The sequence below is a fragment of the Shewanella sp. MM_2022_3 genome (genome assembly GCF_022557375.1).
GTDB lineage: Bacteria > Pseudomonadota > Gammaproteobacteria > Enterobacterales > Shewanellaceae > Shewanella > Shewanella xiamenensis.
Genome location: NZ_JAKZGV010000012.1, coordinates 1 through 101,371 on the forward strand (window position 1 = coordinate 1; position 101,371 = coordinate 101,371).

General features: G+C 45.4%; 84 protein-coding genes, 8 tRNA genes and 1 other RNA gene. 49 read left to right on the top strand and 44 right to left on the bottom strand.

Annotation, left to right across the window (positions count from 1 at the left end):
* A partial coding sequence (locus MMG82_RS09055; protein ID WP_241406778.1) for a hypothetical protein occupies positions 1–378 on the top strand: 378 nt, incomplete at its 5' end.
* A gap of 363 nt (positions 379–741) precedes the next feature.
* Here the strand turns inward: MMG82_RS09055 and panP are convergent.
* The 14 genes from panP to MMG82_RS09125 form a co-directional block, all read right to left on the bottom strand.
* Complete coding sequence (gene panP, locus MMG82_RS09060) at positions 742–2,391, bottom strand: pyridoxal-dependent aspartate 1-decarboxylase PanP (RefSeq protein WP_241406780.1); 1,650 nt, start codon at positions 2,389–2,391, stop codon at positions 742–744.
* A 251-nt stretch (positions 2,392–2,642) separates the two neighbouring features.
* Positions 2,643–3,788 carry a glycerate kinase gene (locus tag MMG82_RS09065; protein WP_241406781.1) on the bottom strand — a complete coding sequence of 382 codons (1,146 nt, stop codon included), beginning with the start codon at positions 3,786–3,788 and terminating at the stop codon, positions 2,643–2,645.
* Between the two features lie 58 nt (positions 3,789–3,846).
* Entirely contained in the window at positions 3,847–5,205 is a 1,359-nt protein-coding gene (locus MMG82_RS09070; RefSeq protein WP_037427906.1) for a GntP family permease, read from the bottom strand.
* Positions 5,206–5,507: 302 nt separating this feature from the next.
* Positions 5,508–6,506, bottom strand: a complete 999-nt coding sequence (locus MMG82_RS09075; RefSeq protein WP_241406782.1) for a catalase family peroxidase — start codon at positions 6,504–6,506, stop codon at positions 5,508–5,510.
* A gap of 152 nt (positions 6,507–6,658) precedes the next feature.
* On the bottom strand, positions 6,659–7,894 hold the full coding sequence (locus MMG82_RS09080; RefSeq protein ID WP_241406783.1) for a sugar diacid recognition domain-containing protein: 1,236 nt from the start codon (positions 7,892–7,894) through the stop codon (positions 6,659–6,661).
* A gap of 18 nt (positions 7,895–7,912) precedes the next feature.
* Positions 7,913–8,611: a uracil-DNA glycosylase family protein gene (locus tag MMG82_RS09085; RefSeq protein ID WP_241406785.1), complete on the bottom strand. Its 699-nt coding sequence runs from the start codon at positions 8,609–8,611 to the stop codon at positions 7,913–7,915.
* Positions 8,612–8,613: 2 nt separating this feature from the next.
* On the bottom strand, positions 8,614–9,228 hold the full coding sequence (locus MMG82_RS09090) for a hypothetical protein (RefSeq protein ID WP_037417143.1): 615 nt from the start codon (positions 9,226–9,228) through the stop codon (positions 8,614–8,616).
* 280 nt (positions 9,229–9,508) lie between these two features.
* Positions 9,509–11,602: an MtrB/PioB family decaheme-associated outer membrane protein gene (locus MMG82_RS09095; protein ID WP_241406786.1), complete on the bottom strand. Its 2,094-nt coding sequence runs from the start codon at positions 11,600–11,602 to the stop codon at positions 9,509–9,511.
* A 12-nt stretch (positions 11,603–11,614) separates the two neighbouring features.
* On the bottom strand, positions 11,615–12,616 hold the full coding sequence (mtrA, locus tag MMG82_RS09100; protein ID WP_241406787.1) for a decaheme c-type cytochrome MtrA: 1,002 nt from the start codon (positions 12,614–12,616) through the stop codon (positions 11,615–11,617).
* 68 nt (positions 12,617–12,684) lie between these two features.
* Positions 12,685–14,637, bottom strand: coding sequence for an OmcA/MtrC family decaheme c-type cytochrome (locus MMG82_RS09105; protein ID WP_069454675.1), 1,953 nt, complete (start codon positions 14,635–14,637; stop codon positions 12,685–12,687).
* Positions 14,638–14,966: 329 nt separating this feature from the next.
* Positions 14,967–17,147 carry an OmcA/MtrC family decaheme c-type cytochrome gene (locus MMG82_RS09110; RefSeq protein WP_241406788.1) on the bottom strand — a complete coding sequence of 727 codons (2,181 nt, stop codon included), beginning with the start codon at positions 17,145–17,147 and terminating at the stop codon, positions 14,967–14,969.
* 245 nt (positions 17,148–17,392) lie between these two features.
* A complete protein-coding gene (locus MMG82_RS09115) occupies positions 17,393–19,312 on the bottom strand; it encodes an OmcA/MtrC family decaheme c-type cytochrome (protein WP_241406789.1) in 1,920 nt (639 codons plus the stop codon).
* Between the two features lie 35 nt (positions 19,313–19,347).
* A complete protein-coding gene (locus MMG82_RS09120) occupies positions 19,348–21,486 on the bottom strand; it encodes an MtrB/PioB family decaheme-associated outer membrane protein (protein ID WP_047535664.1) in 2,139 nt (712 codons plus the stop codon).
* Between the two features lie 13 nt (positions 21,487–21,499).
* Positions 21,500–22,465: a DmsE family decaheme c-type cytochrome gene (locus MMG82_RS09125; RefSeq protein ID WP_144345834.1), complete on the bottom strand. Its 966-nt coding sequence runs from the start codon at positions 22,463–22,465 to the stop codon at positions 21,500–21,502.
* A gap of 425 nt (positions 22,466–22,890) precedes the next feature.
* Here MMG82_RS09125 and MMG82_RS09130 point away from each other — a divergent pair, with 425 nt between their 5' ends.
* The 3 genes from MMG82_RS09130 to glnS all read left to right on the top strand — a co-directional run bounded on the left by MMG82_RS09130 (position 22,891) and on the right by glnS (position 27,272).
* The gene (locus MMG82_RS09130; RefSeq protein ID WP_011623257.1) at positions 22,891–23,130 is read left to right on the top strand and encodes a FeoA family protein; all 240 of its coding nucleotides are present in this window, start codon (positions 22,891–22,893) and stop codon (positions 23,128–23,130) included.
* On the top strand, positions 23,123–25,417 hold the full coding sequence (gene feoB / locus MMG82_RS09135; RefSeq protein ID WP_047535656.1) for a Fe(2+) transporter permease subunit FeoB: 2,295 nt from the start codon (positions 23,123–23,125) through the stop codon (positions 25,415–25,417). The genes MMG82_RS09130 and feoB overlap by 8 nt, the downstream gene beginning before the upstream one ends.
* A 184-nt stretch (positions 25,418–25,601) precedes the next feature.
* Positions 25,602–27,272, top strand: a complete 1,671-nt coding sequence (gene glnS, locus MMG82_RS09140; RefSeq protein WP_037417167.1) for a glutamine--tRNA ligase — start codon at positions 25,602–25,604, stop codon at positions 27,270–27,272.
* A 212-nt stretch (positions 27,273–27,484) separates the two neighbouring features.
* Here glnS and MMG82_RS09145 read toward each other — a convergent pair whose 3' ends face one another.
* Positions 27,485–28,081: a Yip1 family protein gene (locus tag MMG82_RS09145; RefSeq protein ID WP_047535653.1), complete on the bottom strand. Its 597-nt coding sequence runs from the start codon at positions 28,079–28,081 to the stop codon at positions 27,485–27,487.
* A gap of 280 nt (positions 28,082–28,361) precedes the next feature.
* On the opposite strand from MMG82_RS09145, the gene MMG82_RS09150 reads away from it, so the two are divergent.
* Entirely contained in the window at positions 28,362–29,144 is a 783-nt protein-coding gene (locus tag MMG82_RS09150; RefSeq protein ID WP_172587506.1) for a tRNA isopentenyl-2-thiomethyl-A-37 hydroxylase MiaE, read from the top strand.
* Between the two features lie 73 nt (positions 29,145–29,217).
* On the opposite strand, the gene MMG82_RS09155 is transcribed toward MMG82_RS09150, so the two are convergent.
* A complete protein-coding gene (locus tag MMG82_RS09155; protein WP_047535629.1) occupies positions 29,218–29,937 on the bottom strand; it encodes a UDP-2,3-diacylglucosamine diphosphatase in 720 nt (239 codons plus the stop codon).
* A 9-nt stretch (positions 29,938–29,946) separates the two neighbouring features.
* The gene (locus tag MMG82_RS09160) at positions 29,947–30,438 is read right to left on the bottom strand and encodes a peptidylprolyl isomerase (RefSeq protein WP_011623251.1); all 492 of its coding nucleotides are present in this window, start codon (positions 30,436–30,438) and stop codon (positions 29,947–29,949) included.
* Between the two features lie 140 nt (positions 30,439–30,578).
* On the opposite strand from MMG82_RS09160, the gene cysS reads away from it, so the two are divergent.
* A complete protein-coding gene (gene cysS / locus MMG82_RS09165) occupies positions 30,579–31,958 on the top strand; it encodes a cysteine--tRNA ligase (protein WP_047535621.1) in 1,380 nt (459 codons plus the stop codon).
* 140 nt (positions 31,959–32,098) lie between these two features.
* On the opposite strand, the gene folD is transcribed toward cysS, so the two are convergent.
* Positions 32,099–32,953 carry a bifunctional methylenetetrahydrofolate dehydrogenase/methenyltetrahydrofolate cyclohydrolase FolD gene (gene folD / locus MMG82_RS09170; protein WP_037428154.1) on the bottom strand — a complete coding sequence of 285 codons (855 nt, stop codon included), beginning with the start codon at positions 32,951–32,953 and terminating at the stop codon, positions 32,099–32,101.
* A gap of 351 nt (positions 32,954–33,304) precedes the next feature.
* On the opposite strand from folD, the gene MMG82_RS09175 reads away from it, so the two are divergent.
* The 9 genes from MMG82_RS09175 (at position 33,305) to ppiD (ending at position 42,400) form a co-directional block, all read left to right on the top strand.
* Positions 33,305–33,381, top strand: a tRNA-Pro gene (locus MMG82_RS09175).
* A 99-nt stretch (positions 33,382–33,480) separates the two neighbouring features.
* A tRNA-Arg gene (locus MMG82_RS09180) sits at positions 33,481–33,557 on the top strand.
* Between the two features lie 9 nt (positions 33,558–33,566).
* Positions 33,567–33,642 (top strand) — tRNA-His (locus MMG82_RS09185).
* Between the two features lie 261 nt (positions 33,643–33,903).
* Positions 33,904–35,208, top strand: a complete 1,305-nt coding sequence (tig, locus tag MMG82_RS09190) for a trigger factor (protein WP_047538512.1) — start codon at positions 33,904–33,906, stop codon at positions 35,206–35,208.
* Between the two features lie 89 nt (positions 35,209–35,297).
* Positions 35,298–35,906, top strand: coding sequence for an ATP-dependent Clp endopeptidase proteolytic subunit ClpP (gene clpP / locus MMG82_RS09195; protein ID WP_037417193.1), 609 nt, complete (start codon positions 35,298–35,300; stop codon positions 35,904–35,906).
* Between the two features lie 99 nt (positions 35,907–36,005).
* Entirely contained in the window at positions 36,006–37,286 is a 1,281-nt protein-coding gene (clpX, locus tag MMG82_RS09200; RefSeq protein ID WP_037417195.1) for an ATP-dependent protease ATP-binding subunit ClpX, read from the top strand.
* A 132-nt stretch (positions 37,287–37,418) separates the two neighbouring features.
* Positions 37,419–39,776 (top strand): endopeptidase La, encoded by a 2,358-nt coding sequence (lon, locus tag MMG82_RS09205; protein WP_037428151.1) that lies wholly within the window; start codon positions 37,419–37,421, stop codon positions 39,774–39,776.
* Positions 39,777–40,035: 259 nt separating this feature from the next.
* Entirely contained in the window at positions 40,036–40,308 is a 273-nt protein-coding gene (gene hupB, locus MMG82_RS09210) for a nucleoid-associated protein HU-beta (RefSeq protein WP_006081127.1), read from the top strand.
* 226 nt (positions 40,309–40,534) lie between these two features.
* Complete coding sequence (ppiD, locus tag MMG82_RS09215; RefSeq protein WP_241406790.1) at positions 40,535–42,400, top strand: peptidylprolyl isomerase; 1,866 nt, start codon at positions 40,535–40,537, stop codon at positions 42,398–42,400.
* A 142-nt stretch (positions 42,401–42,542) separates the two neighbouring features.
* Here the strand turns inward: ppiD and MMG82_RS09220 are convergent, their stop codons facing one another.
* From MMG82_RS09220 to pspF, 8 genes are all read right to left on the bottom strand, one after another.
* On the bottom strand, positions 42,543–42,755 hold the full coding sequence (locus tag MMG82_RS09220; RefSeq protein WP_037417205.1) for a molybdopterin-binding protein: 213 nt from the start codon (positions 42,753–42,755) through the stop codon (positions 42,543–42,545).
* Between the two features lie 117 nt (positions 42,756–42,872).
* The gene (fabV, locus tag MMG82_RS09225; protein WP_047540635.1) at positions 42,873–44,075 is read right to left on the bottom strand and encodes an enoyl-ACP reductase FabV; all 1,203 of its coding nucleotides are present in this window, start codon (positions 44,073–44,075) and stop codon (positions 42,873–42,875) included.
* A gap of 105 nt (positions 44,076–44,180) precedes the next feature.
* The gene (locus MMG82_RS09230) at positions 44,181–44,966 is read right to left on the bottom strand and encodes an ATP-binding cassette domain-containing protein (protein WP_037417209.1); all 786 of its coding nucleotides are present in this window, start codon (positions 44,964–44,966) and stop codon (positions 44,181–44,183) included.
* The gene (locus MMG82_RS09235; protein ID WP_037417214.1) at positions 44,947–45,954 is read right to left on the bottom strand and encodes an oligopeptide/dipeptide ABC transporter ATP-binding protein; all 1,008 of its coding nucleotides are present in this window, start codon (positions 45,952–45,954) and stop codon (positions 44,947–44,949) included. The genes MMG82_RS09230 and MMG82_RS09235 overlap by 20 nt, the downstream gene beginning before the upstream one ends.
* 3 nt (positions 45,955–45,957) lie before the next feature.
* On the bottom strand, positions 45,958–46,848 hold the full coding sequence (locus tag MMG82_RS09240; RefSeq protein WP_037417217.1) for an ABC transporter permease subunit: 891 nt from the start codon (positions 46,846–46,848) through the stop codon (positions 45,958–45,960).
* A complete protein-coding gene (locus MMG82_RS09245) occupies positions 46,835–47,866 on the bottom strand; it encodes an ABC transporter permease subunit (RefSeq protein WP_047539496.1) in 1,032 nt (343 codons plus the stop codon). The genes MMG82_RS09240 and MMG82_RS09245 overlap by 14 nt, the downstream gene beginning before the upstream one ends.
* Positions 47,866–49,491, bottom strand: a complete 1,626-nt coding sequence (locus MMG82_RS09250) for an ABC transporter substrate-binding protein (protein WP_037417223.1) — start codon at positions 49,489–49,491, stop codon at positions 47,866–47,868. Before MMG82_RS09250 ends, MMG82_RS09245 begins: the two co-directional genes overlap by 1 nt.
* A 69-nt stretch (positions 49,492–49,560) precedes the next feature.
* Positions 49,561–50,652, bottom strand: a complete 1,092-nt coding sequence (gene pspF, locus MMG82_RS09255; RefSeq protein WP_241406791.1) for a phage shock protein operon transcriptional activator — start codon at positions 50,650–50,652, stop codon at positions 49,561–49,563.
* A gap of 177 nt (positions 50,653–50,829) precedes the next feature.
* Between pspF and pspA the strand changes: the two genes are divergently transcribed.
* The 8 genes from pspA to ffs all read left to right on the top strand — a co-directional run bounded on the left by pspA (position 50,830) and on the right by ffs (position 57,328).
* Entirely contained in the window at positions 50,830–51,513 is a 684-nt protein-coding gene (pspA, locus tag MMG82_RS09260; protein WP_011071928.1) for a phage shock protein PspA, read from the top strand.
* Between the two features lie 17 nt (positions 51,514–51,530).
* A complete protein-coding gene (gene pspB, locus MMG82_RS09265; RefSeq protein ID WP_086024023.1) occupies positions 51,531–51,770 on the top strand; it encodes an envelope stress response membrane protein PspB in 240 nt (79 codons plus the stop codon).
* Positions 51,757–52,143 (top strand): envelope stress response membrane protein PspC, encoded by a 387-nt coding sequence (gene pspC, locus MMG82_RS09270; RefSeq protein ID WP_037417230.1) that lies wholly within the window; start codon positions 51,757–51,759, stop codon positions 52,141–52,143. Before pspB ends, pspC begins: the two co-directional genes overlap by 14 nt.
* A gap of 115 nt (positions 52,144–52,258) precedes the next feature.
* The gene (locus tag MMG82_RS09275) at positions 52,259–53,716 is read left to right on the top strand and encodes a YcjX family protein (protein ID WP_037417233.1); all 1,458 of its coding nucleotides are present in this window, start codon (positions 52,259–52,261) and stop codon (positions 53,714–53,716) included.
* The gene (locus MMG82_RS09280) at positions 53,713–54,909 is read left to right on the top strand and encodes a TIGR01620 family protein (protein ID WP_241406792.1); all 1,197 of its coding nucleotides are present in this window, start codon (positions 53,713–53,715) and stop codon (positions 54,907–54,909) included. Before MMG82_RS09275 ends, MMG82_RS09280 begins: the two co-directional genes overlap by 4 nt.
* A gap of 313 nt (positions 54,910–55,222) precedes the next feature.
* Positions 55,223–56,416, top strand: coding sequence for a methionine gamma-lyase (megL, locus tag MMG82_RS09285; RefSeq protein ID WP_037417238.1), 1,194 nt, complete (start codon positions 55,223–55,225; stop codon positions 56,414–56,416).
* Positions 56,417–56,630: 214 nt separating this feature from the next.
* On the top strand, positions 56,631–56,996 hold the full coding sequence (locus tag MMG82_RS09290) for a ComEA family DNA-binding protein (RefSeq protein ID WP_241406793.1): 366 nt from the start codon (positions 56,631–56,633) through the stop codon (positions 56,994–56,996).
* Positions 56,997–57,230: 234 nt separating this feature from the next.
* Positions 57,231–57,328: signal recognition particle sRNA small type (gene ffs / locus MMG82_RS09295), an RNA gene on the top strand.
* A gap of 151 nt (positions 57,329–57,479) precedes the next feature.
* Here the strand turns inward: ffs and MMG82_RS09300 are convergent.
* The 6 genes from MMG82_RS09300 to dinG are packed head-to-tail and all read right to left on the bottom strand — an operon-like array spanning position 57,480 to position 62,925.
* Positions 57,480–57,767 (bottom strand): late competence development ComFB family protein, encoded by a 288-nt coding sequence (locus tag MMG82_RS09300; protein ID WP_037417243.1) that lies wholly within the window; start codon positions 57,765–57,767, stop codon positions 57,480–57,482.
* A 33-nt stretch (positions 57,768–57,800) separates the two neighbouring features.
* Positions 57,801–58,703, bottom strand: a complete 903-nt coding sequence (locus tag MMG82_RS09305) for a histone deacetylase (RefSeq protein WP_241406794.1) — start codon at positions 58,701–58,703, stop codon at positions 57,801–57,803.
* A 5-nt stretch (positions 58,704–58,708) separates the two neighbouring features.
* On the bottom strand, positions 58,709–59,401 hold the full coding sequence (locus MMG82_RS09310; protein ID WP_037428139.1) for a DUF2057 domain-containing protein: 693 nt from the start codon (positions 59,399–59,401) through the stop codon (positions 58,709–58,711).
* A gap of 9 nt (positions 59,402–59,410) precedes the next feature.
* Positions 59,411–60,079: a primosomal replication protein gene (locus tag MMG82_RS09315; protein ID WP_170919380.1), complete on the bottom strand. Its 669-nt coding sequence runs from the start codon at positions 60,077–60,079 to the stop codon at positions 59,411–59,413.
* The gene (locus MMG82_RS09320; protein WP_241406795.1) at positions 60,070–60,843 is read right to left on the bottom strand and encodes a TSUP family transporter; all 774 of its coding nucleotides are present in this window, start codon (positions 60,841–60,843) and stop codon (positions 60,070–60,072) included. Before MMG82_RS09320 ends, MMG82_RS09315 begins: the two co-directional genes overlap by 10 nt.
* Before the next feature lie 9 nt (positions 60,844–60,852).
* Positions 60,853–62,925 (bottom strand): ATP-dependent DNA helicase DinG, encoded by a 2,073-nt coding sequence (dinG, locus tag MMG82_RS09325; protein WP_172588339.1) that lies wholly within the window; start codon positions 62,923–62,925, stop codon positions 60,853–60,855.
* Between the two features lie 140 nt (positions 62,926–63,065).
* On the opposite strand from dinG, the gene MMG82_RS09330 reads away from it, so the two are divergent.
* The 9 genes from MMG82_RS09330 (at position 63,066) to MMG82_RS09370 (ending at position 75,506) form a co-directional block, all read left to right on the top strand.
* A complete protein-coding gene (locus MMG82_RS09330) occupies positions 63,066–65,495 on the top strand; it encodes a DNA polymerase II (RefSeq protein ID WP_241406797.1) in 2,430 nt (809 codons plus the stop codon).
* A 220-nt stretch (positions 65,496–65,715) separates the two neighbouring features.
* The gene (locus MMG82_RS09335) at positions 65,716–66,924 is read left to right on the top strand and encodes a porin (RefSeq protein WP_144376516.1); all 1,209 of its coding nucleotides are present in this window, start codon (positions 65,716–65,718) and stop codon (positions 66,922–66,924) included.
* Positions 66,925–67,205: 281 nt separating this feature from the next.
* The gene (locus tag MMG82_RS09340) at positions 67,206–70,037 is read left to right on the top strand and encodes a TonB-dependent receptor (protein ID WP_099457914.1); all 2,832 of its coding nucleotides are present in this window, start codon (positions 67,206–67,208) and stop codon (positions 70,035–70,037) included.
* A gap of 511 nt (positions 70,038–70,548) precedes the next feature.
* A complete protein-coding gene (locus MMG82_RS09345) occupies positions 70,549–71,331 on the top strand; it encodes a DUF3450 domain-containing protein (protein WP_037417266.1) in 783 nt (260 codons plus the stop codon).
* Positions 71,331–72,686 carry a MotA/TolQ/ExbB proton channel family protein gene (locus MMG82_RS09350; protein ID WP_241406796.1) on the top strand — a complete coding sequence of 452 codons (1,356 nt, stop codon included), beginning with the start codon at positions 71,331–71,333 and terminating at the stop codon, positions 72,684–72,686. The genes MMG82_RS09345 and MMG82_RS09350 overlap by 1 nt, the downstream gene beginning before the upstream one ends.
* On the top strand, positions 72,686–73,213 hold the full coding sequence (locus MMG82_RS09355) for a MotA/TolQ/ExbB proton channel family protein (protein ID WP_080612365.1): 528 nt from the start codon (positions 72,686–72,688) through the stop codon (positions 73,211–73,213). Before MMG82_RS09350 ends, MMG82_RS09355 begins: the two co-directional genes overlap by 1 nt.
* Positions 73,214–73,226: 13 nt before the next feature.
* The gene (locus MMG82_RS09360) at positions 73,227–73,631 is read left to right on the top strand and encodes a biopolymer transporter ExbD (RefSeq protein ID WP_037428129.1); all 405 of its coding nucleotides are present in this window, start codon (positions 73,227–73,229) and stop codon (positions 73,629–73,631) included.
* Between the two features lies 1 nt (position 73,632).
* Positions 73,633–74,256 (top strand): energy transducer TonB, encoded by a 624-nt coding sequence (locus MMG82_RS09365; RefSeq protein ID WP_037417276.1) that lies wholly within the window; start codon positions 73,633–73,635, stop codon positions 74,254–74,256.
* A gap of 2 nt (positions 74,257–74,258) precedes the next feature.
* Entirely contained in the window at positions 74,259–75,506 is a 1,248-nt protein-coding gene (locus MMG82_RS09370) for a tetratricopeptide repeat protein (RefSeq protein WP_037417278.1), read from the top strand.
* A 51-nt stretch (positions 75,507–75,557) separates the two neighbouring features.
* Here MMG82_RS09370 and MMG82_RS09375 read toward each other — a convergent pair whose 3' ends face one another.
* The gene (locus MMG82_RS09375; RefSeq protein ID WP_037428125.1) at positions 75,558–76,067 is read right to left on the bottom strand and encodes a diguanylate cyclase; all 510 of its coding nucleotides are present in this window, start codon (positions 76,065–76,067) and stop codon (positions 75,558–75,560) included.
* An 80-nt stretch (positions 76,068–76,147) separates the two neighbouring features.
* Between MMG82_RS09375 and MMG82_RS09380 the strand changes: the two genes are divergently transcribed.
* The 6 genes from MMG82_RS09380 (at position 76,148) to MMG82_RS09405 (ending at position 80,338) form a co-directional block, all read left to right on the top strand.
* Complete coding sequence (locus tag MMG82_RS09380) at positions 76,148–77,977, top strand: DUF885 domain-containing protein (RefSeq protein ID WP_172590669.1); 1,830 nt, start codon at positions 76,148–76,150, stop codon at positions 77,975–77,977.
* A 179-nt stretch (positions 77,978–78,156) separates the two neighbouring features.
* A complete protein-coding gene (locus tag MMG82_RS09385; protein ID WP_011623210.1) occupies positions 78,157–78,435 on the top strand; it encodes a peptidylprolyl isomerase in 279 nt (92 codons plus the stop codon).
* A gap of 74 nt (positions 78,436–78,509) precedes the next feature.
* A complete protein-coding gene (locus MMG82_RS09390; protein WP_037417287.1) occupies positions 78,510–79,046 on the top strand; it encodes a GNAT family N-acetyltransferase in 537 nt (178 codons plus the stop codon).
* A gap of 70 nt (positions 79,047–79,116) precedes the next feature.
* A complete protein-coding gene (locus MMG82_RS09395) occupies positions 79,117–79,347 on the top strand; it encodes an RNA-binding S4 domain-containing protein (RefSeq protein WP_037417290.1) in 231 nt (76 codons plus the stop codon).
* Between the two features lie 22 nt (positions 79,348–79,369).
* Positions 79,370–79,756 (top strand): ribonuclease E inhibitor RraB, encoded by a 387-nt coding sequence (locus tag MMG82_RS09400; RefSeq protein ID WP_037417296.1) that lies wholly within the window; start codon positions 79,370–79,372, stop codon positions 79,754–79,756.
* Positions 79,757–79,951: 195 nt separating this feature from the next.
* Complete coding sequence (locus MMG82_RS09405) at positions 79,952–80,338, top strand: hypothetical protein (protein ID WP_037417299.1); 387 nt, start codon at positions 79,952–79,954, stop codon at positions 80,336–80,338.
* Between the two features lie 94 nt (positions 80,339–80,432).
* Here MMG82_RS09405 and MMG82_RS09410 read toward each other — a convergent pair whose 3' ends face one another.
* A complete protein-coding gene (locus MMG82_RS09410) occupies positions 80,433–81,257 on the bottom strand; it encodes a transporter substrate-binding domain-containing protein (protein ID WP_037417302.1) in 825 nt (274 codons plus the stop codon).
* Between the two features lie 132 nt (positions 81,258–81,389).
* On the opposite strand from MMG82_RS09410, the gene MMG82_RS09415 reads away from it, so the two are divergent.
* The 5 genes from MMG82_RS09415 to MMG82_RS09435 all read left to right on the top strand — a co-directional run bounded on the left by MMG82_RS09415 (position 81,390) and on the right by MMG82_RS09435 (position 87,801).
* Positions 81,390–82,448 carry a DUF2157 domain-containing protein gene (locus MMG82_RS09415; RefSeq protein ID WP_172590670.1) on the top strand — a complete coding sequence of 353 codons (1,059 nt, stop codon included), beginning with the start codon at positions 81,390–81,392 and terminating at the stop codon, positions 82,446–82,448.
* The gene (locus tag MMG82_RS09420; RefSeq protein ID WP_172590671.1) at positions 82,441–83,565 is read left to right on the top strand and encodes a DUF4401 domain-containing protein; all 1,125 of its coding nucleotides are present in this window, start codon (positions 82,441–82,443) and stop codon (positions 83,563–83,565) included. The genes MMG82_RS09415 and MMG82_RS09420 overlap by 8 nt, the downstream gene beginning before the upstream one ends.
* Entirely contained in the window at positions 83,565–84,080 is a 516-nt protein-coding gene (locus MMG82_RS09425) for a GDYXXLXY domain-containing protein (protein ID WP_172590672.1), read from the top strand. Before MMG82_RS09420 ends, MMG82_RS09425 begins: the two co-directional genes overlap by 1 nt.
* A gap of 236 nt (positions 84,081–84,316) precedes the next feature.
* Positions 84,317–87,163, top strand: coding sequence for an ExeM/NucH family extracellular endonuclease (locus MMG82_RS09430; protein WP_172590673.1), 2,847 nt, complete (start codon positions 84,317–84,319; stop codon positions 87,161–87,163).
* Positions 87,164–87,372: 209 nt separating this feature from the next.
* Entirely contained in the window at positions 87,373–87,801 is a 429-nt protein-coding gene (locus MMG82_RS09435; RefSeq protein ID WP_172590674.1) for a DUF6678 family protein, read from the top strand.
* 58 nt (positions 87,802–87,859) lie between these two features.
* Here MMG82_RS09435 and MMG82_RS09440 read toward each other — a convergent pair whose 3' ends face one another.
* The 8 genes from MMG82_RS09440 to MMG82_RS09475 form a co-directional block, all read right to left on the bottom strand.
* Complete coding sequence (locus MMG82_RS09440; RefSeq protein WP_047533186.1) at positions 87,860–88,756, bottom strand: hypothetical protein; 897 nt, start codon at positions 88,754–88,756, stop codon at positions 87,860–87,862.
* A 10-nt stretch (positions 88,757–88,766) separates the two neighbouring features.
* Positions 88,767–89,525 carry a hypothetical protein gene (locus tag MMG82_RS09445; RefSeq protein ID WP_023265328.1) on the bottom strand — a complete coding sequence of 253 codons (759 nt, stop codon included), beginning with the start codon at positions 89,523–89,525 and terminating at the stop codon, positions 88,767–88,769.
* Entirely contained in the window at positions 89,525–90,058 is a 534-nt protein-coding gene (locus MMG82_RS09450; RefSeq protein ID WP_037430976.1) for a hypothetical protein, read from the bottom strand. The genes MMG82_RS09445 and MMG82_RS09450 overlap by 1 nt, the downstream gene beginning before the upstream one ends.
* A 92-nt stretch (positions 90,059–90,150) precedes the next feature.
* Positions 90,151–90,435, bottom strand: coding sequence for a J domain-containing protein (locus MMG82_RS09455; RefSeq protein WP_037417359.1), 285 nt, complete (start codon positions 90,433–90,435; stop codon positions 90,151–90,153).
* A gap of 410 nt (positions 90,436–90,845) precedes the next feature.
* Positions 90,846–90,922: transfer RNA gene (locus MMG82_RS09460), tRNA-Met, on the bottom strand.
* Positions 90,923–90,969: 47 nt separating this feature from the next.
* Positions 90,970–91,046 (bottom strand) — tRNA-Met (locus MMG82_RS09465).
* Between the two features lie 146 nt (positions 91,047–91,192).
* Positions 91,193–91,269 (bottom strand) — tRNA-Met (locus tag MMG82_RS09470).
* A gap of 37 nt (positions 91,270–91,306) precedes the next feature.
* A tRNA-Met gene (locus MMG82_RS09475) sits at positions 91,307–91,383 on the bottom strand.
* A gap of 257 nt (positions 91,384–91,640) precedes the next feature.
* On the opposite strand from MMG82_RS09475, the gene rlmKL reads away from it, so the two are divergent.
* From rlmKL to rmf, 5 genes are all read left to right on the top strand, one after another.
* Positions 91,641–93,776, top strand: a complete 2,136-nt coding sequence (gene rlmKL / locus MMG82_RS09480) for a bifunctional 23S rRNA (guanine(2069)-N(7))-methyltransferase RlmK/23S rRNA (guanine(2445)-N(2))-methyltransferase RlmL (RefSeq protein WP_172590615.1) — start codon at positions 91,641–91,643, stop codon at positions 93,774–93,776.
* Complete coding sequence (locus tag MMG82_RS09485; protein WP_037417366.1) at positions 93,763–94,008, top strand: glutaredoxin family protein; 246 nt, start codon at positions 93,763–93,765, stop codon at positions 94,006–94,008. Before rlmKL ends, MMG82_RS09485 begins: the two co-directional genes overlap by 14 nt.
* Position 94,009: 1 nt before the next feature.
* Positions 94,010–95,932 (top strand): ABC transporter ATP-binding protein, encoded by a 1,923-nt coding sequence (locus MMG82_RS09490; protein WP_172590614.1) that lies wholly within the window; start codon positions 94,010–94,012, stop codon positions 95,930–95,932.
* 28 nt (positions 95,933–95,960) lie between these two features.
* Positions 95,961–97,793, top strand: coding sequence for a DUF3466 family protein (locus MMG82_RS09495; protein WP_047533411.1), 1,833 nt, complete (start codon positions 95,961–95,963; stop codon positions 97,791–97,793).
* A 187-nt stretch (positions 97,794–97,980) separates the two neighbouring features.
* Positions 97,981–98,157, top strand: a complete 177-nt coding sequence (gene rmf, locus MMG82_RS09500; protein WP_006082074.1) for a ribosome modulation factor — start codon at positions 97,981–97,983, stop codon at positions 98,155–98,157.
* Positions 98,158–98,267: 110 nt separating this feature from the next.
* Here the strand turns inward: rmf and fabA are convergent, their stop codons facing one another.
* Together fabA and MMG82_RS09510 are read right to left on the bottom strand one after the other, a co-directional pair.
* On the bottom strand, positions 98,268–98,783 hold the full coding sequence (fabA, locus tag MMG82_RS09505) for a bifunctional 3-hydroxydecanoyl-ACP dehydratase/trans-2-decenoyl-ACP isomerase (protein WP_011071970.1): 516 nt from the start codon (positions 98,781–98,783) through the stop codon (positions 98,268–98,270).
* Between the two features lie 73 nt (positions 98,784–98,856).
* A complete protein-coding gene (locus tag MMG82_RS09510; RefSeq protein WP_037417378.1) occupies positions 98,857–100,590 on the bottom strand; it encodes an AAA family ATPase in 1,734 nt (577 codons plus the stop codon).
* Positions 100,591–100,811: 221 nt separating this feature from the next.
* Between MMG82_RS09510 and MMG82_RS09515 the strand changes: the two genes are divergently transcribed.
* Positions 100,812–100,902: transfer RNA gene (locus tag MMG82_RS09515), tRNA-Ser, on the top strand.
* Positions 100,903–101,371 lie beyond the last annotated feature (469 nt).

Consider the following 101,371-nt stretch of genomic DNA (forward strand, 5'->3'; position numbering starts at 1 on the left):
TCTGTTTTTATAGTCAATAAAATTTTTCTGCAAGACTTTAAAGGTGAAAACGATTTTATTATTTTAATAGTAATATTGAGTATCATACTATTGATGACCTTTAAGTTGAGGGTGAGTATCGAAGATAAAAAGCTTACGCTAAGCTACGGAATTGGTTTATTTAAAAAGAGATTTGATCTTTCAGATGTTGCCAATGTGTCTATGGTAAAAAATAAATGGTATTGTGGTTGGGGTATGCGAATTTCATCTGAAGGAGCAATATATAATATATCCGGTTTCGAAGGTGTTAAAATTGACTTCCGTTCAGGCGTTTCAATTGTGGTTGGAACTAATAAACCATTAGAACTATATCAAGCACTTAAAACGTTTACCTCTTAATGTATCCTGCGAGTGAAAAGCACTATCGTTAAAGAACTCTTCATTGTTTAGCCCTAACATAGGCGAGTTTTCACTAAGAGGCTGTTCATAATTCTGTGTCAGGTTAATTCGATTGCTGACGTGACCTTCGATGATATGGATATCATCGCAGAGCCGCCATGGATGGCTTCACGGCGTGTCACGGAAGCAATGGAATTCGGCGTGTCCGTGACTAGCTCAGAAGTGCTTGGATCATCTTTCTATTTTTAACCTAACATTCCGCCATTCTAGTTCTACAAACAAAAACAGCCGCAAATATTTGCGGCTGTTTTTGATTAACACTCTGGATTTAAATGATATTTAAAGCTTGCGCTAAATCACTCGCTATTCATTGACCATAGCTAATAGCGCAGGTAAGAACTCTTTATCCAATGCGGCAATTTCACCTTGCTCGATAAGCACTTGATTCAGGATCTCATGGCTAGTCAAGGGATTAGCTAATACGACGCGAAACACCACTGTGGGTTGTCTAAAGTAGCGCGCGGGTTGAATGCGGGTGCGGGAGACAAAGGATTTACCCTGTTCGCGTTGGTGTTTTTGAATAAATTGGGTTAGACCATCGAGCAGCTCATTAAAGCGAGCGAGTTTGGTCTTATCGCCTTGTTCTATCGCTACTTGCATCGCCGCCTGCACACTTGCTGGCACATAACGATAGGTGAGCAGGCACAGCTCTGGCGCGGTGACTAGCTCAAAGTCTGGGTGTACGTCGATTTGTTCGGCAAAATAACGGGCTTTTTCAAGGCTGTTATTAATCAGGATTTCGTAACCATCGCGGCCGATAATCTGTAAACAGGCATGCACTAACATCGCCATGCCTGGGCGTGAGCCTTCCAGCGTTTGGCTGCCTAAATCCTTAGAGCCTCGGCGCAGAATATATTCGGCGTGGTGGGCAATGGCATGGGCAAACTCAGGATTTTTAAATAACACCATGCCCGCGCCCATGGGGACATACATTTGCTTATGGGCATCGATGGTGACTGAATCTGCGAGTTCAATACCATCGAGTAAGTGACGGTATTTATTGGATAATAAGCTTGCGCCGCCCCACGCTGCATCCACATGGAAGTGGCAGTTTAGCTCACTTGCTAATGCCGCAAGTTCCCGCAGTGGGTCGATATTGCCCGTCTCGGTGGTGCCTGCTACCCCAACAATCGCCATGACTTTAATGCGTTTATTGGCTAGTTCGGCTGCGACTTCGCGCATTTTGGCAACGTCGACTTTGTTATTGCCATCGGTTGGGATGCTGATGATATTGTCGCGACCGATACCGAGCAGATCGACGGCCTTACCTAAGGAGTAGTGGCCGCGCTCGGAGACCAGAATCGCTAAATCATCGAAGCCATAGTGGCGCAGCGCCTTGATTAAGCCTTCGCGGGTCACGCCTTTAAAGTCGCTATCGGCCTTGAGTAATTGGTTGCGGGCAATCCACAGGGCGGTGATGTTAGCCACTGTGCCGCCAGAGCAAAATGCGCCGAGGGAATGGTTGGCACTGTGCATCCAATTACGATAAAAATCATCGTCTTGAGCGTAAATCAAATGGTGCATCATGCCGAGCACTTGGCGCTCAAGCGGCGTAAACGCCTTGGAGGTTTCGATTTTGACTAAGTTTTGATTCAGCCCCACCATCATCTTCGACAGTGGCAACACGAAATAGGGCAGTGCCGAGGTCATATGGCCGATAAAACTGGGCGCCGCCGTATGCACCGAATGCGCCACCAGATTCTGCATGATTTCGTCGGTGTAGTCGGAGACAAAACGCGGCTGGCTTGGAATTTCAAAGGCTTGAAAATCGGTTTCGATTTCGGAAAGCGGCTTTTCCAGTGCGGCAATGCTGTCACCCAAAAAACCGGCTAAGTCCTCGGAAAGCTTCTGCTCGATAATGCTTAAGGTGGATTCCGCATCTTCGGGCACAGTGAAAATCCGCATTAGACTTTCTTCAGATGCGATGGCTTGGCGAGGGAGTTTTTGGGTCATGGGGCTTGCCGTCTATTAATTCTTATAGTGAAACCGCAAAGGTGATTAAGAGTATAACCAAATACATGGCGCTTAAACCCGTTTACGGATTACCAAAAAGGGAGCTCACTTTACTGCAAGGCCTTTTAGGCATCAAGCACTAAAACACCGCCTAAGTCTGTGCTTGGGTTATAGAATAAACAAAGGCGCTATAAATAGCGCCTTGGGTGTGTTGTTGGTTATCTAAACATTGTCTGTACGCTAAGGTAAAGTTAACGCTTGCCCAGCATCAAGACGGCGCCAATATTACGGGCGGTATTGATTAGATTGGTTTTGGCGTTAGCTAGCACATCGTCCAGCGGACTTAAATGTGGAATGATGGGGAAAATCGCCGCCATACCTTGCTCGAGCACCGCATTAGCATTGTCGCCAAGGCAACCCGCAATCCCAATGGTCGGAATATTTTGCAGCTGCGCTTGCTTTAATACACCCATCGGGGTCTTGCCAAATATGGTCTGGCCATCGATTCGGCCTTCGCCCGTGATGACAAGGTCCGCACCGCGAATTTTGTCAGCCAGTCCTACCGTTTGCATCACAATCTCGACACCGGGTTTAAGCTCAGCGCCTAAAAAGGCCATTACGCCAAGGCCCATACCGCCCGCCGCGCCCGCGCCCGCTTGGTTACGGTGATCGGTTACACCACTTTGGGCAATCACATCGGCATAGTGACTCAGGGCGGCGTCTAAAATGCTCACCATCTCGGGTGTTGCGCCTTTTTGCGGGCCAAATATGGTCGAGGCGCCACGCTCGCCGCACAGCGGATTATCGACATCGCAGGCCACTTCAAAGATACATTCTTTCAGTAGCGGATGGGCGTTGCTCATATCGATACTGGCAAGCTGAGATAGCGCCGCGCCGCCCGCACTTAGGGTCTTACCTTGTTTATCCAGCAGTAAAATATCCAGCGCTTGGGCCATACCTGCGCCGCCATCATTGGTTGCACTGCCGCCTAAGCCTAAAATAATGTGTTTTATCCCGCGATTGAGCGCATCACAAATCAGCTCGCCCGTACCATAACTGGTGGTGATCAGCGGGTTACGCTGATCCCTTGGTACATGGTGCAAACCCGAGGCGGAGGCCATTTCAATCACCGCAATCGTGCCTTTGGTTTGCTGGCCTAAAATGCCGTAATGGGCTTTGACTTTATGGCCGAGTGGCCCCATGACCTCTAAATTGACAAGGCTGCCGCCAGTGGCATCGACCATAGATTGCACTGTGCCTTCGCCGCCATCGGCAACGGGGATTTTGACAATCTCACAGTCTGGGATCACTTGTGTTAAGCCTTGTTCGATTGCGTTAGCCACATCGAGTGCGCTTAAGCTCTCTTTAAAGGAATCGGGGGCAATAACTATCTTCATTCAAAATCCTACAGCTTTTTGGGCGCTTGGATGCGCCCAAGGACGAGAAAAATGCAGCTTAGAGCAGCACTAAGCTTAGTACATACACGGCCAGCATGGAGGTTACACCTTGGATAAGGGTCGCCATGGTTTGGGCTTTATAGGCTTGTTTGACGCTCATGCGGCTAAATTGAGTCACCACCCAGAAGAAACTGTCGTTGGCGTGGGAGACTGTCATGGCGCCGGCACCAATTGCCATTACGGTTAACACGCGGCCCATTTCGCTGCCAAGACCGATATCGCCCAGCATTGGGGCGACTAAGGCTGAGGTTGCCACTAAGGCAACGGTGGATGAACCTTGAGCCGATTTTAATGCTGCGGCGACGATAAAGGGCATGAAAATCCCAACGCCGAGTGCTGATAATGAGCTGCCTAAAAAGTCACCAATAGGTGTGGCTTTTAACACGGCGCCGAAGGCACCACCGGCACCGGTGATCAAAATAATCGGTGCTGCGGCGACTAAACCTTGGCTAATACGCTCGCTAAACTCGGCAATCTTGTTATCGCTTTTCAGTAACAGCAGTGACAGGAATAGACCGATAAGCAGGGCGTTAACGGGTTGGCCGAGGAAGACTAATAGGCTGAATAGGCCTTCTTTGCCCAGTGGTGCAGAAGGGAAGTTAGCGATAGAACCTAAACAAATTAAGAGGATAGGCACAAAAATCGGTGCAAATGCCTTTAATGGGCTAGGGAGTGTGCCGTAGCTTTGTTTTAAGGATTCAAAATCAGCGGCTTGAGCTTTGAGTTCTTCCGCGCCTTCGCCATCAGGTTCAACCCCTGCAAAGCGGTTCGCCCATAGCATGCCCGCAAGTGAGGCAACGGCAGCAACAAATAAACCAACACCAATCACTAGGCCCAAGTTGGACTCTAGCCCTAAGTTACCTGCTGCGGCTATAGGGCCAGGTGTGGGCGGTACAAAGGTGTGAGTAGCATAAAGACCTGTCGCTAACGCCACGCTCATGGACACGCTCGAAACCTTCATGCGGTTCGCCATGGATTGTTTAAGCGAGTTTAAGATGACAAATCCCGAGTCACAAAACACCGGAATCGACACTAAGTAGCCGATAATCGACATAGTGAGTGTTGGGAAGCGTTTGCCCAAGACTTTAATCACCACATCTGCCATGGTAATGGCGGCGCCGCTCTTTTCGAGGATGATACCGATAATGGTCCCGAGCACGATCACCAGACCGATATAGCCGAGGATATTGCCAAAGCCAGTGGTGATGGTTTTAGCAATATCGCCACTCGGTAAACCATAGGCGAAGGCGCCAATAAAGGCGGCCAGAATTAAGGTTAAAAACGGATGGAGCTTAAATTTTGAGGTCGCGATAACAATAAATGCAATCACGCCGATGAGGATGAGCACTAAGTTCATAGATTGTCCCGTTCAGTCTTGGCTGAAGTTCTTAAGTGGTTCTGGCTGTTTTTGTAGGGCGCGGCGGTTATCTGATCCTAAGTTCAAATAAAGGCTGCTTTAAGGTCAGCCTATTATTGAATACTGCGAATTGAATAGCTTTGGTTAAACTGACTGAATTACGGTATAAACAGGCCATTATTTTGTGCGTGTGCACAAAATAATGCGTATGACTTCGAATTTAATAGCAAAAATATTGTTGCGAGGGGTTGGTAAACCTGCGGTTTACCAACCTTAAAAAGTGTAGCGTTTAATATCTTGAGTTATTGACGACGAATAAAAGACTCAACATAAGCCGCGGTTCTGGCATTAAGTATCGGATCGGCAGAGGGGGCAATGCCCTTAGGTAATAACAGTGGGTTAAAAATGCCTTTATCACACTGTTGCACTTGGGGATCGCTATCGCGGTCCCCGTTAATCACCACTTGGCCGACCAGTAATCGCTTGCGAGTCTCAGGCCAAATCACCGTTGGATTATTAATGTCATCACCCGATTCAGCCAGTTGAATATAGAGGTTCCATTGTGCTGGCTGGGTATTAATGCGCTGGAGTAATTCCGCCTTTAAAAAATCATCACCCAGATTAGCCAGTTCGCTGGCAGAAAGGGCTGCTGTGCCGGCGACGGGTTCAAAAATCCATTTACCCGCAACGCTGTTATTTTGCTTGTCGGTAAACAAAAAGCTGTTTACGCCAAAGTAGCGGCTATTGGCAAAACTGGGGCTGGGTGGCAGCTGTTTTACATACTCGAAAAAAGCTTTGGCATCGGGCTTATTATCGATAAGCCATTGTTTACCTTCGGCGCCTTGTTTCACTTTGGTCTGAAAGGTAAAAAAATCATCCAGATTACTAGCAAAGAACACTGGCACATTGGTGGTGACAAAGTTCAGGTTTTCTTTATCACCATCAATTTTGAGTGACATAAAGCGCCCAGGGGTTTTGTCGGAGATTTGAGGATTCGTGCCGCCAAGGGAAAAACGGGCGGTCACTTTAATGGGATTTTGATTAAAAAAGGGAATGTTGAAAGAATCGTGCAATTGAGGATTGGGGGCAAAGTAGCCCGAGGTACAAAACCCTTTTGTATGATTGCGCAGTTTAACTTTTTTACCCGCCTCGCGACTCGCCGCATCTGGCGTGCCGTTTACTGCATCCACTAATTCTGGAATGGTACGCTCCGCCGCGCTGGCAAGTGGGGCGACAAACACTGAGCCGACCACTAGGCAAGCGGTGGTGAATAAGCTAAGTTTGGCATGAAATGGCTGCATGGGACTTCTTTCCTTAATGATTAACCGTATGAGTGACACCTTTAGGTATAGGAAAGGACAAAGCAAAAAAATCTTTCATTAATATTACGCAATATTGCTATGAGGCTGTAAGGCTTAGGCGCAAATTTGAGTGGGCTATCCCGCGACGATTATCACTCCAACTGATAATTGGAGGTATCTATCAACTGCCCAAGATAAAGACTTAATAGCCCATGCAGGGAATGGATATCGGTGTTAGTGAGTTGCTGAATTTTATCTAATCGATATCGCAAGGTATTTCGATGAATAAATAGTGCATCTGCACATTGCTGCGCATCACCAAAGTGGGTGATGTAGGCGGCTAAAGTTTTACGTAATTGGCCATTTTTATCGGCCTGCGTTAGTTGCTGATAGGGACTTGCTAGCGCTTGGCCACGCCAGTCATGCTTGAGTCCTGAGAGCAGTACTTGTAAAGAATAATCCTCAAATAGGTATTTTGTGCCTTCAGGGTTGAGCTGTTTACCTAAGCTCAACGTTTCTTGCGCGGTTTGATAGGAGCGTGCAATCCCACCTTTTACGGGAAAAAAGTGGCCCAAGGCAATTTTAAAATTTAAGTCCATCTGCGCAGGTAATCGTTGCAATAACTTATCAATACGTTGGTTTTCAAGCTCGGGATCCCATTGTTTTCCATCTAGAAAAGCGGGTTTTAGGATCACCAGCTGTGACATGGAGGTCATGGCAATTAGGTTGCCGCGGTCGGGATTTTGCAGTAGATGCAATACTTGCTTGAGGGTTTCGCTGACTCTGGGATTGCGCTCATCACCACCGCTTAGCTCGTTATGTGTTGATGTGTTTTCCTGCGATATCATTTTGTGAATGGCGGAGGGTTGTTTTTCACTGACTTCAATAATGGCGGCCACTCGTGGTAGCGTGATATCAATATCGAGCTGCTTGGCCCAGCGATGCAATTGCTCATCGTCATCGGTTTGTGCCTTGATAAGTTGCAGAATAAATTCTTCACGCTGGCGGTTTTCCCATTGCAATTTATCCTGTTGATTGGCTTGCTCGACAATCATCTCGGCGGTCATTTTTAGCAGCTCGCCGTAGTGGGTTAGTTCTGCCGGGTCGCCAGTAATGCCAATCACACCAATAATTTGTCCTTGGTAATGCAAAGGTAAGTTGATGCCTGGTTTTACGCCATGAAGACCGGAGGCGACTTCTTCGCTCAATTCCACATTGCGATTTTGCGCTATTGCTAATAATGCGCCTTCGTGGACTGAACCCATTCGTTTGGGATCGCCTGATCCTAAAATCACCCCCTGACCATTCATCACATTGATATTGTGTCCGATGATTTTCATCGTACGACTGACAATTTTTTTGGCTATGGCGGAATCGAGCAGATACATGGTCTGTGCCTATTTCAATTAAGCATTTAATAATGCCGCGATACGTGATCTTATCTTAGGTATAAGCACTCGTTCAAATTCGGGATGCTGTTTTAGCCAAAGGTTGTTTCGAGGGCTAGGGTGGGGCATGACCATCAATTGAGGCCAATACAAGGACCATTGCTCAATCGCTTGGGTTACTGTGACTTTTGGGGGCGACAATGGCGTCGATAACGTTAAGTCCGCCCTGCATGCTGTACTAAGACGAGCCTTAGCACGTGGCAGATGGTAATCAATTGCATATTGGCCAAGGACGAGCACTAACTCTACCTGTGGCATCAAGGCTAATAACTTCGCATGCCAAGTCGTGGCGCACTCTGGGCGCGGCGGCTTATCACCTTGCTTTTTACCGTTTCGTTCAATGGTTCCCGGAAAACAAAACCCCATCGGTACTATGGCGAACAGGGCGGGATCATAGAATTGTTCTCTGCTGACATTAAGCCAAGTGCGCAGACGCTCGCCACTGGCATCATCGAAGGGAATGCCCTTGTGGTGAGTTTTTACACCGGGGGCCTGGCCCGCAATTAAGATCCTTGCTTGGCTACTGGCTTGCAAGATAGGTTTTGCTGGCAGGGGAAGCTCGGCCTGACAAAGTTGGCAGGCGCGAATTTGCTTGAGCAGTAAATTGAGTTCGGTTGAGTAAGCGGGCTCGATACTTGGGTGTGGGGCGGTTGTCATCGTTAAGCCCCTAGTTTGCTCAATAGATGATAGAGCCAATAACCAAAGAGTGCATATGAGGCGGCTAATACAAGATAACTCAATGGCTTAGCACCCAAGGATTTAGTGGGAGTTTTGGCATGAGAGGCTAAAGCAATATGGGCCAAGATGATGGCAAATAGAGCGCAGGGCGGCAGTAGATAACTGATGCCGAGAATCAATAAGGCGCCAAGACTCAGTAGCCAGCCCGCATGTTGATTGCTGGGCTGATGAAGTTGGCGTAACTGCAGCGGCAATAAAATCAGCCCAACGCCTACAATGATCATCCCAAGATTGAGTGCAAAGTCGCTCCAAGTGCGGTGTTCATAAAGGGTAAAGGTAAAAGCGAGCAATGGTACTATCAGTGCGGTTAGTACGTGGCGTTTGGCAAAGATGGGATTACGATACTGACCCGCAAAAAAGAACAGCCCTTGCATTAAGCTATTGATCAGGGTAAATCCACCCAGACCGACAATGATAAATAAGCTTGCTGTGCCACCGCTGGAATCAAATGCCATGGCCGGGGTAGAGAACAAACTTAAACCTATCAAGGCGGGTACAGGCGATAAACGCCAAAAAGAACAAGTGAAGGACGACATCTGATATCCACTGATAATTAACGGGCTGAATTAACATCCGCTAAAGTGCTTGTAAACTCAAGGAATACCTTATTTTGAGTGCGAGTTTTGCCCCAGATTCTGATCTTATTCAAGATTTTGTGGGATGGAATAGCGAGATGTTGTAACTAAAGTGCGGTGAGTTTTTGCATAGTTTCGCGAGTACGAGCTTGCCAGAACGAATAATATTTATTCTCGAAACATCAAAACGCTCTCATAAAAAAGCCCGCAGAGCGGGCTTTTGACCATCAATAAATGCAGATTAGAGCTTGTAGCTCATGCTCAGCATTAGCATTTGTGCGGTGTAGTCATGGTTGTTAGTACCAAAACCTACGACGTTCCAAATGCCATCAACAGCGATATCATTTGCGGCGTCATTGTCCTTATAGTTCTCAACTTTGTAATCGAAGCGCAGCGCGAGTTTTTCGGTGGCTTGATATTGAGCATATAAGTTAATGTTATGTACTTTGGCAAAATAATCGCCATAGTCGCCAGTGATACCTTGTCTGACTTGAGTGTTACTGTCGGAGTTGGAATAGGTGTAGTCCAGTCCGAGGCGTAACTTGTTCTCTAGCAGATTGTTGTAGCTAATACCTGCACCGACCACATCTACTTTGTCTTCAATAAAGCCAGTCCATGTTGGGGTGCTGTAATTGTTGCTACCCGCCTGTTCAGACTCAATGATTTGGTAGTTGTAGAAGGCGGTTGCCAGTAAGTCAGCGGTGATCATATAGCTGATATTGGCATCATAACTGGTGTCTTTTGACTCAGTTAAGCCAATCACAGTATCGGTATAATCATCCAACGCGTAACGGGCACCAACATCGATGGTCAGGCTTTCAAGCGGCGAATGGGTGATGCGCGCTTCGACTTGGGTTCTGTCACGGTCAGCCAGATTGTACTTACGTAACAGGCTATTGGTTTCAGAAGAAGTCCATTCAGACGCTTGGTATTGTGAGCCGTCACGTTTTCCGTAACTGCCTTTTACCCACATGTCCCACATATCGAAGCTATTGACGCGTAAACGAGCCCAAACGGTATTTTCATCCGTGGTTTCACGGTCTTGATAATCACGTTGGTCACGTTTGAAGTCATAACCACCATCAAGTTTAATATCGCGGGTAATACGATAATCTGCCGCGACTTTAAAGCGTTGCGTACGATTATCATAAGGCGTGTTATAAGCCACCTTACCGTTGACATTGTTGATGCTGATCTGGGTCCATTCTTCAACTTGGGTATTATTGTCACGGTCGTAATAATCGTAACTACCTGTCAAGCGAAGATCTTTGCTGACTTTGCTAACGACTTTAAGGTTCATGCCCAATAGATCGACTTTCGCATCAACCGCATCGCTTGTTAGCTGGTTGGAATAACGATAGTTATCCGTTACTAACGCCTGATCTTGGCTCATTTGTCCAGTAAGAATACGACCCGATAGGGCGTTACTGCCATCGTTGTACTGTCCCATCAATGACACTGTGTGTGCCTGATTATCGGGATCAAGCGCCAACGTACCTTGGGTTTGGGCACCAAAGGTAGGATTGAATGCACTATCAAAGTCCAATTGGTTGTATTCGTTTTTGAATATAGACCCATTGTAACTGAGCGCTGTGAACCAACGATCACCCTTGAGTTTGACACCCGCTTCAATGGTGTCAGTAGTGTAATCCACTGGCTCTGCTAACATCATCGATTGGTTGAAGAAGCTACCAGAGGCTTGTTTTAAGCCAGTTTTTTCTTCACGCATGTAGTTAACATAGGTGCTCCACAGGGATTCGCCTTGATATTCAAATCCCAATCCCGTGCGTTCACGTTTAAGTGATAATTCAAGGGCATTGAGGCTATCCATCAACAATGGCATTTGGCTGCTTGAACCAGCAGTTACCCAGTTATCGGGTAACGTCAGGTTATTGCCACCAATACCCGCGTAGGGCGATAGGGCGCTATTGCTGTCGTAGGTTGCAATTTGGCGATAGTTTACATTGACGTTGTACTGGCCTTGTTTGCCCGCATTCACATCTAAACGACCGCCATCCATACCGAGTTGATAAGCTTCAACACTGGCACGGTAACCTTTTTCACCTTTAAAGCTTAAATCGGCATCAAATTTGCCCGCGACTTCATTGGATGTTCCAAAGGCATTGGCTGAGCGAATATCCTCTTCGCTGTTATAACCGACACCGACACCCACAGTGGCAGATGTGCCTGTTTCAACCACGCAGCCTTTGCAGCTCCATGCGGATAATTTCACTTTATCAGTATTGGCATTAGCAAGACCATAACCATCAGCGGCTACGGCAAAGCCAGTGTTGGCTAATAACGCTAGAGTGATCAAATTGAGTTTAAATTTCATTTTCTCGTCTCCTTAGCGCTGTAATAGCTTGCCAGATGGATGGTTAGAACCATGGACCTGACTATGGCAATTTAAGCAGCTTCTTCCACCCGTAAAGGCATTGTCACCGACATTAGAACCTAAACCAGTGTTACCTAAGTAAGCATTGCTGGCGTGGCCATCGCTAGCATGACATTGCTGACACAGCTGCGGCGCGCGGGTTTTCAGCATGGCATCATTCACACTACCGTGAGGATTGTGGCAAGTGACACAATTCTCAGTGGCGGGTGCATGCTCCCAAAGTTTTGGGCCGCGTTTCTCGGCATGACAGGAATAACAGGTATCATTAACACTAGGCTTGTTAAGATCGGAATCTGTCATGCTCCCATGGGGATTGTGGCAGTCGCTACAGGTCATTTGGGCCCATTTGAGTGGATGACTTGAGCGTTTATTCATATCCGCTTTTTGCTTAGTGTGGCAGCTAGTACAGACTTCCATCTCAGTGTTTTTAGATAACACAGGATCTTTAGCTACGTGTACTTGGTGACAAGAAGCACAAGCAACATCGGCGTTGTCATGGTGACCGCCATTCCAAGACATACGTTTATCGTCTTGGTGACAGCTCATACATACGCTGTTTTGCTTATCGGCACTTAAGGTTGATTGCTTACCAAAAGTGATCATCGGCTCGTTGCCGCCTTTGTTGTGCTGACCCATTGGGCCGTGGCACGCCTCACATTGCAGGCCAGCCATGGGGCTTTTTGACGAATCAATCGCGCCGTGGACACCTTTGAAAAGGTCCATCACTTTTTCAGATTTTTTATGGCACATGATGCAAGAGTCTGCACCTTTAGGGGAGTAGTTGCCTTCGGCAAACTTCTTATCCAAGGTCGCTTCGACTTGCTCAGGGGTCATTTTTTCATCCCACTTCGACGCGTAAGCGTTTGGTGTGATGCATAAAGACATAACTGCTGACATTGCCATTGTGATGACAAATGCCGGCAGTAGATTTTTCATTTTGTGACTGTTCTTCATAATAGGCTTCCCAATTTGTCCCAACAAAATTCAAGAAAGGGGGAGCTAGCTCCCCCTGCTTGGGCAAATTACATTTTCACTTGAGTGTGATCTGCAACTGTTGGGGTATGGCAGTAGAAACAGGTTTCTGACTGTGCCGCTTGGTTGGCTTGAGTATAATCGCCATTCACAATCGCACCCATATTTTCTAAACCGTGGCCGATCGATTCTGGCGCGTGGCATGAAGTACAAGTTGCTGTGATTGGGGTGGTGTATTTACCTGCAGAAGTAGCCAGTGCACCTTTCACTTTAAACGCATCTAAGTTGAAGTCGTTGTGGCACTGAGTACATTCTTTGATCACGCCTTGCTCACCGTGAACCACGTGTAGTTTCATTTCGAAACCACCTTTGTTAGCACCGTTTGCATAGGTACCATCTGGTGTGTGACAGGCAACACAAGCATCAACACCCACGATAGGCTTACCGTTTGCATCTTTGGCATGTGAAACTTGTTCAGACATCACAAAGCCTGCATGGTGACCTTTGTGGATTTCAAAGGTGTCACTGTGACAGCCTTGGCAAGTGCTGAAGTTCACTGAGTTAACATGACGTGTACTAGGCGCTTTACCAGATTTAGTACCAAAGGCTAACTCAGCTTTCATACTGGTGGTTGTGCTATTAGCAGTACAAGCCGTTAATGTGGTACCAGTGTTACACATTTCTAAGCCAATAAAGGTAAAGGCGGTATCAGTATCGCCCGCACCAAATGGCAGTGCAGGAGTTGTGAACACCAGTTTACCATCAGCGATGGTAACATCAGCTTGTAATGCACCATCTTTGACTAGATCTTTGGCCACTTTAGCTGTACCGCTACCTGGGCTCTTGTTATAGCCCATGATGGGGAAGTTAGGTCCAACGTTAGTGATAGTTTCTAAACGTTTAATCTTATTTTGTACACTCGCCGCATCAATGGCATTGCCGTCTTTATCTAAGATAGACACGGTTAATACCGCAGTATTGTCTGCTTGAGCAGCCAATGTTGCAGACATACCTAATTGAGCGATAACGGCTTTTTTGTCAGCAGTTTTAGCTGTATGTAACTCGGCTGTCCAAGTGCTGTTATGGCAGGCGATACAGTTAGAGTTATCGAGTTGTTGAGAGTGACCTTTACCCGCAGCAAAATCCACAGTGCTATGACAGCTTCCACACGTTGCGGCAGTTGGAATACGTGACCAGTTGCCCCAATCAGGTGTTGCTTCATTTTCAGTGTGACAGCTTTGGCAGCTTTCTAATGAGCCTAAGGTCAGGTCTTTATGCTTGGCGTGAACTAGAGCATTAAACTCTTTACCTACGCCCACTTTGCCTGCGGTGTGGCACGTTGCGCAGTAGTTAACATCTGAATACGCACCACCATGTTTAACCTGTGCTAAGTCTTGGTGACAAGTATTACAGCTTTCAGTGGCAACGATTTTACGGCTATAACCAGGCTCGGCACCTGTGTCAGCGGTGAAATCTACAAAAGCGTTGCTGTTAGGCACTAAGGTGCCATCTGGTAGTGGCGTATTATAAGCGCGGATTAGCACACGTTGAGCCAACTGGTCGTTGTAGGTGATCTTAGCATTGGCAGTTAAGTTCATCTTGAAGGTATAGCTGTAGTGGCCGTTCTTCTTGTCAACAAAAGTACCTGGGCAAGTTGAAGCGAGATCACAGGTTTCATCACCAAAGTATTGCCACTGAGAGGCATTACCTGCACCTGTAGCGCCTTGAGGAAGTAATTGAGCTGCTGCAAAACGCATTTTTTGCAGACCCACGACCGGTAAATCGTCTTCGTTGGTGACAGTGAATTCAACACTAGGTACACCGTTAGTAACAACAGATTTGTTGAATGTAAAATTGAGCTTTTGAATAGCGGGAGCTGGCTCTCCACCAGGTTCACCGGGTTTACCATCGTTACCATCGCTACCACCACAGCCTGTTAAGGCCATAGTGACGGCACTTGCTGCAAGCAGCAGTGCGAATTTTGATTTTTTTGCGTTCATCATTTTTTTCCCTGCATAGGTTTGGCATTACTTAAGTGCTTGTCTTCTTCACCCGACAGATTCTTTGTCTGTGCTTTGGTCTTGAAGGCAACCTAAGTGGATGCTGGAAATAGAATTCCCCAAGGAAAGGCTAACCTAACATGCCTCTAAAATCTTCTAAGCCTTTGCTAATGTGTGACTTGGATCTTTCTATTTCTAAAGAGGTAGTTAAACCACAGGGGAAAAACAAATTTAGATCAAAAAAACGGCGGATTGTGAAGCTAAAATAAAAAAGAGAGAGGGGATACCTCTCTCTTTTTGTTCTTGCTCTCTATTGAGATAATTACGTCGACTTAGTTACCGTGAGCTTCCATCAATTGTGATGGAGTATGGCAAGTCGCACAGCTTTCAGAGGCACGAGTTTGAACATCTGCTGCACTTGAGCCATTTAAGATACCGCCATTAGTCTCGATGTGCGATTTAGCAGCGTCAGACAGATATTTCTGGTGACAACTTAAGCATGCACCCGCATCGGAAGATACCCAAATTTCTGCACCGTTGTTGTTAATATCACCAAAGCGCCATGCACGTTCTGGTGATCTGCCTAAAGCAATACCTGTTACAACGTTTGATTTATCTGCAGTATGACATGTTGCACAATCGGTTTTTAGTACAGTACCGGATTGTACGCCTGCATATTTCAGATAATGTCCTTCACGCTCGTGCGCTTTCCAAGCAAAGTTGGTTGGTATCTTACCGCCTGGATAGGCCGCATCATTTTTCAGGGTTTTGTCCGATGTATGACAAGTTTGGCAGTTGACGCCATTGTCATAATGGTGGATTACTTGATTATGACAACCTTGACACTTAGCTGGGTCAATGATTTCACGGCGTACACCTGGTTTAGCACTTTGGTCAGCAGCTGTTCCGTTCCAAACAAAATGGAATGGAGCTTCTTTGATCATAACTTTACGTACATTGGGTGTAGAGCAATCGGTCATCACAACATCTGAAACACCGTAACCGCCGTTGTTGAAACAAACTTCAAGAGTTGACCATAGTTCGAAAGTTTTACCTACAGCGTCTGCAGGAAATACCATTTTACTAGCAGTTAACGAATAAGTTTTGTTAGCCGCATCAAATGTACCTTCCGATAGCGCAACGCGACGAGAAGAAGATGAAGCGTATTCTGGGTAGTTTTTATCACTATCCCATGCAATAAGCACTCTACTTGACTGATTTATGCTGAGTTTATCTACTGCATTACCAGAACCGTCTAAGATTTGGACTTTGAATGTTAATTTGCCATTAGCATCTGCTGCAATGTCAGTGAACTTAACGCTCATTGCTTCTGCATCTTTGTAAGCTTTAAGCACATCACCATGTCGCTTAGCTGCACTACCTGTACCACCGTAAGGCTCTGTCGCATTGTGGCAAGAGGTACAGTCAGTGCTGCTATGGTGAGCAGATGGTTTTTCAGTATGGCAACCAATACAAGCTTGATTGCTTAAGTCTGCTTTGAATAGGTCTGCATTGGCAGGTGCACCAGCACCTTCAACGTGACAAGCTGAACAATCAGCAGCAGGTTTTAATGGGAAGCCTACTTTGCCGTAGTCGATCACTTTACCACCGTAACCGACAATCTTATAAGGAGCAGGTACTTCTGCGCCTGTCTCATCGAAGGTATGACGTTCGCCACCTTTGTGGATAGCATGGATCATATAAGTGAATTCAATGCTATTGCCTGACTCTGGGTCGCCAGATGTTGCAGTATGGCAAGAGGCACAGTTTTCAATATCGATACGACGACCACCATGAAGCTCTAAGCTTTCAGGTTGGTGACAGGTATAACAAGCTTGAATAGAAACGACGTTACGGGTTTGAATACCTTCAGTCTTACCAGTAGAAGGTTGCCAGTCGAAATGGGCGTTGGCTGTGAGTTGTGGTAATTCAAGCTCCATCGTCGCGCGTTGAGTCGCGTCAGCGCTGTAAGTAACGGTTAATGGCTCAGTTACATTAGCAATGTTGGCTTGGTAGGTGTAGCTATAGCTACCATCACCATGGTCAACTAAGCAAGTATCACATTTACTTGCTGCTTCAACGTTTGCTTGGTATTGGGCTGATGGCTTGAGGTTATCAACGCCGGATGGAATGGTACCTGGCTCTTTTTTGGCATTAATATAAGCTTGCCATTGATAACCGCGGTTAGCTTCAGTTTCACCCACTTTTTCTTTAACTGGAGTTAATTGCGCAATACCAAACCGTAAATCGTGATCTTTAGTTAAGCCTAATACGGCAACGCCATTAGCATTTTCCAACGTAAAATCAACGGTGACTTTGCCTGCATCAACAGTGGCATTTGTGAATTTTGCTTTTAAGGTTGAGGTGGAGTTGATATTGACACCAACAACGCCTGGTTTACCGTCTTCACCATCTTTACCGTCACTGCCACCGCAGCCAGTGAGAAGAAGTGAAAGTAAACCGGCACCCAACATCGCTTTTGTTGCGGTATTGAAATTGAACCGTTTCATCATGATATTTCCCTGCAATAGTTTTAATCATCATTAAACACTTATCAAATAAGAATAAATCTCATTATTGGCATTTAATGTGTGGGATTAGATCCCACCTGTAAGGCTAACTAAGTCATTGGTATTTATCAGTCACTTTAAGCGGGTTATGTGATTGAGATCTGACTATTTCTTTAGAGGTAGAAGACTGCATAGTATGAGTTCCTTTTATATCTGCAGTTACAGGCCTTTTGGCCTGCATCATAGGGTTAATTAATTGGGTGGACTTTGAGTACATCGGCGACGGCCCCTTGTCCATGGCAGAATGCACAGGTTTCAGAGCCTGCGGTTGCATCAGCTTTGGAGCCTGCAAACACGGCACCTTGTTGCTTCATATGATTGTGGGTCGCATCACTTGAGTGACAGTTACTGCATACGGCGGCTATCGGGCTGGTAAAGGTGCCATTGTTAAGCGCAAGCGGTTGAACCGCTGTATTTAAGGGCAGGGCAACCGTTGAAACGCCTGCTGCATCTTTGATATGGCATTGAGCACAATTACCGATTTTGCCTGGGTAGTTGAGATCTGCAAAACCAGTAAATTGGCTGGTATGGATCCCATGAATTAACTGTTTAAAGTCAAAGGAGGTAATGGAGGGATTTGCCGCTGTAGCATCGGCCTGCATATTCGGGTTGTGGCAAAGTTGGCATTGGCCTGCTAAATCGTTGCGCGCACCATGAATATTCAGTTGTTGATCGCCGTGGCAGCTAGCACAGTTGGCATTGCTAATGATTTCGCGGCGGCCAGTGCTGGTTAATGCAGACATATTGAAGTAACTATGACTTGATTTGATCACCAGCACTTCTGCCTGTTCGGTACTGCAATCCACTAATACTTTATCTTTGGCGCAAACTCGACCTTGAATCGCTAAGCCGCCATGGTCGGCCTCAGTTCCCGCTGGAACAGTGAGACCTGAAATAGTGTAAACGTAGGTGCCATTGCTGCCAGAAACTGGCGTGGAGTCAGGGAGACGAATTGAGCGCGCAGAGCGGGTGCTGTAATCGAAACTGGTTCCCCAGTTAGCATAAACCCTTAGGTCGCTGATAAATTTGAGTTTATCTGCGCTATCTAGGTAAACAGTGCCTGTGCTGGGGTTGGTCAGGGTCACCGCAACAGTCACTGTGCCATAGGCATCCATGCTTGCACTACTGATGCTAGGACTAAATTGAGCTAACGCGGCAATTTGATCTTCATTGCCGTGTACGCTGGCGGTCCAATCGGCATTATGGCAAGCAACGCAATTGCTATTATCCGCTTGGGCTGGATGGCCTTGGCCCGCAGGGAAATTAATTTGGGTATGGCAGGCACCACAGGCTTCCATGGTGGGTACCCTATGCCAATTTTGACGCTCGGCTAAATCTGGATTATCAACGTGGCAAGTCTGGCAATTACTGATGGATTGAGGGAATCCCGTTAAATGTTTGCTGTGTATCATTTGCGGGAAAATATCCGCGGGATTGCTGACTTTCTTACTGTTATGGCAGGTTACGCAGGTTTCAACTTGGTTATAACGTCCACCATGGAACGCTAAATTGTTGTGGCAGCTATTACAGGTTTCAATGGTAATTAAGTTACGGGTATAAGCTAAGGTATTCCCCGAGGTTTGCCAATCATAGTGCTGATTAGTTATAGGGAGCGCTGTGCCATCGGCTAATGCATCGTCGCCCAGTTTGATGACTAGTCGTTGGGTGGCGTCGTTAACGAATGTCACCCCATTCATGCCGTTAAATGTGGCGCTAAAACGATAGCTGTAATGGCCGTTTTTATGGTCAACAATCGTGCCTGGGCAAGAAGCGGCGCACGTTTCAGAGGTGAAATGTTGCCACTCACTGCTATTACCAGCACCTGTGGCGCCCTGAGGTAGTAATTGCGCTGCAATGAAGGTGGCTGAAGGAATACCAACCACGGCTTCATCGTCTTGATTGCTCACCTGATAATCGACTTGGGCAATGCCGTCGGTCACGGTGACTTTATCGACCATGATGTTTAGGCTAGTGATCGTTATTGCGGGTGGTTTCCCCGGCTCACCAGGTGAGCCATCATTACCATCATTGCCCCCACAAGCGGAGGCAAGTGTGGCGAGGAGCAGCATCAAACTATATTGTGTGGTTAATTTGGCAAACTTGTTCATATTTCTATCCTTGGAATACGCTGTCAGTGCCTAAGTTACATTTGGTAGCTTAAGGTCAAACCTAAGTAATGAGCATTGTAATCGTGGCTGATGTCGCCAAAACTGAGCACATTGGGGACAGTGTCCCAAGTGGTGTTTTGGTTTTGCCAGTCTGCATCTTGATATTTCTCGAACAACCAATCGAAGCGTAATGACATACTGTCGGCCAGCTTATATTTGGCGTAGGCGTTAATATTGTGCTTGCGACTGTAGTAGTCACCGTAGGGGCTAGTGATGCCATAGGTGATTTCAGTATCGCTTTGACCATCGGAGTAGCTGTAGTCCAATCCCAGATCTAAACGATTATCCAGCAGGTTTTGATAGGAGATACCCGCGCCAATCAGGGTCGATTTCTCTTCCGCGGTGCTGTACCAATCAGGTGTTGAGAAACGATTGCTTCCGGCCTGATCTGAATCGCGCCAGTCTTGGTTGAGATAGGCGTTAAGACTTAGATTGTCGCTAATGAGATACTGCGCAGTTACATCGTAGCCAAGGTAAGACACTTGGGTGAGCCCGACTGATGTATGGTTATAGTCATCATCAATACTGTGTAAACTCGCACCCACAGAGAACCCTATATCGGTTTGGTAATCTGTGTGCAAGGTGACTTTTTGACGTTTGCGATCAGCAAGATAAGACTTACGTAGCCAAGGATTACTCGGACTTTGTGTGCTTGTTACAGCATCGTATTCACTGCCATTCCGATCTAATACTTCGCCCTTTAACCAAGCTGACCAAGCTGGCGAATAGCGGTAGCTGAGTTTGGCAAAGAGACCCGATTCATCGATGGACTGCCTATCAAGCTCCGAATACATGATTTCATCTCGGCTATATCCCGCTTCAGCATAGGCCGACGGCGTTAGGCGATATTTACCTTTGAGATCAAATTGTTTACTGCGTTTATCGTAGAGACGATTTGTAGCTGTGCCTTGATAAAAGCTGTCGGTCACGACCTGTGGGAAATCTAACTGAGCCGTCTTGTTTTCCCTGTCTTGATAGTTATAACTGGCTTGAACGCTTAAATCCTGTGTAATACGGCCAGAATACTTAAGCACCATATCTAGGATATCCACTTGGGCATCTAAATTATCGGTTGGCAGTACAGGGGAGGGGCCATTAATGGTCGCAGGCAGAAAAGCCTCATCCTGTGACATGTTACTGATGCCCGCGTGCATGAGGATGTTATGGCCATTTTGACCACCACTGGCCTCGGCGGCGATCCGATAGGCCTTGTTATCTGGGTCGACGGCATTTTGGCCAAAGTAGGCCGCACCAAATGTGGGCGTATAGGCCGATTGCCATAGCAGTGCCTGATGGTCATTCTTGTATTGGCTTATCTGGCTGTTTATACCCGCTTGCCAGCCTGCGCCGCCAAAATAGACTCTGGCATCGACTTCATTTGTGCTGTCATCAATTGGCTGCGCCAACATCACACTGTTAGTGAGAATATTTGCGCTGGTCTTTTTCGCGCCGCTGCGGTTTTCATGCTGGTAGTTCACCGAGGCTTTGTAGCGGCTGCTCGATGAGATATGGCCTGCGTAGTAACCGCCGAGGTTGAATCTATTCCGCGTAATGCTTAAGTCCTGCTCGATTAAACTCGATTGCAGTAACGGCATGGAGTGGGTCGTTGCTCCCTCTACCCAATTATCAGGCAAGAGCATCTTATCGTTATCGGTGAGATAAGGGCTCTTTAGCTGATTGTATTGATAGTTGGCGAGACCTTTATAACCCAATTGGATTTGATAGTGTCCAGGTTGGCCTGTGGTGAGCTTGGCAGACCCCGTATCAAATCCCAGTTTATCGGCCTCAAGCCGGGTTTTGTAACCACTCTCAGCTTGGTATTGCATATCGGCGCCCACAGCACCGACCAAGCCATCTTTATCCGTGCCAGTGCGATTACCAAAACGGCTATCTTCGCCGTCATTATAGGCGAGCGTGGCACTGACGTTGCCTTGGTGCCCTGTTTTGGGCTGGCATTGCTTGCAGCTCCATGAGTCACTTTTTACGCCGCTGCGATTCGCTTTTTGGATTTCATATCCTTCAGCATGGGCTGTGTTGAGTACGCCACTAATCGCCCAAGCCAGTAATGTGAGTGAGAAACAAGCTCTAGGAGTCGATATGTTCATTATTTGCATGATCATTTCCTTGTTATCTCTGGAGCAACTTGCCGGATGGATGGTTTGAACCATGCACTTGTCCATGGCAATTCATACAGGAATTACCCGAGGTGAAGGCATTTGTTTGATTACCAAAGTAAGCATTACTGCTGTGGCCATCGGAGGCGTGGCATTGTTGGCACAATTGTGGCGGTTTACTGATGAGCATTGACTCATTCACGCTGCCGTGGGGGTTATGGCAGTTAGCACAATTGTCGGTGACTGGCGCATGTTCCCACAATTTAGGACCGCGTTTTTCGGCGTGGCAGCTGTAACAGTTTTCGTTGACGCTCATTTGTTTCAGACTGGCATCATTTAAACTGCCATGGGGATTGTGGCAATCGCTACAGACCATTTGTTGCCACTGTAGTGGATGGGATGAGCGTTTGTGCATATCCGCTTTTTGTTGAGTATGGCATTGGGTACAAATTGCTACTTCGTTGGCTTTGTCGCTGATAGGGTCTTTTGCTACGTGTACTTGGTGACAGCTACTGCAGGGGATATCGGCATTGTCATGGTGATTACCTTTCCACGCGATGCGTTGATCGTCGTTATGGCAACTCATGCAGACACTGTTTTGTTTTTGCGCGGGAACCGGAGAATTCTGGCCGAAGGTGATCATCGGCTCTTTGCCGCCCTTGTTATGATTACCGAGTGGGCCGTGGCAAGCCTCACACTGTAAGTCGGCCATGGGGGAATCTTTGACATTAGGATTACCATGTACACCATCAAAAATGGCCATCACAGTGGCACTTTTCTTATGGCACATCAGGCAAGTGTCAGCCCCTTTGGCCGAGTACTTACCTTCGGCAAATTTTTTGTCCAAAGTCGCGACGACCTCCTCGGGTGGCTTGTCATCCCAAGGTGTTGCTACCGTTGAAAGGCTGAGTATCGATAACATCAGAGCAAGCATAACCTGAGTTATGCTTTTGAACTTTAAACCAATATCCATGTTCATCTATTCCCGAGTGCGTTTTATTTGTTATTTTTCAAGCTTTCGACATCGCTAATTTAGCTGATTAATATTAGAACAAGCACGTGACAAGTGCTTAACATTTTTTAGCTGGTTGACTGTAAAGAGGAATGATTTTGTAGGGATAAATAATAAGTGTGATAAATGTCTCATTTTGTACCGAGGATGACTTTTTTTAACGCTTATTGAACATGTTGTTCGATTGCGATAAATGGTGGCAGCTAGCTGGCATTTTTATTTTCGGTCAGGCGTTTATTCATTGAGATTTTTGTCACATAATACTCAACACAATTGAAAACTATTATCGTTACCAGTCAAAAAGCTTGATCTAGGTAAAGTTATTAGCTCCATAGCTCAGATAAAATGAGCACAGTTTTTCAAGCTGAAGCTGTTACAAGGTGAAATAGGTAATGAAGTTAAGCGAACTCAGTCCCGGTGACCGTGGCATTATTTCTGAAATCGGGCGATTAGATTTGCCGCAAACAGTGAAGCGTAAATTATTGTCCATGGGCATTACCCCTAATACACGATTTTCTTTGATTCGCCGAGCGCCAATGGGCTCTGGTTTAGAGCTGGATATTCGTGGTAGTAAGCTTTGTATGCGCAGAGACTTGGCAGACATTATTGAGGTGGAAAAGGCGAATGACTAAGCAGTTTCATTGCGTCACCGTTGGTAACCCAAACGCTGGGAAATCAACACTCTTTAACGCGCTTACAGGCGCGAATCAGCAAGTTGGCAACTGGTCCGGTGTGACGGTTGAGAAAAAAACCGGTCATTTCACTCTCAATGGTGCTGACGTTTACTTAACCGACTTACCCGGTATCTATGATTTACTCCCTGCGGGTAATAGCTGTGATTGTTCTCTCGATGAGCAGATTGCTCAACAATATCTCGCCGAACAACGTGTCGATGGCATCATTAACTTAGTTGATGCGACCAATATCGAGCGCCACCTCTATTTGACGGCACAACTCCGTGAATTGTCGATCCCTATGGTGGTGGTGTTGAACAAAATCGATGCAGCTATCAAGCGTGGCATTCGTGTCGATTTAAAGAAAATGAGCCAAGAGCTTGGCTGCCCAGTGATCGGGGTTTGTTCCCGCGATCCTGCTGATGTTGCTAAAGTTCAAGCGCAAGTGCTTGACTTACTTGAAGGTCGTGTATCTGAAGCGCCTTTGTTACTTGATTACGACGAGCAAATTGAAGCAGGCGTGCAACTACTTTGTAGTAAAGATCCCAATTTAAGCCGTGGCCGCGCCTTAGCGATGTTGGGTAACGGTTCTGGTTGTGGTAGCTGTAAAAATGCTGAGCTTCAGGATGAGGTGAATACTTGTACTCAGCAAATTGCGCAGCAAGGACACGACATTGAAGTGATGGTCGCAACCACTCGCTTTAATTTTGTGGAGCGAGTATTCCAAGGTTCCGTTAAAGCCGATGGCTTCTTAACCTTGAGTGATAAACTCGATAAATTAGTCTTACATCCTGTACTTGGCATTCCGGTGTTCTTATTTGTCATGTATTTGATGTTTATGTTCAGCATCAACATCGGCAGTGCGTTTATCGATTTCTTCGATGTGTTCGCAGGGGCATTACTGGTCGATCATTTTGGTGCACTGCTCAATAACATAGGCGCGCCAGCTTGGTTGGTGACTATCCTTGCGGGTGGTGTGGGCCAAGGTATTCAAACCGTTTCTACGTTTATTCCTGTGATTGCGGCATTATTCCTTGGTTTATCTGTTCTTGAAAGTTCGGGCTATATGGCTCGTGCCGCGTTTGTGGTTGACGGATTAATGCGTCGCATAGGTTTACCGGGCAAAGCTTTCGTACCAATGATCGTGGGCTTTGGTTGCTCTGTGCCAGCCATTATGGCAACGCGTACCTTAGGCAGTGAGCGTGAGCGTATTGTCACGGGAATGATGGCTCCCTTTATGTCTTGTGGTGCCCGGTTGCCTGTGTATGCACTATTTGCGGCGGCATTTTTCCCAGACTCTGGCCAAAACCTGGTATTTTTACTGTATATCATCGGGATTTTTGCGGCCATCGGTACCGGATTGTTGCTGCGAAGCACTTTATTACCAGGCACCAGTAGTGCGGTAGTGATGGAGTTACCAAGTTATGAGTTGCCTAAATTTAAAGCGGTGATGGTGCGTACTGGTAAGCGGACTAAGAGTTTTATCCTTGGTGCGGGTAAAACCATTGTACTAGTAGTGACACTGCTCAATTTTATCAATGCGATAGGGGTAGATGGTAGCTTTGGCCATGAGAATAGCCAAGCGTCACTCTTAAGCGTAGCGAGCCAGAAAGTGACACCTATCTTCTCGCCAATGGGAATTGAGCAAGATAACTGGCCTGCAACGGTCGGGATTATCACTGGGATTTTTGCCAAAGAAGCGGTGGTGGGAACACTCAATAGCTTATATACCAATGCAGGTTCTGAGGACGGCGAATTAACACCATTAGCCGATAGTTTTAATGAGGCTCTTGCGACTATCCCAGCAAACTTGTTTGGTTTAGATTTGGAAGACCCGCTTAAGTTATCTGTAGGCGATGTGTCCAGTACCTATGTTGCGGCAGAGGCGCAAGGTGTTGCAACGTCAACCTTTAGTGCCTTGCAATCTGGGTTTACTACCAAGGTGGCAGCGTTTTCTTATTTGCTGTTTATCTTACTCTATACTCCCTGTGTTGCGGCGATGGGCGCTTTAGTGAACGAGTTTGGTACTCGTTGGGCAACGTTTGCAGCGACATGGACATTCTCTCTGGCCTATGGCAGTGCAACTATCGCTTACCAAGTAGCAACCTTTGCCGAGCACCCATTGCAATCGGGTCTATGGATTGGTTTCTTCCTCAGTGCGTTAGTCATATTCTATCTATGGCTAAAACGTAAAGGGCGCAGAACTCAGCAAATTATCCCAGGCGTGCGGATTATTACTGAGTAAATCCCTGAGTAATAAATGTCAGCTTAGTGGTTACAAAGATAAAAGCAGCTTTCACGGCTGCTTTTATTGTTTTACTATCCACGGCATAACCCTTAGTTTTTAATACTGGGCATTGTAACTGGCCGAGATCTGTAGGATCATGCTGGTTTTGTTAAAATTGCCATTGTTCGCAAAGAGGAATTCCATGAGTCATGTGGACACTGAAGTACGTCCGAGTAACTTTATTCGTAATATCATTGATGAGGATCTGAAAAGCGGTAAGCACACGAGTGTGCAGACGCGTTTTCCACCTGAGCCAAATGGTTATTTACATATAGGTCATGCTAAGTCCATCTGTTTGAACTTTGGCATCGCCCGCGATTACCAAGGTCTCTGTAACTTACGATTTGATGATACCAACCCTGAAAAAGAAGACATCGATTATGTCAATTCTATTCAGGCGGATGTGCGTTGGTTGGGATTCCAGTGGGATGGTGAGGTGCGTTATTCCTCTAACTATTTCGACCAATTACATCAATATGCCGTTGAGTTAATCAATAAAGGCTTAGCCTATGTGTGTTTTCTCAATGCTGATGAAACCCGTGAATACCGTGGCACGTTAAAAGAGCCTGGTAAAAATAGCCCTTATCGTGATACTCCTGTGGAAGAAAACCTGCGCTTATTTGAAAAAATGCGTCTAGGTGAATTCAAAGAGGGCGAATGTGCGCTGCGCGCTAAAATTGATATGGCATCGCCTTTCATGTGTATGCGCGATCCGGTGATTTACCGTATTCGTTTTGCTCACCATCACCAAACGGGTGATAAGTGGTGCATTTATCCAATGTACGATTTTACTCACTGTATCTCTGACGCGCTCGAGCACATTACTCACTCATTATGTACACTTGAGTTCCAAGACAACCGTCGTCTGTATGACTGGGTTCTCGATAATTTAGATGATTTCCAAGCGCCAAATCGTACTCGTCAATATGAGTTTTCACGCTTAAATCTTGAATATACGCTGATGTCTAAGCGTAAATTAAATGACTTAGTGACACGCAAGTTAGTAACCGGCTGGGATGATCCCCGTATGCCAACAATTGCAGGTCTACGCCGTCGTGGTTATACCCCAGCGTCTATCCGCGAGTTTTGCCAACGTATTGGTATCACTAAGCAAGAAAACATGATTGAAGCGGCTATGCTCGATGCCTGCATCCGTGAAGAGCTAAACGAACATGCCCCACGTGCGATGGCCGTACTTCGCCCATTAAAAGTGGTGATTGAGAACTACCCAGAAGGTCAAATCGAGACGATTCAAGCGGCGTCTCACCCAAGCGATGAAAGCATGGGTACACGTGAACTTGCCTTTGGCCGCGAACTGTATATCGATGTGGCGGACTTCAGAGAAGAAGCCAATAAGCAGTACAAACGTCTAGTCATGGGCAAAGAAGTGCGCCTGCGTAACGCCTATGTGATTAAAGCCGAACGTTGTGACAAAGACAGTGAAGGTAATATCACTACCGTCTACTGTAGCTACGATGCCGATACTTTAGGTAAAAACCCTGCCGATGGTCGCAAGGTGAAAGGCGTAATCCATTGGGTTGAAGCGACTACGGCTAAACCTGCGGAATTCCGTTTATACCAACGCTTGTTCACTGATCCAAATCCTGCTGCTGCCGAGACAGTGGATGAAGTGCTTAACCCTAACTCACTTGAAGTGGTTAATGGTTTAGTTGAAGCAAGCCTTGCGAATGCGCCAGCGGAAAAAGCTTATCAGTTTGAGCGTGAAGGTTATTTCTGTGCTGACAATAAAGACTCTTCAGCCGAGCATTTAGTGTTTAACCTAACGGTTGCACTGCGGGACTCATTTGAATAGCAAGTAGTTAGCTACGATAATCGCTGCCACACTACGATGATTGCCGTTGCTGCTAGTTGCGAACGGCATTTACGAATAAAAAGGCCCTTAGTGATATAAAACCTAAGGGCCTTTGCTTTTTACATCTTTTAGATTTCACAATTTTTATCAGCTGTTATCGCTACTTTTAAGTTAAGCCATCTCTAGCAGTCGGTTAAACGTCTACTGATACCTTATTGGTACATAGGACCAAACCCAATGCTCCAGAGGATAACACTGGTGGCCATTAATCCAACCAAGAGCACTAAACCTGCTGTGACCATCGAACTGGCGTAAATAAAGCCTTTCTCTTCAGGGATATTCATAATGATGGGCACACCTGCATACAGCAGATAAACCGAGTAGGCTAAACCAATCAGCCCAACAATCATAATAAACCAGAGTACTGGGTAGAGTGCCGCCAAACCAACCATAAACAGCGGTGTTGCGGTGTACGACGCGAGTTCTAATGCTTGGGTGAAAGTTGGCTGAGCATCGAAGGTTTTTGCCATCCAATAGGCTAAATAGGCGAGGGCAAAGACGCCTGCAATTAGGCCAAAATACATACCTACGGACATAAACATCGCACTTTGCGGCGTGAGATAAATAGGATCACCGGCTCCTGGATTCCAGCCAATGTAAGCTGTTGCAATAAAGCTACAGACAGCGGGAATGAGTGCGATGAGAACAACGTGACTTAAGCTACTTTTGAGTGCTTCATGGTTTTGTTCAATCGCATGCCACTCTTGCTTTGGATGAGTGTATAACCCCATTAAGTGATTCAGTATCATTATAATTATCCTTGTTCAGCATTGATGTTGGCTCGCCAAACGTCAGACGAGCTGATAACAGCTCTGCAATCAGGGTTAATGCGCCACAATCCCTTTAACTCCCGATTGCCTACTCTTTGAATTGAGATGTGCCGTGATCAGGATCTCAGTTCTTAAAGTGTAGATTATTTATTGAACAAAAAGTTCAGCTAGTCAAGTTTACTGGTGTCTAAAGCTATAGCTTGTTGATAATTACGCGTAAAATATGACGATATTTTCTTTAAGATTTTTGAGTGATCCCATGCAGCAATTACTGGCACCTGTTCATGCGTTTCTTCGTTGTGAGACGCCGCAAACTTGGATTGATGTAGCAAGAGCCTCTGCCTCGTTAGATGAACTCTTAATTGACCATTGTAATTGTGAGCTAAAAGCGGCGCAGACTGCGATGTTCTTATTGAGGCGATATGCCTTGGATAAAGACAGCGGACAATCGCTATTGGCATGGGCGAAACCTTATGAGGAATTTGTTTATCATAAGGATCGCGATATCGAGCAGTTTTTGGCTCGTGATGTCAAAAAGAACGAGTTGGTAGCCAATCTACAGCCGAATCAACATTTTGCTTTTGCACAGGATCTGATCCCACCCCTGATCCGTTTGATAAAAGAAGAATTCCATCATTTTGAGCAAGTGCTGGAGCTGATGCACGCACGGCAAATCCCATATCGTAATATTCGTGCTGGGCGTTACGCAAAAGGGATGATGAGCCACGTGACCACCCATGAGAAGGATATTCTGCGGGATAAGTTGATTGTGGGTGCATACATTGAGGCGCGCTCCTGTGAGCGTTTTGCCAAATTAGCGCCTTATTTAGATGCTGAATTAAATAAGTTTTATATATCTTTATTGCGCTCAGAGGCGCGTCATTTTGAGGATTATCTTAAGCTGGCACAGTTAGTATCGACCGAGGATATCAGCGAGCGAGTTGCTTATTTTGGCGAGAGAGAAGCCGAATTGATTATGGCGCCCGATGACGAGTTTCATTTCCACAGTGGTCAACCCTTAGTTGCCCAGCGGGAAAGATAAGTAGCGGCCTCAACCATATTCAGGTATGAGGCCTTAGTGGTAGATGTGTTAATGGTGAAGACGCTATAGGTGCTTAGCTGGCGTCGAAGGGCAGGCTTTTTAGCTCCACGCCGTCGGCGCTGACCACTAACACGCTGCCTTGCTCGTACCAATCACCGACTACAATCCGTTTGCAGCCATTGTTTAATTCATGGATAGCAGGCCTATGGGTATGACCGTGGATCATCTGTTTGCTGTGGGTTTGAGCAAATAACGCATTCACCGCACTGGGTTCTACGTCCATAATCACATAGCTTTTTTGCTGATTACTGCTTTGGCTGTTACTGCGGATTTTATTGGCGATTGCTTGACGTTTTTTCTTCGGCAAACAGCTATAAAGCCAACGGGCGAAGGCAAAACTACGTAGTTTGCGAAAGCGTTGGTAGGCTTTATCTAAGGTGCACAAGCTATCGCCATGCAAAATAACCGTGTTAACGCCATAGAGATCTAAGCATTTGACTTCGGGCAACATTTGCATACCCGCAGCATCGGCAAATTGTTTGCCTAACATAAAGTCTCGATTACCGTGAATAAAGTAGATGGGCAATCTTTGGGATACTTGTTTGAGCTTGCGCGCTAATTCGAGGGCAAAAGGTGCGGCTAAATCGTCGCCGACCCATACCTCAAACAGATCCCCCAGAATATAGAGAGCATCTACATCATCAAGTTCGGTATCGAGAAAACGATTAAAGGCTTGGGTGATATCGAGGCGATCGGCACTTAAGTGCAGATCGCCAATAAATAAGGTCCGCATCCTAGGGAATTAGGCCGCACTTACTTTTTCAATCACAACCGCTTCTAATGGCACATCTTGGTGCATGCCACGGTTACCAGTGCTGACAGCTTTGATTTTTTCAACGATGTCCATGCCTTCAACCACTTCACCAAATACGCAGTAACCCCAACCTTGCATGCTTTCAGATTTGAAATCGAGGAAGGTGTTATCGTTGACGTTGATGAAAAACTGAGCCGTCGCTGAGTGTGGATCTGAAGTACGCGCCATCGCGATAGTACCAGTACGGTTTGATAAACCGTTGTTGGCTTCGTTTTTCACTGGCTCATGGCAACGTTTTTGGCTCATTTCAGCGGTAAAACCACCGCCTTGGATCATAAAGCCGTCAATTACACGGTGGAAAATGGTGCCGTCGAAGAAACCTTCGTCAACATATTTCATAAAGTTTGCCACGGTCAGCGGGGCTTTTTCGGCGTTCAGTTGCAGTTTAATGTCGCCAAAATTAGTGTGTAATGTGATCATGTTTTCATACTCTCAGTAAATAGTGGCGCGATTCTAACTTATCTCGGATTGCGCGCAAAGTGCAGTATTCAAAACCCTCGTCAGCGTGGTAGACTGACCCCTTGATTTTACACTTGAATCTATCTTTGAAGAGAATACCGATGTTGAAGATTTACAACAGTATTACCCGCCAAAAACAGGAGTTTAAGCCTATTAATCCCGGAAAAGTTGGGATGTATGTATGTGGCGTGACCGTTTACGATCTCTGTCATATTGGCCATGGGCGTACTTTTGTTTCCTTCGATATGATTGTTCGCTACCTGCGTTACGCGGGTTATGAAGTGAATTTCCAGCGCAACATCACCGATATTGATGACAAAATCATCAAGCGTGCTAACGAAAACCAAGAAGACTGCAATACATTAACCGATCGCTTGATTGGTGAAATGCACAAGGATTTCGATGCGCTGAATATGAAACGCCCTGATTTTGAGCCGCGTGCCACACTGCACATTGCCGAAATCATCGATATGGTTGAGCGACTACTGGCCCGTGGTCATGCTTATATTGCTGCCGATGGCGATGTGCTGTTTAGTGTGGCCTCTTTTCCTGAATACGGTCGCCTATCTGGCCAGAATCTGGAGCAATTACAGGCTGGCGCACGGGTTGAGGTTGATGATAATAAGCAAAATCCAATGGATTTCGTGCTGTGGAAAATGTCTAAACCAGGTGAGCCTACATGGGAATCGCCATGGGGACCGGGTCGACCAGGCTGGCATATCGAATGTTCGGCGATGAATAGCAAGCACTTAGGTCTGCATTTCGATATTCACGGTGGCGGCTCAGATTTACAGTTTCCACACCATGAGAATGAAATTGCCCAGTCTTGCTGCGCCCATGACACGCCTTATGTGAATTATTGGATGCACACTGGCATGGTGATGATCGACCGCGAAAAAATGTCTAAATCTTTAGGCAACTTCTTCACCATTCGTGATGTATTAAGTCATTACGATGCAGAAACCGTGCGTTACTTCCTGCTATCGGGTCACTATCGTAGCCAAATCAACTACTCTGAGGAAAACCTCAAGCAGGCGCGTGCGGCGTTAGAGCGTTTATATACTGCGATTAAAGATGTTGACCTGACTGTAGCGCCAGCACCTGCCGAAGAGTTTGTTGCTAAGTTTAAAGCGGCAATGGACGATGACTTTAACACCCCTGAAGCCTATTCAGTGCTGTTTGATATGGTGCGTGAGATCAACCGTCTGAAACTCACTGATATGGCAGAGGCTTCTGCATTAGCCGTGTCAATGAAACAACTTGCTGATGTGCTGGGCTTACTGCATCAATCTCCCGATGCCTTCTTTAAAGGTGAGGGCAGTGACGATGAAGTTGCAGAGATTGAAGCATTGATCGTTGAACGTAACCGCGCTCGCAGTGAAAAAGATTGGCCAGCGGCTGACGTGGCGCGTAATCGTTTAAATGAGCTTGGTGTGGTCTTAGAGGATGGCCCAAGTGGCACCACTTGGCGTAAGAAATAGGCTTAATTAGCGATAGTCTTTAATCAAAAAATCTTCAGCCAATAAAAAACCTGCATTATGCAGGTTTTTTTATGCTTGCCGAACCTAGAACCTAGAACCTAGAACCTAGAACCTAGAACCTAGAACCTAGAACCTAGAACCTAGTCGTGATATTGCTCGGCGGCATACAAGGTGTTTTCTAAAAGACTGGCTATGGTCATTGGTCCCACACCGCCAGGTACAGGTGTGATAAAGCTAGCGTTTTGCGCAGCAACATCATATTGCACGTCGCCTACTAAGGTGCCATTTTCTAAGCGGTTGATACCCACATCGATAACGATGGCGCCGGGTTTAATCCATTCACCGGGGATAAAGCCAGGTTTACCCACGGCAACCACCACTAAATCGGCTTGGCGAATTTTTTGTTCGAGGTTTTTAGTAAAACGATGGCAAGTTGTGGTGGTGCAGCCCGCAAGCAGTAGCTCGAGTGTCATTGGTCGGCCGACAATGTTCGAGGCGCCAACGACAACCGCATCTAAGCCATAAGTATCGACGCCAGTGGATTTAATGAGTGTCATAATGCCCATCGGCGTGCAAGAGCGTAATACGGGAATACGCTGTGCTAAACGGCCAACGTTATACGGGTGGAAACCATCGACATCTTTATCGGGGCGAATGCGCTCGATCACTTTAGAGTCTTCGATATGGGCCGGTAATGGTAACTGCACTAATATCCCATCAATGTTAGGGTCATCGTTGAGTTGATCAATCAAGGCTAAGAGTTCTGCTTCGCTGCAGCTGGTATCGAGATCGTAGGAGCGAGAAATAAATCCCACTTCTTCACAGGCTTTACGTTTACTACCAACATAAACCTGAGAGGCGGGGTCTGCTCCCACGAGAATCACGGCTAAACCTGGTACGCGTTGTCCAGCCTCTTTACGGGCGGTAACTTTTTCGCGCAGTTGAGTGCGGATGGATTGAGCAATCGCCTTGCCGTCGATTATTTGGGCTGTCATGGGTGTAGGATATCCTTTATATTGGCGATGGTTAAAACGGTAGTTAACACAGAGATTGGCAATCGCGGCTATTTTAACAGGGCGTAGCGGGTGTGTCATGGCAAATGCCGTCGTGAAATGGATAAAAAAAAGCGTATTCGACTGATAATTCAGCATCTAGCATGAACGGTTAAAAAAATCGTTGACGGGTGCAAAGTGAGGGGCTAAGATGCGCTCCGTTCTCAAGCAGATGTGTTGATTTGCTTTGAAAACTTTTTTGGTGATTAGCGCAATCGTGTAATGAATCCAGATTTTGGATGAGCGCGGAGCAGAGGAAACCCTCTGAGTTAATGCCAAATATAGTAAGACCTTCGGTGATTAGCGCAGTCCGGTAGCGCATCTGGTTTGGGACCAGAGGGTCAGAGGTTCGAATCCTCTATCACCGACCACTTTAATTGTTATTTGCTCGAGTGTTTACATGAGCGAGTAGCATGGATAGCCAAATGCTATCCAACGCCGGTTAGGATGCAGAGTAATCTGTAGACCATGCGCCCGTAGCTCAGTTGGATAGAGCACCCGCCTTCTAAGCGGGTGGTCGCAGGTTCGAATCCTGCCGGGCGTACCAGTTTCAGTGGTGATTGTAGCTCAGTTGGTAGAGTCCCGGATTGTGATTCCGGTTGTCGTGGGTTCGAGCCCCATCAGTCACCCCATTTTTAGTACTTTGAGTACAAAATAAAAAAAGCGACCTCTGGTCGCTTTTTTTATACCCTAGATTCGGCCGTTGAGGCTCGACTCTGCACAAAACGGTGGCTATAATGTCGCGTCTTGATAGATATCAACTAACAGCGACCTGTGCCAAAAGCCAGTAGTGGTGGGCATTGTAGTCAAATTTAATGATCAAGAAACGAATACCTGAATAGTTGAAGATTCGACTATTACAAAGGACGTTAGACAAATTTCGAGGTAAAACAATGCAAGTTTCTGTTGAAGCAACCCAAGGCCTAGAGCGTCGCCTGACCATTTCTGTTCCTGCTGAACAAATTGAAAAACTGGTTAAAGACAGTTTACAACGTGAAGCTAAGCGTGCTCGTATCCCAGGTTTCCGTCCTGGCAAAGTGCCTGTTACTGTAATCAACAAACGTTATGGCGCAGCTATTCGTCAAGACATCACTGGTGAAGTGATGCAACGTAACTTTATCGAAGCGATCATCGCTGAGAAATTAAACCCAGCAGGTGCACCAACTTTCGTTCCAGGTGCAACTGACGGTGAAAAATTCGAATTCGTAGCAACTTTCGAAATCTACCCAGAAGTTGAGTTGAAAGGTTTAGATGCAATCGAAGTAGAGCAACCAAAAGCCTCTGTAACCGATGCTGATGTAGACAGCATGATCGAAACTTTACGTAAGCAACACGCGACTTTCGCCGCTGTTGAGCGTGAAGCAGCTGACGGCGACAAAGTGAAAATGAACTTTGTGGGTTCAGTTGATGGTGTTGAATTCGAAGGCGGCAAAGCTGAAGATTTCGAACTGCAATTAGGTAGTAACCGTATGATCCCAGGTTTTGAAGCGGGTATCTTAGGTCACAAAGCCGGTGAAGAGTTCGTTATCGACGTGACTTTCCCTGAAGAATATCACGCTGAAAACTTAAAAGGTAAAGCAGCTAAGTTTGCTATCACCTTAACTGAAGTATTAGCGGCTAACTTACCTGAAGTAAACGATGAGTTTGCAGCATTATTCGGTATCAGCGAAGGTGGTTTAGAAGCCCTTAAAGCTGAAATCCGTAAGAACATGAACCGTGAGCTTGAGCAAGCGTTAAAAGCTAATGTGAAAGAGCAAGTGATCGCAGGTTTATTAGCTAACAATGACATCGAACTGCCAAAAGCACTGATCGATGGTGAAGTTAACGTATTGCGTCAACAAGCGATGCAACGTTTCGGCGGTCAAACGGCGAACATGCCTGAACTGCCAGCTGAATTATTCACTGAGCAAGCAGCTCGTCGCGTGAAGATCGGTCTGTTATTAGGCGAAGTCATCAAGACTAACGAGCTGAAAGCGGAAGATGAGCGTGTACAAGGCTTAATCGCTTCTATGGCTTCTGCTTATGAAGATCCAAGTGAAGTGATTGCGTATTACAACAGCAATAAAGAGCTGATGCAAAACATGCGCAACGTTGCGCTTGAAGAGCAAGCTGTTGAAGCACTGCTTAAAACAGCCAAAGTGACCGAAAAAGAAGTCGCTTTTGAAGAATTTATGAACAAGGCTACAGGTCGCGCATAAGCTAAGCTTGACTTGATTGGCAGTTCGCCATTTATAATGGCTCGTATGAGGCTCCTCATGCGAGCCATTTTTATTTAGGGAAATGAATAATGCATAATGCGTCAGACATACAAAGTGCTTTAGTGCCTATGGTGATCGAACAGACTGCTAAGGGTGAACGCTCATTCGACATTTATTCTCGTCTGTTAAAAGAGCGGATTATCTTTTTAGTGGGTCAAGTTGAAGAGCATATGGCGAATCTGATTGTGGCGCAGTTGCTATTCCTCGAATCAGAAAGCCCAGATAAAGATATCTTTTTATATATCAACTCACCCGGTGGTTCAGTCACCGCGGGCATGGCGATTTACGATACCATGCAATTTATTAAGCCTAATGTGAGTACGGTGTGTATTGGTCAAGCGGCCAGTATGGGCGCGTTTTTATTAGCTGGCGGTGAAAAGGGCAAGCGTTTCTGCTTACCTAATTCTCGCGTGATGATCCACCAACCACTGGGTGGATTCCAAGGTCAGGCTTCTGATATTGCTATTCATGCCCAAGAAATCTTAGGCATCAAGCATAAACTAAATCTGATGCTGTCAGAGCATACGGGCCAGCCACTCGAAGTAATTGAGCGTGATACTGATCGCGATAACTTCATGAGCGCTACTCAAGCTGTGGAATATGGTTTAGTTGACGCAGTGATGACTAAACGCAGCTGATTTTTACTTTTGACTGGGCTATGCTCTGTAAAGCAACGCTGAGTTTAAAGTGAACAAGTTTAAGATAAGCAGTAGAGCAGACTGCAAATGAGGTAATTAATGGGCGACAACAAAAATAATGGTGACAGCGGTAAATTGCTGTACTGCTCTTTTTGCGGTAAGAGCCAGCATGAAGTCAGAAAACTGATTGCAGGCCCATCAGTATATGTATGCGACGAATGTGTCGAGTTATGTAATGACATCATTCGTGAAGAGATTAAAGAAATCTCCCCCAAGCGTGATAATGATAAATTACCCACGCCACATGAGTTGCGTGCACATTTAGATGATTATGTCATTGGGCAGGACAGAGCTAAAAAAGTCCTTTCTGTTGCGGTATACAATCACTATAAACGTCTGAGAAATTCATCCCCTAAAGATGGGGTGGAATTGGGTAAGAGCAACATTCTGCTGATTGGTCCAACGGGCAGTGGTAAAACACTGCTGGCCGAAACGCTCGCGCGCTCATTGAATGTCCCATTTACTATGGCAGACGCTACCACCTTAACTGAAGCCGGTTATGTGGGTGAAGACGTTGAAAACATCATTCAAAAGCTGCTGCAAAAGTGCGATTACGACGTTGAGAAAGCGCAGCGTGGTATCGTGTATATCGACGAAATCGACAAGATCAGCCGTAAATCAGATAACCCATCGATTACCCGTGATGTATCGGGTGAAGGCGTGCAGCAAGCGCTGCTGAAACTTATCGAAGGTACGGTTGCCGCGGTTCCACCCCAAGGTGGTCGTAAGCATCCACAGCAAGAGTTCTTACAGGTAGATACCTCTAAGATCCTGTTTATCTGTGGTGGTGCATTTGCGGGTCTTGAAAAGGTGATTGAGCAACGTGCTCATGTTGGTTCGGGTATCGGTTTTGGTGCGCAAGTTAAAGGCGAAAAAGATAAAGCAACGATATCTGAAACCCTGTCTCAAGTTGAGCCAGGCGATTTAGTTAAATACGGCTTGATCCCCGAGTTTATCGGCCGTCTACCAGTCGTTGCTACACTAACTGAATTGGATGAAGATGCATTAGTGCAAATTCTGTCTGAGCCTAAAAATGCCTTAACTAAGCAGTACAACGCACTGTTTGAGATGGAAGGTGTTGAATTAGAGTTTCGCGAAGATGCACTTAAAGCGATTGCCCATAAAGCCATGTCACGTAAAACAGGTGCCCGTGGTTTACGCTCCATCGTAGAAGGTATCTTACTTGATACTATGTATGATATCCCATCGATAGAAGGTGTAGTGAAAGCGGTTGTCGATGAGTCAGTGGTTAATGGTGAGTCTGCACCGATTCTGATTTATGAGCGCAATGAAGCACAGGCGGCTTCTGGCGAACAATAATTGTACAGATAGCTAATAAACTGAAAATCAAGGAGTCCAATGGACTCCTTTTTTCGTATTGACCATTGAAAGGGCCTAAACCGCCCCAATATACTCCTTAACAAATCCCTTTTATTTAAACGGAATCGAACTATGACCTTAGAGCGTGAAGCGCATATCGAACTCCCCGTGCTGCCACTGAGAGATGTGGTGGTCTATCCCCATATGGTAATTCCGTTGTTCGTTGGCCGAGAAAAATCGATTCGTTGTCTCGAAACGGCAATGGCCCAGGATAAGCAAATTATTTTAGTTGCTCAGCGTGATGCTGAGTTAGATGAGCCGACCAAAGACGATATCTTTGACGTTGGTACAGTGGCATCTATTCTGCAACTGCTGAAACTACCAGACGGTACAGTCAAAGTGCTGGTCGAAGGTGGTCGCCGCGCCCGTATTACGCGTTATACCCAAGAAGCAGATTTCTTTGTGGCTAAGGCTGAATATCTCGAATCTGAGCCTTTAGAAGACAAAGAAGAGGAAGTCTTGGTTCGTAGCGCGATTGGCCAATTTGAAGGCTATATCAAGCTCAACAAGAAGATCCCGCCAGAGGTTTTAACCTCACTGTCTGGTATCGATGAAGCGGCGCGCCTTGCTGACACTATGGCGGCTCACATGCCGCTTAAGCTTGAGGACAAACAATCCGTCCTTGAGATGACCAATATTGGCGAACGTCTTGAATATTTAATGGCGATGATGGAGTCGGAAATTGACCTGTTACAGGTTGAAAAACGCATCCGCACCCGCGTTAAAAAGCAGATGGAAAAGAGCCAACGTGAGTACTATCTGAACGAGCAAATGAAAGCCATCCAAAAAGAATTGGGTGACTTAGACGAAGGCCATGACGAATTTGAAGTCTTAAATCGTAAGATTGAAGAAGCCAATATGCCAAGCGATGCCAAAGAAAAGGCGGTCGCTGAACTGAACAAATTACGTATGATGTCGCCGATGTCTGCCGAAGCGACCGTGGTTCGTAGCTATGTGGATTGGATGACGTCTGTGCCTTGGAGTCAACGCTCTAAAATCAAACGTGATTTAGCGAAAGCCCAAGAAGTGCTCGATACTGACCATTATGGTTTAGAGAAAGTTAAAGATCGCATTCTGGAATACTTGGCGGTGCAGAGCCGTGTACGTCAACTGAAAGGGCCAATCCTGTGTTTAGTTGGACCACCAGGTGTAGGTAAAACCTCACTCGGTCAATCGATTGCCAAGGCGACGGGTCGTAAGTATGTGCGTGTTGCCTTAGGCGGCGTGCGTGATGAAGCGGAAATTCGCGGACATCGCCGCACCTACATTGGCTCTATGCCAGGTAAAATCATCCAAAAAATGGCCAAAGTGGGCGTGAAAAACCCCTTATTCCTGCTGGATGAAATCGACAAAATGAGTTCGGACATGCGTGGCGACCCAGCATCAGCACTATTAGAGGTGCTCGATCCTGAACAAAACGCGACTTTTAACGACCATTACCTCGAAGTCGACTACGACTTATCCGATGTAATGTTCGTGGCGACCTCGAATTCGATGAATATACCGGGGCCACTTTTAGATCGTATGGAAGTGATCCGTCTGTCGGGTTATACCGAAGATGAAAAACTCAATATCGCTAAGCAGCATTTATTGACGAAGCAAATCGAGCGTAACGGCCTTAAAGCGAATGAAATTCATATCGAAGACAGTGCGATAGTCGGCATCATCCGCTACTACACCCGTGAAGCGGGTGTGCGGGCGCTAGAACGTGAGTTGTCTAAGATTTGCCGTAAGGTCGTGAAAATGATCCTGCTGGATAAATCCATCAAGTCAGTTACAGTCACCGCGGATAATCTCAAGTCTTTCCTCGGTGTGCAGCGTTTTGACTATGGCAAGGCGGAATCTAACAACCAAATCGGTCAAGTCACAGGGTTGGCTTGGACTGAAGTGGGTGGTGATTTGCTCACCATTGAAGCGACTTCAGTGCCCGGCAAAGGCAAGTTGACCTACACTGGCTCACTTGGCGATGTGATGCAAGAGTCGATTCAAGCGGCGATGACAGTTGTTCGCGCCCGTGCGGAACAATTAGGTATCAACGGCGACTTTTATGAGAAGCGTGATATCCATGTGCACGTACCAGAAGGAGCAACGCCTAAGGATGGTCCATCCGCAGGTGCTGCAATGTGTACTGCATTAGTGTCTAGCTTAACGGGTAACCCTGTGCGTGCCGATGTGGCGATGACGGGTGAAATTACCTTACGCGGTGAAGTGTTACCTATCGGTGGTTTAAAAGAAAAACTGCTGGCAGCACATCGCGGTGGCATTAAATTGGTGCTTATTCCAAAAGAAAATGAGCGTGATCTGGAAGAAATTCCTGCCAATGTCATTGCCGATTTAGAAATTCGCCCTGTGCGTTGGGTCGACGAAGTGTTAAAACTGGCGCTAGAAAGACCCGTTGAAGGCTTCGAAGTGGTTAAAAACTTGGCATAACGCAAGAAAATGCGCTATGACGTTAAAAAAAATGAAAAAAGGGGCTTAACAAAGCGCAGACCTGTGGTAGCCTAGGTCAGTGGAGAGCCAGCTGCTCCAAGCCCTTGGGGCAACTGGCTTTGAGCTGTATCTAGTTTTATTTCTTTGGTTTTCGAACTCAGCTTGAACTTTGAATTCAAGCTTGTTATAAAAGCCTCCGCAGACCGCTCTAGAGACGGATTTGGTTGCGGCGCAAAAAAATTACATTCAAGGGGATGACATGAACAAATCTGAACTAATCGAGAAAATCGCTTCTGGTGCTGACATTTCTAAAGCCGCTGCCGGCCGTGCACTGGATTCTTTTATCGCAGCTGTGACTGAAGGTTTGAAAGAAGGCGATAAAATTTCTCTTGTTGGTTTTGGTACTTTTGAAGTGCGTGAGCGCGCTGAACGCACTGGCCGCAACCCACAAACGGGTGAAGAAATCAAAATCGCAGCAGCAAAGATCCCAGCTTTTAAAGCGGGTAAAGCTCTGAAAGACGCTGTCAATTAATTTTTGATATCGCAGCCTTTGTAAGGCGTTCGTAATGATAAGCACTGTTTAAACAGTGCTTTTTACGAATTGAAAGTAATGGATTTTGAAGGTCAATTTCTACCATTACTCGGGGTTTTAGCACTTACCAGTGGTAGCGTCTGAATAATCCCTATTAATTACAGAAAGGCGCATCTCAAGCTGATGCGCCTTTTTATTTTGTTAATCGCAACGAGCGAGATATCTGATGTTAGAAAAGATCCGCGATGGTTCGCAAGGCGTGATTGCTAAAGGCATTCTCGTACTTGTGATTTTATCTTTTGCATTTGCAGGGGTGAGTAGCTATTTAGGCTCAACTTCCGATGTACCTGCCGCAGAAGTCAACGGTGACAAGATCACTAAAGCCGAGTTAGAACAAGCCTACCAGAGCGAACGCGCTCGTATGGAACAACAACTGGGCGAAATGTTTGCTGCCCTATCTGCGGACGAAAGATACCTAGAAAGCATTAAGCAGAGCGTTCTCGAGCGTCTAGTGGCAGACAAACTGATCGATCAAGCTGCCGCTGCGATGGGATTACGTGTTTCTGACGAACAAATTATTGCAGCGATTAAATCTGAACCCGCTTTCCAAACTGACGGTAAATTTGATAACGACCGTTATCAGGCTATTTTGCGTCAGTTAGGTTATCAGCCACAAACCTTTAGAAGCATGATGCGTGTCGATATGACTCGTCGTCAGTTAACAGCTGCGTTAGTGGGCACTGAATTTGTATTACCCGGTGAAGCTAAACAATTAGCTGAGCTGCAAGGCCAAACTCGCGACATTCGTTATTTAGTGGTGGACTCTGCGCCATACCTTGCCAATGCCTCTGTGACAGACGAGCAAGTAAAAAACTACTATGACGCCAACCAGGGCCAGTTTATGAGCCCAGAGAAGGTGAGTTTAGAATATGTTGAGTTAAACGCGGCTGATTTTGCCAAAGACAGCAAAGTGACCGAAGAAGAAGCTCAGGCTTACTACGATGAGCATAAGACGCAATATGTGTCTAACGAGAAACGTTTAGCCGCGCACATTCTGATTGGCCCAGGTAGCGATGAAGCCGCTGCGAAAGCCAAGGCTGAAGATTTAGCCAAGCAGTTAGATAACGGTGCTGATTTTGCTGAGTTAGCCAAAGCCAATTCTGAAGATACCTTAAGTGCAGAGCAGGGCGGAAAATTAGACTGGTTTGAGCCCGGTGTGATGGACCCCTCATTCGATGCTGCGCTTTTTGCTCTGCAAAAAGGCCAACACTCAGCTGTCGTCAAAACAGATTTTGGTTTCCACACCATCAAACTGTTAGACGTTCAGCCTGGTACCACAGTGCCCTTTGCTGACGTTAAAACTAAGATTATTGCTCAGTTACAAGAGAAAAAAGCGGTAGATCAATTCTATAGCTTGCAGAGCAAACTGGCCGATACCAGTTACGAAGTGCCTGATACCTTAGCCGAAACTGCAAAAGTGGTGGGTGTTGAGATTAAGACAACGCCGCTATTTTCGCGTGATGATGTGCCAGCGGCATTGAACAAGCCTGATGTAGTAAAAGCAGCATTTTCAGACTCAGTGATGCGCCAAGGGCTAAATAGTGAAGTGATTGAGCTTGAACCGAATCACGTAGTGGTTATTCGCATGAAAGAACATCACGATGCGGGCACTATGCCATTAGCCGAAGTGAAGGCCGACATCGCAGAGCGTTTAAAGCAAGATCAAGCGAACGCAGCAGCACGTGCTAAAGCAGAAGAGTTAATGGCGCAAGTGAAAGCTGGCGCTGCTGATGTGAGCTTAATCGCTAAGGCTAAATTGGGGCGTGGTGCACAGGATTTAGACGCGGCCATTGTGACAAAAACCTTCCAAATGCCAACGCCGAGTGCTGCACCTGTGGTTGATACTGTCGCTTTAGCAAATGGCTATGCTGTGATTGCACTGGACAAAGTGAACGCGGCTGAGTCTATTAGTGATGAGTTAGTCAATGCACTAAAACAACGCCTAAATGCACAATACAGCGAAGCGGATTACCGCGGTTTGATCGAGTCACTGAAAGCGAACGCAAAAATCCATTACCCTGTAGAAGGTTAATGGTGATAAGGGATAACTCAGTCTATCCCTTATGTTCGCAAGCAAATATAAAGTGTTTTGCTAATCAAATAGAAAAGGCCAAGTGTTTACTTGGCCTTTTTGTTTGTGCGTTATCAAACGATATGGGCGCTATTTCAGCAGCTTAATCATCCACGCCAATCATCACGCTGCTGGCTTTAATGAGTGCGTAAGCCGAATCACCCACCTTCAAGTTTAAACGCTCACAGGAGGCTTTAGTTACGACGGAGGTTAACACTACGCCCGGTGCCAGTTCGATAGTGACTTCGTTGTTTACAGAGCCAATTTCGATAGCGGTAATAGTGCCACTTAGGGTATTCCGTGCACTGATCTTCATTCTTTATCCTTATTTAGTGTTGAATGGTCATGCTATTCTAGCCTATTGCCATGGGGTTGCAGCAAATAAAAACGCCACCCGAGGATGGCGTTTAAAAGCAAGGTGTAATCTTGACGATTACAGCTCGATCACATCGAACTCAACGTACGGATTCACATCAGCGTCGTAGTCGATGCCTTCAATACCAAAGCCGAAAAGTTTAATAAACTCGGCTTTATATTCTTGATAATCGGTCAGCTCTGATAGATTTTCAGTGGTCACTTGTGGCCACAGATCACGGCAATGCTGCTGGATATCTTCGCGCAGTTCCCAATCGTCTAAACGCAGACGGTTATCGCTATCGGTCTCAGGTTTTGCACCATCGGCACGGAACAGACGCTCACTGAACATGCGATAGATTTGCTCCATACAGCCTTCGTGCAGGCCTTCTTGGCGCATCTTCTTAAACACCATTGCAATATACAGTGGCATCACTGGGATGGCTGAGCTGGCTTGGGTTACAACGCTTTTGAGCACGGCAACGTTGGCGCTACCGCCTGTCACTGAGAGCTTATCGTTTAAGGCTTTTGCAGCACGGTCTAAGTCCATTTTGGCTTTACCTAATGCGCCATGCCAGTAGATTGGCCAAGTTAACTCAGTACCGATATAGCTATAGGCAACGGTTTTGCAGTTGTCGCTCAATACGCCAGCCTCGGCGAGCGCGTTAATCCACAATTCCCAATCTTGGCCGCCCATCACTGTGACTGTATCGGCAATTTCTTGCTCAGTCGCAGGTTCGACAGTGGCTTCGATAATGCAGTCTTTGTTGGTATCAACGGCGGTCGCTGTATACACTTCACCGATTGGTTTGAGCGCAGAGCGTACTAGTTCGCCAGAATCTGGCAGTTTGCGCACAGGTGATGCTAATGAATACACCACCATATCCACTTGACCTAAATCTTGCTTGATTAGCTCAATGACTTTTTGTTTAGCTTCATGGCTAAAGGCATCGCAGTTGATGCTCTTAGAGTACAAACCTTCAGCTTTGGCAAACTTGTCGAAAGCGGCAGAGTTGTACCAACCTGCTGTGCCGGGTTTCGTTTCAGTACCTGGTTTTTCGAAGAACACACCAATAGTTGCTGCATCGCTACCAAAGGCGGCGGCAATGCGTGAAGACAGGCCATAACCACTGGATGAACCAACAACGAGGACTTTTTTAGGCCCGTTGGCGATTTTGCCCTTCGCTTTGGTTAAGGCAATTTGTTCTTGAACGTTAGCTTCGCAACCAACGGGATGAGTAGTGGTACAAATGAATCCACGAATTTTGGGTTTGATAATCATGTTTAAGCTTCTTCTATCAAAATGACCAATAGGATAAATACTTCGGCGATTAAATGGCATCTATTTTTAGCCAATTTGCCTGAATATTTAAGTGGTTGGAGCAGTTTAACGCTTATGAACAAACAGGCTCTGCTCCTGAATAAGCCTTTGGGTATATTCGTGCTGCGGTGAATTAAATATCTGTTCTGTGGGAGCTTTCTCAACCATAACGCCTTTATGAAGAACCATAATTTTATCGCTAACATGGCGAATAATATTGAGGTTATGGGACACAAAAATATATGACAATCCTAAGTCTTTTTGCAATTTCAGTAGCAAATTGAGGATTTGCGAGCGTACGGACAGATCTAAAGCGGTCAACGCTTCATCGGCGATAATGATTTTGGGGTTGAGCATTAGCGCCCGCGCCACGGCAACCCGCTGTTTTTGGCCTTCAGAAATCATATGCGGATAAAAGTCAGAATGTTCAGGTAATAAACCGACTTTCCTTAATGTCTCAATTACTTGAGAATTACGCTCTTTGGCAGATAGCTGAGTGTTAAAGCGCAATGGTTCATCGAGTAATTGACCAATGGTGAGCCTTGGGTTGAGCGAGGTATTAGGATCTTGAAAAATCATCCGAATAAGGCGGCAGCGTTGTTTGATATTACGGCTGTCTAAGGCTTCGCCTTCGAAGTAAATTTCACCGCCGCTGCGCGGTTCTGCGCCCACTAAAATACGTGCAAGAGTACTTTTACCTGAACCTGCCTCACCCACAATAGCTAAGGTTTCGCCGCGGTTTAATTCAAAGGAAACCGGGGCTAAGGCATCGTTATATTGGCGGGTAAAGCCTTTATAACCAGTATCATACCTTTTAAAGAGATCGTTAACTTTAAGCAGTGGAGTCGTCATTTGTCGTTTCACCGTGGTAAGGGAAATGGCAGGCAAAGTAGCGGTCTCTTGAATGACTCAAACTTGGCTGATTAACACATTTCTTTTGCGCCTCAGGACATCTTGGCCCTAAGCGACAGCCAATGGGGAGATGTTGGAGTGCTGGCGCCGAGCCTGGCAGTGTTGGCATAATTGCCTTGTGCGCCTCTATCCCCGAATAATCCGGCATATTATCCAAGAGTGCCTTAGTGTAAGGATGATAGGGCTGATTAATCAATTCATCCGTCGGTCCTGACTCCATCACTTGGCCGCAATAGAGTACCGATAAGTGATCGCACCATTGGGCGAGGGTCTCAAGCTCATGACTGATGATTAAAATTGACACATTTTGCAGTTGGTTAAGCTGTGATAGTAGGCGAAATATCTGTGCCTGAGTACTCAGCTCCATCGAGTTTGTAGGCTCATCTGCAATTAATAATCTAGGCTGGTTGGCAATTGCCATAGCGATCATCACTTTTTGGCATTCGCCTTCGGATAATTCCCATGCATAGCTAGACATGACTTTTTGCGGATTTTTAATGCCAACTTTGTGTAGCCATTTTTGCGCCGTGAGTTTGGCATGTTTGTGCTTTTGCCAAAAATAAGCTTTAGGATTCTTAGGCATGGCCTGCATCAGCTGGCTACCCACGGTTTGCGAAGGATCAAGGCTGCCTGATGGGTCTTGGAAGATCATCGCCATATCTGAGCCCATCAGATTACGGCGCTCCTTCGAGGTCATGGCCATCAGATTGTTACCATCCCACATCATGCGGTCGGCAGTAATGGTCCAGTTGGGGCCAGGGATCCCTAGAATAGCTCTGGCGAGTAGACTACGGCCTGAGCCGGATTCACCCACTAGGCCGTGGATTTCACCCGCATTCAAGGTCAAGCTTACTTTCTCAAGAGCCCGCACTTTGCCGTGGGGCGTGTCGAGTTCAATCGTCAGGTTTCTAACGTCGAGTAATGGCATAGGTTAGTTTCTGATGGGCGCAAGCGCCGATCTCAAGCCATCGCCTACCAAGTTAATGGCAAGCACACTAAAAAGAATCGCTAGCCCTGGAATAGTTACAGTCCAAGGTGCGGTCAATAAATTATCCATGCCTTGCGCCACCATAGCGCCCCATTCTGGGCTAGGTGCTTGAGCACCAAGACTTAAAAAGCCGAGGGCGGCAATATCTAAAATCGCGGCAGAAATGGCTAACGTGGTTTGAATAATCACCACTTCCCAGACGTTTGGCATGATTACATACCAAAAAATCTGCATTGAATTGGCTCCATCCAAACGGGCAGCGGTAACATATTCTTTTTGTAATTCTTCATGGACCGATTGATGAATAGAGCGGACAAACTGTGGCGTCAAGGCAATGCCTACGGCCCAAAACACGTTTTCAAGTCCTGGCCCCATAACGGCAACCACTAAAATCGCCATCAGAAGCGAAGGGATTGACAGCAATGCATCGAGCAAATGGCCCAAAATACTAGACTTTAATCCACGCATCATGCCGGAAAGTGAGCCGATGATAAATCCAGTAAACAGAGCTGTACCGACAATCATTAATGCCATGCCAAAGGTTAAATGCGCGCCATGTAGCAAGCGGCTAAAAATATCCCGGCCAAGATCGTCGGTGCCTAAAAAATGCGCCACAGTGCCGGAAGGATCCCAAGAGGGAGGTAACAATAGGGCGCGTGGATCTTGAGCCTCTGGTGCGAAAGGCGCAATCATTGGGCCAAAGAGGGTGAGCAGCAGCAGAAAAATAATGGTCCACAATCCCGCCAAGGCAAAAGGGTTTGCCGAAAAATTTTGCCAGACCCGCATCATTGGGGAAGCAATTTGATCTTCCTGATAAATTTTAACTGGAGGCATAAAGATCTTTTCTGCTTAATGGATTGAAGACGGTATGTAGCACTTCAATCAAAATACTTAAAAAGATGATCAGCAAGGCGACAGCCAATATTCCACCTTGAATAACCGTGTAATCCCGCTGATAAATCCCTGATACTAACCAAGAGCCTACACCTGGCCATGAAAATATCACTTCAACAACAATAGCATAGCTAGCAAAGGCACCTAGCATTAAACCTAAGTGCTTTAATACAGGGATCAGCGCGTTGGGTAAGGCATGGCGTAAAATAATGGTATTGGTGTGCATACCTCTGGCTTCGGCTGCGCGGATAAAGGTTTGGTTCATCACATTCATCATTGCAGAACGTGTGCTACGTACTACCACAGTAAAAGGCAGTACTGCGAGCGTTGTCGCTGGCAGAATAATGTGTAGCAGTGCATCCTTAAACGCCGATATGCGATATTCCGAATCAGAAAGTAGGATATCGACTAGCATAAAACCAGTGACGGGTTTTATCTCATATAAAAGATTGAGTTGCCCCGATATTGGCAACCAACCGAGATCGACACCAAACCAAAGCGATAAATACAGTCCCAACCAAAAGACTGGAACAGAGTAACCCGTAAGAGTAATCGCCATAATGGTATTTTGGGTGAGTTTATGCTGACTTTGTGAAGCCAAAACGCCCAAAGGTACGCCTAAACCAATGGCGATTACCGCGGCCATGACGGCGAGCTCGAAGGAGGCGGGGAGTACGGTACTTAACTCCTCTGCAACGCTTTGATGGGAGGTCACTGAAACCCCTAAGTTACCACTCAGCCTTTGCTGTAAATAAGCAATAAACTGCAACGCCTTGTTGCTATCTAACTTATAGTCTTGTTCGATTTGGGCAAGCTGATCTGCCGATGGTGAATGTATTCCTGTGAGGGCAAAGGTGCGTTCAATGGGGAACAAACCTGTTGCATAAAATAGGACACCAATCATGACGAGTGAAGTCGCTAGGAATAAATTGAGGCGCCGTAACAGGTATCTTAACATCAGTTAGTCTCCTGTGTGGTTTGGCTGGTTTTTGTAAAGGAAATGCCGCCAAAAGGCGTGAGTTGCATATTATGTACATTATTACGCGTTAAAGCGACCCGTTTGGCATGAGCCAAACTCAGCATTGGTACTTGCTCGGCGATGAATGCTTCGGCTTCTTGATAAATTTGCTTGCGCTCTGCTTGTGTTGAGACTTCTCTTGCTCTGTCTAGAATGGCATCAAACTGTTTATTGCACCAGCGAGAGCGGTTGTTGTTTGATTGCATCGACGCGCAGCTAAGCAGTGGCGTGAAAAAGTTATCGGGATCACTGTTATCGGCGTTCCAGCCGATGAGCACTGAATCGTATTCATCTCGACTTAATCTTTGGGTAAAGACACTCCAGTCGTAACTGATGATGTTGACCTTAACACCGATATTGGCCAAATCAGATTGAATTAACTCAGCTGTTTTCAGTGCATTAGGATTATAAGCTCTCGCAACAGGCATTGCCCAAATATCGATGCTGAGATTGTTAATACCCGCCTCTTTTAGCAGGTCTCTGGCTTTTTGGGGATTATAATCGAGTAGCTTCTTATTGCTGTCGTAGGCCCAAGAGGCTGGTGGAAGTACGCCTATCGCCTCTATTGCGGTGTTTTGATACACAGCACGTAAGATATTTTGTTTATCCACCGCATGGGCGAGCGCGCGGCGAACTCGAACATCATTTAATGGCGCTTTTTGAGTGTTAAATGCCCAAAATGCTACGTTAAGGCCGGGTTGTGATTCGATATTGAGCTGTTCATGTTGCTTAATAACGGGAAGTTCCCCTGCTTTGGGCAGGGCTGAAACACTGCAGTCACCCGCGATTAACTTTGCTAATCTCACGGTGCTTTTTGGGGTGATATCATAGACCAACATCTCGACATTGGCGGGTTCTCCCCAAAAATCTGGATTACGGCGATAGCGAATATATTCGTTTTTGGCGTAATGCACTAAAGTAAAAGGCCCTGTACCAATGGCAAAATGGTCAACATTTTCCGGGTGACCTAGTGCAAGCTGTTGTTCGGCGTACTCACTGGAGAGAATAACGGCAAAGTCAGTCGCTAAATTCGATAAAAATGAAGCATCCTTACGGGCTAAGCGAAAGATGACTTCATAGTCATTGATTTTTTCAACACTTTTAACTTGTTCAGAAAAACCAATGCTTTGAAAAAAGGGATAACCAGTGCGTGACACACCATGGTAAGGGTGATGCTTATCGATAATTCGATTGAAGGAAAACAGTACGTCGTCGGCGTTAAATGAGCGACTTGGCGTAAAACGGGAAGAATGCTGAAACTTAACATCCTCCCTGAGCGTAAAACGATAACTAAGACCATCATCACTTTCAGCCCAACTGGTTGCCAAGGCCGGAACCAACTGACCAGAGAGCGCGTCATAGTCTACTAATCGGCTATAAATCAGGTGTGAAGTGGCGTCGATCGTAGTGCCTGAGGTCACCAACTGCGGATTAAAAGACTCGGGATTCCCTTCGGAACAATAGACCAAACCAGAAGGAAGTCGTTGGGGGCCACATGCAACCAACAACCCACTCATGCAGAATACCGCAGTTGCTAGGCACAGGCGTCTAATTAGCACACTCATTTATAAATCATTATTTTATCGACTATGAACGACTATTTTAGCAGTGCATCTCGCCCATGGGCAATCAGCTTATGCTTTATCGAGCAAATTGTATTTTTTTAGAATGCCGCGTAGCTGATGATAACTTAACCCCAAGATTTCAGCGGTTTTCTTTTGATTATATTGGCTCGCCGATAAGGCTTGCTGAATAAGCTCCATCTCATAACGCTCGGTTTGTTCTTTAAAGTCTAATGGAAAACTAAAGTCATTTAACGGCGCTTCACTCGGTGCAGCGACATCTGTATCGGTTTGTGCGGTAATGGTGGGAGGACTTATGATGGTTGAGTGCGGTGTGGGCACCACCAGACGCTCAAGAGTGCGCACTCGAGTTGTTGGCCGGTACGGGGAGGCGAAAGGGTCGAGAATAATGTGCTCGATGGGACGATTTTCACCGCAATTACGGTAAACACTTCGCTCAACTACGTTTTTAAGTTCACGAATATTACCGGGCCAGTCATGACTCATGAGCTGCTCGATGGCATTTGCACTAAAGCCACTAAAGAGTTCGAGCTTGAGTTGCCGAGCCATTCCCACAGCAAAGTATTCGGCTAATGTCATGATATCTTCTGGACGACAACGTAGTGGCGGCAGTGTGATCACATCGAAGGCTAAACGATCGAGTAAGTCGGCCCGAAATTCACCGGCCTCGGCCAGTGAGGGTAAATCTTCGTTGGCGGCGCAGATAAGGCGCACATCCGCTTGAATGGTTTTACTGCCACCGACACGTTCAAATTCACCGTACTCGATAACTCGCAGTAGTTTTTCTTGAATCAATCCAGAGGTATTGGCTAACTCGTCAAGAAACAGTGTTCCACCATCAGCCCGTTCAAAACGGCCTTCGTGTTTACCTTTAGCACCTGTAAAGGCCCCAGATTCGTGGCCAAATAATTCACTTTCAAGCAAGTTTTCGCTCAAAGATGAACAATTTAGCTTAATAAAATTTTGATCCCAGCGCTTAGACAGATAATGTAGGCGTTCGGCAATCAGCTCTTTACCTGTGCCTCGTTCACCAATGATCAGTACAGGCTTTGATAACGGAGCGATTTGTGAGACGTGCTCTAATACTTCAAGTAGGGCGTTTGATTGACCGATTAGATTGTCTTGCTGAAATTTATTATCCACGATATTTTTTAGTCTTTAACGCTAAATTTTGGTGAAAATCATAATAAGTGGCTTGCGTTGTAAAATAAAGGAAAAGTTAAAATTTTGTTTATCTAATTGAATTTAAATAATAAATAAAAGTTGGCACAGTTAGTGTATTACCTTAAGCGAGACCAACATCAATTTGAGGATAGCATTATGGGTATTTTCTCTCGTTTCGCCGATATCATTAACTCTAATATCAGCGCATTACTCGACAAAGCCGAAGACCCTGAAAAAATGGTTCGCCTGATCATCCAAGAAATGGAAGATACACTGGTAGAAGTGCGTTCAACCTCAGCTAAGGTATTGGCTGAAAAGAAAGAATTGCATCGCCGTATCAGCCGAGTCGAGGAGCAAGTTCAGGATTGGCAGGATAAAGCGGAACTGGCACTTTCAAAGGACCGCGAAGATTTAGCCAAAGCGGCTTTAGTTGAAAAACAAAAAGCGGCGGGTTTAGTGGATACTTTAAACCAAGAGTTGGCAGTGCTGGATGAGCATATCGCTCGTTTAAAAGATGAAGTGAGCCTGTTACAGGAAAAACTGTTAGATGCAAAAGCGCGCCAAAAGACCATTATTTTGCGCACTCAAACTGCGTCATCACGTTTAGAAGTGAAAAAGCAGTTAGACTCAAGCAAAATTGATAATGCCATGCTTAAGTTTGAGCAATATGAACGCCGTGTTGAAGGATTAGAAGCGCAGGTTGAATCCTACGATCTTGGCAGCAAAAAAACCTTAGCTGATGAGTTTGCGGCATTAGAAGCTGAAGATTCAGTCAATGCTGAGTTGGAAGCGCTCAAGGCAAAAGTGAAAGGCAAAGCTCCCACAAAGTCAAAAGAATAACATTTTAGAGGTGAGTTATGGATATGGACATACTAATGGCTCCGATTATCATCTTTATGATAGTGGTGGCGCCTATATGGTTAGTTCTTCATTATCGCAGTAAGCGACAAGTGAGCCAGGGACTCACTGAGGAAGAGTTTTCACAGCTGAATGACTTGATTGCGAAAGCCGATAAAATGGCTGCGCGTATCGAAACCTTAGAGGCGATTCTCGATTCTGAATCGCCTGAATGGAGGGGGAAACATGAGAGGATCTAGTGGTCGAACTTTGTACCGTATTCCCCAGTCAGGTAAAATCGCCGGAGTGTGTGCAGGGATTGCTGAGTACTTTGCGATTGAAACTTGGTTAGTACGCGTACTTGCTGTTTCTATCTTTCTATTAGGTGGTTCGGGTGTTGTCTTTATCATCTATGTGGCGTTATGGGTGATACTCGATATCAAACCTCAAAATAGCTCTGTTAGGGATGACATTGAAGTGAAGAAGAAACCTTGGCAGTCGGGAGAGCCAGCTAAACAGGCGCTAAGCGATGTGAATCGTCAGTTTAGGAGCCTTGAGGTGAGATTGCAAAACCTTGAGCGCCATGTGACGTCTGACAATTTTGATTTAAAAAGACAAATCAATAGCTTGTAATCCCTCTAAAGGGCGGCCATGTCCGCCCTTGTTGTTTTATCTTTCGTTGATTCCAGTGTCATCTCTCGTTGATTCCAGTATATAGTTATCTCATTCAACATTTAGGGAAATCCTTATGGGAATGCTTGATGTATCGATCCACAAAATCACGCAAAAGAGTCAATCTTTGCTCCACAGAACGGCCGATAGGCATTTGCGACTTGCAGTAACAGGGTTATCGGGAGCGGGAAAAACGGCTTTTATTACAGGGTTAGTCAATCAATTACTCAATAGCGGTGCTGCATCATCTGAATCGCATTCTCGCCAACATGGTTTGCCTCTTTGGCAGGTGAGCCGTGAACAACGTTTGCTTGGGGTTAAGCGAGCGATGCAGCCGGATCTTGAAATCGCGAGTTTTGATTATCAGGGCGCTATGTTAGCGCTGACTTCGAATCCTCCTACTTGGCCTGAATCGACTCGCACCATTTCAGAGTTGCGTCTAGCGATTAAATATCGGCCGCAAAAGGGATTACTCGCCAAGTTTGCCGATACCGCAACGCTATATTTAGATATTGTGGATTATCCAGGGGAGTGGCTGTTAGATTTACCTATGCTGCGCCAAAACTATATTGAGTGGTGTACTGCCCAGCAGCAACGGCTTGCGGTTTTGAAGAGTTCACCTTTATATGCTGGTTTTGAAACATCGTTAAATGCACTCAATTTAGCGGCGATGGCCGATGAAGCGGAACTGAAACGACTTGCCGATCAATATCAGCAGTTATTACAGGATTTAGTGCATGTGCAGGGGTATTACCAAGCGCAACCGGGGCGTATGTTATTACCCGGTGAGTGGCAAGGTGCACCGCTGCTGGCGTTTTTCCCGCTGTTATCTGTGACTGATGCTCAGTGGAGCAACCTTAAACAAAGTGAGAAGCACAGCGCTTTTCATGTGCTGGAAAAGCGCTATCAAGAGTATGTCGCTAAGGTTGTTAAACCTTTTTATAAACAACATTTCGCAGGGTTTGATCGTCAGGTGGTGCTCGTTGATTGCTTCAGTGCGTTAAATCGTGGCAAATCACAATTTGAAGATATGGGCGCGGCGCTAAATGCCATTATGGAGAGTTTTCAATACGGACAATCCAGTTATTTACGTCGGCTTTTTGCGCCGCGGATTGACCGTTTGCTCTTTGCCGCCAGTAAGGTTGACCATGTCACGCGGGATCAACAAAGTCATGTGTTGTCGCTGTTAACGGATATGCTCAAGCACAGTAAGCACTTTGCTAGTTTTGATGGTTGTAAAGTCGAAACCATGGCCATTAGTGCGATTAAGGCCACGCGCCACGGCATGGTGACCACTCAAGATGGGGATGTGGAAGTCGTGCAGGGCACAGGATTGAATGGCCAAGCCCTGACACTGTTTCCCGGCGAAGTGCCCACTCGCTTACCTGAGTCCACTTTTTGGCGTGAGCAAGGCTTTAACTTTTTCGGTTTTGCACCGCCGGATAACCGTAATCTCGATCCATCTTCGGTGCATTTTGACCATATCCGTCTTGATCACCTTCTGCAGTATCTTGTAGGGGATAAACTGGAATGAGAAAAGACCCGTTACCACATTCAACTGAGTCGCAAATAAATGAGTCGCAGCAGTCTGTCGCTCCGATTACAACTCAAGCGCTTAAAAAGCAGCAAGTATTTGATGCTGAACAGGTCAAACTACAGTCTGCAACAGATGAGTTAAAAAGTGCGCAAATGTTTGCGCCACAAACCCCGATAAAGGCGATTGATGACGTTGTTGAAGAGACGTTAGCAGCTCAACCGCAGGTGTTAGATGTGGCATCGATACGCCCTAAATTACATCAATCTCGCCGCTGGTCTTGGTTGGCACGCTTATCACTAATGGCATTAATACTACTCACGCTAGTGCAAACAGGCCTTGGTTTGCGGGATGCTTGGGTTGCCAGTCCTTGGCTATTTAGTTTTTATGGTGTGGTGCTTGGTTTAGTTGGGAGCTGGGCTATAGTCGGTGCCGTTAGCGAGTATCGAAAATTAAAACGCTTAAAACAGGTTGCCGATACCCAGGATACAGGTGCAAGGCTTGCCCTGAGTATGCAAATGGGTGAGGCAGATAGCTTTATCGATAATATTGTACGGCATTACCCCGATAGCCAAGGATTACAACGGCTGCGTCACTCGTTAAAAGATGAACATAACGATGCCGAAAAAGTGTTGTTATTTGAGGACTTAGTCCTAACGGAGCGGGATGAACTCGCCAAAAAAGTCGTGCGTCGATATGCGGCTGAATCAGCAGTGTTATTGGCTGCTAGCCCGCTTGCGGCATTGGATATGGCGATCATTCTTTGGCGTAATCAGCGAATGCTGCGTGATGTCGCTGCCTGTTATGGGATAGAGTTAGGCTATTGGAGCCGGATTAAACTCATTCGCAGCATAGTGATTAATATTATTTATGCGGGCACCAGTGAGTTAGTCACGGACTTAGGAACTCAATTGCTGTCGGTCGAGATGACCGGTAAATTATCCGCGCGGCTTGCCCAAGGATTAGGGGGCGGTTTGTTAACGGCGCGCCTAGGATATCAGGCCATGGCACTGTGTCGGCCTATCGGTTTTAGGGAAGAGCAGCGCCCCAAATTATCGAAAGTTCATCAAGAGTTGTTGATTGAGCTTAAGCAGTTTGCTGGTAAGTTATTGACCAAAGATGGGCGTGATGCGCTTAAGAGCCAATTAGAGGCTGCTGAGCTAAAAAACAGCTCAACGGCAAAAGACAAATAACATAGCCGAATGCACAAAACCGCGAGTGCACTTTAGGCTAAATGCTAATGCGCTAATGACTCTGTCATTAGCGCATTTTTTATCGCCGATGTTCTGCCCTAAACGCTGAATGTAACAACTTAGTTACAGTGGTTCTGTTGCTATTTTCACCGTTGCACTGGTTTCAACTGTTCAGCAGGGTATGTTAGTGCTTATTCGATAGGGCTAATGTTTTATTAACTTATCTATATGGACTAAAAACACAAGCAAATCATCATTCCTCGAACAATCAATCAAGAATCGAATGATGTAATGGCATAACAAGGAGTAAGCAATGCAAGATGAATCGAGCAAGATGTGGAAAGCGGCGACCCAAGCCATTCATGCAGGACATGAGCGAGAGGCCTTCGGTTCGTTAGTCACACCACTTTATCAAACTGCAACTTTTGTATTTGAATCGGCGCAGCAAGGTGGCGAGCGTTTTGCGGGTAACGAGCCCGGTTATATTTATACCCGTCTTGGTAATCCAACTGTGGCCGAACTTGAGCGTAAAATGGCGATTTTAGAAGGGGCTGAAGCGGCGGCGGCAACGGCGTCAGGTATGGGGGCGGTGTCGGCGGCGCTGCTCGCTAATTTGCAGATGGGCGATCATTTAGTGGCTTCTAATGCGGTATATGGGTGCACTTTTGCACTTATGACCAGCCAATTTGCCCGTTTTGGCATCGAAGTCACCTTAGTCGACTTTACCGATTTAGCGGCAATTGAGCGGGCAATCAAACCGAACACTAGGGTGATTTTTTGTGAAACGCCGGTCAATCCTCATCTGCAGGTGTTTGATCTTAGGGCTATCGCCGATATTGCGAAGCGGCATCAATTAGTTAGCATTGTCGATAATACTTTTATGACGCCGCTACTGCAGCAACCGATTGCACTAGGCATTGATTTAGTGGTGCACAGCGCGACTAAATACTTAAATGGTCACGGAGATGTGATTGCGGGCATCGTCTGTGGCAGCGAAGAGCAACTTCACAGAGTGAAGTATGAAATCCTAAAGGATATCGGTGCAGTGATCTCACCCCATGATGCTTGGCTTATCCTACGAGGCCTTAAAACCCTCGATGTGCGCTTACAGCGCCATTGCGAGAGTGCCCAGCGGGTTGCTGAGTTTTTAGAGCAACACCCTGCGGTGACGCGAGTGTACTATCCAGGGCTTAAATCCCATTCGGGTCATCAATTTATTGGTCAGCAGATGCAGCGAGCAGGAGGGGTGATCGCCTTTGAATTAGCTGCGGATTTTACTCAGGCTATGGCGTTTGTTGGCAAGCTTAAATTATTTTCAATTGCGGTTAGTTTGGGTGATGCGGAATCCCTTATTCAGCATCCGGCTTCAATGACCCACTCTCCTTATTCTCCAGAAGCGCGGGCAGCTGCGGGCATTGGGGATAATCTGCTGAGAATTTCTGTCGGTTTGGAGGATTGCGACGATATTATTGCTGATTTAAGCCAGGCATTAGCAACGATTGTTTAGCTGGTTATGGATAATTTTTATAACAAGGATGCATTAACCGCATCCTTTTTCTTCATTGTTATCTGTAAATTCATTGCTCTAAAGTTACACATTTAAGCCAGAGGTAATATTTGTACTTAGGCGTTTGGAAATTCATAAAAGCTTCGTCTATGTTTGATTGGAGGCCACGGAAGTTGGACGAAAGGCCGAATATCAAGGAGAGAGAGGAAGCATTATGAAACTAAAACCTAGTTTACCTGCGATGGTATCTGCTATTGCATTTTCTGCCCTGTTAACCTTGCCAGTAATGGCAGCTGATCCGGTAAAAGAAGCGAGTAAGGTGCAAAACCAAGCGAAAACTGAGGCCAAAAATATGGCAAACGATGCTAAACAAGCATTGCCAGACGCAGCTCAAGTCAACATCAATACCGCTTCAACTGAACAATTACAACTGCTAAAGGGGATTGGTGCCGCTAAAGCGCAGGCAATCATCGATTATCGCACTCAAAATGGGCAATTTAAGACTATTGATGAGTTAGCAAATGTCTCAGGGATCGGTGCTAAGCTGATTGAGCAAAATCGTCATATGATTAAGCTGTAACGCCTTGGCATTGTCTTGAGTCATTTGCGTTAGCTTGACGTCTTTTAGCGAATAAAAAGCCTGCTTTGCAGGCTTTTATCATTTTCAATACTTAGGTTTGCCTATAGATTGTCCAGTTAAACCGGATATTTATCAAACGGGCGGATTAGCACTTGATCCCATAAAGGTCATAGGGGATAATCCGCGTCGTTCGGTGATGATCCTTTTGGTGATCCACTTGAAGTTATGGTGACCCTAGGGTCCCCCCGCAATGATAACTTGTGAACTCGGCCAGGCCCGGAAGGGAGCAACCGCAGCAAGCGACTCGTGTGCCGGGGTGTCGGCTCTAGGGGAACCTCCAAATCTCCCCATCATTTTCCTATCTTCTTTATCTTTAACTCAGCGATTAGCAATAACTGCTCAGCTTAGCATTTAGCAACACTGCAGAATTTACTCGTAAAACCTTGTTGCAAATCGATGTCGCGATGCCCTATACCGTATGACTTAGCTGTTGGCTTCTTCCTGCTGCATTCTTTTTTGTAAATTCTGTTTTAAAAAGGCTCGCGATTTTTCGAGTGCAGCCTGTATTTCGCGTTTAAGTTCCTGCAATTCATCATAATCTTCAAAGAAATAAGTGTCGACTAAATGGCGGATATAACGCACGGGCAGTTGATTGAGTGTCACACAGCAGAGATCGGCTAAATAATCCTCCGGCAATTCATCCATCAGGCCTTCATCGGATAACATTTCCATTAAGAGAACTTCGTAATAGTTGCGGATTTCGAGTTGCATCGCTGTGCTCCATGATGATTTTTATTGAGTTTGCTACCACAAATGGTTGGCTGCAATAAAAAGTTGGCTATGTCTTTGGCTTAATTGTAGTTCGTCTCGGCTGTAGCCGCCGCCAATTACCGCAGCAACAGGAATATTTGCCGCTTTTGCCATGGAGAGCACAGTAATATCACGTTGATAGAGCCCTTGTTGGCTGATCTGTAAATGGCCTAAATCATCGTCCTGATGAATATCAACACCAGCGTCATACAGGATTAAATCTGGTTGATGGAGCCGAATAAGCAGCTCGAGAGTCTGTTCGACGGTTTCCTGATAGGCGCTATCATCAGCACCTTTCGTTAGTTCAATATCATAGTGTGACTGCTGTTTACGGCTGGGGAAATTCTCTTTGCAGTGGATGGAACAACTGATAATGCCTTGATGCCTATGGCTGAGGGTAGCTGTGCCGTCTCCTTGGTGCACGTCACAATCAAAAATCAATACCTTATGCAGTTGCTGCTCGGCGATAAGTCTGCGGGCGGCGATAATCAAGTCATTGAAAATACAGTAACCACTGCCAAAGTCATAATGAGCATGGTGATAGCCGCCGGTTAAGTGAAGGGCTATACCCGTTTGTAGCGCCAAGCTTGCGGTCAAACTCGTTCCTGACACTGAATGCAAGGTTCGCTCGACCAAGGCTTGACTCCATGGAAAGCCGATGCGTCTTAAGGCCGTGTTGGCTAAGGTACCTTGAATAAATTGTTCGACATAATCTTGCTGATGCACCTGCATTACATCTTCAGCCGTCATCGGCGAGGGAGTATGAAATTGATCCGCAACAGCCAGTTGATTATCGAGCAGATACTGATAAAGACGTGCGTATTTGGTTGTGGGAAAGCGGTGATGGGCGGGTAACGCCAGCTTGGAGTAGCTGGCGTGATAAACCAATGGGATCATCTGGATTAGAGTTGTGAAATAGCCCAGCTCATAAACTCTTTACGTGTTTTCTCATCGGCTTGTAACCACCAGTATTGCAACATCTGCTGTGGATTTGCGCCAGCCGCTTTAGAAGTATCAACCGGAGCGGTTAATGAGGTTGCCTTAACTGCTGCCTGCGCCGAAGTGGGTGCTGGCGCGGCAACCACCGCTGCTGTGCCTGCTGCGCCTGTTACTGCGGCTGCTGTGCCTGACACATCTACCGCTTGGTTACCGCTAAAGAGACGAGAGACAAAGCCTTCTTCTTCAATATCGGTGTTTGCCACTTGGTAATTAACCTGACCTTTGTCGGAGCGGGTTAACACGACTTGGGGATTTTGGGCAAACACTTTAGGCTTTTTAACGACTTTGCCTTCAGCGGCTTGTAAATAGTATTGATGATCGCCATCAACCTCTAAGGTCACAATAAAAGGAGATGACTTAACAAAGGTTTGGCTGTCACTAAAATCGTCTTCCACCATTTCGTGGTAGCGAATGGCGATTTTGTGGGTGCCGGGCGCCAACTCTAAGCTGCTTTTATGGTTGAATACGCTGGACTCGACTTTTTTGCCATCGAGGGCAAGGTATTCGAAGGACATAGGGATATTCAGATCTGCGGCAAAGGCTGAGGCAGAGCCGAGTAGCATTAGCAGGCTGCTGATTGGCAAAAGTGATTTCATTGTTGCTCCTTAACGATTATGGCTCTGATGCGGACGTTCGAATGCTTGAATGCGATCTTCGATATAACTGATGGCTTGCCTGCATTTTCCCAAACGACGATGCATCAAAAGGATGTCATTTTGCAAACGGATTTTGTCAGCACTATGACAGTTTTCAAGTTTTGACTCCATTTCTGCAATTTTTTGTTCAAATTTTTTCGCCCAATTCAGATGCTTATTCAGTTCGGCATAGATTTCGTGGCTATTTTGTAACACATTGCTGGCGATCCAAGCAAACCCGCTGGCTTGATGCGATTGGTTTTGTTGTTGGGCAAAACGTGCGCGCTTACTGGCACGTTGTTGATTTTTAGACTTTATATCGATTGAGGTCGTCAGTAGCGCCCGTTTAACCGCAGTAAAACGGTCTTGAATACGTTCACAGCTTAAGGCGATGGTTTGCGGCGCGAGTTTTAGGGCGATTTGCTTCTCTAACTGACCGATACTACTTCGAATTTGTTCAATACAGGGCATCAACTGGGCGCCATTTTGAATAAACAGCGATTGATTAAAGCGTTCAATATCTAGTAGGAGTTTGCGTTGGCTCGGCGCAAGATGACTGTCGTGTTGCAGTACTTCTTGCTCTAATGTTTTTAGCTGATTTTTCAACGTGCTGATTAGCTGCGAAGTGTTCAAAACCATGCGCTCCACGCCAGATTAGCGGCAATTGACAGGACAATTAATATAAACAAAGGCCGAATAAAAGGCATACCAAATTTTATCGCACAGCGAGCGCCGATAAAGGAGCCGAGCATCATACATAACCCCATCCACAGGCCAATTTGCCAATGGACTTGCCCAAGAAAGCCAAAGATCGCCAGCGCCGTCAAATTGCTGGTAAAAGTCATGGCTCTAGCGAGCGCGCAACTATGCAAAAGAGGTAATTTATATAATGAACCTGAACTCACTGTCCAAAAGGCGCCAATGCCGGGACCAGCAAAACCATCGTAGATGCCTAGTAATAAACCTTGCAGGCTTTGCTTGAGCTTGGATTGGGCTTTTGTCGGCGTCTGACAATCGGTATCCGAGATGGCATTAGGGCTCAGCAAACTGTAAATTGCAATGCCAATAATGAGCAGTGGTAAGGCTTTTTCAAGCCACTGCGCGTTTAACAAATAAACTAATACACTGCCAAAAACCGCGCCAATAAAGGTGGCGATAAACGCCATATACCAAAAGTTGGGTTTGAGCAGATGTTGGCGATAATAGGTCCAAGCCGCCATCGAGGAGCCAAAACTGGCAGCAAATTTATTGGTACCTAAGGCGGTGTGGGGTGGAATCCCTAGGGTGAGTAGGGCTGGGATGGAGAGCAGGCCGCCACCACCGACCACGGCATCGATAAAACCTGCAATTAAGCCAATGACAGCCAACAGGGCCCAGTTACTGGGCTCGAGTAACAACTCCAAATCTTAATCCTACTCAATGACTCGTCTAAAAGGTGGGAGTGCGTCTAGCAAGGATTTGCCGTAACGCTTCGTCACTAACCGTCTATCTAGGATAGTGACTCGACCATAATCTTGCTCTTTACGCAGTAATCTACCACAACTTTGGATAAGCTTTCGCGATGCATCAGGAATGGTGAGCTGCAGAAACGGATTTCCACCCTTTATTTTCACATATTCAGCATGGGCTTGCTCAACGGGTGATGTTGGCACAGCAAAGGGTAGCTTAGTGACGATGAGGTTGGTGAGGTAATCTCCTGGTAAGTCCAAGCCTTCAGAAAAACTGCCTGTGCCAAATAAGATGCTTGGCTCACCTTTGTCACATTTAGCTTTGTGGGTCTCAAGCAATTGCTGGCGTGGTGCATTACCTTGGATCAGGATTTCCTGTGTGAGTTTGCCCTCGAGCAATTCGGCCACTTTTTCCATTTGCCAGTAAGAGGCAAACAGCACTAAGGTAGCCATTTCACCTTCAATTAGCTCGATAATTTGTTCGGCAAGTTCAGCAGTATAGGCATCATCCGTCGGCTCGGTTTTCATCTTAGGTAAGTAGAGCGTGGCATTATTCGGATAATCGAAAGGGGATTGCAGAGCAAGATAACGGCTGCCGTCCTTTAATGATAACCCTACCTGATGGGCAAAATGGTCAAAGTTATTCAGCGCCCGCAGCGTAGCGCTACATAGCACGACGCCAGCTGCCTTTTGCCACAGCATCGATTCGAGCATAAAACCGACTTCAATTGGTGAGGCGCTAAACAGATAATCGACCTGTTTGCCTGTAATTAACTCGATCCAACGGGCCATTGGGGCACCTTTAGTGGAATCTTCCTTGGCCATCATTTTCCAGAGCTTTTGCAGGTTTTCGAGTCGCTGCAACATAAAGCCCATTTCGGCCTGTAGCGCTTCAGCCTGGTGCTTAGGAATATCGCCATCTTTTATCGCTTCTGCGAGCAATAATTGCATCTTATTAAATTGCTTGAGAGCAAGATTGGAGGTGGTTGCGAGATTCTCGGCAGGGATTTTTAACGCATCGGGTAATTTGCCGTGTTCGAACCGATAGCGACTCTCAGGATTAGCAAACTGCTTGGTCTGGGTATCACAATAGTGGGCGACTTGATTGAGCTGAGCGATTAAGTCGCCAATATGATCCTGCATCGCCTGCGCTGGGGCGATGATATTGTTGCTCTTTATCTGATTTTGTAACTTGGCGCTGGTCTTACCGACTTTTTCAAGCCAGTCGGCGGCGCCTCTAAGCGTTGCCTGTGCGCTAGAAAAGTCCCGTGCGACAATTGGTAAGTGGTGAGCTTCGTCAATGACGTAAAATACCTCTTCGGGATCGGGCAAAATCACCCCGCCGCCTAGCTCTAAGTCGGCAAAAAGTAAGCTGTGGTTGGCGATCAGTACATCCCAAGTATCCACATCCTCACGGGCCTTGTGAAACGGGCAATTACGATGGCTGGCGAGTTGCCGATGACAACTGTGTTTATCGCAGGCGATTTGTTGCCAGAGATGGTCCGGTATCGGTGTCGATAGCGTATCGATTTCACCGTTCCAGCGGCCTTCATTAAAGTCGCTGAGCAGCTCCTGCAACATGGCTATTTGGCTGTTATCAGGCTTTGTTTGCCACATGGCCATTTGGGTACTGTTATCATCGCCGATTAACATTGCAAGCTTGGATAAACAGACATAGCGCTGACGCCCTTTGACCAGACCAAAGCGAAAGTTTAACCCTGATTGTTCAAGAAAAAACGGTAAGTCTTTGTGCAGCAACTGCTCCTGCAGCGCAACGGTTGCTGTGGCGATACAGACTTTTTTCTTACTCGCAAGCGCAAGCGGTATCGTGCCCAAAATATAAGACAATGATTTACCAATCCCCGTACCCGCTTCGACCACTATGATGCGTCTATCTTTGTCATAGTCGCCAGCCAAGGTCTTAGAGATTTCTGCCACCATAAAATTTTGCTCGCGGCGCGGCCTAAAATTAGGCAAAGCGGCGGCAATATCTTTATAGATAGCGCGGATCTGGTTTTTTACGTTGTCAGGTAACATGCGGCACTACTTTATCGAATTAATGCTGTACATAATAACAGTGATTGCATAGCCTAAGAAACTTTTCTGCCATTTTATGGCAATTTTATTCTGTATCCCGAGAATCAATAAGCAGCGAGAGCCTTAGAGTGAAACCGCAGTTGAATCCACCCGAGAGTCTGACACATGACACGGCTGCGCCCGTGAGTGTACAGGGACGCGTCCTGACGCGCCATGCTATTACACGCGGTTCAACGCTCGTGTTGCAGTATTATCTCGCCACTGTTTCTGGCCCTGTGCTGGTGGAGTTACCTGGCTCTGAGTACATTTGTTTTTGCCATCAAAGCGATATGGCTGCATTACAGTTACAAACGCCGGGGCTGGCGCTACGCTTTGTGCCGCTTATGCTTAAAAGTTTTAAAAAACAATCCGTGGCGGCGATTTATGCCCAGTCGAGCAGTGTGTTTCGTCACTTACAGCGGATAGCGACAGATGCGGGTATTCCCTTATTTGAGTCGGATATCCGTCCAGAGCAGCGCTTTTTAATCGAACGTTTTGTGGCACTCGATGTGGTATTTTTAGGGCATTATGTCAGCAACGCTGGCATAGATGGGCAGTTGCCTGTGTTTAGCGCAATACGTGCAAAAGCGGTTGTGCCGCAGGCGGAAATAAAATTGCGTTCAATCTCGCTTGATTTTGAATGCAGCTTTGACGGATTACTCTATTCTGTGGCCCTTTATGGGCGCGGTGCGCAATCTCAGCCCTATGAAAAAGTCATTATGGTGGGTGAGCCGCAACCTGATGCTGCAATCTACATTGAATGGGTGAACGATGAAGCGGCGCTTATTCATCATCTCATCGCTTGGTTTACTGAGTTTGATCCCGATGTGATTATTGGTTGGTCAGTAGTGACCTTTGATCTGGCCCTGTTATATCGGCGTGCTTTACTGCACCGGATCCCGCTGCGTATCGGTCGAGGTGGCGCGCTCCTTGAGTGGAAGGTGGAGAATAAATTTCGGCCAGAAACCTTAAGTTTGCCTGGGCGAGTGGTGCTCGATGGTATCGATTGGTTAAAGGCGGCCTTTTATCAATTCGAGCGCTTCTCCTTGGAGTTTGTCGCCCAAGCGATGCTGGGCGAAGGCAAAGCGATTCATGATGTAGAAAATCGAGCGCAAGAGATTGATGCGCTATTTGCCGAAAATAAACAAGGGCTTGCTCACTATAATCTGACTGATAGTCGCTTAGTGTGGGATATTTTTGAGCATACTCAGTTGTGGGATTTTGCCCTCGCTCGCGCCGAGTTAACGGGATTAGAACTGGGGCGGGTAGGCGCCTCGGTCGCCGCATTCAACCATTTGTATCTACCGCATTTACATAGAGCGGGTTTCGTCGCGCCCGCAGAGCCGGCAAGTCAAGGGATTGAAAGCCCTGGCGGTTATGTAATGGATTCAGTCCCTGGTTTTTATCAACATATTTTAGTGTTTGACTTTAAAAGTCTTTATCCATCGATAATTCGTACTTTTTTAATTGATCCGAAAGGGCTCATTGAAGGTCTGGATAACGAGGAACATATTTTGGACGAGTCTGAAATCGTTCCCGGTTTTTTAGGGGCTCGTTTTAGTCGGCATCAACCGATCCTGCCTAAACTTATCCAAAATCTCTCAGAACAACGCGAAAAAGCCAAGCGGGAGGCAAATGCGCCTTTATCGCAAGCAATTAAAATCATTATGAATTCGCTCTATGGGGTTTTAGGCTCCCAAGGCTGTGTTTTCCATGATGCGAAACTGGCAAGCTCCATCACCATGCGCGGTCATCAAATAATGAAACAGACTCGCGCTTGGATAGAGGAAATGGGTTATCAAGTTATTTATGGGGACACGGATTCCACCTTTGTCTATTTGGGCTCTGAGCCTGATCTCAGTGATATTAATGCCTTAGGTAAGCAGATTGCCGCGCAAATCAATCAACAATGGCAGAGTAAAATCGTAAAGGAGTTTCAGTTAGAAAGCTTCCTTGAGCTACAGTTTGAGCGCCATTACGAACAGTTTTTTATGCCGACCTTGAGGGGATCGGAGGAGGGGAGTAAGAAGCGTTATGTCGGTGCTTGGCGCAACAGGAATGGAGGGCTGGAAATCACTTTTAAGGGGATGGAGCAGGTACGAAGTGATTGGAGCCCCTTAGCGCGTAAGGTTCAAGCTGAACTTTATGAGCGAATGTTCAATCAGCGAGATATCAGCGGTTATCTCGCTGGTGTCATAAGCGAACTGCAGTCAGGAAAGCGGGATGCTGAATTAGTGTTTAGCAAACGAATGCGCCGAAATCTTGAAGAGTACACCGCAAAATCCTCTCCCCATGTCAAAGTCGCACGTCAGCTATGTGAGTTAACAGGAAAGGTATCCTATGGCAAGAGAGGAGCTCAGATTGATTATGTCATCACTGTAAATGGTCCTGAACCTGTTTCACATAGATCGTCTATAATTGATTATCAATACTACGTTGATAAGCAAATTAGTCCCATTGCAGAGCCTATTTTTTCAATAATGAAATTGAATTACACAGACATTGTCTCTAAACAGTTGCTGTTAATTTAATGTTTATGTTGTTTTATTTGTGTTTTATTAACGAGTGTTTATAGTGTTTTAACCTGTTTTACAGCGGTTAATCAGTCGGTTTTTGTGATATTTATCTACAGAATGCTTAGGTTTCCCTTGGAGTGTTTATTGAAAGTTTGCTACTCTCAATGGGAAATTGTAAGGAAATATAACAACGGAATGACGTTGATAAAACATAAACGAAAAGGTTAAGCACCAAATGAACAAAACGATAGTCGCCACTGCGTTAGCAGCACTCTTTCTTGCGCCAACTGTATCTGCAATCGAAATCTACAAAGATGACAAAAATGCAGTCGAGATAGGGGGGTTTATTGATGCGCGTGTAATCAACACTCAAGGTGAAACTGAGGTTGTAAATGGTGCTTCTCGAATTAATTTTGGTTTCAGCCGTGAGTTAACCCATGGCTGGAATGCGTTTGCTAAGTTGGAATGGGGCGTTAACCCCGTTGGCAACAGTGATATTGTCTATAACAACCGCTTTGAATCCGTTCAGGATGAGTTTTTTTACAATCGGTTAGGTTACGCTGGTATCAGTCACGATAAATACGGCACGATCACTATTGGTAAACAATGGGGTGCTTGGTATGACGTGGTTTATAACACCAACTACGGTTTTGTATGGGACGGAAACGCTGCCGGTGTGTACACCTTTAATAAAGACGATGGCGCAGTAAATGGCGTAGGTCGTGGCGATAAAACGGTACAATACCGCAACTCATTTGGTGACTTCAGTTTTGCGGTACAATCTCAGTTAAAAAATAATAGCTTTTACACCTGTGATATTGAAAATATCACAGAAGAAGCCTGTGAAGCAGAATGGAATGCAGGTAAAAAAGAAGCACAACAGGTTACCTATGATTACACCTATGGTGGTTCTGTCACTTACAAAGCCACAGATAAACTTAGTCTGATGGCGGGTGTAAACCGCGGTGAGTTTGATATTGCCTACGGTAATGGTGATCAAAAAACGGCTGTTGATTTAATCTATGGCGTGGGCGCTACTTGGGGTGACTTCGACAAGAATGGTTTATATGTTGCCGCCAACGTTCACAAAGAAGAGAACCATGATACCGATAACATTGGTCGCTTGATTAAAGATGCCTATGGCGTTGAAACTTTAGTTTCATATAAGTTTGACAATGGTTTACGCCCATTCGTTTCCTATAACATTCTGGATGCTGGTAAAGACTATGTTATCCAACCAAACTTTAACGCCGATCCTAACGATGTGTTTAAGCGCCAGTTTGTAGTTGTAGGCTTACACTTTGTTTGGGACCCAAGCACAGTTCTTTATGTTGAAGCACGTAAAGACTACAGCGACTTTACCAGCGCAGACCAGGCCCAAGAAGCCAGAATGTCATTGTCAGAAGATGATGGCATCGCTATTGGTATTCGCTACACTCTTTAAAATCATAACATCGCCTTAAACGGCTTTAGTTTAACAAAAACGCCAGTCAGTAATGACTGGCGTTTTTTGCTTTTAGATTTCAAAGCATACGATTCTCGCTTTCAAAATGAGCATATTGTCATCAGCTGGTTTTATTTGTTTATTTTTTGTTGATTAAAGGTTTTATATGTGATTTTATTGTTTCTGCCGAGTACAGCGTGTTTTCGACGTACTTTTGTTTGAAACTGCTTATTAAATAAGCGGATTATAATAAAGACATAATATGTCCAGGGAGATAGACAATGCATAAGAATAACTTATTAGCCAAATCTGTGCGTTTTGCATTGATTGGTGGTGTGGCAGCAACCGCGCTAAACGTGCCATTAGTAATGGCTGCTGATGAAGCTGGTGCTGATAAAAAAGTAGAACGTATTGAAGTTACTGGTTCACGTATCAAGCGTACTGATATGGAAGCGGCAAGTCCTGTTCTTGTGATGAATAGAGATGAGCTTGAAGCTACTGGTATGATCAGTATTGGTGATATCCTGCAAACGATCCCAGCAGCTGGTTCAGCATTAAACACTGCTTTTAACAATGGTGGTGATGGTTCTACTAACATGGACCTGCGAAACCTTGGCGCACAACGTCTATTGGTATTAGTTAATGGTAAGCGCTGGATATCTTCTTTAGGTTCAACCGTAGACTTAAACACCATTCCTACATCAGCAATTGAACGTATCGAAGTGCTTAAAGATGGTGCTTCAGCTGTTTACGGTTCTGATGCTATTGCTGGTGTAGTTAACATTATTACTCGCAAAAACTTTGAAGGTGTTGAAGTTTCTGTCTATGGTGGACAAAACGCTAAATATGACGATGGTCGCCAATATACTGCTGACTTTACTGCGGGTTCAGTTTCTGAAAAAGGCGGGCTATTGTTCAATATGAGTCATGTGACTCAGCAACCTATTTGGGCTGGAGACCGTGATATTTCGGATACTGGTTACAGTTCAACGGCTGATAATACGCGTCTGCAAATCAAAGGTTCGCAACTAAATCAAGCAAACCAAGATGCATTAGCCGCACTTGCAACACCAAATCCTAAAACAGGTATTTACAATCTTATGGTGAAGGAAGGGACAGGCACTAACGTTGGGCCAGATCAATTCCGTCCTCGTACTGGTGCTGATGTTTATAACTATGCACCTGATAACTATTTGTCTACTCCACAGAACCGTAACTCTTTTTATGTTCAAGGTTTTTATGATATTTCAGACAACTTAAGAGTTGTTTCTGACTTTATGATGACCAATCGTAAGTCATCTCAAGAATTAGCACCTATGCCTCTGACATTAGGCGCTTCATTTGGTGAAGCAGCTAGTCGTGTAGATATTGGCGCCAATAATATCTATAACCCATTCGGCGAAACACTCTATGGTGATAATGCTCGTGCTGTTGCAAATGGCAAGCCATCAGATTATGTACCCTATGCATTACAACGTCGTATGATTGAGGCGGGTTCTCGTCAATATAATCAAAACGATACAACTTACCGCGCGATGCTTGGTTTAGAAGGTAATATTGATGATAACTGGACATGGAGTGCAAGCTACATCTACGGTCAAAATAACCAAGATGTATTAACTACTGGTTTACTTAATTTAACTCGTATTAACCAAGCTCTAGGCGATAACTGTAATGCAAGCAATGGCTGCGTAGCACTAAATCTGTTTGGTGGGCCAGGCACTGTAACCCAGGATATGGTTGATTATATTACTTTTGACAGTGTTAGCCGTTCAGGTTTAACGATGAAAGATTATACCTTTAACATCTCTGGTGATCTATTTGATTTACCCGCTGGTGCTGTTGGTTTAGCTTTAGGTCTTGAGCGCCGTGAAGAATCTGGTTTTGATACGCCAGATCCATTAACTGTAACTGGTGAGTCTTCAGGTAACCAACGCGATGCAACTTCAGGTGGCTTCCGTTTGGATGAAGCTTATGTTGAGTTAGCGATTCCTGTATTAGAAAGTTTATTAATTACCCCAGCTGTAAGGGTTTCTGACCACGATGCTTATGGTAACAACACAACTGGTAAAGTGGGGGCAGAATTCCGTCCAATGGATGATCTGTTGCTCCGTGGTACTTGGGCTCAAGGCTACCGTGCTCCTTCTATCTCTGATTTGTATGCGGGTAATGCTGATTCATATCCAACTTGGACAGATCCTTGTAATACAAGAGATGACAAAGGTAATGTGATTAATATTTCTACATTGCCCGGATGTGCTGGTGTGCCTGATGGCTATCGACAAGCCAATACTCAAATTCGTATTTCGCAAGTTTCATCGCCCGATCTTAAACCAGAAACTTCTGAGTCGTTTACCTATGGTGCGGTTTATAACCCATCTTGGTTAGAGGGTGCAGAAGTTACTTTAGACTACTATAAGATAAAAGTTGAAGATGCAATTGGCCGTTATGGTCATGTTAATATTGCTAGAGAGTGCGCAAGGGGTACTAAACCCGAATCTTGTAACTATATCGATCGTGATAGCTTAGGTAATATCGTTGACTTACGTAACTTCCTACAAAATGCTGGTGAATACAATGTAGAAGGTATTGACTTCTTTACGGCGTATCGTTTCCCTGAAACCTCGTTTGGTTCATTTAAGGCATCTTTAGATGTAGCATATGTAATGAAAAACGAATTTAATGGAACTGACCGCGTCGGTGTTCAGACTGGTGATGGTGGGTTCCCTGAGTTCAAGTCAAACTTAATGGTTGATTGGGCAATGGGTGATTGGGATGCACATTGGAAAGTACGTTTTGTAGGTCCATTAAATAACGATTATTACACTGGTTTAACCGATTCTCCAGAAGATAAGGAATATTATCAAGATCTTAAGGATGCTGGTTATAGAGAAACAATGGAAGCCTATATGGTTCATAACGTCTCTGTCGGTTATAACATTGATGCTTACAATACTAAGGTGTCTCTAGGTATTAACAACTTGTTTGCTAAGAAGCCACAAGCTGAAGGCCCAACTAATAACGAAGCCATTTCTACAAACAACTTCTCTGTTACAGAGTATGATGTGAATATGGATCGCTTTATTTATTTACGTGCGACCACCAAGTTCTAATCATAAATCAACTTAGTTGTATCAGAGCCGAACACTGCAAAGTGTTCGGCTTTTTATTACGAAAGATCCTTTGCAGTTGCTAGTTGAATATGTACAGCTTTTTCCGTTATCTATGATTCTCACTCTGACTATCAATATGTTGAAATTTAGCTTGAATAGGTTGGGCGGCTTCTGACACATCTTATTGCATTAACAGATGTTAATGACGAATTCACGGCTCTCTTATCAACCAAATTTATGTGTTTGCTCAAAAAAACATCTTCTGTAAAAAAATTCATAACTAAGACTTCTTTACACTCGTTTTTACATGTTCTGAATGTTGACACAGGTCAACATTTTGTGAAATGATGCCAGCGGGTCTATGCCTGTAAGGGCATAGGAAAGGGAAGAAAAAACTAAGAATCACAAGAGAAAGATGAGCTTACGGTAAGCATTTCCTAAAGTAAGTCTTGCTTAAAGTGATGTTGCTGGTAAGTTAACTTTTTTATTCACTTCAAATTGGTTGGGAACTATGTCCAAGGTAAGCAATAGAACAAAAATCGCTACTGCACTTGTTGGCGTGCTGGCATTAGCGAGCAGCAACTTAGTAGTTGCAGATCCTCTTACCGACGTGCAGAAAGCGGATAGTATGATCCATGCTGATGCTGCTGCGTCGCAAAAGAACGTTGATAAGTATTTCGATCAAGCACAAGACATGCTTTTTGAGTATGGTTCAGTTGCTGATGAGCGTGAGTCACTGAAGTCCTATAACGATTACGTTGCCAGCTTGGTTGCTGATCAACAAAAAACAATGGACGCAGTTCAAAATGACATTAATGGCGTAGATAAACTACGTCAGGGCGTTGTGCCTTTAATGTTTAAAATGGTTGAGTCTTTAGAACAATTCGTTCAATTAGACTTGCCATTCAACTCTGAAGTCCGTGCTAACCGTGTTAAAGAGTTAAAAACACTTTTAAACACAGCAGAAGTGACTTTAGCTGAAAAATACCGTTTGATCCTGGATGCGTACAGCATCGAGCGTGAGTATGGTAGTGCTGTTGCAGTTAACCAAGGTAAATTGACCTTAGATGGTAAAGAAGTATTAGTAGACTTCTTTAACTTGGGTCGTGTTGCTCTGTATGCACAAAGCTTAGATCAAAAGACTGGCTGGATGTACAACCCAGAAACTAAGGGTTGGGATAAGTTAGATGACAGCTATCTGCGTGAACTGACTAAAGGTATCCGCATTGCCCGTAAACAAGGCGCTCTAGATCTATTCGCATTACCAATTCCTGCTGCGGAGACTGCACAATAATGAAGAAGTTAATTACTACAGCTGTATTAGCTGCAAGTTTTTCTTTAACTGCTGGTATGGCTAGCGCTGCTGATGCACCTAAGACCATCGACCAATTATTGCAGCAAGTTAAAGTTGATCGCGCTGCTGAAGGCAAAGTTAACAGCAAGCGTGAGCAAGAGTTCCAAGCTGAGCGTGGCGATAAAGCGGCATTATTGAAGCGTGAAAAAGACGCTTTAGCGGCTGAAAAACAACGCGGTAAAGATTTAAACCAAGCCTTCTTAGATAATGAGCGCAAAATCGCCCAGTTAGAAGAAGATCTGAAAACTGCTCAAGGTGACTTGGGTGAGATGTTCGGTGTGGTTAAAGGTGAAGCGGGTGATTTCGCTGGTAAATTAGCGAGTTCAAACGTCAGTGCTCAATTTCCTAATCGTGACAAATTTGTTGCTGATTTAGGTGCGCGTAAGCAATTACCAAAAATTGAAGAATTAGAGCAATTCTGGCAAGAACAGTTATTCGAAATGGTGCAATCTGGTAAGGTTGTTAAATTTAATGCGTCTGTTACTGCGATTGATGGTAGTGTAAAAAATACCACTATTCACCGTATTGGTACTTATAACCTAACGGCTGATGGCAAATATGTTGTTTACAATCCTGAATTAGGTTTAGTTCAAGAGTTATCACAACAGCCAGAAGGTTATCAAGTCAGTGCTGTTGGTAAATGGGAACAAACCGCTTCTGGTTCTGCACCATTCTACATTGACCCCGCTCGTGGTGTTTTGTTAAATATCTTTACAAACAAAGCGAGTATGGAAGATCGTTTAGAGTCTGGTGGCACAATTGGTTATATCATTCTGGTATTACTTGCACTTGGCTTATTAATTGCTGCAGAGCGTTTTATTGTTCTGGCTGCTATTGGTGCAAAAGTTAAAAATCAAGCGAAGAATGTTGATAAACCAGGTAATAACGCTCTTGGCCGTATCTTGAAGGTTTACCATGAAAACAAAGACGTTGATGTTGAAACGTTGGAGTTGAAATTGGATGAAGCCATTCTGAAAGAAACCCCAGCATTAGAAGCGCGTATTCCAATTCTAAAAGTGATTGCTGCTATCGGTCCTATGTTAGGTCTGCTAGGTACAGTAACCGGTATGATTGCAACTTTCCAAAGTATTCAATTGTTCGGTACTGGCGATCCAAAACTGATGGCTGGCGGTATCTCAATGGCGCTGGTAACGACGGTTCAAGGTCTGGTTGCGGCTCTACCTCTGATGTTATTGCATGCACTTTTAGTTGCACGTAGTAAATCAATCACCCAAATTTTGGAAGAACAAAGTGCGGGTATCATCGCAGCACATGCTGAGAAGAGGGCTAACTAATGATGATTCACCTGATGGACATATGGGATTCCGTCAGGGGCTTCATGGCCTCCGGAGGCAACGTCCTCTGGTTAGTTGCGTTTGTGCTGTTCTTAATGTGGGTATTGATGCTTGAACGTTACTGGTATCTAAATTGGATATCACCAAAGCAACATAAAGCAATCATAGCTGCATGGGATGCTAGAGAGGAAACTACCTCTTGGTATGCACACCGTATCCGTGAAGCTTGGCTGTCCCAAGCGAAGCAAGATTTGAATGCACGTATGCTGATGATTAAAACCTTAGTAGCGATTTGTCCTATGATAGGTTTATTAGGTACCGTTACCGGTATGATTTCAGTGTTCGATGTGATGGCAGTTCAGGGGACGAGTAATGCTCGTTTAATGGCGGCTGGTATTTCAATGGCAACCATGCCCACTATGGCGGGAATGGTTGCCGCATTATCGGGAGTATTCTTCAGTACTCGCCTTGATGTGAAAATGAAAATCAGCTTAGAAAAGCTAAAAGACAGCATGCCGCACCACTAGAGAGAGATTGAACATGGCACGTAAAAAGCATTCCAGTGTAGACGAGGAAGCGCAAATTGATATGACACCGATGCTCGACATCGTGTTCATCATGCTGATCTTCTTCATTGTAACAACGTCATTCGTGAAGCCATCTGGTTTGGATTATAACAAACCAAAAGCATCACAAGCGACTTCAAAGCCTTCGGCTAACATCTTCATTGGCGTCAGCAAAACTGGCGTTATCATGATGGAAAACCGTCAGGTTGATATCGAACGTGTAACAGCAAACGTCGAGCGTATGTTAGCTGAAGCGCCTGAAGCAGCAGTGCTTATTCAGGCCGATAAAGACGCAATGCACGGCTTAGTTGTTAAAGTTCTAGACCAAGTCAAAGCGGCTGGTATAGATAAGATTTCGGTATCTGCGGGGAACGATTAATATGCTAAGAGCACTAGTATCAATCATTATTGGTGCTGCTGTGACTTTTGGTCTGTTCGCTTTTATGGCGTTCTTGGTTGGTGGTGGGGCGCAGCGCGCTGAAACATCGGCCGAGACCCCTGTAATTGAAATCACCATGGATAGACAGGATGCAAAAGCACAGAATAAGCCAAGGGTAGTGCCTAAACCGCCACCACCACCAGCACAGCCTGAGAAACCTCAAACTGCGCCACCAGATACTTCATCAAATATTGATACGTCTATGTCGTTCAATATGGGAGGCGTTGAAGCTGGTGGTCACAGTGCCGGTGGTTTTAAATTGGGTAATATGATGACTCGTGACGGCGATGCAACACCAATCGTTCGTATCGAGCCACAATATCCAATCGCAGCCGCTCGTGATGGTAAAGAAGGTTGGGTGCAATTACGCTTTACAATTAATGAGTTAGGTGGTGTTGATGACGTTGAAGTTATTCAAGCAGAACCTAAACGTTTATTTGATAAAGAAGCAATACGAGCACTGAAAAAGTGGAAGTACAAACCAAAGATTGTTGATGGTAAGCCACTTAAACAACCTGGTATGACAGTACAACTTGACTTCACTTTAGACAAAGGAGGCAATTAATAATGCGTAATGCTAATAAAATCGCAGTTGCGTTATTACTTTCCCTTTGTGGTGGTGCGTTATCAGTTTCTTCTGCTATTGCAGCTGAAAAGTGTGAAGTTGATAAACGTCAATCTAAAGCGGTAGGTGAGAGTGCTGCGAAAAAGGTGCAGAAGTCCTTTGAAGCTTATACGAATGGTCAAGTTGACGAAGCGATTGCCATTCTGTTAGAAGCAAACCCAAAGAATGATTTCGATAAAGCCTATGTCGCGCGTATGCTCGGTAACTTCTACGCCGAAAAAGGCAAGATGGATACCGCGATCAAGTACCTAAAACAAGCTGTTGAAGCTGATATTTTAGGAGGTACCGATCACGCTGCAACATTGCGCCTTTACGCCGATTTGTTGTTACAAGAGAAAAAGTTTAAGGAAGCAATTCCATACTATTACAAATGGATGGATTTCACCTGTAAGACTGATTCTCAGATGTACCGTCGCATTGGTATTGCACATACAGAACTTAAGCAGTGGGATAAAGTAATTGAAGTGGCTGATAAAGGCCTTTCACTTGCTGAGTCACCTGATAAAGGTCTGTATCAGATGAAGTTAACGTCTTACTTTAACCAGAAGCAATATAAGAAAGCCGTTGGTGTGTTAGAAGTCATGGTACCGTTATTTCCGGATGACGGCAGATTATGGGTTCAGCTCGCACAATTTTATCTAATGGTCGAAGACTATGATAAAGCGCTAGCGACTTATGACCTGGCATATCGTAATGGTTTCTTAGAAACTGGGGCTAACATTACTCGTTTAGCTCAGCTGATGGCTCAGAAGGGTGCGCCATACCAAGCAGCGAAAGTTTTTGAGAAGCATATGAAGTCGGGCTTAATCACACAAGATGCTAAATCTTATGAGATTTTGGCTGGTTTTTACCAAAATGCGAAAGAGTTTAAAGAAGCCGCTGACTTTTATGGTAAAGCTGCTGCAATCAGCAATGATGGTAAGCTTTATCTGAAGCAAGGTCGTTTACTGAGCTTGGGTGAGAAATATAATGAAGCGATTCCAGTGCTTGAAAAAGCAATCTCTTTAGGTATTGAACATCCCGGTGAAGCAAACTTCGAGCTGGCTTTAGCTCATCTTAGTTTGAAACAGTATAAGTCTGCTTATAATCGTGCTGTATTAGCTGCGAAAGATAAGAAGACAGAGAAGAGTGCAAACAGCTACATCTCTTACATCAAAGAGAAAGCTCGTATGCATAACGTCGAACTGTAATTCATCTAATTTGCTAGGTAGATCTAAAAAGCCCCGAAAGGGGCTTTTTGTTTATTGAAGCTTTACTAATGCCTGGGATTGCTGTTGTTTACGTTCAAGCTCTTGTGAAAGTTTAGAAACATTATTGAATATAGATTCAATTTTTTGTTCTTGAGTCGGTAAGCAAAGGCAAGCTGCGAGTTTGTAGTCAATTTTTAGCTTATGAGTTTTGCCAAACTCTTGATTAAATTCTTGAATATGATCTGCTATGCGATTAAGAACAACTTCGGTACCAGCTTCATCAATATTGAATAATCCTAAGGCAAAATGATTGTGGTCTAATCTAGCAATTAAATCTGTTGCTCTTAGCAGTGCTTCTTGTACTTGTTTAGTAAAAAATTCTAGTAAATGCGGTTGTTTAACGGTTTCATGAATGTGAGGGCACAGATACAATAACGCCAAGCTTTGCTGTTCTCGTATATGCCTATGCCATTCTCGGTTAAAGACTTCCATGAAATAAGTTTGGTTGTAAACCCCTGTTTCTGGATCTCTAAAACCTGAGTTACGAAATGAGTAGATCATAGAATAATCCCGTAAGTAGACTTTTCAGTAAGTATAGGAAGAGTCTGGCTATCTCGGACGTAAAAGGAGAAATATAAAAAATGAAATTAAATGTAGTTGCGGGAATGATAGCCTTAGTGCTAACCCTACAGGGATGCTCAAAGCCTGAATCAACAGTTGTTACACAGGAAGGGGCAACGCAGGCCCCAGCGACTGAAGCAGAAACCCAAACGGCTGAGTCGCGTTATGTTGCACTCGTCGATGCCTATTTTAAAGACTACTTGAAGCTCGAGCCTATTTACGCCACTTTTGTGGGTGTTAACGACTACAATGCGCAGTTTGGTGGTGATTTAACTGAAGAGTATCTTAAGGCTCGACACGATCTAAATACCCGCTATCTAGCACAAGTTAAGGCTATTGATGTTGAGCAATTACCAGCGGATTTGCAATTAAGTTATTCGTTGTTTGTTTATGATCGTGAAATAGCGTTAGTCGATGAAACCTATCCGTCACGCTTTATGCCTATCAGCCAGTTTTACAGTACTGTTATAACTATGGTGCAGCTAGGAAGTGGTGAAAGTGCTCAGCCTTTTAATACCGTTCAAGATTACCGCAATTGGGAACAGCGTGTGAATGGTTTTATTCAGTGGATCCAGCTTGCTCAACAGCGTATGGATGAGGGGATTGCAAGTAAGGTTGTACTTCCTCGAGTGCTGGTAGAGCGTATTATTCCACAGTTAGATGCTATGCTGACGACCGATGCCAGCCAAAGTATTTTCTATTCACCGATTAATCACTTCCCAGAAGGTTTTTCGGATCAAGATAAAGCGGAGCTAACAGCAAGTTATCAAGCGATGATTAATGAGCGTTTAGTGCCTGCATTAACGGGACTGCGTGATTACTTCAAGCAGACTTACTTACCTAAGTCCCGTGCAACGGATGGTTGGTCTGGTCTACCAAATGGTAAAGCTTGGTATCAGCATTTAGCCAATTCTCATACCACCACAACCATGCCAGTGGATGAAATTCACCAAATTGGTCTGAATGAGGTCGCACGAATCCTTTCTGAGATGGACAAAGTCCGTGAGCAAGTGGGTTTTAAAGGTGACTTAAAAGCCTTTTTTGCCTCTTTATCGTCTGAGCCACAATACTTTTATGGCGATCGCCAAGGCTTAATCGATGGTTATATGGTGTTGAAAGATAAGATTAACCAAGTATTGCCACAGTATTTTAATGTAATGCCAAAGGCCGACTATGTGGTTAAACCGGTTGAAAGCTTTAGAGAGCAATCGGCTGCGGGCGCATCCTATGAATCACCAGCTGTAGATGGGAGCCGTCCAGGGGTGTTTTATATCAACACCTACAACTTGAAAGCTCAGCCGAAATGGGGCATGACGACACTGTCACTGCATGAAGCGGCGCCTGGTCACCATTTCCAAATCGCCATTAAGCAAGAGTTAACGGGTGTACCTGAGTTTCAACGCTTCAGCGGTTATACCGCGTTTGAAGAGGGCTGGGCGCTGTATGCTGAATACTTAGGCATCGAAATGGGCCTCTTTAGCGATCCTTATCAGTACTTTGGTAAGCTTTCAGACGAAATGCTGCGTGCGATGCGTTTGGTGGTGGATACGGGATTACATGCCAAAGGCTGGAGTCGCGAACAAGCGATTCAATACATGAAGGATAATTCGCCCATGGCCGAGTCGGATATTATTGCCGAGGTTGAACGTTATATGGCAATTCCTGGCCAAGCGTTGTCTTATAAAGTGGGTCAACTAAAAATTCTTGCCCTACGTGAGCGTGCTGAAAAAGCCCTAGGTGATAAGTTTGATCTTAAGGCTTTCCATGATCAGATTCTGACTTCTGGCTCACTACCTATGGCGGTGATGGAACAGAAAATTGATCGCTGGATAGCGGCGACTAAGGCTTAACACGGAGTCGATTATGTAGCGCCGTTATCGATAACAAAATTGATAACGGTGCGGTTTAAAGCTTTTTAATTAAACATAATGTTTTTATACTCAACATTCACATCTCGTTTTCAGTCATAAAAACGGGAACCATATGATATTTGGGGCAAATGTCTCAGCATTATTCAGGGAGTTTTATCATGGTTCAGGCTACAGCAAGACATTTGTTAGTCAGCAGTGAAGAGCAGTGCCAAGCACTTAAACAACAGATCCTCGACGGTGCTGATTTTGCGCAAATCGCGCGCGCTCATTCTTCATGCCCATCGGGCGCTCAAGGTGGTGAATTAGGTTCATTCGGTCCAGGCATGATGGTGCGTGAGTTTGATGAAGTGGTATTTAGTGCGCCGTTAAACGTGGTTCAAGGTCCAGTTAAAACCCAGTTTGGTTACCACTTACTCGAAGTCACCAGCCGCGGTTAATCGTCTTCTTGCCGAGACAATGGCAGCGTTTGGCTGCCATTTTTTTTAGTTCGTCCATTCATTGGGGAGCCGCTATGCTTGAACTCTATACCGACAGATTAAGACTTCGCAGTTTACAAGAGCAGGATTGGCCACACTTTTTGGCATTACACCAAGATCCTGACATCAATCGCTACGTGCGTATTCCTGAAGCTCCCGAAGTGATCTGGCAAAAGTTTGAGCAGCGCTCAGTCACCTGGGACTATACCTCTGGCAATTGGCTTACGCTGGTGATTGAAACCCTTGATACTTGCGAGTTTATCGGTTTAACCGGTCTTCATTGCCAAAGTGTGGAGGAACAACGTGCTGAGGTCGGTTATTTGCTGGCGCACGCGGGACAAGGCAAAGGCTATGCCACTGAGAGTTTGCAAGCTGTCATCGATTGGGCCTGTTTGAGCTTATCAATACATAAATTCGTCGGATACTGCGCCAAAGACAATATAGGTTCGGCACGAGTGATGGAAAAATGTGGTTTTCAACTCGAAGGCGTATTTAGGCAGCATTTTAAGATAGGCGATGAGTGGCTAGATGAATGCGCCTATGGCCTGCTCGCCGATGAAAGGCAAAGATAAGTTAAATTATCTGCATCGCAATGGACATGCTGCTATAATGCCGCAGGTTTATTTTTTGAGGCGTATTTAAGTGACGCAAATTAATCAGTTAGTTTTGCATCCCGGCGAAGATTTTATTGAATTGTACAAAGTATTAAAGGTACAAGGTATGTCGAATGCCGGTGGCGAAGCGAAGCATGTTATTGATGAAGGTTTGGTTACCGTCAATGGCGAAGTAGAAACCCGCAAACGTAAAAAAGTCGTTGCGGGTGATATTGTCAGTTTTAACGGTGAATCGGTTCAAATCATTGCGGCTGAATAAGCCTGATACTGTGGAGTAGGATATGCAATTTCCAGACGACGATAATGGCAAAATGCTGGCCGCAATGGCTGAAGCCGGAATTGACCTTACTAAAGCCCTCGATGTTGATTTCTTTTTAGTTTTTGATGATCAGCGTGATGCTGAAACTGCACTTGAAGAATTAGCCAATTCGGATCTCGAAGGTGAAGTTGAGCTGAATTTGAATGATGAGCTAGGCAAGTGGGAAATCATCGTATGCATCAACATGGTGCCAGACTACGATGACTTGGTTGAGCAAGAAACCATTCTCAATGATTTTGCGGCCGAGTTTGGCGGCATGACCGATGGTTGGGGTGTGATGCAACACCAAGACGGCGATGATGAGTTTATGGACGATGATCACGTTCATGATGAACATTGTCATCACTGATTTATGCCATATTATCAATGATAAAGGAGCCATAAGGCTCCTTTATTTTTGTCTCTAAATAATATTCCTGCGACTCGATTTAAATCCATCTCATACCCATTACGAAATGTAACTAGGCTTAAGCTGGTCTTACAGTTAACGCAATCAGATGCACTATTCTCAATTCTTGAAGAGCATCAGAGGAGGGGAAATATTATGCAGTTAACTATATTGGTGGCGGCGTTATTGAGCTTGATGATTTGTATTTATTACCTATCGCAAGGAAGATTACAGATTATAGCCATGCTTCAGGGAGCCAATATTGCTCAATTGAATAAGCAAGTGTTACTTAGTTTATTCTATTGCCAAATGGGCTTTTTCATCACAACGAGCCTCAGCTTATTTGCTTGCGCGCTAGGTGTCGTTCCTCGTATGTATGCCTACAGTTTATTACTATTTATCGGTTTAAATTACGGTATTTTTGCTATTTGGCATTGTCATATCGCCAAACTTGGTCAACCCGACAAGAGGTTTAGTTTATATATCATGGCATTGAGCCTGTTGTTGGTATCATTATTTACCTTGTTGGGAGCATTGCACTAATCCGTTTTATCAATATCGAGTTCGCACTGAGGGTTTGAGATTTAATATTGTCTTTTAGGCACCATAGTGCTCACTAAATTGCTGTCAATACATCTTAGTGTGTGATTTGTCCTGCGCTATTGTGTTCGCTGGCGAGCTCTAATCCATATTGGCGCACGAGCTCTGTGAGTTTGCCATTTTGCTGCAATTGCTGTAACCAAAGGTTGAGTTTATCTGGGTGTAGTTTCGAATGTGGATTGATTAACACGCCATGATAATAATGTTGATCCCATTGATTTGATACATAGAGTTGTTGATCTTGCGGATTTGAAGCGAGGTAAAAATTGAGGTAGGAAATTGTCACTGGGGCAATTTCTGCGCGCTTTCGAAGCACGGTTTCAATGGATGCTTTATTGCTGTTTACAAAAACGACCTTGTAGTTTTTTTCAAGCACTGCAGGATCGGTTTCGAAGTTGGCAAAGCGATAGTGGTAGCCTTTAACTAATGCTAGCGTTCGCTCTTTGAACAGAGCAAAAAACTGAGGATCTTTTACTTTTTCCTTCAAGGCGATAAAGACTTCGCCATCATGGATATGTAGGGGGATAAATGCTGTATTAAGTTTTTCCCACCCCCAGCGTGGATTTTCAAACATGATCATATCGAATCTTCCAGCTGCATAGGCTTTATATCTATGCTCTATGCTGGTGGAGACAAATTCAAAGCTGATTTCTTGCTGAATTTGGTTGAGGGCGTTGATGAGATCAAGCGTTAAGCCTGTATAACGGCCATCGCTCTGTAAATTGACATAGGGAGCAAATTGATAGCCCCCAACACGAATAACGGTTTTTGTCTGAGCGGGAGAAAGGGGACCTGCAGTTGCAACACTGAATAAATTCAACACTAGGCCTAATAGTAAATTCAGTAATACAGCTAGTCGCATAAGTTATCCTGTTTATCGTGAAGTCTTAAGCTTATCTTTAACAGAGACAAGTTAATACAATTAATTATTGCACTTAAGTTGGTTAAATGCGTATTTTGTGTGAGTCAGTATCAAAAATAAGGAAGTTTCATATTGCGCAATCTTACTTCTCAAGTTTATGAGTGGCTGGAGCAAGGACATATTACTCGGGCGCAGGCAAATGAGTTGTTTCGCAGCGTATTGGTGTCGCCCAACTCTCTCAGTTGGCAGCGGTTATTATCCCTTTTGCTTCAGTGGGCGGGGGCGTTAAGCCTAGTGACGGGGATTATTTTCTTTTTTGCTTACAATTGGCAGTCCCTAGACAGAATAAGCAAATTTGCCCTGATTGAAGCCGTGCTATTGATTAGCCTTGTGTGCTTTGTTTGGCTGTATTACCGCAGCATGTTGAGGCAAGTTGATGCCCATCATCATCTTTTTGGTGCCACGCTTGCAAACGTGGCACTGTTAGTGGTGAGTATGTTAATTGGTGGACTTTTAGCCTTGGTGGGCCAGACCTATCAAACGGGAGCGGATCCTTGGCAGCTATTTGCGTTGTGGGCATTAGCCATTATCCCCTTAGCTTGGGTGGCAGGTTTTGATGGCTTATGGTTGTTATTACTCGGGTTAGTTAATTTAAGCCTTGGACTCTTTGCTGATACCGCATCCTACCTTTTGGATGAACAGATTTGGTTATTTGTCTTTGCGGCAATTAATCTGACTATCTATTATGTTTTTGTTTTTATGGGAAAAAGCCAGCGCAATCGCTGGCATGCACCACTTATGCAGTATGCGAGTTCACTTGTGGCCATGGGCTGTTTTACCTTATTGCTCTGTTGGATGATTTTTGAACCCAGTGATTCTAAGCCACTACTTGTAGGTGTGTGGGCTGGTTACTTTATTCATTTGTTATTGGGATTCTGGTGGTTCAGGCACAGATTATTACAGATTTATCCGTTGGCTTTGGGCGGTTTTAGTTTGATTGCTGTGGGTGCTGCGCTATTAACCGAACTGCTGTTTAAGAATAGCGATCCTATAGGCGGCTTTTTATTGATTGGGCTTTATATTATTTTGGCAAGTACCGGCTTGAGTACTGTGTTAATACGATTACAACGGCAATTTAGCGCCGAAATGACGCCAATATCCCTCGTAGGAGAGGAGCTGAGTCATGAATAACCCCCTCACTGATTCGACTCAAGATCCTGGTGCTTCAGCGGCGCAAACGCTTTGGAATAGTTTGTATGCAAAGGGCGAAGTGAACGCACCAGAACGGCCCCAATCCCATGAAATACCTTGGTATATTGCGTTGATGCAAGCCTTTGCAGCTTGGATTGCCGCCTGGTTTTTATTGGGCTTTATGGCGTCACTTTTCGATAGTGTATGGGGGCGATTCGAAGGGGGAGCCGCTCTGTTTATCGGTTGTATCTATTTAGGCTTAGGACTCGCCTTGTATTGGGGCGGGCGCCAACAGCACTTTTTACAGCAATTTGCCTTTGCCTCATGTTTAAGCGGTACGCTTGCCCTTGCTTGGGGACTGTTTGATTTGCTCGGCGATACCTTTAATCTTGCTTGGTATCTGAGTATGGCCGCTTTGTTTCTGTTGCTTTGGGGCATGATAAAACACAAGGTTGCTCAATGGGTATTTGCATTCTGTTTATTAGCCTGTTTGACGGGGCTGTTGGCTGAGTGGCATTTACTCAACTTAACACCGACTTTGCTGGTGTCGTTACTGAGTGTGGTGCTATTAAATATCCATCGCACAGGATATCACTATCAGAGGGCGAGGATGTTGGTCTATGGTGCTGCTTCACTTTTGCTCTCCATTCAACTAATACATGTCTTCAGTATGGATAGGATCTTCGAGGCGTTATTTATATCCGGTTGGCAGTCGGGAATGGCAGTTAGTCATTTACTCGTAGTATTTACTCTTTGTGGTTTCCTACTCGTTAGTCTGTTTAACCAATGGCAAATCTCACTCATCGCCCCCAGTGGGTTGTTTGCGTTTTTAGGCCTAGTGCTGATTACTGCACTGTCTTTACCCATGCAGGGTTTATCGACAGCTGTGTGGCTCATCTTGTTGGGGCACTATGCAAATGAGTCTTGGTTGAAGGGAATGGGTATTGTTTCAGGGTTGGTTTTTGCTGGTGGTTATTATTATTCATTAGAGACAACGCTGATGCTTAAGTCGCTGTATTTGATGGGATTAGGGTTGTTACTGCTTGCCGCGAGATTAGTGATGTGGCGTTACTTTCCTATCTCAGACGCACAAGCAGAGTTAGAGGAGCATGTGTAATGGGGACGGCGATGTTGTATTTAGCGAACAGCCACCGAAGAGTCCTATTATTGGTTGTTGTTACTGTGGTGGCCTTGCTGACGATGGTGAATTGGCGAATCGCCCAGTTTGAGCAGTTATTGCAAGATGGCAAAGTGGTGCGTTTTGCCTTAGCGCCAGTGGATCCTCGCTCGATTATGCAGGGGGATTATATGGCCTTGGAATATGCCATTGCACAGGAGGTACGCGCCGCGTTGCCTGAGGGGATGACGCAGGGGCAACTACTGTTGACTCTCGATTCGCAAAAAGTGGCGCACTTTGTCGGTATTTACCGTGACCAGCCCAAAGCCGCCGATCAACTCACCGTAGATTTTCGCCTACGCAATCATAGGGTAAAGCTGGCCTCAAATAGTTTTTTCTTTGAAGAGGGCCAAGCTGACCACTTCAGCCAAGCCAAATACGGCGAGTTCAGAGTCAGCGAACGGGGAGAGTTGTTGTTGGTGACGCTGCTCGATGAGCACCTGCAACCGCTATAACGGGAAACCGTAATGGATGTTAACAAGATGGTGAGTTAGGCTCGCCATCTTCGCTATTTTTCCTAGTACAATCCGCTAAATCGTCGCCTAAATATCCATCTTAAGTTGCAACTTAAATGCAACTAATTTGTAACCTTGATTCCCTATAGTATCGTCAGTTTTCGAAGCTGAATGCTTCGTAAAATGGTCAATCATAAACTCAAATATCAATATAAAAGATACTTTTAGGGGTCATTATGTTTAATAACAAAACGCTGTTGGCGTTAGCCATCAGTAGCATCTGTGGCGTTGCTCATGCTGCCGATAATCTAATTATTTCTGAATATGTTGAAGGCAGCGGCAATAACAAAGCCATTGAGCTGTACAACCCAACCGCCAACAGCATCGACTTAAGCCAGTATCAATTGCGCTTCTATTTTAATGGCAGCACAAATGTGGGCACGACTATCACCCTGAATGGCACCTTAGCGGCAGGGGCAACTTATGTTGTCGCTGATAACGACGCATCGGCCGATATTCTGGCGGTGACGAATCAACAAAGCAGCGCGAGTTTTTTCAATGGTGATGATGCCATTGTGCTGACCTATCAAGACCAAGTGATTGATAGCTTAGGCCAAGTGGGTGTCGATCCAGGCAGTGAATGGGGCAGTGGTGATTTATCGACCCAGGACAACACGCTACGCCGCAATCCCGATCAGCTAATCGCCGATACTATTATTGATGATGCTGTTACCTTTAATACATGGTTAGGTTTTGCCAAAGACGATATCTCGGATTTGGGTAAGTTCAGTGCAGGCACACCTACCGATCCTGTTGAGCCGCCACCGAGTTCATTAGCCTGTGGTGAAGCCTCAACGCCTATCCATGCTCTGCAAGGTTCGACCAATGTCAGTCCGTTAAACGGACAAACCTTAGTGGTAGAAGCCATTGTGGTGAGTAACCAAGAAGCTGGCCTAAAGGGCATCTTCGTGCAAATGGCCGACAACGAAGCCGATAACGATCCACAAACTTCTGAAGGGGTGTTTGTTTATACCGGTAATGCGCCTACGGGTTACGTGGCGGGCGACCGTGTACGTTTAAAGGCTAAAGTCACTGAATATCAAGGCTTAACGGAACTGACTACCGTTGCCGATCATAAACTTTGCGTTGCAGGACAAGCTTTGCCGAGTGCCGCGGTAGTAACTTTACCCGTCAACTCAAGCGATGATTTTGAGCCCTTTGAAGGCATGCGCGTACGCTTTAGCCAAGATCTGGTCGTGAACGAAGTCTACAATTTGGGCCGCTATGGTGAAATTTCACTCGGTAGCAGCCGTCACTTTATTGGGACACAAGTCGCTGCGCCAGGTGCCGATGCTTTAGCCGTCACGGCGGCCAATCTCAAAGACAGTATTTTACTCGACGATGGCTTAACGGCGCAGAACCCTGATCCGGTTATTTTCCCTGCGCCAGGTTTAAGCGCATCGAACACTGTGCGTGTGGGTGATAAAGCCACGAGCCTTACTGGTGTTATGCACTATGGCTTTAATCTTTATCGCATTATGCCGACTGAGCCCGTTAATTTTGTAGCGGAAAATCCTCGCCCACAATCACCAGTGCTTGCTGAAGGCGGCAACCTGAAAGTCGCCAGCTTTAACGTACTGAACTACTTTAATGGCGATGGACAGGGCGGTGGTTTCCCCACTGCGCGTGGTGCCAATACCCTGAGTGAGTTTGAGCGTCAAAAAGCGAAGATTGTCAGCGCTATGGTGGGGATCAGTGCCGATGTGTTTGGTCTGATGGAAATCGAGAACGATGGCTTTGGCGCCAACTCGGCGATTGCCGATCTCGTGGCGGGCCTCAATGCCGCCGTGGGTGAAAATCGCTATGCTTATGTTATTCCAAAGGTCAATGGCAGCAGCTTAAGTGCGATAGGTACGGATGCGATTACCGTCGGTTTAATTTATCGCAGTGACAAAGTGAGCCCTCAGGGGGATGCGCGTATTTTATCAAGCGCTAACTCTCCCTTAGATGACGCCGCGCAGCCGCTGTTCGACGACAGCAAAAATCGCCCTATGTTGACTCAAGCCTTCGCGCTAAACGGCAGTGAGGAAAGCGTGGTGGTTGCTGTTAATCACTTGAAATCTAAAGGCAGTGAGTGTGCTGGCGATCCAGATATGAACGATGGTCAAGGCAACTGCAATATTACCCGTAGTCGTGCAGCAACGGCGGCAGGGCAGTGGATTGCCGCGCAGTATCCTGAGCAAGGTGTACTGCTGATTGGTGACTTAAACTCCTACGCCAAGGAAGACCCGCTGATGGCATTGGCTAACGCTGGCTTTAGTGAGTTGTTCGCCAAACTTGAAAAAGCTAATCCTTATTCCTATGTATTCTCGGGTGAATCGGGACAGTTAGACCATGCGCTCGCGAATGCTGCGTTAGTGGATAAAGTCCTAGATGTGACTGAGTGGCATATCAATACCGACGAGCCACGTGTGTTAGATTACAACGAAGAGTTTAAGACCCCTGCGCAGGTGCAAGACTTGTACGCTAGTGATGCTTATCGATCATCTGACCATGATCCTGTAGTGATTTCACTCTTGCTCGAAGCTGAAAAAGTCGCCCCTGAAGCCAGCTTCACTCAGGTTGTGAATGGTGCGAGTGTGCAATTGAGGTCAACCGCCATTGATAGCGATGGCCAAATCGTTTCTACTCAGTGGGACTTTGGCGATAATAGTCAAGGTATTGGAGAGGCGGTATCACACACTTATGCGCAAAGTGGTGATTACCTAGTGACGTTAACCGTAACGGACAATGACGGCTTAAGCCATAGCAGCTCGCAAATGGTGACTGTAGTAGTTGAAAACGTGAAAAAACCACCCGTTGCCCAAATTCAGCGCATCAATCTATGGCTGGTCGATATGTTTATTTCGACTAGCTATGACACCGATGGGGTTATTAAGCAGCATAAGTGGAAGTTTGATAATGGTACCCGCGCCAATGGTCCTGTAGTACTGCGTCTGGCGCGCCGCGGAGAGCATACCGTCGAATTAACCGTTAAAGATAATGATAAATTAACGGATACGACGACACTGACGTACCGTTAAGCGTTAGCCTCTTTCTTTAAATATCAAAAGCCTGCTGTTGCAGGCTTTTTACTTTGATTCACTTACTTAATTCATCACTTACTTAATTGGCTATATTAACGGACTATAGCGTACTTGAAATTCAAGCTAAGTCGCTGTAAGTACATCCTCGCTTAAGCTAAGATTACGCCACTTATGGATTTTTTCTCACAGGGAGCACACTCATCGCAATGAATGCAGACATCTTGGTGTACCTCAATCAACATCAATTAACCTCAGTGATGAACCTGACTAAATGGCGTCAGCTTGAGCAGGCGCTTCACGAGTCGCCGGACTTTGTGCCCCATGTGCGTTATAAGCTGCTGGAAGATGTTGAGCCAAACCCTGGTTTTACGCCAGTGTGGTGGGACGAGTTACTCGCTATTTGCGAGGGGATTGAGTGGCTTGAAATTGATCCGCTGAAAAGAGAGCACCGCGGCAGATTGCTGCCGGAAAAGACCACGGATTTTACAGATTATATTGAGGCGCAACTGCATAAGTATCGGCTTCCCTACAGTAAAGAAGCTCAAGGGATCAGGATTTGGGGCTATCTACGCCCCGATGCAACCATGCCTGTATTTGTTATTGCGGCTGGTGGCGAGACGATAAAGGAAGCGTAAGCAAATTTAGACGACAGATAAAAAACGGGGCGCTAATTGATTAGCGCCCCGCTAAGGATTACAGCACGATATAAAGTGGCCAGCCGAGTAGACCGACGAGTCCTTCTTTATGCTCGAATCTTTCTAAACGCTCAGGGGAGGCGTCATTGAGCAGCAGCTCACGGTAGCTTTTTGCAAAATGCAGTGTCCGCAGCAATGCTGGCGCAAAGTTTTTACCCAAATCTTTACCGATGGTGTCGGCCAGCTCCGCAGGGAGTTCCGCCAAGGCTTTTTGGGTTTGCTGCTCGATATACTCAAGGCTAAACCATTCGTCCTGCAAGCTAATTTTGGCAATGCGCTTTTTCAGATCTTGTCTAACTTTGGCATTATCAAACAACATCCGATACAACACGGCTTCGGCCAATACGCTCTCTAGATTTAAGAAATCCAAAGGATCGTAGCTGGTTTGGGCATAAAACTGCGCCATTAGCGCCGCAATCGATTGCTGACGTTGGTGCTCGACCAATGCATCCTGATAGGCCTCATATCCCAGCCACTCTTCGGCGTCAGGCGGCGTAGAGACTTGTTCCAGTAGGAATTTATCCACATCACCATAGAGTGATTTGCCATTGACCAGCTTATGTTTGCTCACCACGCTGAGCATGCTCCAGCCCTTTTGGAAGCATTTGACCACACCATCGGCGGTGAGCAATAAACGCAATGCCTGTTGTTGATCTTTATTCGATAGTTCCATTAACCCGAGACTAACGACGCCAATCACATCGTGCGCCGCTTGTTCCAGTAAGTGCATCTTGTACTTGTTGTAGAACTTATCGGCCAATTTGAGGCTCATCAAAATGGCTTTAGATTTGATTTGTGCGAGCTGCTCACCGCTAAGGGTGTTGTCTGCTTGGCCTTTGGCCAACACCTTACTCAGGTATGGGCCTTGGTCTAAATCACGCAGTACCAGTTGCATCTAGGGATCCTTAATCTAAAAAGCTAAACATATCATCCACTTCTGCGTATTCATCCGTGACTTGATTTTTCTCTTTGGCTTGGATAACTAATTCATTAACGAATTTGTTAATGATCATTTCCCAGCCAGAGCTTTCGTTACGCAGCAGGTTTTTAATGGCTTTTTCTACATCGGGTGCCAGCTCATGGATTAATGCCATCAGACTACGTGGGTCATCTAGGCTTAAGCTATGGGCTTCTTCGCTGGCGACGCGGCTGTCATAGCCGACGGTATCAGTATCTTCTTCATCGTCATAATAATCGTTGAAGTGGTCTTCATCGTCGTGGCGTTCGCCCAGCATCATCTCGATAAAAGGGATAGACAGATAGAAGAGGCCGGCGGGATCTTCGGCAATGCACTCTAAAATAGCGGTTTGCTTTTCTTCGCTATCTTGAATACGAATTAAATAAGTTAAAAAATCAAAGGTATGCTGAATGAGTTCTTCGGCATTGTTTTTGATTTTTTCTTCCCAATACAAAGGTTGCTGACAGACGATGTCGCGAATTTGCTCAGGTGTCATCAGCTCCGACATAATTGACGGGCAGGAGATATCGTGGTGACTGTTGATTTGCGTCAGTGTCACAATATCCATTTTTTCAATGACTTCGACTAATTGCTCATCGTTCATTGTGGTGGCGATGAGTTCGAAACGTTTACTGGCCTGTTTTGGCTCGACATCGGCGAGCTCTTTAATCTCGGCAACGGTTATCTCAATGAGACTGGTGTTCATTAGCGGTCCTCATCATCGTACTGATCGTAATAGCCATCTTCCTCTTCGCCGTCATCATCATCGTCATCGGAATAGTCGGCGTAATCACTGTCTTCGTCTTCAAAATCATCGTCAGCACTGCGTTTAGGGGCTGGCGTACTTTTGCCTTGGTTTTCCAATAAGTACAGTACGGCGCAGCTTTCAATCAGTAAATCCTCTGAGTAAGCGCGCACCGCTAGCACTAATGGCAAATCGGCATTGTTAAAGCCGATTGTGACCTTAAATTCATCCCACTCAGGTTGCGTTGCCGTATTGATCCAATGGGCCCATTTGAGCTTGGCATCACTTGGAAATTTGACTCGGCCATAGAGTGCAACCGGCAAATACTCGGGTACCGACTCGAGCATTTTAGGATCGGCTTGTAATACTTTTTTGATTTGACTGGTAAATTGTTCCAGTGCCTTGGGTGTATCCGGGTCATCATAGGACTCGATATTGTCGTAGGCATTGGTCTTAAGCTCATTAATGCGTGAGATATTCAGTTTTTTGGCCATGGGCTTGTCTCGAAATAAAGCGCAGAAATAATTTATTCGGCGTAGAAAGTGCGGATTTAACCGCTCGTTAATTCGGCGCTAAAAATAAAATATTAAGGGTAGAACTGATCCCATAATTCACGCATTGCGCCATTCGGATCCGTCACTATCACATTGTTGAAATCTCGGATAAACGCATTTCTAAGCTTCGGATCGGACAAGACTTCATACGCTTTTTTGACGCGTTCAAGTTGCTGTGACGCTTGCTCTTTTTCGTCATCAGAGGCACCTAACAACTTATCAGGATGATACTTGTTTGAGAGCCGACGATAGGCTTTTTTAATGTCGTCTTCTTTGGCGCTAGGTTTGATACCAAGCACACTAAAGTGGTTAATCATATTTGTACCTGCAGGCGATGGATTGGTATCGCAAGATAAAGCTTGAGTGCTGATTATCTGCCAATTTGTGGAATTATGATTAGTCAGCGACGGATCATAGCAGAAATGCGTGTTGGGCGGCAAACGACTATGGTTGCATTTAGAGCGAAAAATGAATACTAAACTGGGGTTTGTGAAGATCGGCAACCGCAAAGGCAATCGGCAATAAGTGGCTAAGACGAAGTTGGTACAAATATCAGCTAACACTGCAATTTTTCTACGAGTTAATGCCTCCGTTTTTATCAGTCATTTCAGGATGTAACTAAACTAATTCGATAAACGATTCGAGTAAATCAAGCCAAACTCAGTACGATAAATTTCGGACATAAAAAAACCAGCTGATGCTGGTCTGGTCGTTATCATTGTTAAATTGGTTGCGGGAGCTGGATTTGAACCAACGACCTTCGGGTTATGAGCCCGACGAGCTACCATGCTGCTCCATCCCGCGTCCGATTAATGCTGTTGATCACTGTTTTAATTCTGTCATCTTAGAATTGGTTGCGGGAGCCGGATTTGAACCGACGACCTTCGGGTTATGAGCCCGACGAGCTACCATGCTGCTCCATCCCGCGTCCGAGTAACGCTGTTGATCACTGTTTTAATTCTGTCATCTTAGAATTGGTTGTAGTAGCCGGATTTGAACCGACGACCTTCGCCGTTGTTTATAAAGAGTTGAGCCCGACGAGCAGTTTCTTTTTATAAACGTATACATCTAAATTGGTTGCGGGAGCCGGATTTGAACCGACGACCTTCGGGTTATGAGCCCGACGAGCTACCATGCTGCTCCATCCCGCGTCCGATATCTATCTGTATTACTTATATTTGCTTTAAATGGTTGCGGGAGCTGGATTTGAACCAACGACCTTCGGGTTATGAGCCCGACGAGCTACCATGCTGCTCCATCCCGCGTCCGTCTTCAAAGCGGGGCAGACTATAACGGCAGCGCTGTGGCATTGCAAGGAGGAATTCTAAAAAAGCGGACGAATGCTTAAATATAAAGCGTAGTGCGGGGAATTTACCCAGTATTGACCTTGATATCGGATTTTAATGGGTTAAATGTGGATTAACTACCTGACTAAATCGAGTTTTGGCTAATAACTGTTTATCTTTTATGTGGCTTCGCAGGTATAATGTCGGTTTGATTTTGACTGCGTATTGATTATCCCATGCTTAATTTTTTTGCTGCCGCCCCTAAGGGCTTTGAATATAGCTTAGCCCAAGAACTGACAGAATTTGGTGCGACCGAGATTAAAGAAAGTGTAGCCGGTGTCTATTTTACCGCGCCTCTGGCTTTAGCCTATCGCATTACCCTGTGGACGCGTTTAGCCAGCCGTATTGTACTGGTAATCTATAAGGGCCCCTGTGAGTCGGCGGAGCAGTTATATAATGCAGCCTACTGTATTGATTGGTCAGCACATTTCTCTAATCGCAACACCTTTAGTATCGATTTCCATGGCACGGGTGGTTTTATTAACAATACCCAGTTTGGCGCGCTAAAGATTAAAGATGCGATTGTTGACCGTTTCCGTGATGACGGTGATGCCCGTCCAAACGTCGCCCGTATCGATGCCGACATTAAAGTTGATGCCCATTTTCGCAATGGGGTCATTACCATTGCGATGAATTTTTCTGGCCCATCACTGCACCAACGTGGTTACCGTTCAACCACGGGTGAAGCGCCTTTAAAAGAAAATCTCGCGGCGAATATGCTAGTTCGCAGTGGCTGGAAAGCCGCGCCGACTACCTTACTCGATCCCTTCTGCGGTAGCGGTACAGTGCTGATTGAAGCGGCTTTGATGGCCGCCGATATTGCTCCGGGTTTACAACGCAGCCGTTTTGGTTTCGAACATTGGCGTCGTCACGATAAGGCCACTTGGCAAGAGATTGTCGAAGAGGCTAAAGCGCGTGCATCGTTAGGAGTAAAGCGCTGCGAAGTGAAGTTCTATGGCTCGGATATCGACTCACGCTTAGTGGCGTTAGCAAAACGCAACGCGCAAAATGCAGGCGTACTTGAACTGATTGAGTTTAAGGTGGCAAATGCCCTTAATGTGGAGCCGCCAGCCGCTGAAGGTTACCTCATCACCAACCCTCCTTACGGCGAGCGTTTAGGCAGTGTGTCTGAGCTGTTGCAGCTGTACTATCAATTAGGCGATAAATTCAAAAAAGAATTTGGTGGCTGGAAAGTGGCCATGCTGTGTAGCGATATCGAGCTTATCTCGGCATTGAAACTCAAAGCCGATAAACAGATGAAAATGTTTAACGGTGCGTTAGAGTGCGCTTTTAACTTATACACGCTTCACGCGCAGAGTACTCGCCGCGATACGCCAGTGTTGCCAGAGGGTGTCGATATTGCCGATATCGCGCCTGCTTTTGCTAACCGTATAAAGAAAAACGCTAAGCAATTTGATAAGTGGGCCCAAAAAGAGGGGATTGATAGTTATCGCCTCTATGATGCTGACATTCCTGAATATAACGTCGCAGTCGATAAGTATCTTGATTATGTTGTGGTACAAGAATACATGGCACCAGCCAGTATTCCTGAGGCCGTCACTAAACGTCGTTTAAGTGATGTGCTGCTGGCTTTGCCTGCGGCCATTGGCGTTAATCCACACAAAATCATTATGAAGACCCGCGAGCGTCAAAAGGGCACTAACCAATATCAAAAGTTGGATGAACGTAAGTTAGAGCTTATCACCACTGAATATGGCGCTAAATTTAAGCTAAACCTGACGGGTTATTTAGATACTGGGCTGTTCCTCGATCATCGATTAACTCGCCGTTTAGTGGGGCAAAAATCTAAGGGCCGCCGGGTTCTGAATTTGTTCTCTTACACAGGTTCTGCCTCAGTGCATGCTGCATTAGGCGGCGCAAAGTCGGTCACGACGGTTGATATGTCAAACACATACCTTGCTTGGGCGAAAGAGAACTTTGCCCTTAATAATTTGTCTGGCAAGCAATATGAATTTGTTCAGGCTGACTGTTTGCAGTGGATCCGCGATTGTAACGAACAATACGATTTAATTTTTATCGATCCGCCCACCTTCTCCAACTCCAAGCGCATGGAAGATTCTTTCGATGTGCAACGTGATCATGTGAATTTACTCGGTATGCTAATCAAGCTGTTAAGTCCAAACGGTGAATTGGTGTTCTCCAACAATAAGCGCAAGTTTAAGATGGACACTGAAACTTTAACCAAAATGAAAATTAAGGTGCAAAACATCGACGACATGACGTTACCGCTGGATTACAAACGTAATCCTCATATCCATAACACCTGGTTAATTACCCATGCAGATAAATAATGCATTGCAGGCAAGCTATGTGTTGTATCACACCGAAGGTTGCCATTTATGCGAACTGGCGGCGGCATTATTAAATGCCGCCGAGGTGCCCTTTACGGCCATCGATATTTGCGATGATGAAACCCTAGCAGAGCGTTATGGCGTGTCGATTCCTGTGGTTAAAGCCCTGGACGAGCGTTATTTAAGTTGGCCATTTGATGCCACGCAATTACAAGAATTTTTAGGAGCTTAGTTTGAGTCTGGTTCGTATCAATAATGGCTCGTTAGCCTATGGTTACACCCCGCTATTACAACATGCTGATTTTACTATTGAGCGCGGCGAGCGGGTCTGTATTGTTGGCCGTAACGGTGCAGGCAAGTCGAGTCTATTAAAGATTTTATCCGGCGATGTGCTGCTCGATGAAGGTGAATTTAACATCGATGGTAGCGTCACGGTCAGTCGGTTACAGCAAGATCCACCTAAAGCTGAGCAGGGTACGGTTTACGCTTACATTGCTGCAGGTTTAAAAGAAGTAGGTGAAGCTCTAGAGCAATACCATCAATTATCCCACGATGTCGCTTTTGCTGAGCCTGAGCAAATGGAGCGCATGCTCAATCAAATGCAAAAGTTGCAGGAGACGTTAGACCACCATAATGGTTGGCAACTTGACTCGCGGATCAATCAAAATTGTGAGCTTTTGGGGTTAGATCCCGATAAATCTTTAAGTGAATTATCTGGGGGTTGGCAACGTAAAGTGGCACTTGCCCGTGCGTTAGTCAGCGCGCCAGATTTATTGCTACTCGATGAGCCAACCAACCACCTCGATATTGATACGATTGAGTGGCTAGAAAAATTCCTACTGGATTTCCAAGGCGCCATCGTGTTTATCAGCCACGACAGGGGCTTTATTGCTCGCATGGCCACGCGGATTGTGGATTTAGATCGCGGTGTCGTGACTTCATGGCCCGGTAATTATCAAGCCTATCTTGATGGTAAACAAGAATGGCTGCGGGTCGAGGCTGATAAAAACGCATTATTTGATAAGCGCTTAGCCGAAGAAGAAGTCTGGATCCGCCAAGGTGTTAAGGCGCGTCGCACCCGTAACGAAGGCCGTGTGCGTGCGTTAAAAGCCTTGCGTCAAGAACGCAGTGAGCGCTTGAATCGTCAGGGTAATGCCAAAATGGCGGTGGCCGATACTGAGCGTTCTGGTAAATTGGTCTTTGATGTGAAGGACTTAAACTATAATTTACCTGATAAAAATCTGGTCAAAAACTTCAATACCACAGTGATGCGTGGTGATCGTATTGCGCTTATAGGCCCTAACGGCTGTGGTAAATCGACGTTAATTAAATTATTGATTGAGAAGTTACAACCTCAATCGGGTGAAGTGAAAGTCGGTACTAAGCTCGAAATCGCCTACTTCGACCAATACCGTGAAGCACTGGATCCTGAGCAAACTGTTGAAGATAACGTGGGTGAGGGTAAAAAGACCATCACTATCAATGGTCAAGATCGCCATATTTTAAGTTATTTGCAGGATTTCTTGTTCTCACCAATGCGTGCCAGAACGCCGGTAAAGGCGCTATCAGGCGGAGAGAAAAACCGTTTATTACTGGCGAAGTTACTCATTCGTCCCGCAAACCTTATCATTCTGGACGAACCAACAAACGATCTTGATATTGAGACCCTAGAATTGCTAGAGTCGCTGCTGACTGAATATGAAGGCACGTTATTGCTGGTCAGCCATGACCGGGCGTTTATCGATAATACCGTGACCAGCAGTTGGTGGTATGCCGGTAATGGTCACTGGACTGAGTATGTTGGTGGTTACCAGGATGCTATCGATCAAGGTGCAAAGTTTTATTCTGAGGAACCTAGTCAAGCAAACACGGTCGAAGCTCCTGCGACGGCAAAAAACGCTGAGGTTAAAGTGGCTGAGCCTGCCAAAGCCGCAAAAAAACTGTCCTATAAATTACAGCGTGAGTTAGAGGCAATGCCAGAGTTGATGGAGAAATTAGAGGCCGAAATCCTCGATTTACAAACCACAGTGGCAAGCCCAGATTTTTATAGTCAGACGCAGGATAAAATCAATCAGGTATTGAGCTTGTTAGCGGATAAAGAAAAGCAATTGGAAGTTTGCTTCGAGCGATGGGAAGAGCTTGAGTCACTGAAGTAAACCAATAATAACAATGGGAATTGAATTAATGAAGTTAAAGTTGGATAAAGCCCTGTCCTTGGTTGCCTTAGGTGTCCTTGGCGTATTGCACAGTGCCCATGCTGCACCAGTCTATGAAATTGTTAACATTGATAATTATGATCTACCACTTGCAGACACCCTCCAAGGTACGCGTAATGGCTACGCTTTAGGTGTTAATGGCAACGATGAACTGGTCGGTATCGCCAAAGGCAAGAAAAAACTCAGTACATCCGATGTTGAAGGTGGTGTGATTGATGTTGAAGATGGTATTGCCTCAGAGGAAACTATCACCTATTCAATTACAGCGGCCATTATTGCGAATAACTTTGCCTTTATCGCTGCGCAAAATGGTGCCACTGGTGCGTGGAAGCCAACCTTTGACAGCATCAATGGTACCACGCCACCAAGTGATTCTTCGGTTGTGAATTCAGTTGATACTTTTTACTACGGCATCAATGATGCGGGTGTGAAAGTTGGCAGCATGACTGCCCCTGAAAAGAAGACAGAAAATACTGCAACCACAGATAATGCAACCGACTATTGGTATTATCGCGATTATGAGTACCGTGGTGTTGCCAAAGTGGGTGACACCGAGATCCCATTACCACCTCCTTATACTCAATATGTTAAGGATGATAAGACTGTAGAGCTCGGTGGTTGGTCTGCGGCAACGGCAGTTAACAATAATAACTTAGTGGTGGGTTATGCTAGCACTAATATCAGCAAGTATGGTGGTGATCGGGTTGCTTACTGTTTAGGTACTGATAACACTTTGCCATTAGATGTGTGTATTCAGCGTGAGCAATATCCTAATACTCAAGGCACGCGTAACATCCAGTACCAAACCCGTGCTTATGTTTGGCAACTAGATAATGGCATTGCTACTGGCACTGAGTTACCGCTAGGATTAACTCCCGCCAGTGACAATACATTGACATTTACTGCACAGGCATTAGGCGTGAATAACGACGGTGTGGTGGCTGGTCGCTCACATGTTTACCGTAACGGTAATACCGATAGATTACGTCAAGATGCGGCCTATTGGACCAAAGATGCAGAGGGTAAATATCAATACCATTGGATCCCAATGGGGGACTCAATTTTGAGCTCTATTGCCTACGATGTAAACGACAATGGAATTGTTGTGGGGAGCTATCGTAGTTATATCCAAGGCTACCAACGCGATAAATTCTTCTATTTTGATATTAATACCCCAGACGTACCTTATGTGACGCCTAATGATTTTGCTGCGACAACCACAGATCTATCTAGCAAAGCTAAAGATATCAATAACAAAGATCAAGTCGTTGGTTATATTGAAACCACCTATGATAAAGAAAAGCCACGCCCTAAGGCAGGCTTCCTGTATGAGAAATCAACGGGTGAATTCAATAACCTCAATAATTTGCTGACCTGTGAATCTAAAGGTTTTGAAAAGGGGGCTGATGGTAATTGGGCTCGCCATAAGGTTGAAGTTAAGGATGGAACAGGCAAGGTATTAAGCTATAACAGTGATATTCTCATTGTCGAAGCTGCCAGTATAAATGAAGAGGGTACTATTGTTGGTACTGCATTCATTCGCAAGCCTTCATACCAACTCGATAAAGATGGCAACATTATTGTTGGTGAAAATGGCCTACCTCTGTTTGAACTCAGCGGTAATGGTGACCCTGTGACAGCTTATATTCCACGTATGGTTGTGCTTAAACCTACCACTAACGGTGAAGCATGTACCGTAGATGAAAGTACTGATACGGGGAATTATGAACGTAAAGGTGCAGCATCTTTCGCGTGGTTATTAGCCTTACCCTTAGTTTGGTTACGTCGTCGGGTTCGCTAGTTTTTAAGCTTGAATTCAGACTAAAAAAATCGAGGCAAAATGCCTCGATTTTTTTTAATCATGATCTCAATAGTTTAATAAATAGTCGATAAAATGAACGATTTTTTGATTGATCTCGGCGCTGAAAAGCACTATTCCTATGGGTGAAGCTGTTGCTTCTATTTCACGTAGAACAGAGGACGCTTGCATGAAAAGACAAAAACGAGATCGTTTAGACAGAGCTTTTTCAAAAGGATTCCAAGCTGGTGTTGGTGGACGCTCTAAGGAGCTCTGTCCTTATGCAAATCTTGATTCGCGGTCACAGTGGTTAGGTGGTTGGCGTGAAGGTGTGGATGGCCGAGTTAATGGGCTATTTAATAAATAATGGCGTTTTGCTCATTAATTAAATAGCCCAGAACAAACAGAGTAATGCAGCATAATTGCCCTCAGATGAGGGCATTTTTGTCTCTATTGAATATTGCCGGGTAAAGCAGGTTAGAAGGTCGAAGTATCGCTAAATACACCGACTTTAAGGTCGGTTGCACTGTAAATTTGACGTCCATCTACTTCAAGGATGGCATCTGCAATACCCATTACTAATTTACGGTGGATGGTACGTTTGATATTGAGCTTATAAGTGACCTTTTTCGCGCCGGGTAATACTTGACCTGTAAACTTCACTTCACCCACACCTAAAGCGCGACCTTTGCCTTCAGCACCTTCCCAGCCTAGGTAAAAACCAACCAGTTGCCACATGGCATCTAAGCCTAAGCAACCCGGCATAACTGGGTCAGTGATAAAGTGGCAGTCAAAAAACCATAATTCTGGCTTAATGTCGAGTTCGGCAACAATTTCACCTTTTCCAAACTCACCACCGTTGTCATTGATGGTGATGATCCTGTCGATCATCAGCATGTTGTCTACGGGGAGGCGAGGGGAGTTTGGACCAAATAATTTCCCATGGCCACAGGCGATAAGTTCTTCTTTGTTGAAACTGTTTGCTTTATTCATTGTTTTACTACTCCAGCAATAAGAGCGCCAAGATTAGCGAACACGTGTAAGCTAAACAACTCCGATCAGCTAATTAATGTCGAAAAAATCCTAGTTTTGCGAGTAATCTCGTCATTAAGCCTATTTCTTCTTCACCGTTACCAGCTAGCTTGTCTAATCGTTGTTGCACTAGACCATATAAGGATTCTGCTGGGAAGTCATTATCTTCATCGGCAACGCCAGCGGGCATCTGCATCAATAGCTCGACCGCTTCATCCATATGTTCAATGGCATAAATATGGAACAAGCCTTTGCCTACAGCTGTAATCACTTTGGGGTGTAGATTAAGCTGTAATATATTTGACTTGGGCATAATTACACCTTGCTCACCAGTTAAGCCTCGGCGTTCACAAAGATTAAAAAAGCCTTCAATTTTTTCATTAATGCCGCCGATGGCTTGTACATTACCAAATTGATCCAATGCACCTGTTATGGCTAACGATTGAATAATCGGCTGTTCGGCAATGGCCGACATCAAGCAGCAATATTCTGCAAGCGAGGCGCTATCGCCATCGATCTCCTGATAGGATTGCTCAAATACAATATTGGCATTTAGGTGCAATGGCGCATCGCGACCAAAGATACGATATAAACAGGCTGAAAGGATCATCATACCCTTTGCATGGATATTACCGCCCAGCTCTGACTTTCTTTCAATATCTGCAACTTCACCGTCACCATAGTGTACTGTAGCGGTGATCCGTGCTGGTTCACCATAGCAGTGATCAATTGCATCGATAACAGTAAGACCATTAATTTGTCCTACCATAGCGCCCGTAGTTGGCAGATTTATGAAATTGTCATCAAAACTTTGGCTTGAAAATTCTTCAGAGCTGTTATGGCGATAATTGGCTTGCGATAGCGCACGTTCAATGCTGGCTGCATTAATTGTTGATTTACCGCGATAGACTTTTGCCTGCGCCATTAACTGCGCCAAATCTAGCATTGAGAGACTTAAGCGACGTTGATGCTCGGTTAATCTAGCACTGTGTCTAAACAGTGGCGCAAGACTGGATTGTTCTAATGTGACATCGACACTTTGTGCCACCGTTTGTAGCCAACTGGCATATTGCGCTTCTTTAAAACGGGTCAAATCCAGTTCACCCGCCAGTTCTGCCAACAGGTTAAAGTGACGTTGAAATTGCCAATCTTCAGACCTAATTTGGCTATAGATTAAACCCGCGCCAATTAAAATAATTTTACAATTTAATGGGATTGGGCTTAGGTTGTGACTGATTTGATACTCTTTCTGTGTCAGGATTTGCAGCAGCAAATCCCATAAGCCTTCTCGTTTCCACAGGGATTCAGCGCAGATAAATACATAATGGCATTCGGCCAATGCACCTGCTTGATATTTACTGCTATTACCCGATTGCACCATACGGCCAAGTAGGTCTGAACGGCGGATATTGCCACTCAGATAGCGATAACTGACATGCTTTTCAGCAATTGAGCCTTGGTTGTCCTGCGGCGCTTCATATTGCCAATGGAATTGAATGGTTTTGTCTTCGGGGCGCTTTGCCACCAGATAAGCTGCCGGCAATGGCTCAAGCGTTTCCATTAATGCTTTGATCATTAATAGTCTATCGATGCCAGGAAAATCTGCGAGATACAGTTGTTGATCGGCAATAGCGTTATGTAACTTAAAGGCATCCAATACGCGCTCTTGACCTAAAAGCAACGCTTTATATCCTGTTGGCAATTGCGACAGGACGGGAAGATTAAATTCAGGGGCGAGTGAGGATGAAGGTATCAAGAGTGAATTCATATAAGCATTTACCGTGAAAAGTTACCGCGATTTTACCATACCGAGAGGGCAAGTCTCTTACTGTATAGGTGTTTTTATGCTGCTTTACCCAGATATTGCTGAAAATATGTTTGCTATTCGCCTGAAAATTCATCCGTCTGAACATAAGATGAGCATTTGACACAATATTCAAAAATTGCTGTTTACAAGCACCGATGATGCTTATATTATTTGCGGCGTTCGGAGGGGTGGCAGAGTGGTTTAATGCACCGGTCTTGAAAACCGGCGTGGGTTTATAGCCCACCCAGGGTTCAAATCCCTGCTCCTCCGCCATATTTCACACAAAGGCCATCAGCAATGATGGCCTTTTTGTTTATGTAATGTCAGTCAAAAAGGTCGCTAAACAATTAGCGGCCATTTTGCTTCTGGTTCCATGGTATGAGATGTTTGATTACATTGCCAAAAGGCGTATCTGCGATTGTCTTGATAATCATTATGTTCTGATATGAAGAAGTTGATTTTTAAGGTTTGGATTAACCTTCTCCTACGATCCCTATTTATACTTCATCTTTTTCATAGGAAGCCGCCACCTTAAAAAAGTGCTCGCGATTCCTTAATCTATTCAAAAGTGACTTAGGTAATGTTGTTGTCATGCCGGTTTTTAGTGAGCAGAAATAGCAACAGATCAAAAATCGCCCTGAAAGCGATGATTTCATCGCCAGCTGGATATCAAATCGCCAATCAATTCAAATAATAATAAATTTAAGTTTACAGCTTTGGGCGAGATGTATATTATCTCGCT

Bases quoted from the DNA above. Each gene is read 5' to 3' on its own strand.
- MMG82_RS09435 (WP_172590674.1), top strand. From the start codon at position 87,373: ATGAATGCAGACATCTTGGTGTACCTCAATCAACATCAATTAACCTCA.
- MMG82_RS09340 (WP_099457914.1), top strand. From the start codon at position 67,206: ATGCATAAGAATAACTTATTAGCCAAATCTGTGCGTTTTGCATTGATT.
- rlmKL (WP_172590615.1), top strand. From the start codon at position 91,641: ATGCTTAATTTTTTTGCTGCCGCCCCTAAGGGCTTTGAATATAGCTTA.
- MMG82_RS09155 (WP_047535629.1), bottom strand. From the start codon at position 29,937: ATGCGGACCTTATTTATTGGCGATCTGCACTTAAGTGCCGATCGCCTC.
- clpP (WP_037417193.1), top strand. From the start codon at position 35,298: ATGCATAATGCGTCAGACATACAAAGTGCTTTAGTGCCTATGGTGATC.
- MMG82_RS09300 (WP_037417243.1), bottom strand. From the start codon at position 57,767: ATGCAACTCGAAATCCGCAACTATTACGAAGTTCTCTTAATGGAAATG.
- pspA (WP_011071928.1), top strand. From the start codon at position 50,830: ATGGGTATTTTCTCTCGTTTCGCCGATATCATTAACTCTAATATCAGC.
- MMG82_RS09245 (WP_047539496.1), bottom strand. From the start codon at position 47,866: ATGTTAAGATACCTGTTACGGCGCCTCAATTTATTCCTAGCGACTTCA.
- MMG82_RS09235 (WP_037417214.1), bottom strand. From the start codon at position 45,954: ATGCCATTACTCGACGTTAGAAACCTGACGATTGAACTCGACACGCCC.
- MMG82_RS09130 (WP_011623257.1), top strand. From the start codon at position 22,891: ATGAAGTTAAGCGAACTCAGTCCCGGTGACCGTGGCATTATTTCTGAA.
- megL (WP_037417238.1), top strand. From the start codon at position 55,223: ATGCAAGATGAATCGAGCAAGATGTGGAAAGCGGCGACCCAAGCCATT.
- fabA (WP_011071970.1), bottom strand. From the start codon at position 98,783: ATGAATAAAGCAAACAGTTTCAACAAAGAAGAACTTATCGCCTGTGGC.
- MMG82_RS09445 (WP_023265328.1), bottom strand. From the start codon at position 89,525: ATGAACACCAGTCTCATTGAGATAACCGTTGCCGAGATTAAAGAGCTC.
- MMG82_RS09065 (WP_241406781.1), bottom strand. From the start codon at position 3,788: ATGAAGATAGTTATTGCCCCCGATTCCTTTAAAGAGAGCTTAAGCGCA.
- MMG82_RS09220 (WP_037417205.1), bottom strand. From the start codon at position 42,755: ATGAAGATCAGTGCACGGAATACCCTAAGTGGCACTATTACCGCTATC.
- MMG82_RS09150 (WP_172587506.1), top strand. From the start codon at position 28,362: ATGCAGCAATTACTGGCACCTGTTCATGCGTTTCTTCGTTGTGAGACG.
- mtrA (WP_241406787.1), bottom strand. From the start codon at position 12,616: ATGAAGAACAGTCACAAAATGAAAAATCTACTGCCGGCATTTGTCATC.
- MMG82_RS09275 (WP_037417233.1), top strand. From the start codon at position 52,259: ATGGGAATGCTTGATGTATCGATCCACAAAATCACGCAAAAGAGTCAA.
- rmf (WP_006082074.1), top strand. From the start codon at position 97,981: ATGAAAAGACAAAAACGAGATCGTTTAGACAGAGCTTTTTCAAAAGGA.
- MMG82_RS09090 (WP_037417143.1), bottom strand. From the start codon at position 9,228: ATGTCGTCCTTCACTTGTTCTTTTTGGCGTTTATCGCCTGTACCCGCC.
- MMG82_RS09360 (WP_037428129.1), top strand. From the start codon at position 73,227: ATGGCACGTAAAAAGCATTCCAGTGTAGACGAGGAAGCGCAAATTGAT.
- panP (WP_241406780.1), bottom strand. From the start codon at position 2,391: ATGACCCAAAAACTCCCTCGCCAAGCCATCGCATCTGAAGAAAGTCTA.
- MMG82_RS09390 (WP_037417287.1), top strand. From the start codon at position 78,510: ATGCTTGAACTCTATACCGACAGATTAAGACTTCGCAGTTTACAAGAG.
- pspB (WP_086024023.1), top strand. From the start codon at position 51,531: ATGGATATGGACATACTAATGGCTCCGATTATCATCTTTATGATAGTG.
- MMG82_RS09075 (WP_241406782.1), bottom strand. From the start codon at position 6,506: ATGCAGCCATTTCATGCCAAACTTAGCTTATTCACCACCGCTTGCCTA.
- MMG82_RS09315 (WP_170919380.1), bottom strand. From the start codon at position 60,079: ATGGTTTTGAACACTTCGCAGCTAATCAGCACGTTGAAAAATCAGCTA.
- MMG82_RS09440 (WP_047533186.1), bottom strand. From the start codon at position 88,756: ATGCAACTGGTACTGCGTGATTTAGACCAAGGCCCATACCTGAGTAAG.
- MMG82_RS09160 (WP_011623251.1), bottom strand. From the start codon at position 30,438: ATGATCACATTACACACTAATTTTGGCGACATTAAACTGCAACTGAAC.
- MMG82_RS09495 (WP_047533411.1), top strand. From the start codon at position 95,961: ATGAAGTTAAAGTTGGATAAAGCCCTGTCCTTGGTTGCCTTAGGTGTC.
- feoB (WP_047535656.1), top strand. From the start codon at position 23,123: ATGACTAAGCAGTTTCATTGCGTCACCGTTGGTAACCCAAACGCTGGG.
- MMG82_RS09425 (WP_172590672.1), top strand. From the start codon at position 83,565: ATGGGGACGGCGATGTTGTATTTAGCGAACAGCCACCGAAGAGTCCTA.
- MMG82_RS09125 (WP_144345834.1), bottom strand. From the start codon at position 22,465: ATGAACATGGATATTGGTTTAAAGTTCAAAAGCATAACTCAGGTTATG.
- MMG82_RS09385 (WP_011623210.1), top strand. From the start codon at position 78,157: ATGGTTCAGGCTACAGCAAGACATTTGTTAGTCAGCAGTGAAGAGCAG.
- MMG82_RS09430 (WP_172590673.1), top strand. From the start codon at position 84,317: ATGTTTAATAACAAAACGCTGTTGGCGTTAGCCATCAGTAGCATCTGT.
- ppiD (WP_241406790.1), top strand. From the start codon at position 40,535: ATGTTAGAAAAGATCCGCGATGGTTCGCAAGGCGTGATTGCTAAAGGC.
- MMG82_RS09115 (WP_241406789.1), bottom strand. From the start codon at position 19,312: ATGAACAAGTTTGCCAAATTAACCACACAATATAGTTTGATGCTGCTC.
- hupB (WP_006081127.1), top strand. From the start codon at position 40,036: ATGAACAAATCTGAACTAATCGAGAAAATCGCTTCTGGTGCTGACATT.
- MMG82_RS09230 (WP_037417209.1), bottom strand. From the start codon at position 44,966: ATGACGACTCCACTGCTTAAAGTTAACGATCTCTTTAAAAGGTATGAT.
- MMG82_RS09420 (WP_172590671.1), top strand. From the start codon at position 82,441: ATGAATAACCCCCTCACTGATTCGACTCAAGATCCTGGTGCTTCAGCG.
- MMG82_RS09070 (WP_037427906.1), bottom strand. From the start codon at position 5,205: ATGAACTTAGTGCTCATCCTCATCGGCGTGATTGCATTTATTGTTATC.
- MMG82_RS09105 (WP_069454675.1), bottom strand. From the start codon at position 14,637: ATGATGAACGCAAAAAAATCAAAATTCGCACTGCTGCTTGCAGCAAGT.
- MMG82_RS09145 (WP_047535653.1), bottom strand. From the start codon at position 28,081: ATGATACTGAATCACTTAATGGGGTTATACACTCATCCAAAGCAAGAG.
- cysS (WP_047535621.1), top strand. From the start codon at position 30,579: ATGTTGAAGATTTACAACAGTATTACCCGCCAAAAACAGGAGTTTAAG.
- MMG82_RS09250 (WP_037417223.1), bottom strand. From the start codon at position 49,491: ATGAGTGTGCTAATTAGACGCCTGTGCCTAGCAACTGCGGTATTCTGC.
- clpX (WP_037417195.1), top strand. From the start codon at position 36,006: ATGGGCGACAACAAAAATAATGGTGACAGCGGTAAATTGCTGTACTGC.
- MMG82_RS09240 (WP_037417217.1), bottom strand. From the start codon at position 46,848: ATGCCTCCAGTTAAAATTTATCAGGAAGATCAAATTGCTTCCCCAATG.
- MMG82_RS09355 (WP_080612365.1), top strand. From the start codon at position 72,686: ATGATGATTCACCTGATGGACATATGGGATTCCGTCAGGGGCTTCATG.
- MMG82_RS09410 (WP_037417302.1), bottom strand. From the start codon at position 81,257: ATGCGACTAGCTGTATTACTGAATTTACTATTAGGCCTAGTGTTGAAT.
- MMG82_RS09085 (WP_241406785.1), bottom strand. From the start codon at position 8,611: ATGACAACCGCCCCACACCCAAGTATCGAGCCCGCTTACTCAACCGAA.
- MMG82_RS09375 (WP_037428125.1), bottom strand. From the start codon at position 76,067: ATGATCTACTCATTTCGTAACTCAGGTTTTAGAGATCCAGAAACAGGG.
- tig (WP_047538512.1), top strand. From the start codon at position 33,904: ATGCAAGTTTCTGTTGAAGCAACCCAAGGCCTAGAGCGTCGCCTGACC.
- MMG82_RS09450 (WP_037430976.1), bottom strand. From the start codon at position 90,058: ATGGCCAAAAAACTGAATATCTCACGCATTAATGAGCTTAAGACCAAT.
- MMG82_RS09345 (WP_037417266.1), top strand. From the start codon at position 70,549: ATGTCCAAGGTAAGCAATAGAACAAAAATCGCTACTGCACTTGTTGGC.
- pspC (WP_037417230.1), top strand. From the start codon at position 51,757: ATGAGAGGATCTAGTGGTCGAACTTTGTACCGTATTCCCCAGTCAGGT.
- MMG82_RS09310 (WP_037428139.1), bottom strand. From the start codon at position 59,401: ATGAAATCACTTTTGCCAATCAGCAGCCTGCTAATGCTACTCGGCTCT.
- MMG82_RS09510 (WP_037417378.1), bottom strand. From the start codon at position 100,590: ATGAATTCACTCTTGATACCTTCATCCTCACTCGCCCCTGAATTTAAT.
- folD (WP_037428154.1), bottom strand. From the start codon at position 32,953: ATGACAGCCCAAATAATCGACGGCAAGGCGATTGCTCAATCCATCCGC.
- MMG82_RS09110 (WP_241406788.1), bottom strand. From the start codon at position 17,147: ATGATGAAACGGTTCAATTTCAATACCGCAACAAAAGCGATGTTGGGT.
- MMG82_RS09380 (WP_172590669.1), top strand. From the start codon at position 76,148: ATGAAATTAAATGTAGTTGCGGGAATGATAGCCTTAGTGCTAACCCTA.
- MMG82_RS09350 (WP_241406796.1), top strand. From the start codon at position 71,331: ATGAAGAAGTTAATTACTACAGCTGTATTAGCTGCAAGTTTTTCTTTA.
- MMG82_RS09370 (WP_037417278.1), top strand. From the start codon at position 74,259: ATGCGTAATGCTAATAAAATCGCAGTTGCGTTATTACTTTCCCTTTGT.
- MMG82_RS09405 (WP_037417299.1), top strand. From the start codon at position 79,952: ATGCAGTTAACTATATTGGTGGCGGCGTTATTGAGCTTGATGATTTGT.
- MMG82_RS09365 (WP_037417276.1), top strand. From the start codon at position 73,633: ATGCTAAGAGCACTAGTATCAATCATTATTGGTGCTGCTGTGACTTTT.
- MMG82_RS09080 (WP_241406783.1), bottom strand. From the start codon at position 7,894: ATGTATCTGCTCGATTCCGCCATAGCCAAAAAAATTGTCAGTCGTACG.
- dinG (WP_172588339.1), bottom strand. From the start codon at position 62,925: ATGTTACCTGACAACGTAAAAAACCAGATCCGCGCTATCTATAAAGAT.
- MMG82_RS09305 (WP_241406794.1), bottom strand. From the start codon at position 58,703: ATGATCCCATTGGTTTATCACGCCAGCTACTCCAAGCTGGCGTTACCC.
- MMG82_RS09095 (WP_241406786.1), bottom strand. From the start codon at position 11,602: ATGAAATTTAAACTCAATTTGATCACTCTAGCGTTATTAGCCAACACT.
- MMG82_RS09455 (WP_037417359.1), bottom strand. From the start codon at position 90,435: ATGATTAACCACTTTAGTGTGCTTGGTATCAAACCTAGCGCCAAAGAA.
- MMG82_RS09335 (WP_144376516.1), top strand. From the start codon at position 65,716: ATGAACAAAACGATAGTCGCCACTGCGTTAGCAGCACTCTTTCTTGCG.
- MMG82_RS09400 (WP_037417296.1), top strand. From the start codon at position 79,370: ATGCAATTTCCAGACGACGATAATGGCAAAATGCTGGCCGCAATGGCT.
- MMG82_RS09485 (WP_037417366.1), top strand. From the start codon at position 93,763: ATGCAGATAAATAATGCATTGCAGGCAAGCTATGTGTTGTATCACACC.
- glnS (WP_037417167.1), top strand. From the start codon at position 25,602: ATGAGTCATGTGGACACTGAAGTACGTCCGAGTAACTTTATTCGTAAT.
- MMG82_RS09280 (WP_241406792.1), top strand. From the start codon at position 53,713: ATGAGAAAAGACCCGTTACCACATTCAACTGAGTCGCAAATAAATGAG.
- lon (WP_037428151.1), top strand. From the start codon at position 37,419: ATGACCTTAGAGCGTGAAGCGCATATCGAACTCCCCGTGCTGCCACTG.
- MMG82_RS09120 (WP_047535664.1), bottom strand. From the start codon at position 21,486: ATGCAAATAATGAACATATCGACTCCTAGAGCTTGTTTCTCACTCACA.
- MMG82_RS09290 (WP_241406793.1), top strand. From the start codon at position 56,631: ATGAAACTAAAACCTAGTTTACCTGCGATGGTATCTGCTATTGCATTT.
- fabV (WP_047540635.1), bottom strand. From the start codon at position 44,075: ATGATTATCAAACCCAAAATTCGTGGATTCATTTGTACCACTACTCAT.